Source organism: Primorskyibacter flagellatus (genome assembly GCF_048268605.1).
GTDB lineage: Bacteria > Pseudomonadota > Alphaproteobacteria > Rhodobacterales > Rhodobacteraceae > Primorskyibacter > Primorskyibacter flagellatus.
The window spans coordinates 1-115343 of record NZ_JBLWVF010000002.1 but is presented as its reverse complement, the minus strand read 5'-3'; the positions used below and the strand labels follow the sequence as shown (position 1 = coordinate 115343).

General features: G+C 60.5%; 104 protein-coding genes (1 of these 104 running past the window's edge). 63 read left to right on the top strand and 41 right to left on the bottom strand.

All coding sequences use genetic code 11. The annotated features are described in order from the left end of the window. The 5 genes from ACN0WV_RS03755 to ACN0WV_RS03735 form a co-directional block, all read left to right on the top strand. Positions 1–329: the end of a KpsE/RkpR family capsule polysaccharide export protein gene (locus ACN0WV_RS03755; RefSeq protein ID WP_417604119.1), read on the top strand. 802 nt of this gene lie to the left of the window's left edge; 329 of the gene's 1131 nt are visible here — the last part of the coding sequence; its start codon lies off the left edge, out of view; it ends in the stop codon at positions 327–329. A 7-nt stretch (positions 330–336) separates the two neighbouring features. Then, on the top strand, positions 337–1017 hold the full coding sequence (locus ACN0WV_RS03750) for an ABC transporter ATP-binding protein (RefSeq protein WP_084350597.1): 681 nt from the start codon (positions 337–339) through the stop codon (positions 1015–1017). A gap of 89 nt (positions 1018–1106) precedes the next feature. Next, positions 1107–2258, top strand: a complete 1152-nt coding sequence (locus ACN0WV_RS03745; RefSeq protein ID WP_417603909.1) for a DUF2793 domain-containing protein — start codon at positions 1107–1109, stop codon at positions 2256–2258. Positions 2259–2601: 343 nt separating this feature from the next. Beyond that, positions 2602–3534, top strand: coding sequence for a glycosyltransferase (locus tag ACN0WV_RS03740; protein WP_417603908.1), 933 nt, complete (start codon positions 2602–2604; stop codon positions 3532–3534). A 1-nt stretch (position 3535) separates the two neighbouring features. Beyond that, a complete protein-coding gene (locus ACN0WV_RS03735) occupies positions 3536–4660 on the top strand; it encodes a glycosyltransferase family 4 protein (RefSeq protein WP_417603907.1) in 1125 nt (374 codons plus the stop codon). A 3-nt stretch (positions 4661–4663) separates the two neighbouring features. Here the strand turns inward: ACN0WV_RS03735 and rfbA are convergent, their stop codons facing one another. From rfbA to ACN0WV_RS03710, 5 genes are all read right to left on the bottom strand, one after another. Continuing rightward, entirely contained in the window at positions 4664–5539 is an 876-nt protein-coding gene (gene rfbA / locus ACN0WV_RS03730; protein WP_084350605.1) for a glucose-1-phosphate thymidylyltransferase RfbA, read from the bottom strand. Further along, entirely contained in the window at positions 5536–6390 is an 855-nt protein-coding gene (gene rfbD / locus ACN0WV_RS03725) for a dTDP-4-dehydrorhamnose reductase (protein WP_417603906.1), read from the bottom strand. The genes rfbA and rfbD overlap by 4 nt, the downstream gene beginning before the upstream one ends. Continuing rightward, on the bottom strand, positions 6387–7427 hold the full coding sequence (gene rfbB / locus ACN0WV_RS03720) for a dTDP-glucose 4,6-dehydratase (protein ID WP_417603905.1): 1041 nt from the start codon (positions 7425–7427) through the stop codon (positions 6387–6389). Before rfbB ends, rfbD begins: the two co-directional genes overlap by 4 nt. A gap of 3 nt (positions 7428–7430) precedes the next feature. Further along, the gene (rfbC, locus tag ACN0WV_RS03715; RefSeq protein ID WP_084350611.1) at positions 7431–7994 is read right to left on the bottom strand and encodes a dTDP-4-dehydrorhamnose 3,5-epimerase; all 564 of its coding nucleotides are present in this window, start codon (positions 7992–7994) and stop codon (positions 7431–7433) included. Positions 7995–8153: 159 nt separating this feature from the next. Next, positions 8154–8996, bottom strand: a complete 843-nt coding sequence (locus ACN0WV_RS03710) for an LOG family protein (RefSeq protein ID WP_084351137.1) — start codon at positions 8994–8996, stop codon at positions 8154–8156. Between the two features lie 76 nt (positions 8997–9072). Between ACN0WV_RS03710 and ACN0WV_RS03705 the strand changes: the two genes are divergently transcribed. The 8 genes from ACN0WV_RS03705 to ACN0WV_RS03670 all read left to right on the top strand — a co-directional run bounded on the left by ACN0WV_RS03705 (position 9073) and on the right by ACN0WV_RS03670 (position 17605). Further along, positions 9073–9990, top strand: a complete 918-nt coding sequence (locus ACN0WV_RS03705) for a threonine/serine dehydratase (protein ID WP_417603904.1) — start codon at positions 9073–9075, stop codon at positions 9988–9990. Between the two features lie 83 nt (positions 9991–10073). Next, positions 10074–10901, top strand: coding sequence for a 2,3,4,5-tetrahydropyridine-2,6-dicarboxylate N-succinyltransferase (gene dapD / locus ACN0WV_RS03700; protein ID WP_084350615.1), 828 nt, complete (start codon positions 10074–10076; stop codon positions 10899–10901). 79 nt (positions 10902–10980) lie between these two features. Beyond that, the gene (locus ACN0WV_RS03695; RefSeq protein ID WP_417603903.1) at positions 10981–11229 is read left to right on the top strand and encodes a GlsB/YeaQ/YmgE family stress response membrane protein; all 249 of its coding nucleotides are present in this window, start codon (positions 10981–10983) and stop codon (positions 11227–11229) included. Positions 11230–11318: 89 nt separating this feature from the next. Then, positions 11319–11657, top strand: a complete 339-nt coding sequence (locus tag ACN0WV_RS03690) for a hypothetical protein (RefSeq protein WP_084350619.1) — start codon at positions 11319–11321, stop codon at positions 11655–11657. A gap of 231 nt (positions 11658–11888) precedes the next feature. Beyond that, complete coding sequence (dapE, locus tag ACN0WV_RS03685; protein ID WP_417603902.1) at positions 11889–13034, top strand: succinyl-diaminopimelate desuccinylase; 1146 nt, start codon at positions 11889–11891, stop codon at positions 13032–13034. A gap of 94 nt (positions 13035–13128) precedes the next feature. Continuing rightward, positions 13129–15387, top strand: a complete 2259-nt coding sequence (gene rnr, locus ACN0WV_RS03680) for a ribonuclease R (RefSeq protein ID WP_417603901.1) — start codon at positions 13129–13131, stop codon at positions 15385–15387. Positions 15388–15478: 91 nt separating this feature from the next. Then, positions 15479–16210, top strand: coding sequence for a helix-turn-helix transcriptional regulator (locus tag ACN0WV_RS03675; protein ID WP_417603900.1), 732 nt, complete (start codon positions 15479–15481; stop codon positions 16208–16210). 51 nt (positions 16211–16261) lie between these two features. Next, the gene (locus ACN0WV_RS03670) at positions 16262–17605 is read left to right on the top strand and encodes a lytic murein transglycosylase (RefSeq protein WP_417603899.1); all 1344 of its coding nucleotides are present in this window, start codon (positions 16262–16264) and stop codon (positions 17603–17605) included. Here the strand turns inward: ACN0WV_RS03670 and ACN0WV_RS03665 are convergent. From ACN0WV_RS03665 to gpmI, 5 genes are all read right to left on the bottom strand, one after another. After that, entirely contained in the window at positions 17602–18096 is a 495-nt protein-coding gene (locus ACN0WV_RS03665; protein WP_417603898.1) for a hypothetical protein, read from the bottom strand. The two genes, ACN0WV_RS03670 and ACN0WV_RS03665, sit on opposite strands and share 4 nt — an antisense overlap. Beyond that, the gene (locus ACN0WV_RS03660; protein ID WP_417603896.1) at positions 18093–18575 is read right to left on the bottom strand and encodes an RNA pyrophosphohydrolase; all 483 of its coding nucleotides are present in this window, start codon (positions 18573–18575) and stop codon (positions 18093–18095) included. The genes ACN0WV_RS03665 and ACN0WV_RS03660 overlap by 4 nt, the downstream gene beginning before the upstream one ends. A 97-nt stretch (positions 18576–18672) precedes the next feature. After that, entirely contained in the window at positions 18673–20022 is a 1350-nt protein-coding gene (locus ACN0WV_RS03655) for a S41 family peptidase (protein WP_417603895.1), read from the bottom strand. Positions 20023–20025: 3 nt separating this feature from the next. After that, the gene (locus ACN0WV_RS03650; protein ID WP_417603894.1) at positions 20026–21150 is read right to left on the bottom strand and encodes a murein hydrolase activator EnvC family protein; all 1125 of its coding nucleotides are present in this window, start codon (positions 21148–21150) and stop codon (positions 20026–20028) included. Then, positions 21147–22682 (bottom strand): 2,3-bisphosphoglycerate-independent phosphoglycerate mutase, encoded by a 1536-nt coding sequence (gpmI, locus tag ACN0WV_RS03645; RefSeq protein ID WP_417603893.1) that lies wholly within the window; start codon positions 22680–22682, stop codon positions 21147–21149. The genes ACN0WV_RS03650 and gpmI overlap by 4 nt, the downstream gene beginning before the upstream one ends. A 190-nt stretch (positions 22683–22872) precedes the next feature. On the opposite strand from gpmI, the gene ACN0WV_RS03640 reads away from it, so the two are divergent. Genes ACN0WV_RS03640 through ACN0WV_RS03630 form a run of 3 tightly spaced genes read left to right on the top strand, consistent with a single transcriptional unit; the run spans position 22873 to position 24932 of the window. Then, positions 22873–23553 carry a phosphatidylserine decarboxylase gene (locus ACN0WV_RS03640; RefSeq protein WP_417603892.1) on the top strand — a complete coding sequence of 227 codons (681 nt, stop codon included), beginning with the start codon at positions 22873–22875 and terminating at the stop codon, positions 23551–23553. Between the two features lie 3 nt (positions 23554–23556). Beyond that, positions 23557–24309 (top strand): CDP-diacylglycerol--serine O-phosphatidyltransferase, encoded by a 753-nt coding sequence (gene pssA, locus ACN0WV_RS03635; protein WP_084350639.1) that lies wholly within the window; start codon positions 23557–23559, stop codon positions 24307–24309. 5 nt (positions 24310–24314) lie between these two features. After that, complete coding sequence (locus ACN0WV_RS03630; RefSeq protein WP_417603891.1) at positions 24315–24932, top strand: class I SAM-dependent methyltransferase; 618 nt, start codon at positions 24315–24317, stop codon at positions 24930–24932. 184 nt (positions 24933–25116) lie between these two features. Here ACN0WV_RS03630 and ACN0WV_RS03625 read toward each other — a convergent pair whose 3' ends face one another. The 3 genes from ACN0WV_RS03625 to ACN0WV_RS03615 all read right to left on the bottom strand — a co-directional run bounded on the left by ACN0WV_RS03625 (position 25117) and on the right by ACN0WV_RS03615 (position 27439). Beyond that, complete coding sequence (locus tag ACN0WV_RS03625) at positions 25117–25557, bottom strand: tellurite resistance TerB family protein (protein ID WP_417603890.1); 441 nt, start codon at positions 25555–25557, stop codon at positions 25117–25119. A gap of 227 nt (positions 25558–25784) precedes the next feature. Beyond that, positions 25785–26447 (bottom strand): YiaD family glycine zipper/OmpA-like lipoprotein, encoded by a 663-nt coding sequence (locus tag ACN0WV_RS03620; RefSeq protein WP_417603889.1) that lies wholly within the window; start codon positions 26445–26447, stop codon positions 25785–25787. 140 nt (positions 26448–26587) lie between these two features. Continuing rightward, on the bottom strand, positions 26588–27439 hold the full coding sequence (locus ACN0WV_RS03615) for a methylated-DNA--[protein]-cysteine S-methyltransferase (protein ID WP_417603887.1): 852 nt from the start codon (positions 27437–27439) through the stop codon (positions 26588–26590). Between the two features lie 96 nt (positions 27440–27535). On the opposite strand from ACN0WV_RS03615, the gene nth reads away from it, so the two are divergent. The 3 genes from nth (at position 27536) to ACN0WV_RS03600 (ending at position 30556) form a co-directional block, all read left to right on the top strand. Continuing rightward, positions 27536–28180: an endonuclease III gene (gene nth, locus ACN0WV_RS03610; RefSeq protein ID WP_417603885.1), complete on the top strand. Its 645-nt coding sequence runs from the start codon at positions 27536–27538 to the stop codon at positions 28178–28180. Further along, a complete protein-coding gene (locus tag ACN0WV_RS03605; protein ID WP_084350649.1) occupies positions 28177–29166 on the top strand; it encodes an adenosine kinase in 990 nt (329 codons plus the stop codon). Before nth ends, ACN0WV_RS03605 begins: the two co-directional genes overlap by 4 nt. Before the next feature lie 160 nt (positions 29167–29326). After that, positions 29327–30556 (top strand): S8 family peptidase, encoded by a 1230-nt coding sequence (locus ACN0WV_RS03600; protein WP_417603884.1) that lies wholly within the window; start codon positions 29327–29329, stop codon positions 30554–30556. Between the two features lie 38 nt (positions 30557–30594). On the opposite strand, the gene ACN0WV_RS03595 is transcribed toward ACN0WV_RS03600, so the two are convergent. Further along, positions 30595–31413, bottom strand: a complete 819-nt coding sequence (locus ACN0WV_RS03595; protein ID WP_417603883.1) for a sulfotransferase family protein — start codon at positions 31411–31413, stop codon at positions 30595–30597. A gap of 142 nt (positions 31414–31555) precedes the next feature. Here ACN0WV_RS03595 and ACN0WV_RS03590 point away from each other — a divergent pair, with 142 nt between their 5' ends. The 3 genes from ACN0WV_RS03590 (at position 31556) to ACN0WV_RS03580 (ending at position 34399) form a co-directional block, all read left to right on the top strand. Further along, complete coding sequence (locus ACN0WV_RS03590; protein ID WP_417603882.1) at positions 31556–33133, top strand: DUF5928 domain-containing protein; 1578 nt, start codon at positions 31556–31558, stop codon at positions 33131–33133. A 21-nt stretch (positions 33134–33154) separates the two neighbouring features. After that, positions 33155–33532: an HIT domain-containing protein gene (locus ACN0WV_RS03585; RefSeq protein ID WP_084350657.1), complete on the top strand. Its 378-nt coding sequence runs from the start codon at positions 33155–33157 to the stop codon at positions 33530–33532. An 84-nt stretch (positions 33533–33616) separates the two neighbouring features. Continuing rightward, positions 33617–34399: an ion transporter gene (locus ACN0WV_RS03580; RefSeq protein ID WP_417603881.1), complete on the top strand. Its 783-nt coding sequence runs from the start codon at positions 33617–33619 to the stop codon at positions 34397–34399. On the opposite strand, the gene ACN0WV_RS03575 is transcribed toward ACN0WV_RS03580, so the two are convergent. Beyond that, the gene (locus ACN0WV_RS03575; RefSeq protein WP_084350661.1) at positions 34396–35328 is read right to left on the bottom strand and encodes an ABC transporter ATP-binding protein; all 933 of its coding nucleotides are present in this window, start codon (positions 35326–35328) and stop codon (positions 34396–34398) included. The two genes, ACN0WV_RS03580 and ACN0WV_RS03575, sit on opposite strands and share 4 nt — an antisense overlap. Before the next feature lie 76 nt (positions 35329–35404). Between ACN0WV_RS03575 and ACN0WV_RS03570 the strand changes: the two genes are divergently transcribed. Beyond that, entirely contained in the window at positions 35405–35584 is a 180-nt protein-coding gene (locus tag ACN0WV_RS03570) for a zinc-finger domain-containing protein (RefSeq protein WP_417603880.1), read from the top strand. A gap of 132 nt (positions 35585–35716) precedes the next feature. After that, the gene (gene polA / locus ACN0WV_RS03565; RefSeq protein WP_417603879.1) at positions 35717–38515 is read left to right on the top strand and encodes a DNA polymerase I; all 2799 of its coding nucleotides are present in this window, start codon (positions 35717–35719) and stop codon (positions 38513–38515) included. A 9-nt stretch (positions 38516–38524) separates the two neighbouring features. Here polA and ACN0WV_RS03560 read toward each other — a convergent pair whose 3' ends face one another. Continuing rightward, positions 38525–39118 (bottom strand): DUF1285 domain-containing protein, encoded by a 594-nt coding sequence (locus ACN0WV_RS03560; protein ID WP_417603878.1) that lies wholly within the window; start codon positions 39116–39118, stop codon positions 38525–38527. Positions 39119–39187: 69 nt separating this feature from the next. Here ACN0WV_RS03560 and ACN0WV_RS03555 point away from each other — a divergent pair, with 69 nt between their 5' ends. From ACN0WV_RS03555 to ACN0WV_RS03540, 4 genes are read left to right on the top strand one after another with little or no spacing between them, the layout of a single operon-like run. Further along, positions 39188–40195, top strand: coding sequence for an AAA family ATPase (locus ACN0WV_RS03555; RefSeq protein ID WP_417603877.1), 1008 nt, complete (start codon positions 39188–39190; stop codon positions 40193–40195). Continuing rightward, positions 40192–41064, top strand: coding sequence for a DUF58 domain-containing protein (locus ACN0WV_RS03550; protein ID WP_417603876.1), 873 nt, complete (start codon positions 40192–40194; stop codon positions 41062–41064). Before ACN0WV_RS03555 ends, ACN0WV_RS03550 begins: the two co-directional genes overlap by 4 nt. Further along, positions 41065–43830, top strand: coding sequence for a DUF4159 domain-containing protein (locus ACN0WV_RS03545; RefSeq protein ID WP_417603875.1), 2766 nt, complete (start codon positions 41065–41067; stop codon positions 43828–43830). Then, entirely contained in the window at positions 43827–45869 is a 2043-nt protein-coding gene (locus ACN0WV_RS03540; protein WP_417603874.1) for a hypothetical protein, read from the top strand. Before ACN0WV_RS03545 ends, ACN0WV_RS03540 begins: the two co-directional genes overlap by 4 nt. A 55-nt stretch (positions 45870–45924) precedes the next feature. Here ACN0WV_RS03540 and ACN0WV_RS03535 read toward each other — a convergent pair whose 3' ends face one another. Both ACN0WV_RS03535 and ACN0WV_RS03530 read right to left on the bottom strand, forming a co-directional pair. Beyond that, the gene (locus tag ACN0WV_RS03535) at positions 45925–46290 is read right to left on the bottom strand and encodes a hypothetical protein (protein WP_417603873.1); all 366 of its coding nucleotides are present in this window, start codon (positions 46288–46290) and stop codon (positions 45925–45927) included. Positions 46291–46326: 36 nt separating this feature from the next. Then, positions 46327–47046: a DUF599 domain-containing protein gene (locus ACN0WV_RS03530; RefSeq protein WP_417603872.1), complete on the bottom strand. Its 720-nt coding sequence runs from the start codon at positions 47044–47046 to the stop codon at positions 46327–46329. 87 nt (positions 47047–47133) lie between these two features. Here ACN0WV_RS03530 and ACN0WV_RS03525 point away from each other — a divergent pair, with 87 nt between their 5' ends. The 3 genes from ACN0WV_RS03525 to glcF are packed head-to-tail and all read left to right on the top strand — an operon-like array spanning position 47134 to position 51036. Then, positions 47134–48582: an FAD-linked oxidase C-terminal domain-containing protein gene (locus tag ACN0WV_RS03525; protein ID WP_417603871.1), complete on the top strand. Its 1449-nt coding sequence runs from the start codon at positions 47134–47136 to the stop codon at positions 48580–48582. Positions 48583–48626: 44 nt separating this feature from the next. Next, a complete protein-coding gene (locus tag ACN0WV_RS03520; RefSeq protein ID WP_417603870.1) occupies positions 48627–49736 on the top strand; it encodes an FAD-binding protein in 1110 nt (369 codons plus the stop codon). Positions 49737–49740: 4 nt separating this feature from the next. Further along, a complete protein-coding gene (gene glcF, locus ACN0WV_RS03515; protein ID WP_417603869.1) occupies positions 49741–51036 on the top strand; it encodes a glycolate oxidase subunit GlcF in 1296 nt (431 codons plus the stop codon). A 98-nt stretch (positions 51037–51134) separates the two neighbouring features. Here glcF and ACN0WV_RS03510 read toward each other — a convergent pair whose 3' ends face one another. From ACN0WV_RS03510 to puuE, 3 genes are read right to left on the bottom strand one after another with little or no spacing between them, the layout of a single operon-like run. Next, positions 51135–52574, bottom strand: a complete 1440-nt coding sequence (locus ACN0WV_RS03510) for a uracil-xanthine permease family protein (protein WP_417603868.1) — start codon at positions 52572–52574, stop codon at positions 51135–51137. Between the two features lie 56 nt (positions 52575–52630). Beyond that, positions 52631–53116: an ureidoglycolate lyase gene (locus ACN0WV_RS03505; protein ID WP_417603867.1), complete on the bottom strand. Its 486-nt coding sequence runs from the start codon at positions 53114–53116 to the stop codon at positions 52631–52633. Continuing rightward, positions 53113–54525, bottom strand: a complete 1413-nt coding sequence (puuE, locus tag ACN0WV_RS03500) for an allantoinase PuuE (protein ID WP_417603866.1) — start codon at positions 54523–54525, stop codon at positions 53113–53115. The genes ACN0WV_RS03505 and puuE overlap by 4 nt, the downstream gene beginning before the upstream one ends. A gap of 141 nt (positions 54526–54666) precedes the next feature. Between puuE and uraH the strand changes: the two genes are divergently transcribed. After that, a complete protein-coding gene (gene uraH, locus ACN0WV_RS03495) occupies positions 54667–55020 on the top strand; it encodes a hydroxyisourate hydrolase (RefSeq protein WP_084351147.1) in 354 nt (117 codons plus the stop codon). Here uraH and ACN0WV_RS03490 read toward each other — a convergent pair. After that, positions 55005–55937: a LysR family transcriptional regulator gene (locus ACN0WV_RS03490; RefSeq protein WP_417604118.1), complete on the bottom strand. Its 933-nt coding sequence runs from the start codon at positions 55935–55937 to the stop codon at positions 55005–55007. The genes uraH and ACN0WV_RS03490 overlap by 16 nt on opposite strands. A gap of 99 nt (positions 55938–56036) precedes the next feature. On the opposite strand from ACN0WV_RS03490, the gene ACN0WV_RS03485 reads away from it, so the two are divergent. From ACN0WV_RS03485 to ACN0WV_RS03470, 4 genes are all read left to right on the top strand, one after another. After that, on the top strand, positions 56037–57272 hold the full coding sequence (locus ACN0WV_RS03485) for a urate hydroxylase PuuD (RefSeq protein ID WP_417603865.1): 1236 nt from the start codon (positions 56037–56039) through the stop codon (positions 57270–57272). A gap of 405 nt (positions 57273–57677) precedes the next feature. After that, positions 57678–58832 (top strand): phosphoserine transaminase, encoded by a 1155-nt coding sequence (locus ACN0WV_RS03480; RefSeq protein ID WP_417603864.1) that lies wholly within the window; start codon positions 57678–57680, stop codon positions 58830–58832. A 102-nt stretch (positions 58833–58934) separates the two neighbouring features. After that, positions 58935–60527, top strand: coding sequence for a phosphoglycerate dehydrogenase (serA, locus tag ACN0WV_RS03475; protein WP_417603863.1), 1593 nt, complete (start codon positions 58935–58937; stop codon positions 60525–60527). A gap of 129 nt (positions 60528–60656) precedes the next feature. Continuing rightward, on the top strand, positions 60657–61379 hold the full coding sequence (locus ACN0WV_RS03470; protein WP_417603862.1) for a metallophosphoesterase family protein: 723 nt from the start codon (positions 60657–60659) through the stop codon (positions 61377–61379). On the opposite strand, the gene ACN0WV_RS03465 is transcribed toward ACN0WV_RS03470, so the two are convergent. Continuing rightward, positions 61374–63131 (bottom strand): SulP family inorganic anion transporter, encoded by a 1758-nt coding sequence (locus ACN0WV_RS03465; protein ID WP_417603860.1) that lies wholly within the window; start codon positions 63129–63131, stop codon positions 61374–61376. The genes ACN0WV_RS03470 and ACN0WV_RS03465 overlap by 6 nt on opposite strands. A gap of 227 nt (positions 63132–63358) precedes the next feature. Between ACN0WV_RS03465 and ACN0WV_RS03460 the strand changes: the two genes are divergently transcribed. From ACN0WV_RS03460 to ACN0WV_RS03435, 6 genes are all read left to right on the top strand, one after another. Next, positions 63359–66934, top strand: coding sequence for a hydantoinase B/oxoprolinase family protein (locus tag ACN0WV_RS03460; protein ID WP_417603859.1), 3576 nt, complete (start codon positions 63359–63361; stop codon positions 66932–66934). A 203-nt stretch (positions 66935–67137) separates the two neighbouring features. Beyond that, complete coding sequence (locus ACN0WV_RS03455) at positions 67138–67572, top strand: universal stress protein (protein ID WP_084350704.1); 435 nt, start codon at positions 67138–67140, stop codon at positions 67570–67572. Positions 67573–67613: 41 nt separating this feature from the next. Further along, positions 67614–69161: an alanine/glycine:cation symporter family protein gene (locus ACN0WV_RS03450; protein WP_417603858.1), complete on the top strand. Its 1548-nt coding sequence runs from the start codon at positions 67614–67616 to the stop codon at positions 69159–69161. Between the two features lie 223 nt (positions 69162–69384). After that, positions 69385–69858: an SsrA-binding protein SmpB gene (smpB, locus tag ACN0WV_RS03445; protein WP_116597826.1), complete on the top strand. Its 474-nt coding sequence runs from the start codon at positions 69385–69387 to the stop codon at positions 69856–69858. Positions 69859–70266: 408 nt separating this feature from the next. Beyond that, positions 70267–71124, top strand: coding sequence for a 3-mercaptopyruvate sulfurtransferase (sseA, locus tag ACN0WV_RS03440; RefSeq protein ID WP_417603857.1), 858 nt, complete (start codon positions 70267–70269; stop codon positions 71122–71124). After that, a complete protein-coding gene (locus tag ACN0WV_RS03435; RefSeq protein ID WP_417603856.1) occupies positions 71124–72308 on the top strand; it encodes an amino acid aminotransferase in 1185 nt (394 codons plus the stop codon). Before sseA ends, ACN0WV_RS03435 begins: the two co-directional genes overlap by 1 nt. 131 nt (positions 72309–72439) lie before the next feature. Here the strand turns inward: ACN0WV_RS03435 and ACN0WV_RS03430 are convergent, their stop codons facing one another. From ACN0WV_RS03430 to ACN0WV_RS03415, 4 genes are read right to left on the bottom strand one after another with little or no spacing between them, the layout of a single operon-like run. Further along, positions 72440–73351 carry a metal ABC transporter permease gene (locus ACN0WV_RS03430; RefSeq protein ID WP_417603855.1) on the bottom strand — a complete coding sequence of 304 codons (912 nt, stop codon included), beginning with the start codon at positions 73349–73351 and terminating at the stop codon, positions 72440–72442. Next, on the bottom strand, positions 73348–74553 hold the full coding sequence (locus tag ACN0WV_RS03425; RefSeq protein WP_417603854.1) for a metal ABC transporter permease: 1206 nt from the start codon (positions 74551–74553) through the stop codon (positions 73348–73350). The genes ACN0WV_RS03430 and ACN0WV_RS03425 overlap by 4 nt, the downstream gene beginning before the upstream one ends. 3 nt (positions 74554–74556) lie before the next feature. Next, positions 74557–75357, bottom strand: a complete 801-nt coding sequence (locus ACN0WV_RS03420) for a metal ABC transporter ATP-binding protein (RefSeq protein ID WP_417604117.1) — start codon at positions 75355–75357, stop codon at positions 74557–74559. Positions 75358–75370: 13 nt separating this feature from the next. After that, a complete protein-coding gene (locus ACN0WV_RS03415; protein ID WP_417603853.1) occupies positions 75371–76333 on the bottom strand; it encodes a metal ABC transporter solute-binding protein, Zn/Mn family in 963 nt (320 codons plus the stop codon). A 133-nt stretch (positions 76334–76466) separates the two neighbouring features. Here ACN0WV_RS03415 and ACN0WV_RS03410 point away from each other — a divergent pair, with 133 nt between their 5' ends. The 4 genes from ACN0WV_RS03410 (at position 76467) to ACN0WV_RS03395 (ending at position 80867) form a co-directional block, all read left to right on the top strand. Continuing rightward, complete coding sequence (locus ACN0WV_RS03410; protein ID WP_417603851.1) at positions 76467–77159, top strand: glycosyltransferase family protein; 693 nt, start codon at positions 76467–76469, stop codon at positions 77157–77159. A 73-nt stretch (positions 77160–77232) separates the two neighbouring features. Then, positions 77233–78222, top strand: coding sequence for a deoxyribose-phosphate aldolase (gene deoC / locus ACN0WV_RS03405; protein ID WP_417604116.1), 990 nt, complete (start codon positions 77233–77235; stop codon positions 78220–78222). A 6-nt stretch (positions 78223–78228) separates the two neighbouring features. After that, positions 78229–78528 carry a hypothetical protein gene (locus ACN0WV_RS03400; RefSeq protein WP_417603850.1) on the top strand — a complete coding sequence of 100 codons (300 nt, stop codon included), beginning with the start codon at positions 78229–78231 and terminating at the stop codon, positions 78526–78528. After that, entirely contained in the window at positions 78525–80867 is a 2343-nt protein-coding gene (locus ACN0WV_RS03395; protein WP_417603848.1) for an aldehyde dehydrogenase family protein, read from the top strand. The genes ACN0WV_RS03400 and ACN0WV_RS03395 overlap by 4 nt, the downstream gene beginning before the upstream one ends. 111 nt (positions 80868–80978) lie before the next feature. On the opposite strand, the gene tdh is transcribed toward ACN0WV_RS03395, so the two are convergent. The 3 genes from tdh to ACN0WV_RS03380 all read right to left on the bottom strand — a co-directional run bounded on the left by tdh (position 80979) and on the right by ACN0WV_RS03380 (position 83864). Further along, a complete protein-coding gene (gene tdh / locus ACN0WV_RS03390; RefSeq protein WP_417604115.1) occupies positions 80979–82004 on the bottom strand; it encodes an L-threonine 3-dehydrogenase in 1026 nt (341 codons plus the stop codon). An 11-nt stretch (positions 82005–82015) separates the two neighbouring features. Next, entirely contained in the window at positions 82016–83200 is a 1185-nt protein-coding gene (locus ACN0WV_RS03385; protein WP_417603847.1) for a glycine C-acetyltransferase, read from the bottom strand. A 97-nt stretch (positions 83201–83297) separates the two neighbouring features. Further along, on the bottom strand, positions 83298–83864 hold the full coding sequence (locus ACN0WV_RS03380; RefSeq protein ID WP_084350729.1) for a helix-turn-helix domain-containing protein: 567 nt from the start codon (positions 83862–83864) through the stop codon (positions 83298–83300). Between the two features lie 255 nt (positions 83865–84119). On the opposite strand from ACN0WV_RS03380, the gene ACN0WV_RS03375 reads away from it, so the two are divergent. After that, complete coding sequence (locus ACN0WV_RS03375) at positions 84120–85301, top strand: acetyl-CoA C-acyltransferase family protein (RefSeq protein WP_417603846.1); 1182 nt, start codon at positions 84120–84122, stop codon at positions 85299–85301. A gap of 109 nt (positions 85302–85410) precedes the next feature. Here ACN0WV_RS03375 and ACN0WV_RS03370 read toward each other — a convergent pair whose 3' ends face one another. After that, positions 85411–85971, bottom strand: coding sequence for a putative glycolipid-binding domain-containing protein (locus ACN0WV_RS03370; RefSeq protein WP_084351156.1), 561 nt, complete (start codon positions 85969–85971; stop codon positions 85411–85413). A gap of 208 nt (positions 85972–86179) precedes the next feature. Here ACN0WV_RS03370 and ACN0WV_RS03365 point away from each other — a divergent pair, with 208 nt between their 5' ends. Continuing rightward, positions 86180–88375, top strand: a complete 2196-nt coding sequence (locus tag ACN0WV_RS03365) for a response regulator (RefSeq protein WP_417603845.1) — start codon at positions 86180–86182, stop codon at positions 88373–88375. A gap of 3 nt (positions 88376–88378) precedes the next feature. Here ACN0WV_RS03365 and yaaA read toward each other — a convergent pair whose 3' ends face one another. The 3 genes from yaaA to ACN0WV_RS03350 all read right to left on the bottom strand — a co-directional run bounded on the left by yaaA (position 88379) and on the right by ACN0WV_RS03350 (position 91671). Then, positions 88379–89161 (bottom strand): peroxide stress protein YaaA, encoded by a 783-nt coding sequence (yaaA, locus tag ACN0WV_RS03360; RefSeq protein ID WP_417603844.1) that lies wholly within the window; start codon positions 89159–89161, stop codon positions 88379–88381. Positions 89162–89191: 30 nt separating this feature from the next. Continuing rightward, on the bottom strand, positions 89192–91255 hold the full coding sequence (gene recQ, locus ACN0WV_RS03355; RefSeq protein WP_417603843.1) for a DNA helicase RecQ: 2064 nt from the start codon (positions 91253–91255) through the stop codon (positions 89192–89194). 122 nt (positions 91256–91377) lie between these two features. Beyond that, positions 91378–91671, bottom strand: coding sequence for a YggT family protein (locus tag ACN0WV_RS03350; protein ID WP_417603842.1), 294 nt, complete (start codon positions 91669–91671; stop codon positions 91378–91380). Between the two features lie 132 nt (positions 91672–91803). On the opposite strand from ACN0WV_RS03350, the gene ACN0WV_RS03345 reads away from it, so the two are divergent. The 6 genes from ACN0WV_RS03345 to arfB all read left to right on the top strand — a co-directional run bounded on the left by ACN0WV_RS03345 (position 91804) and on the right by arfB (position 96936). Continuing rightward, a complete protein-coding gene (locus tag ACN0WV_RS03345) occupies positions 91804–92340 on the top strand; it encodes an acyl-CoA thioesterase (protein WP_417603841.1) in 537 nt (178 codons plus the stop codon). 55 nt (positions 92341–92395) lie between these two features. Further along, complete coding sequence (locus tag ACN0WV_RS03340; RefSeq protein ID WP_417604114.1) at positions 92396–93736, top strand: MFS transporter; 1341 nt, start codon at positions 92396–92398, stop codon at positions 93734–93736. Then, entirely contained in the window at positions 93733–94644 is a 912-nt protein-coding gene (mepA, locus tag ACN0WV_RS03335; RefSeq protein ID WP_417603840.1) for a penicillin-insensitive murein endopeptidase, read from the top strand. The genes ACN0WV_RS03340 and mepA overlap by 4 nt, the downstream gene beginning before the upstream one ends. Further along, the gene (locus tag ACN0WV_RS03330; protein WP_417603839.1) at positions 94617–95498 is read left to right on the top strand and encodes an esterase-like activity of phytase family protein; all 882 of its coding nucleotides are present in this window, start codon (positions 94617–94619) and stop codon (positions 95496–95498) included. The genes mepA and ACN0WV_RS03330 overlap by 28 nt, the downstream gene beginning before the upstream one ends. Positions 95499–95589: 91 nt before the next feature. After that, entirely contained in the window at positions 95590–96219 is a 630-nt protein-coding gene (locus ACN0WV_RS03325) for a queuosine precursor transporter (RefSeq protein ID WP_084350749.1), read from the top strand. A 297-nt stretch (positions 96220–96516) separates the two neighbouring features. Further along, complete coding sequence (arfB, locus tag ACN0WV_RS03320; protein WP_417603838.1) at positions 96517–96936, top strand: alternative ribosome rescue aminoacyl-tRNA hydrolase ArfB; 420 nt, start codon at positions 96517–96519, stop codon at positions 96934–96936. Between the two features lie 9 nt (positions 96937–96945). Here the strand turns inward: arfB and pncB are convergent, their stop codons facing one another. The 3 genes from pncB to pncA all read right to left on the bottom strand — a co-directional run bounded on the left by pncB (position 96946) and on the right by pncA (position 101182). Beyond that, positions 96946–98235: a nicotinate phosphoribosyltransferase gene (gene pncB, locus ACN0WV_RS03315; RefSeq protein WP_417603837.1), complete on the bottom strand. Its 1290-nt coding sequence runs from the start codon at positions 98233–98235 to the stop codon at positions 96946–96948. A 67-nt stretch (positions 98236–98302) separates the two neighbouring features. Beyond that, entirely contained in the window at positions 98303–100513 is a 2211-nt protein-coding gene (locus ACN0WV_RS03310) for a PAS domain-containing hybrid sensor histidine kinase/response regulator (RefSeq protein ID WP_417603836.1), read from the bottom strand. Positions 100514–100588: 75 nt separating this feature from the next. Next, complete coding sequence (gene pncA / locus ACN0WV_RS03305) at positions 100589–101182, bottom strand: bifunctional nicotinamidase/pyrazinamidase (protein WP_417603835.1); 594 nt, start codon at positions 101180–101182, stop codon at positions 100589–100591. 115 nt (positions 101183–101297) lie between these two features. Between pncA and trhO the strand changes: the two genes are divergently transcribed. The 4 genes from trhO to ACN0WV_RS03285 all read left to right on the top strand — a co-directional run bounded on the left by trhO (position 101298) and on the right by ACN0WV_RS03285 (position 106188). Beyond that, positions 101298–102212 carry an oxygen-dependent tRNA uridine(34) hydroxylase TrhO gene (gene trhO, locus ACN0WV_RS03300; protein WP_417603834.1) on the top strand — a complete coding sequence of 305 codons (915 nt, stop codon included), beginning with the start codon at positions 101298–101300 and terminating at the stop codon, positions 102210–102212. A gap of 237 nt (positions 102213–102449) precedes the next feature. Next, positions 102450–103901 (top strand): xylulokinase, encoded by a 1452-nt coding sequence (gene xylB, locus ACN0WV_RS03295; protein ID WP_417603833.1) that lies wholly within the window; start codon positions 102450–102452, stop codon positions 103899–103901. After that, positions 103898–105205 carry a xylose isomerase gene (gene xylA / locus ACN0WV_RS03290; protein WP_417603832.1) on the top strand — a complete coding sequence of 436 codons (1308 nt, stop codon included), beginning with the start codon at positions 103898–103900 and terminating at the stop codon, positions 105203–105205. The genes xylB and xylA overlap by 4 nt, the downstream gene beginning before the upstream one ends. Further along, positions 105205–106188, top strand: coding sequence for an aldose epimerase family protein (locus tag ACN0WV_RS03285; protein ID WP_417603831.1), 984 nt, complete (start codon positions 105205–105207; stop codon positions 106186–106188). The genes xylA and ACN0WV_RS03285 overlap by 1 nt, the downstream gene beginning before the upstream one ends. Here ACN0WV_RS03285 and ACN0WV_RS03280 read toward each other — a convergent pair. Both ACN0WV_RS03280 and pcaQ read right to left on the bottom strand, forming a co-directional pair. Continuing rightward, a complete protein-coding gene (locus ACN0WV_RS03280) occupies positions 106185–107393 on the bottom strand; it encodes an ROK family transcriptional regulator (protein WP_417603830.1) in 1209 nt (402 codons plus the stop codon). The genes ACN0WV_RS03285 and ACN0WV_RS03280 overlap by 4 nt on opposite strands. A gap of 163 nt (positions 107394–107556) precedes the next feature. Further along, a complete protein-coding gene (gene pcaQ / locus ACN0WV_RS03275) occupies positions 107557–108477 on the bottom strand; it encodes a pca operon transcription factor PcaQ (protein ID WP_417603829.1) in 921 nt (306 codons plus the stop codon). A gap of 103 nt (positions 108478–108580) precedes the next feature. On the opposite strand from pcaQ, the gene pobA reads away from it, so the two are divergent. The 5 genes from pobA to ACN0WV_RS03250 are packed head-to-tail and all read left to right on the top strand — an operon-like array spanning position 108581 to position 112430. Continuing rightward, positions 108581–109750 (top strand): 4-hydroxybenzoate 3-monooxygenase, encoded by a 1170-nt coding sequence (gene pobA / locus ACN0WV_RS03270; protein WP_417603828.1) that lies wholly within the window; start codon positions 108581–108583, stop codon positions 109748–109750. 12 nt (positions 109751–109762) lie between these two features. Beyond that, positions 109763–110140, top strand: a complete 378-nt coding sequence (gene pcaC, locus ACN0WV_RS03265) for a 4-carboxymuconolactone decarboxylase (RefSeq protein WP_417603827.1) — start codon at positions 109763–109765, stop codon at positions 110138–110140. Positions 110141–110186: 46 nt separating this feature from the next. Beyond that, positions 110187–110915 carry a protocatechuate 3,4-dioxygenase subunit beta gene (pcaH, locus tag ACN0WV_RS03260; protein ID WP_417603825.1) on the top strand — a complete coding sequence of 243 codons (729 nt, stop codon included), beginning with the start codon at positions 110187–110189 and terminating at the stop codon, positions 110913–110915. 3 nt (positions 110916–110918) lie between these two features. After that, positions 110919–111539 carry a protocatechuate 3,4-dioxygenase subunit alpha gene (gene pcaG / locus ACN0WV_RS03255; protein WP_417603824.1) on the top strand — a complete coding sequence of 207 codons (621 nt, stop codon included), beginning with the start codon at positions 110919–110921 and terminating at the stop codon, positions 111537–111539. Positions 111540–111593: 54 nt separating this feature from the next. After that, positions 111594–112430 (top strand): 3-oxoadipate:acetyl-CoA acetyltransferase, encoded by an 837-nt coding sequence (locus ACN0WV_RS03250; RefSeq protein ID WP_417603823.1) that lies wholly within the window; start codon positions 111594–111596, stop codon positions 112428–112430. Between the two features lie 70 nt (positions 112431–112500). Here ACN0WV_RS03250 and ACN0WV_RS03245 read toward each other — a convergent pair whose 3' ends face one another. Both ACN0WV_RS03245 and motA read right to left on the bottom strand, forming a co-directional pair. Then, complete coding sequence (locus ACN0WV_RS03245; protein WP_417603822.1) at positions 112501–114246, bottom strand: hypothetical protein; 1746 nt, start codon at positions 114244–114246, stop codon at positions 112501–112503. Beyond that, entirely contained in the window at positions 114243–115109 is an 867-nt protein-coding gene (gene motA / locus ACN0WV_RS03240) for a flagellar motor stator protein MotA (RefSeq protein WP_084350785.1), read from the bottom strand. The genes ACN0WV_RS03245 and motA overlap by 4 nt, the downstream gene beginning before the upstream one ends. Between the last annotated feature and the right edge of the window lie 234 nt (positions 115110–115343).

Here is a 115343-nt window from a genome sequence, read left to right as displayed (position 1 = left end):
TCGAAAAAGAGCGCACGAAATTCGGTGTCGGCACGGGCAATGCAACCGGCGGGCAGGACTATTCGACATTGGTGGGCGAATACGAGCGCCTCGTTGTGGACCGTGAATTTGCCGAAAAGGCCTATGTGTCGGCACTGTCTGCATTCGACGGGGCGCAGGCCGAAGCGCGTCGCCAAAGCAGGTATCTTGCCGCATATACCCGCCCTACTCTGGCAGAGAGTTCCGGCTACCCACAGCGATGGCTGCTGACGTTGTTGACTGGGGTTTTCGCGTTCCTGACCTGGGCGATCGTCGTTCTCATCTATTACAGCGTGCGCGACAGGCGTTGAGCCGGAGATGATCGAGCTTCGCAACCTTTCCAAATACTACACGGTCAACGGTGTTACCAAACATGTCGCCCGCGACATTAATTTCACCTTTCCAACAGGCGAATGCGTCGGACTTCTGGGCCGCAACGGCGCAGGAAAATCTAGCCTTCTGAAGATGATCGCAGGCACGATGGACCCCGACAAGGGCGAAATCCTGTCGACAGGAACAGTGTCTTGGCCGGTGGGTTTTGCGGGTAGCTTTCATCCCGATCTGTCCGGCTCGCAGAACTGCAAATTCGTGGCGCGGATCTACGGCGTCGACACCGATGAGATGTGCGATTTCGTCAAGGAGTTCTCAGAACTGGGCGCGCATTTCCAACTGCCGGTACGGACATATTCTTCGGGGATGCGGTCGCGTCTGGCTTTTGGTCTTTCGATGGCAATCCAGTTCGACACATACCTGATTGACGAGGTCACCTCGGTTGGCGATGCGGCTTTCCGCAGCAAAAGCGAAGCGATCCTGAAAGCCCGACTGGAAACCAGCGGCGCGGTGATCGTCTCCCATTCGCTGGATTTGTTGCAGCGCATGTGCACCAGCGGCGCCGTCATGGATGACGGGCAATTAACCTATTATCCGAACGTCAAACACGCGATTGAACACCACAAGCACACGATGCGCGGCACGCGTCCGAAATGGATGCGAAAGTAGCCACGCAACGGGGTGCGCGCGGTCAGATCAGAAAACCGTAACCCAGCCATGGCAGCTTTCCCGTCAACATCGTTAACGGGGAGCAATCCATGTCTGAGGTTTCGCCAGTTCTGTCACTACCGTACATCGCGCCGGCTCAGGCGCAGAAACACGTCACCCATAATGAGGCATTGCGGGTGTTGGATGCCCTTGTGCAGCCCACTGTGGCAAGCCGTACGGCAGGCGATCCGCCGGCTTCGCCCTCGCATGGCGATCGCTATGTCGTGGGGCCATCGGCCTCTGGGCTTTGGGCGGCGCATGCCGGCGATTTGGCGCTATTTGAAGAAGGTCTGGGGTGGAGCTTTTTCGCGGCCAAACATGGCTGGGTCGTGCATGTACGCGACGAAAACACTCTGTGCGCTTTTGATGGCAGCGATTGGCAACCGTTGGGCCTGTATGCCAACCAGCCGTTGCAGAATATACCACAGCTTGGCGTCGCGACCGGCGCGGATGAGACCAACCGATTGGCCGTTGCCTCCGACGCTACATTGCTGTCCCATGCGGGTAATGGACACCAGCTAAAGATCAACAAGGCTATGGCTGCGGATACTGCCAGCCTGCTTTTTCAGACCACCTGGGGTGGCCGCGCCGAGATGGGCACAACCGGCAGCGACGACTTCGTAGTCAAGGTCAGCGCCGACGGATCGAGCTGGACCGACGTCATGGTGATGGCAGCCGATGGCTCGGCAACACAGTTTGGCACGCCGGTAATCGTGGATGAGGATGTCGCCGCGGATCGGTTGATCTCCTCCACCCACAAGCACAGCTATCTGACCATGACATTGAACAACAGCCATGCCGACCCGGTGGCATCGTCAATCCAGATGGGGTTCGGCGGCGTGCGGCGCTACGCGTGCCTTGTGCATGCGGGCTTCGAGCAGTTCAACATCACCGCCTATGACGCGGCTGGTGTCTGGAAGGGCAGCCCCGTCGTGCTGGAATTTCCCGGTTCTGCATCAATGAACAACGCGCTATATATCGACAAGAACAGCCACGTTGGCATCGGCAAAGCGCCCGGCGCGGCAAAGCTGGATATTGACGGCATTGCGCGGCTCAAGCCTTTGAGCAAGTCAGCTTTGCCTGCGGCGTCAACCGTCGGCGCGGGCGGAATCGCCTTTGTTTCAAATGCTGCCGGAGGAGCACAGCCGGCCTATAGCGACGGCACGAATTGGCGGAAAATGTCAGACAATCAGGTCGTATAGGCCATCAAGACACTACCGGGAAACGGCATGGAACCCAGCCTGCCGTTTCCGATCTATGGCAGTGAAACATTCGCCGGACGCCTGAGCGCGGTCAAATACCCGTTTCAGACAGATTTTACGCACTCTCCGGCAAAGATCCACGCCGGAGCGTGCAGGAAACTGTTCTTGGCCCGCAAGCCAGCCGATAGTTCCGGGTAAAATCCGATATAACCTCTTGATGAATTCGTTCTGTCCACCCGAAATTGCCGTGAACGCTCTTCTTCCCGCCCCGGTAGCCTCGCTCTACTGCATTGCCGTGAGTTTCGGCTAGAAGGAGACGGTAAAGCGGGTATATGACGGGCCGATGGATGACGACGCGCAAACTCTTTCGGTAACGGTGCTCATGGCGACACATGAGGGCGCGGCGACGCTTTGCGAACAGATTGACAGCATTCTTGGCCAGACGCTTTCACCGCGTTGTCTGATCGTCAGCGATGACGGATCGCAGGACGGCACGCGCGAAATTTTGCAGCGCTACGCAGAAAGACGCGACCTGACTGTGATGGACGGTCCTTGCGCAGGCGCGTCAGCCAATTTCCTGCATTTGCTCGCAATGCCCTCTCAGACAGATCTGGTGGCCCTTTCCGATCAGGATGACGTCTGGCTGCCGCAAAAGCTGGAACGGGCGGCCGCTGCCCTTAGGGCGATCCCGGCCGCGATCCCCGCATTATTTTGTGCTCGCCCATTGATCTGCTCTGCGGACCTTACCACCTGCCGCATCGCACCGCTGCCCAGCCGGGCACCGGGGTTTCGTCACGCCATGGTGCAGAACATCGCCGGCGGCAACTGCATGGTGATGAACCGTGCCGCGACCGACCTGATCCAGGCAGCATTGGCGGAGGTGGGCGAGATCCCCTACCATGACTGGTGGATCTACCAACTGATCACGGGGGCAGGCGGCACCGTCTTGACCGACGACGTACCGTCGTTGAAATATCGACAGCATCGGCACAACGAAGTCGGCTCTGGCCACCGCACGTTGCGTGGCTTCCTTACGCGGCCATTCAGGGTACTGTCCGGGCGCTATGCAAAGGTCAGCGCGGCCCATGCGAATGCCTTGTTGCGATCGTCCCACAGGCTGACGGCCGAAAACCACACCCTGCTTGAGAGCTTTGTAGCCGCCCAGGCAGAACGTCCTTTAACCCGTCTGCAACGACTGCGCGCATTGGGTGTCTACCGGCAAGGCCGCTCCGGCACGTTGGCGTTGTGGTGTGCTGCGCTGATGGGACGTATTTGAAATGACCGAGCAACGGCTAAAGGTGATGCTTCTGGGTGGCGACGGTGGTCGTTCTGGCGTGCCGCGGCATATCCACCAATTGGCCAACGCATTAAGCGACCGGGCCGAGGTGGTCATCGCGTCCGATGCCGATACGGGCGGCTATGGCTTTGCCCGCGAAAACGGCCGAACCCATCTGGAAATTCCCGGCCTTGCATCCTCGCTTCAGCCAGCCCGGATTCGCGCGGCGGCCGCACAGCTCGACCGGGCCGTGGCAGCAGTGCAGCCGGACATCCTGTGGGCGCATGCCCGACTGACCTTGCCACTAGCACGGATCGTCGCGCGCAAGCGACCCGATCTGCGGCTGTCCTGCACCTATCACGGCGTGCCGTTTGGCCCCGGCCACCGCCGCGCCGCCGCCACGTTCTTTCGACGGTTGGAGCGGCATTTCCTCGGCGTCACGCCGCAACATCACCTGATTTTTCTGACCGAAGAGGATCATGCCGCATTCGCGCCGGACATGCTGTCACAGCACAGCAGCCATATCGTGCCGAATTGCTCTGACCTTGGCGGTTTTGCTCCCACCGCAACTGCAGACGGACCACCGCATCTGGTGATGACCACCAGATACGCACGTCAAAAGAACCTTAGCGCTGCGGCGCGGATATTTGCGCAATTGCCGCAGGACTTTCGCCTGACTATCGCGGGGATGCACACGGATGGGCCAGGGCTGCACAAACGGTTCAGGCGCATCCTGTCGGCCCCAGCGATGACACGGGTCAATTTTGTCGGTCCAGTCAACGACGTACGCCCGCTTCTGGCACAGGCTGACGGATATCTGATGACCTCGCTTTACGAGGGCTTGTCGATCGGCATGCTGGAGGCGTTCGAATACGGGTTGCCTATTTTTTCGACCCCTGTGGGCGGCACGGCTTTGCTAAGTCGCCACCACCCGGAAATGCACATCATCGACGCGCTGCACCCCAAACGCACGGCAGGCCAGATCGTCAGGGTCACCGACCGCTTTCGCGCAAACCGGGCCGACCTCGGTGGCAAGATCCATGCCAAATGGCGAGAACGATTTTCATCGCCCGTCTGGAAAACGGCGATCCTGAAAGTCTACGATGAGATATGCGCCGAAGACTAAGCCCTATTCGTGCAGCAAGCCGCGCAGATAGTGACCATAATCGTTCTTCTTCAGCGTATCGGCGTGCTCTTCCAGCATCTTGGCATCTATCCAGCCCGAGGCGTAGGCGATCTCTTCGAGACAACCAGTCTGCATGCCCTGACGTTTTTGCAAGGTACGCACGAAGTTGCCCGCATCCAGAAGCGACCCGTGCGTTCCGGTATCCAGCCAGGCAAAGCCCCGCCCCATGCGCTTGACCGATAGCGAACCTTCGTGGAGGTACATTTCCAGCAGCGATGTGATTTCCACCTCGCCGCGTGCAGAAGGCTTGACCTGATGCGCGCGCTCGGACGCTTTGCCATCCAGAAAATACAGGCCGGTGACCGCATATGACGATGGCGGCACCTCTGGCTTCTCGATGATCTCGGTGACATTGCCCTGGTCATCCATTGCCACCACGCCATAGCGTTCGGGATCGGCGACGTGATAGCCAAAGACGGTGCCGCCTTCTGTCTTGGCATCGGCTTCTTCCAGAAGTTCCGGCAGGCCGTGGCCAAAGAAGATGTTGTCGCCCAGAACCATGCAAGACGGCGCGCCATCCAGAAAATCCTCGGTCAGCGTATAGGCCTGCGCCAACCCGCCCGGATCGGGTTGCACCACATAGGTCAGCTTGATGCCCCACTGGCTGCCATCGCCCAGCACGCGCTTGAACTGATCCTGATCCTGTGGCGTGGTGATCATCGCAATCTCGCGGATACCGGCCAGCATCAATACGCTGAGCGGATAATAGATCATCGGCTTGTCATAGATTGGCATCAGCTGCTTTGAGACGCCGATGGTGATCGGATACAGACGCGTGCCGGATCCCCCTGCGAGGATAATGCCCTTGCGGTCGGTCATCGTGAGATTCCTTTCAGGTCGTTCAATACGTCGGTCAGGCTTTTGCGCCAATCCGGACGGTGAATGTCAAAGGCTGCCAAAAGGCTGGAACAGTCCAACCGCGAATTGGCGGGGCGGACGGCCTTGGTGGGAAAGTCGGAACTGGGAATATCGACAACCTCCGGGGTCCGCCCGGACTGGCGAAAGATCTCGCGGGCGAAATCGGCCCAGCTGACATCCGGCGCGCCACTGAAGTGATAGGTTCCGGACAGGCTAGCGTCCTCCTGCAGGGCGCGCGCGATGGTCAGGCAAGTCGCCGCTATATCGGCAGCCGCCGTTGGTCCGCCGATCTGATCGGCGACGATGGTGAGCCGATCACGCTCTGCACCGAGGCGCAGCATGGTTTTGACGAAATTGCCACCATGTGCGGAAAACACCCAACTGGTGCGTAGGATGACAAATGTGCCACCTGCCGCGCGAACGGCCTCTTCGCCGCGCAGCTTGCTGGCACCGTAAGCGCCCAGAGGTGCCACTTCGTCGTCAACGTTCCAGGGGCGCGTGCCGCCACCGTCGAAGACATAATCGGTCGAGATATGGATGAAGGGAATGCCTTTTTCCGCGCAGGCCCGCGCCATTGCCCCCGGAGCATCGCCGTTTATCACATTGGCCAGATCAGGCTCGTCCTCGGCATTGTCCACCGCCGTATAGGCCGCCGCGTTGATGACCACTGTTGCGTCGCTGGCAAGGATCGCCCTGGCGCACGCCTCAGGGTCCGTCAGATCCGTCGCGTCACGGCCCAGAGCCGTGACCTCTGCCTGCCGCTGCAACTCTGTCGCAACCTGCCCGGATTTGCCGAAAACGAGGATCGTCATGCGTTGGTGCCCAGACGGACCCCCACGCCCTGACGGGCCTGAAGCGCGCGCCACCAGTCCTCGTTCTCAAGATACCAGTCCACCGTCTTGCGCAGGCCTTCTTCCAACGTCACCGAGGGACGCCAGCCCAGTTCCTTGCGAATGCGGGTCGGGTCGATTGCATAGCGCAGATCATGGCCGGGACGGTCTGTCACGAAGGTAATCTGCTGGGCATAACCCGCATCCTTGGGGCGCTTCTCGTCCAGAATGGCGCAGATCATTCGCACAAGATCGATATTCTTGGCCTCGTTCTCGCCACCGATATTATATGTGCGCCCGTTCACCCCGTGCTGCAACACGGTCAAAAGCGCATCGGCGTGATCCTCGACATACAGCCAGTCGCGGATATTCTCGCCCGCGCCGTAAACCGGGATCGGCTCTCCGGCCAGCGCCTTCAGGATCACCACGGGGATCAGCTTTTCCGGAAAATGATAGGGACCGTAATTGTTCGAGCAGTTGGTCAGGACAAAGGGCAGTCCGTAGGTTTCGCCCCAGGCGCGCACCAGATGATCGCTGGACGCTTTCGATGCAGAATAAGGCGAATTCGGCGCATAGGGCGTGTCCTCGGTAAACATGCCCGTATCGCCAAGCGTGCCATAAACCTCGTCGGTCGAGATATGGTGGAACCGGAAATGCATTGGCCTACCCATATCCAGCCAATACTGCCGCGAGGCTTCCAGCAGCGTATAAGTGCCCTCGACATTGGTACGGATAAAATCGCCCGGACCGTCAATCGATCGGTCGACATGGCTTTCGGCGGCAAGATGCATCACAGCGTCGGGCTGGTGCACCTTGAAGATCCATTTCAGCGCCGAGGCGTCGCAGATATCGGCTTTCTCGAACGCATAAAAATCACGGTCCTCAACCGAGGCGACATTTTCCAGACAGGCCGCGTAGGTCAGCGCATCCAGATTGACGACTGCATGGCCATCACGAATGGCCTGCCGCACCACGGCAGAACCGATGAACCCAGCACCGCCGGTAACGAGAATTTTCATGAGTCAGCCCTCATATTCAAACGGGGATGTCCAATCCGCCAGCATCGGCGCCTTGGCATCCTTGTCGGACAAGACAGCGCTTGCGGGGTCGATACCCCAGTCGATGCCAATCTCCGGATCTGCGAAATGCACGGTCCCGTCACAGTCCGGCGCATAAACATCGGTTGTCTTGTAAAGCAGCACGGACCGCGGCGCGCGCGTCACAAACCCGTGCAGGAACCCTTTGGGCACGAACAATTGGCGGCCATTATCCTCTGACAGTTCCACCCCCAGCCATTTCAGGTAGGTCGGCGATCCACGGCGCACATCCACCACAACATCCAACACGCAACCGCGTCCGGTGCGCACCAGTTTGTCCTGCGCATGGGGCGGTGCCTGATAGTGCAGACCGCGCACCGTGCCAACCGCTTCGCTGATCGACTGGTTGTCTTGCACGAAATCGTGATCCAATCCGGCGTCGCGCATGGTGTTGCGATTCCAAACTTCGGAAAAGCTTCCTCGCGCGTCACTGAACCGCTTTGGCGTTAAAATCAGAACGCCATCCAGCGCTGTCTGCTCTATGTCCAAGAACAACTTTCCTTGCTGTCTAAATTTGCTGCGTGATACCAACTCGACTTACCAGAGTCACGGCAGATTTGCCCAAGAGTTTCAAACTCTAACCCAAGGGCGAATTTTTACCTTTTGAACAACTATTTATTGCCACAATGCGCATTCCAAAAGTACAGGTTAACGGCCCGGAATATCTGCGCGCGCGGGCGCGGGTTCCCAAGCCTCAATAAGCTCTACAGCCTCCTGTGCGGTTTCGACATATCGAAACAGATCAAGATCTTCATCCGAGATTGTCCCGGCGTCTGCCAGTGCTTCCCAGTTGATGATGCGCTCCCAGAACGCGCGGCCAAACAGCAAAAACGGGACCCGGCTCATCCGTCCTGTCTGGATCAACGTCAGTGTTTCGAACATTTCGTCCAGCGTGCCGAACCCGCCCGGAAACACGCAGATCGCGCGTGCGCGCATCAGGAAGTGCATTTTCCGGATCGCGAAATAGTGGAAATTGAAACACAGATCCGGCGTGACGTATTCGTTGGGTGCCTGCTCGTGCGGCAGCACGATGTTAAGACCGATCGACTGCCCGCCCGCGTCCTGCGCGCCGCGGTTGCCTGCTTCCATCACACCCGGTCCGCCACCGGTCACGATGACATTTTCCAGCCTTTTGCCGGTCATGCTTTTTTCTGTCATCAGCCGTGCGAATGTCCGAGCCTCATCATAGAAATGAGACAGATCGGCGAGCGTCTTGGTCCGGGCCGTGTCTTTGTTGGCAGGTGCAGGAATGCGGGCACCGCCGAACAGCACGATGGTCGATTCCACGCCACGCTCGTCCAATATCATCTGCGGCTTAAGAAGCTCCAACTGCAAGCGGACGGGGCGCAACTCCTCGCGGCACATGAATTCATGATCGTCAAAGGCCAACCGATAGGAAGGCGCCCGCGTCTGCGGCGTGTCGGGCACCTCGTCAGCGGTGCGTCGGTCAAGGCCCGCATCGCGGAAGGGGCTGTGGCGGTCATCTTGCATGGGCATGTGTCCTTGTTCGCATGTTTCCATGCCTATAGCCTTCGGCAAGGCGATACCAGCAAGCAGGAGACGGCAGGTGAATTGGCAGGATGAGATCGAGTCCGCGGCGCAGCGTATAAGGCCTTTTCTTCGCAAGACACCTACCCTGCGCGCGGAAGGCTTCGGCCTGTCTTACCCGGTTGAGCTGAAGCTGGAGCAGGTACAACACACCGGCAGTTTCAAGGCGCGCGGTGCGTTCAACACGCTGCTGTCGTCAGACGTACCCAAGGCGGGTGTCGTCGCGGCATCCGGCGGCAATCACGGCGCGGCGGTGGGCTTTGCCGCGTCGCGTCTGGGCCACCCGGCCCGGATCTTTGTGCCCGAGATGGCCGGCCCTGCGAAGATCGCCCTGATCCAACGGACCGGTGCGGACCTGACGGTGGTGCCCGGTGCGTATTCGAACGCGCTGGATGCCGCCCGCGATCACGAAGACAGAACCGGTGCGATGCAGATCCACGCCTATGACGCCCCCGCCACGGTGGCCGGTCAAGGCACGGTGATGCGCGAATGGGAGAAACAGGGCCTGGAGGCTGACACCGTGTTGATCGCAGTGGGCGGCGGCGGGTTGATCGCAGGCGCGCTGGCCTGGCTGGGCGACCGCCGCAAGGTCGTGGCTGTCGAGCCTGACACCGCCTGCACCCTACACGCCGCGCTGAAGGCCGACACCCCTGTCGATGTCGAGGTTTCGGGCATCGCCGCCAATGCGCTCGGTGCCAGACGGATCGGCCAGATCTGTTTTGACCTGTCCCGGCACGGCGTGCAGTCCGTACTGGTCAACGACACTGCCATCGCACAGGCGCAGCAGGCGCTTTGGCACGAGACGCGGCAACTGGTCGAACCCGCGGGTGCTACGGCCCTCGCGGCCCTGATGTCCGGCTCTTATCGGCCCAAACCCGGCGAGCGGGTCGCAGTTTTGATCTGCGGTGGGAACCTCGCCCCCGATCCGGTGGCTTGACGTTGCGTCGCCATCTGTGATTGCCGCACCTCCCAGACACGGGTATAGGGCGGCAACGACAATTCGCCCAAACGGAGATACCGATGTCCAACGCACAGCTTGAAACCGCCATCGAAGCCGCCTGGGAGGCGCGCGACACCATCACGCCATCCACCGGCGGCGAGACCCGCGAAGCCATCGAAGACACGCTTAGCGCGCTCGATTCCGGAAAACTGCGTGTGGCAGAGCGTCAGGACAATGGCGATTGGCATGTCAATCAATGGGCCAAGAAGGCGGTATTGCTCGGGTTTCGGATCAAGGACATGGAGTTGCACGACAACGGCCCGCAGGGCTCTGGCTGGTGGGACAAGGTCGACAGCAAGTTCAAGGGCTGGGGCGACAACCAGTGGAAAGCCGCGGGCTTTCGCGCGGTGCCTAACTGTATCGTCCGCAAATCGGCCTATATCGCGCCCGGCGTGGTGCTGATGCCCTCCTTCGTGAACCTTGGCGCCTATGTCGATGAAGGCACGATGGTCGATACATGGGCGACCGTCGGGTCCTGTGCACAGATCGGCAAGGGCGTGCACCTGTCGGGCGGCGTCGGCATCGGCGGCGTTCTGGAACCCATGCAGGCCGGCCCCACCATCATCGAGGATAACTGCTTCATCGGTGCCCGCTCCGAGGTGGTCGAAGGCTGCATTGTCCGCGAAGGCTCTGTCCTTGGCATGGGCGTTTTCATCGGCCAGTCGACCAAGATCGTCGATCGCGAAACCGGTGACGTCATGTATGGCGAGGTTCCACCTTATTCCGTGGTCGTCGCAGGCTCCATGCCATCGAAGAACGGCATCAACCTGTACTGCGCGGTGATCGTCAAACGCGTGGACGCCCGGACCCGCTCCAAGACCGGCATCAACGAGTTGCTGCGCGACTGAATCTGTTTTTTGTCGGAACCTTCCCGCTTGTTGCGACGTTGTTCCTCAGGACAGTTTTGCAATAGCGGGAAGGAATGACATGCAAGGAATAGGTTGGATTGCAGCGATCATCGTGGGCGGCCTCGCCGGATGGATCGCCAGCATGATTATGAAAGCCGATACAGGGATTTTCCTGAACATCATTCTCGGCATCGTCGGCGCGATCGTCGCCAATGCCATCCTTGGTATTCTCGGCATCTTCGCCGCAGGATCGTGGCTCCCGCAGCTGATCGTGGGGATTGTTGGTGCCTGTATCCTTATATGGGGCTACCGCGCCATAAAAAGCTGACGCTTCCCATCACCGGAATTAACGTCTAGGACAGCCCCGCGCATTCCCGCGCGGGGTTTCGCATTTTGCGAGCAAGGAACTTGGCGGACATGACCGAAAAAAAGAAAAAGCCGCAACAGGTCTATACCCTTCTGGTGGAGGTCGGGCGCAAGACCGGCGACGGGCTGCCGAAAGGTGCCAGCGGTGCCGGGCTGATCTGCTTCGCCTCCGGCATTGACGAGGCCGAAGCCGTGCGCGAAACCGTAGCGATCCTCAAGCAGGCCGACATGGCACCGCTCGACGTCACAGGGTACGGCACTGCCGAGGAACGCGCTGCACAAGGCCACGAGATGGACGAGGATGAAACCGCCCTCATGGACCGCGCGCTTAAAGAAAATTCTGTGATCGTGGCCCAGGTCACACCATTCTTCGACAAGGGCAAACCCTGATCCCGAACTGCCGATACGTCAGAAATGACGCGTCACCTCTCCACTTGCTGAATAAAGAGTGCGCGGAAGCGCTCATTTGGATCACGCTGCGCCCGGTAGGAAGCACACCGCCGTGGCGCTTTGCCCCCCGCTTGCCCCGCACAGCGTGATTGGTTTAAAAACCGCAAACCCGTGCAGCCCTTCCAGATCCGCAGCGCGAGCAAGAACAGCCGTCAAGCCGCAGGAGGGCACATGACCCAGATCAATCCAGAAACCCTGACCGCAGCGCTGGTCCGCTGCGCCTCTGTCACCCCCGACGAAGGCGGTGCGCTTATCTTGTTGCAAGACCTTCTCGAAGATGCCGGCTTCATCTGCACACGCGTGGACCGTGGCGGCGTGTCGAATCTCTTCGCGCGGTGGGGCGACAAGGGGCATGCCCGCACATTCGGTTTCAACGGACACACGGATGTCGTGCCGTTGGGGGATCCGGCTGACTGGACCATGCCGCCATTCGGCGCAAAGGTGAAGGACGGGTTTCTCTATGGCCGTGGCGCGACCGACATGAAGTCCGGCGTCGCCGCCTTCGCCGCCGCTGCGGTGGATTTCGTGCGCCAAACACCCCCGGACGGGGCGATCATCCTAACCATCACAGGAGACGAGGAAGGCGACGCCGTGGACGGCACTGTCGCACTGCTGGACTGGATGGACAAGGCAGACGAAGCGATGTCCGTCTGCCTTGTCGGCGAACCCACCTGCCCCGACCATATGGGCCAGATGATGAAAATCGGCCGACGCGGCTCGCTCAATGCCCATGTCACGGTGAAGGGCGTTCAGGGCCATTCCGCCTATCCACACCGCGCGATCAATCCGCTGCATGCGCTTGTCCGGCTGATGGACCGGCTGGCCAGCCACGAGCTTGACACGGGAACGGACCATTTCGACGCCTCGACCCTCGCGGTTGTCACCATCGACACCGGCAACCCGGCCACCAACGTGATCCCGGCAGAGGCGCACGCAACGCTCAACATCCGCTTCAACGACGCGCATTCCGGTGCCAGCCTGTCGGAATGGCTGCGCGCAGAGGCCGCCAAAGCAGACGCGGAATTTGGCACAACGACCGATCTGACCATCAAGATTTCGGGCGAAAGCTTCCTCACCCCGCCCGGCCCACTGTCCGATCTAGTCGCGCGCGCCGTGGAGGCGGAAACCGGCACCGTGCCAGAGGCTTCGACGACCGGCGGCACCTCGGATGCGCGGTTCGTCAAGAACCATTGCCCGGTTGTCGAATTTGGACTGGTCGGACGGACGATGCATCAGGTTGACGAGCGTGTCGAGGTTGCTCAGATCCATCAGCTGAAACGTATCTACACCCGGATGCTGCAAGACTACTTCGCCTGATATTTTCAGAGACGGCGGGCAGACGCGCGGTGCCCCAAAGAACCGCACATTTTTCGCAATGACGCGCGTCATGCGGCGTGATACGCCGTTGAATATGAAAACACTGCCCACAAAGGCGGAGATCCTGGATTGGATCGCCGCCAACCCGACCCTCAGCGCCAAACGCGACATTGCCAAAGCCTTTGGCATCAAAGGTGCCGCGCGTATAGACCTCAAGCGCCTGCTCAAGGAGCTGGAGGCCGAAGGGCATCTTGAAAAGCGCAAGAAAACCTATCGCGACCCGGACCGCCTGCCGCCGGTCAGCGTCTTGCAGGTCAAGGCACCGACCGCCGATGGTGATCTTTTCGCGCGGCCCTTGGAATGGCATGGCGAAGGGGTGGAACCCATCGTCCTGATCGTCACCCGCGCCAGTGATCCGGCCCTGGGCGAGGGTGACCGCATCCTTGGAAAGCTTCAGGTCGTGCATGAAGAGGACCACAATTACGAAGCGCGCGTGATCCGCCGGATCGGCACCAATCCGCAGCGCGTTGTCGGCATCTTCCGCAAGGGTGCCGAGGGCGGGCGCATTGTAGGTATCGACAAAGGCTCTGACAAGGAATGGAGCGTGCCTGACGACGCGGCACACGGCGCGAAAGACGGCGAGTTGGTCGAGGCGGAACAGGCAGGCCCCAAGGGCCGCATGGGCCTGCCACGCGCCCGCATTGTCGAACGGCTGGGCGACCCGTCTGCCCCCAAGGCCGTGTCGCTGATTGCCATTCACCAGCACGGCATCCCGGACAGCTTTCCCGACGAGGTCATCGCAGAGGCCGACGCGATGAAGCCCGCAGGCCTGAAGGGCCGCGAGGATCTGCGCGACCTGCCCCTGATCACCATCGATCCCGTGGATGCGCGCGACCGCGATGACGCATGCTTTGCCCAGCCTGATGATGATCCCAAGAATGACGGCGGCCATATCGTCTGGGTCGCCATTGCCGATGTGGCGCATTATGTCCGCCCCGGTTCTGCGCTTGATCACGAGGCGCGCAAACGCGGCAATTCCAGCTATTTTCCCGACCGCGTTGTGCCGATGCTGCCGGACCGGCTATCGGGGGATCTGTGCTCGCTGCACGAAGGCGTTCCGCGCGCCTGTATGGCCGTGCGGATGCGGATTGACGCGCATGGTCAGAAACTGGATCACCGCTTCGTGCGCGGGATGATGCGCTCGCCTGCCGCGCTAAGCTACCGCGAGGTGCAGGACGGGATGGATGGCACGCCAAGCGACAAGGTTGCGCCGTTGATGGACGACGTGATCCGCCCGCTATTTGACGCCTATTACGCGTTGCGCGATGCCCGCAACGCGCGCCAGCCGCTGGATCTTGACCTGCCGGAACGCAAGATCGTTCTGGACGAGAAAGGCAACGTGACCTCGGTGAACTTTTCGGAACGCTTTGACGCGCACCGCCTGATCGAGGAATTCATGGTGCTGGCCAATGTCGCCGCCGCCGAAACCCTGATCGCCAAACGCACGCCGCTGTTGTTCCGGGTGCATGAGGAACCGCCGCCCGAAAAGCTGGATGCGCTGCGCGAGACGGCACAGGCGGCCGGGCTGACGCTTGCCAAGGGGCAGGTGTTGAAAACTGCGCATCTCAACAAACTGTTGCATGACGCGGCTGGCACGGATGAGGCGGAACTGATCAACATATCCACGCTTCGGTCGATGACGCAGGCCTATTACAACGCGGAAAATTTCGGCCATTTCGGGCTGGCCCTGAAATCCTACGCGCATTTCACCTCGCCCATCCGGCGCTACGCCGACCTGATCGTGCACCGTGCGCTGATCACCGCGCATGGCTGGGGGGATGACGGTTTGTCGCCTCAGGAAATCGAGGGGCTGGAGACCACGGCGCAGCACATCTCGGATACCGAACGCCGGTCGATGATGGCCGAGCGCGACACCACGGATCGGTATCTGGCCTCTTATCTGTCCGAACGGGTCGGTGCCGAAATGGGTGGACGGATCTCGGGGATTGCGCGGTTCGGTGCCTTTGTAAAGCTGGACGAAACCGGGGCGGATGGGTTGATCCCGATGCGCAATATCGGGTCGGAATATTTCCATTTTGACGCCGAAACGGCAACGCTGATGGGCGCGGATTCAGGCATAGAGATTGGCCTTGGCCAGCGCGTGACCGTGCGTCTGACCGAAGCTGTGCCGGTAACGGGGGGCATTGCGCTGGAACTTCTGGCGCTGGACGGTCAGACCATGCCGACCGGGCGGGCCCGATCCGGCAAACGCGGCGCCCCGCCCCGTCGTAAAGCCAGCAAGGCAAAGAAAAAGGCGGCAAGCGTCAAACGCAAAAGCACTCGCCGCCGCTAAACAACCGTGAGACTGGGCATTCTCCGCAATTCTGGGGTGGAACGTCGGCCTCCTGTCAATTTCTGTCAGCATCTGGCAGCATGATCGCGATATGAGCCGAACCGACCGATTATTGCACCTGATGCAGGGGCTGCGCAGCCTCGACCCGCCGGTGACTGCCGCCCGGCTGGCGCGCGAACTGGACGTCACCGAACGCACGATCTACCGCGACATCGCCACGCTGCGCGGGTTGGGCGCTGTGATAGATGGCGCGGCGGGGTTCGGATATACCGTGACCGAGGACGCCAGCCTGCCACCGCTTGCCTTCGACGACGAAGAGCTGGAGGCGCTGGTGCTGGGCTTGCGTGAGGTCGAAGCCGTGGCCGATCCGCATCTGGCCGCAGCCGCGACGGCGGCGTTGTCCAAGCTGCGCGGTCGACTGCCAGACCGTCAGGCGCACAGGTTGCAACATGCCGTGCTGACCGCGCACCGGTTTGCGCCGCCACCGCAAGCGACGGTGGATCTGCGCAGTTTGCGAAAGGCCGCCTGGGACGAGATGGAAATCCGCATCGCCTATCGCGACAAGAACGCGTGTGCGACCACCCGCCAGGTACGCCCGCTGCAAATCGTGTTCTTTCAGGACAGCCATTGCCTGCTGGCCTGGTGCTGTCTGCGGCAGGATTTCCGCGCCTTCCGGCTGGATCGCATCACCGAACTGGAGGTTACCGGTCCCAGCTTTCGTCCTCATCGGACGTCATTGCTGCGCGCGCATCTGGCACTGTTACGCGGCGGCGATCCGGCGATGGGCGAAACCCCGCGAACCGGACGCGGGGCGCTTTCGTAAGAGACGAAAATTGGCTATGATTCCGGTGATTTTGCCCGATTGAGGTATCCAATGTTTCGTTGCTCCGCCCCCGCCCTTCTGTCGCTGATATTGATGACGTCAGGCGCGGGCGCGAACCCGGTCGACAGCTCTGTCCGGCCCGTATCCCGCCCGTCAGATCCTCTGGTGGCGCAAATCGTTCAACTGGTCGCGCCAGCATCCTCGATCCGTCCGATAATGCGACCGAAATCGCGCTCGGTTACCGCGACCGTCACACCGGTGGTGGACACGGCCTCGCAAAGCAAGCTGATGCGCTGGGTCGCGGGGTTTCGCGGCCGGGCTTTGGGGGCAGGCATCAAGCCTTCGGTCTTCGATGCGGCATTCCGCAACGTCCGCTATGACCCGGAGGCAATCCGCCGCGACCGCAACCAAGCGGAGTTTACCAAATCCATCGGCGATTACCTTGCCTCTGCTGCCTCGGACTCGCGCGTGGAAAATGGCAAGGCCGCGCTGCGCGAACATGGCCGCGCGCTGGAAGCGATAGAGGCGCGTTACGGCGTCGAAAAAGAGGTGGTTGCCGCAGTTTGGGGCATGGAAAGCGCCTATGGCACGCGGCGCGGCGAAGACCCGGTGATCAGCTCACTGGCGACACTGGCCTTTGACGGACGTCGCGGAAAATTCTTCGAGCAGCAGTTGATCGCGGCGCTGGAAATCCTGCAATCGAACGACACCACACCCGAAAGCATGACCGGCAGCTGGGCGGGCGCGATGGGGCATACCCAGTTCATCCCGACCTCCTACCTTGCTCTGGCGGTGGACTTCACGGGCGATGGCAAACGCGACATCTGGTCGGATGATCCAACCGACGCATTGGCCTCGACCGCGAACTATCTGGCCAAAAGCGGCTGGAAAAAAGGGCAACCCTGGGGGGTAGAGGTCCGCATTCCGCGCGGCTTTGACTATTCACAAGCGCGCCGCGACCTGACCAAGATGCCCAGCGAATGGGCGCGGCTTGGCGTGACGGACATGAATGGCAACGCCGTTCGAGATTTCGGGCAGGCCTCGGTAATGCTGCCTGCGGGCGCGCAGGGGGCCGCGTTCCTGATCTTTTCCAACTTCAAGGCAATCGAGCGCTATAATGCCGCCGATGCCTATGTGATCGGTGTCGGCCACCTCAGCGACCGCCTGCGCGGCGCCGCCCCGATTCAGGCGGCTTGGCCGACCGGCGACCGGACGTTGAAATATGCAGAGCGCAAGGAAATGCAGCAGCGGCTGACAGCAGCCGGGTTCAACACTGGCGGCGTGGATGGCAGAGTCGGACCGAAGACAAAGGCCGCGATGCAGGCGTACCAGAAATCCGTCGGCATGATCCCGGACGGCTATGCCTCGCTAAGCCTGCTGAACCGTTTGCGCTAGGGGCGCTGCACGTCGTCCAGCGGGCAATCGCCCGTGGTGCAGGCCAGAACACGCGCCTGCATTTCCGGTGTTGGTTCGGGATGGCTGAGGCCGCCGCACGGGTCCACATGCATCACGAGGCCTTGCTCTGTGCTTTCGACAAAACTCAGATAGCGCGTGTCGGGTTGCGGGCTGGCACACCACGGGCCGAAGCAATGTACGCGCAGGATGACATCGCGGTCAAACTCTGCCGTGAATCCGCCACTTGTCAGCGTTTTTCCGGTCAGATGCGCGGCAATGTCCGTCTCTGGCGGGGTCGCGCTTTGGTTGTCATAGTCCACAACCGGCAGGCCCGACGGATCAAAGCTTAGCATTCCCGTCACAACAAAATAGGTCTCGTCCGCAGAGGCCGCCTGTGCGTAGTCACGCGCAACGTCGGGGCGCATGCAGGACAGCGCATTTGCCTGACCTGCCACAAGCATCAACAGGGCTGCGATACTGGTTCGGGTCATAGATGATCCTCGAAATCGGCCAGCACGCGGGCATAGACCTCGCGCTTGAAGGGAACGATGTTTTCGACCAGTTCCGATACAGGCAGCCAGCGCCACTCGGAAAACTCCGGATGGTCGGTGGCGATGTTCACCTGATCGTCCCTGCCGTGAAAGCGCAGCAGGAACCATTTCTGCTTCTGTCCGCGAAACCGGCCCTTCCAGATGCGCGGGACAAGATCATGCGGCAGATCATAGGGCAGCCAGTTTTTGGATTCCGCCTCGACCGTCACCAGATCGGCGGGCACGCCCGTCTCTTCCCATAACTCGCGCAGGGCGGCGTCGCGTGGGGTTTCGTCCTTGTCCACGCCGCCTTGCGGCATCTGCCAGGCGGGAGCGTCGTTATCAATGCGTTGCCCGACAAAGACGTGACCCTCCGCGTTAACCAGCATGAGGCCGACGCAGGGACGATAGGGCAGTTCAGCAATATCTTCGGGGGTCATGTCCCGCCTCTCCGTCTGGCAAGGCCCGGCAAAGATGTGCTTCACCGGGCCTGTCCGGGGGTTCCGGCCGGCGCGGAAAACCCGCGCCGACCCTGGATCAGTCCTTGGGGCCGAGGGCTGACAGGCCTTTGAGGATGTCGATGGCATATGCCAGCTGGTAGTCATCCTCGCGACGCTTGGCCGCCGCTTCTGCCTTGGCGCGGTCTTCCTCGATCTGGCGGATCTCATCCTCTGTCAGGCTGTCATTATCCAAGCTCCCGCGCAGGTCCGCCTCGGAGCGGAGCAACTGGTTCGCGCCCTCTTCTTCTTCGGTCTCTTCATTCGGCGTGCGGCGAGGTTGTTCAACGACGATGTCCGGGGACACGCCCAGTGCCTGAATTGACCGGCCCGACGGCGTGTAATAGCGCGCCGTGGTCAGACGCATCGCGCCGTCGCCGCGCAGCGGCATGACCGTCTGAACAGAGCCTTTGCCAAAGCTCTTGGTGCCAACGACGATGGCGCGGCGGTGATCCTGAAGCGCGCCGGCAACGATCTCGGAGGCCGAGGCAGACCCGCCATTGATCAGCACGACCAGCGGCTTGCCTTGCGAAAGGTCGCCCTCGACATAGCTTTCGGCGTTGTAGCGGTCGCCATCCACCAGATCACGGCCACGAGTCGAAACGATCTCGCCCTGTTCAAGAAACGCGTCCGACACCTTGATCGCCTGGGTCAGCAACCCGCCGGGGTTGTTGCGCAAGTCAAGAACGATGCCGTTCACCTTGTCCATGCCGCCTGCCGCCTCAACCTGTTCAGCCAGCCCTTCTTGCAGATTGGGGAAGGTCTGGTCGTTGAACGTGGTCACGCGCAGCACAACGGTATCGCCTTCAAGACGCGTGCGCACAGCCGTCAGCTTGATCGTGTCGCGGATGATCGAGACATCGAAGGGTTCCGGGCTGCCTTCGCGCACCACGGTGACGATAATCTCGGACCCGACGGGTCCGCGCATCAGGTCCACGGCCTGATCCAGCGTCAGGCCAAGCACCGACTCGCCGTCGACATGGGTGATGAAGTCGCCCGATTCCATACCGGCCTCGTCAGCGGGAGTGCCATCGATCGGCGAGACCACCTTGACGAAGCCCTCTTCCTGCGTGACCTCGATCCCGAGTCCGCCAAATTCGCCACGGGTCTGCACCCGCATGGCGTCAGCGTCATCAGGCGACAGATAGCTGGAATGCGGATCAAGCGAGGTCAGCATGCCGTTGATCGCGGCTTCGATCAGGTCGCCCTCATCGACTTCCTCGACATATTGCGCGCGGATCCTCTCGAAGATGTCGCCAAAAAGATCGAGCTGTTCATAGACATTGCCCGATTTGCTCTGCTCTTGCGCCAGCAGCGGCCCAACGAACTGCGTCGTCGCGACTATGCCTGCCAGAGTGCCGCCCAGTGCAGCCATCACAAACTTCTTCATGCGTCATCCCTTGTCGGTTGAGAACCACGTCAGGGGGTCGACGGGATCGTCTCCCTCTCTGACTTCCATATAGAGCGTTTCTGTCCATTGGGCGCCACCCCCCTCACCTGACTGTGACAGCCCCTCATCTGCCGCCGGCATCTCTCCCCCCATCAGGCCGACGGGACTGCCGGCGGGCAGGACCTGCCCGATGCGGCCGTAAACCTGATCCAGCCCTGCCAGAACGAACAGCAAATCGGCCTGCGGTTCAAGGATTGTGACCAACCCGTAATCCAGAAGCGGTCCGACATAGCGGATCGTTGCCGCCGTCGGCGTGGTGACAAGCGCGCGGGACCGGGTGCCCACGACGATGCCGGGGCGTTCGACGCCCGCCGCATCCTTTTCGCCCGCTCCGCGCAGGATCTTGCCCGGCACAGGCAGTTCCAGATAGCCCTTGCGATCCGAAATCGCCGGCAGGCTGCCCGGCTCTTCGTCCTGTGTAATCTCGCCCAGACCTGCGGCGAAGTCGTTCAGCGTATCGGTTCCGGCAATCAGGATCGCGGTGCGCACCGGATCTTCGGTGAAGCGTCGCGGCAGGTCCGTGCGGCTGTCGATGGCCTGGCTCAGTTCGGTCCGCGCCAGCTGCACGCCTTGCAGCCCTTCGGTCAGGCGTTGCTCTGCCTCTTGTTGCAATTGCCGCAGGTCGGACACTTCTTTCAGATCTTCCTTCAGCGCGGTTGCACGCGTGGCAAGCGCCGGGGTGACATCGGCCAAGAGCATCCCCGCCCGCGCGGTTCCGGTCGGGCCGGACGGATGCAGGGCAAGCACCGGCGTTTCGGAATTGCCGATGGTCATCAGCGCGCCCAGAAGATCGGAAATCTCGGCCTCTCGTTCCGCCAGATCGGCGCGCAGGTCCATTTCGCGCAGCGACACCCGTCGCAATCCCTCGCGCATGGCCGAAAGCCCGTCCTCATAGGCGCGCACCGTGGTGGTCAGTGCCTTCACGCGGTCGCGCGCGCTGTCGGCATCGTCCAACTGCTCTGACGCCTGTTCCAGCGCTTTTGCCGCCGCGCGTGCTGCGACGGCGGGGTCGTCCTGCGCCAGCGCCGGTGCTGCCAGAAAGATCAGGAACAGTGCAACGTATTTCATCGCCGGATCAGGCTTTCCCCGGTCATTTCAGCGGGCTTGTCCAGCCCCATCAATTCCAGCAGCGTCGGGGCGAGATCCGCCAACCGACCGTTGCGAAGTGTCGCGCCTTCGGGGCCGCCAACCAGCAGCACAGGCACGGGATTGGTGGTGTGCGCCGTATGCGGCCCACCGGTGTCCGGGTCCACCATGGTTTCGCAATTGCCATGGTCGGCAGTGACGATCATCGCGCCGCCTGCTTCTTTCAACGCTTCGACGACGCGGCCAAGACCTTCGTCCACGGCGGCACAGGCTTTCATAGCCGCTTGCAGATCGCCCGTATGTCCGACCATGTCGGGATTGGCATAGTTGGTCACGATCAGGTCGTAGCCTTGCTTGATGGCCTCGACAAACTTGTCCGTCACCTCGACCGAGGACATTTCGGGCTGCAAGTCATAGGTCGCCACCTTGGGCGAGGACGGCATGAACCGGTCCTCGTTTTCCTCGGGCTTTTCGCGACCGCCATTCAGGAAGAACGTCACATGCGGATATTTTTCGGTCTCTGCGAGGCGGAACTGGGTCTTGCCGTGATGTGACACCCATTCGCCCAGCGTGTTGACGATCACCCGCTTCGGGTAGGCCGTCTGCATATAGGTCTTATGTGCGTCGGAATATTCCACCATGCCCAACATCCGGGCAAAGGTGGGCTTTGCGCGGCGCTCGAACCCGTCGAAGTCGGGCGCACCGATGGAGGCCAGAATTTCGCGCGCACGGTCGGCGCGGAAGTTGAGGCAAAAGAACCCGTCGCCTTCGGACATGCCGGCATAATCGCCGATCACGGTCGCGGGTATGAATTCGTCGTTCTTGCCCTGCGCGTAGGATTGCACCACGGCCTCGACAGGATCGGCCGCCGTGGCCGTGCCTTTGCCCTCGATCATCGCCGCATAGGCGGTCTCCACCCGGTCCCAGCGGTTGTCGCGATCCATCGCATAATACCGTCCGATGACGGTGGCGATTGTCACAGGCGCGCCCGAGCGTCCTGCCGCCCAACCCACCAGTTCCTGGACAAAGCCTTTTGCCGAATCCGGGGCCACGTCGCGCCCATCGGTGATGGCGTGCAGATAAACCGGCACGCCCGCATCCGCGATCATCGCCATGGCGGCCTTGATATGGCTGATATGGCCATGCACACCGCCATCCGACACGACCCCCATCAGATGCGCCGCGCCGCCGGTATCTTTCAGCTTTGCGATAAAGGCGTTGATCGCTTCATTGCTGAAAAACGACCCATCCTCGATGGCAAGGTCGATCTGGCCCAGATCCATCGCCACAACACGCCCCGCGCCGATATTGGTGTGGCCAACTTCGGAATTGCCCATCTGACCGGTCGGCAGGCCGACATCCGGTCCATGCGTGACAAGCTGTGCATGCGGGCAGGTCTGCGCAAGATGGTCCATTGTCGGGGTGTCGGCCAAGGCAGGCGCATTCGCCTCTTGCCGGTCGGACAGGCCCCAGCCGTCGAGAATACACAGAACAACGGGTTTGGGATGTCTCATCAAGGGCGTCTCCGTGTTTCTTCTATCGGCTGTCTACCCCAACGCTCGAATGAAGCGAAGCGGGTTTTGAGGTAAATCCGCCGGGTCAATGCGCCGTTTTCCACCCACAGGGCGTTACATCCCCTTCAAACTTGCGCGCAAGGCGACTAGGCATAGGCAAGTCATTCTTACCGGATCAGGACACCCGCCCATGAAGATGCTGGATACTTTCATCAAACCGATGCATCCGGAGGGACGCAAATTCGTTGCGATCTTCGCCGCGATCACCCTGGTGCTGTTCTTCGTCTGGGAGGTTCTGGGCTGGATCGGCGTTGGTGCCACGGTGTGGTGCTACTACTTCTTCCGCGACCCCGAACGCGTCACGCCGAAACGCAAAGGCGTTCTGGTCAGCCCGGCAGATGGCGTCATCTCGTTGATCGAACCCGCCATCCCGCCAAAAGAGCTGGGGATGGGCGAGCGCGCCCTGACCCGCGTCAGCGTTTTCATGAACGTGTTCAACTGCCATGTGAACCGAGCCCCCATCGCCGGCACCGTGTCACAGGTGGCGTATCGTCCGGGCAAGTTTCTGAACGCGTCGCTTGACAAGGCCAGCGTTGACAACGAACGCAACAGCCTGCGGATCGACATGGCAGACGGGCGGTCCATCGCCGTGGTGCAGATCGCCGGGCTGGTTGCTCGCCGCATCGTTTGCTGGACAGATCCCGGCACGACCCTAGCCACGGGCGAACGGTTTGGCCTGATCCGCTTTGGCTCGCGGCTGGATGTGTACCTGCCCGATGGTGTGGCACCTCTCGTCAGCATAGGTCAGACGATGGTGGCCGGAGAGACCGTCATCGCTGACCTGTCCGATGCTCCCGCACGGGTTGACTGAGCAATGTCGTCACAGACAGAGCCACCCCGCAAGGATTTCGCGCTGATCCACCTGCTGCCCAACATGTTGACCATCGGGTCGATCTGCGCGGGCCTGACCGCCATCCGGGCCGGCACCCAGGGCGATTTTCTGACAGCAGTCCTGCTGATCTTTGCCGCCTGCGTTCTTGACGGGCTGGATGGGCGTCTGGCCCGCGCGCTGAAAGTCGACAGCAAGATGGGGGCCGAACTGGATTCGCTGGCCGATTTCCTGAATTTCGGCGTCGCCCCGCCATTGCTACTGTATTTCTGGGCATTGCAGGACACGCGCAGCGCGGGCTGGCTTTCCGTCCTGATCTACACCGTCTGCTGCGTCGTCCGCCTTGCCCGGTTCAATGTCAGCACGAAAGCCACGGAACCCACGATCAGCCGGGCCTATTTTGTCGGTGTTCCCTCACCGGCAGGCGCGATGCTGGTAATGCTGCCGATGTACCTGTCCTTTGCATTCACCGACCGGTCGCTGGTGCCGGATGCGCTGATCTGCATCTACATGGTGGGGGTCGGCCTTCTGATGATCAGCCGCATCCCGACATGGTCTTTCAAAAGCACGCGGGTGTCGCGGGAAAACGTAAAATATTTCCTTGTCGCGGTGGCTTTTGTGGGGGCGGCAGTGCTGACTTATGCATGGATCGCCTTGATCGCGCTGTGTCTGGGTTATATCGCAACGGTAGCCTGGGCACTTCTGGTGCATCGTCGGAAACGCATTCGCAAAGGGTAGACTTGATGGATATCAAGGCAGTCGAAAGTTCTTATGCCCGCTGGGCACCGATCTACGACAACACTTTTGGCGCGATCACCAAAGCCGGACGACGACGCGCCGTGACCTATATCAGCGCGCAGGGCGGCAAGGTTCTGGAGGTCGGCGTCGGCACCGGACTGTCACTGGAACATTACAGCGATCAAACACGCGTCACCGGCATCGACTTTTCCAAGGAGATGCTGCGCAAGGCCCGCGCCAAGGTGGCGCTGATGCGGTTGCGCCACGTCGAGTCCTTGCGCCAGATGGATGCGCGCGCCCTCGACTTTCCGGACAACTCTTTTGACATCGTGGCGGCAATGCATGTGCTGTCGGTGGTGCCGGAGCCTGAAAAGGTCATGGCCGAGATCGCCCGCGTCTGTCGGCCCGGTGGCAAGGTCGTCATCACCAATCATTTCGCGCGCAGCAAGGGCGTTCTGGGGGCGGTTGCCAACCTCGCCTCGCCTTTTGCCAACCTGCTGGGCTGGCATTCGGATTTTGAAATCGAGACGGTACTGCAAGAACCCGATTTGCAGATTGAGGAACAACGCGCATTGCCACCCTTGGGCGTGATGACGTTTCTGGTACTGAAAAAAGCGACCTGACCCAGCCTGTTTGAGGCCGCGCCGACCGCTCAGGGCTGTTTTGGCGCGGTTATAAAATGCAGTCAGGCCATTGGATGGAAATTTCCAGACCTGCCCAAGCGTTCCGGATTGCTGCAAACCGACAAGGCGGAACGGCATCTTGCGACGCAAGGCTATGATGACCAAAAGGCTGGATCAAACGATGTCAGCTTTTCGCTTGCAGTTGCAGCGCCTTGGCGCGGTCCGGCGAAATGCCCAGGACTTCTTCGATCTGGTGCAGCAACACATCCTCTTCTTCGTGCCTGATGCCGTCGGCGTAGACCACGGCCCAAAGTGCGGCTAGTGTTGCCTCGCGCTCTTCACTGCTGATTGCGTCGCGCAGGATCGCCGTCATTTCGGCGGTGTCGGGCATACCGCTTTCCAGTTTTTCACAAGCGGCACGCAGTTTCGCGGCCTCAACCGCATTGATGTCGTGGCGTTTGGCAAGGACGCGATCAATCAGACTGATTTCTTCAAACAGGTACGCTTTGTCGGCTTTTGCCGCGCGCACCATCAAGGCACCCATTGCGTGGCGTGCGTCGGCCTCTGGCAGCGGGGTCTGATACCCAGTGGGGTTTTGCAGGAAGGCGAGCAGGCTTTCGAACATATCAATTCCTAAAATTGTGACACCACCAGACCAGTGGCAAGGTATGCGGGACAACAGAAGCAGTCGTCGTTGCTTTCATGCTGCGACGCGCGGACACCCGACATGATCGTCGGAGGTCTGCCAGATGCGTTTCGCGCGCAATTCCGATCTGTCCCGTGTCATAGAAAACGCCCCGCAAGTGACTTGCGGAGCGCTTGGAAGAGTGCAGCCTGAGCGGCAGATTTGGATCAGGCCGCGTTCGGCAGGATCACGATTTCCACCCGGCGGTTCTGCTGGCGGCCCTGAGGTGTCAGGTTCGACGCGATCGGCTGATCCTCGCCGCGGCCGAAGGACTGAATGCGACCGGAAGAGACACCATTGGAAATCAGGATACCCGAGACCGCCTGCGCACGGCGCGACGACAGGCCCTGATTGTAAGAGGCTTCGCCCGTGTTGTCCGTGTGGCCGATGACCTGAATGGTGGTGTTCGGGTAGGATTGCAGGTTGCTGGCCAGCGCGCGCAGATCGCCTTGCAGGTCAGGGCGGACTGCGGTGCTATCGGTGGCGAACAGAATATCCTGCGGCAACGTCACGATCAGACGGTCGCCGGTGTTCACGATATCGACATTGTTGCCCATCGACTGGCGCAGCGCGGCTTCCTGCTTGTCCAGATTGTTGCCGATCAGACCACCGACTGCGGCACCGGCGGCGGCACCTGCCAATGTGTTCTTGACGCGGTCGTCATTGTTGCCGCCGATAACGCGACCTGCAACGGCACCGCCAAGCGCGCCGATCAATGCGCCTTGCTTTGCCTGGCGGTTGGGATCGTTCTGATAATCAGCCGTGGTGCAGGCGGTCAGGGCCATAAGGCCGGCGGTCGCCAGAATGGTGGGGCGGAAAGTTAAGCTCATGTCTTATTGCCTCGTCTGAATTGCGCGCGTGTCTGCACGTCCGTTTTGCGTTGAGCACTATAGGGAATGTTCTATCGCTGCCCAACCATACAACAAGAGGAAATCGGCGATGTTCCGCGCATCGTGAACAAATCGCGCGCTCAGGCGTCCGCGCGGGCACCTTCATAGGCGAGAATTGCGCGCTTTACGGGAAGGCCCCAGTGATAGCCCCCCAACGCGCCGGATTTGCGCAACGCACGATGACAGGGAATAAGCAGGCTGATCGGGTTGCGCCCCACCGCCGTGCCCACCGCCCGGACGGCCTTGGGGTGGCCCACGGCCTGCGCGATTTCGGAATAGGTGGTGACGTGACCCGAGGGGATTCGCAACAGCGCCTCCCACACCTTGAGCTGAAACGGCGCACCTATCAGGTAAAGCGGCGTCGGCTCTGCTGTCGCATCACCTGCACCGAAGGCTGACTGCGCCCACGGGCGCAGACGCTCCGTATCCTCGATGAAGGAAGCCCCCGGCCAACGTGCGGTCAGATCGGCCATTGCCGCCGTCTCGCCGGATTCGGCGGCGAAGGCGATACCACAGATGCCCTTGTCGGTGCCCATGACCAAGGCCGGACCAAAGGGGCTTTCATACCAGCCCCAATAGATCACCAGCCCGGCACCGCCGCGCGCAAATTCACCCGGACTCATCGCCTCCCACCGCAAAAAGAGGTCATGCAAACGTCCGCCGCCTGACAGCCCGGTGGAATGCGCGGCCTCCAGCGTGGTGAACCGCTCGCGCAGCAGGGTCTTCGCGTGGCCCAGCGTCAGATATTGCTGGTAACGCTTGGGCGACACCCCGACCCATCGCGAAAACAGGCGCTGGAAATGCGCGGGGCTCATATCCATCGCGGCGGCGAGATCTTCCAGCGACAACGGGTCTTTGGCGGCGTCGATCAGGTCAATCGCCCGGCGCATGACCTGGAAATGATAGCCCCCTTCCGCAAGATCCTCTGGCATGTCGCGTCCTTTCGTTTTGACCATCTTACCGCGCGGGCGCATCGTCCCGCGACCCGAATATTGCGCAACCTGACAAAGCGGTGCATACGGCCTGCCATGGCAAAGCAGCTAGATTATCATACGATCCGCGAGATCTTTGAACGTTTCCGGACGGCGGAACCCGAACCAAAGGGCGAGTTGGATCATGTCAACGCCTATACGCTGGTCGTGGCGGTGGCCCTGTCTGCACAAGCGACGGATGCCGGCGTCAACAAGGCGACGGCCAAACTGTTCCAGATCGCCGACACGCCGGAAAAGATGCTGGCGCTTGGCGAAGAGGCGGTGACCGAGCATATCAAGACCATCGGCCTGTATCGCAACAAGGCCCGGAATGTCATCAAGCTAAGCCGTATTCTGGTCGAGGATTACGACGGTCAGGTACCCTGTTCGCGTGCGGCGCTGGAATCGCTGCCCGGTGTGGGCCGCAAGACTGCCAATGTGGTGCTGAATATGTGGTGGCACTATCCGGCGCAGGCGGTGGACACGCATATCTTCCGGCTGGGCAACCGTTCGGGCATCTGCCCGGGCAAGGATGTCGTCGCGGTCGAGCGCGCCATAGAAGACAATATTCCCGTGGATTTCCAGCAGCACGCGCATCACTGGATGATCCTGCACGGACGCTATACCTGCGTCGCGCGCAAACCGAAATGCAATGCCTGCCTGATCCGTGATCTGTGCGAATTCGAGGACAAGACCCCATGAAGAAATATCAGGTTGTCGGGATCGGCAATGCCGTCGTCGATGTCATCACCCAATGCGATGACAGCTTTCTGGAACAGATGGGCATCGGCAAGGGCATCATGCAACTGATCGAGACTGAGCGCGCGCAACTGCTGTATGCATCGATGAAGGACCGGGTGCAGGCACCCGGCGGATCGGTGGCCAATACGCTGGCGGGTCTGGGCAGTCTGGGCCTACGCACCGGTTTCATCGGTCGTGTGCATGACGACGCACTGGGGCGGTTCTATGCGCAGGCTATGACCGATGATGGCACGGATTTCGTGAATGCCCCTGTTCCGGGCGGCGAATTGCCAACCTCGCGCAGCATGATTTTTGTCACGCCCGATGGCGAGCGGTCGATGAACACCTATCTGGGCATCTCGGCAGAGCTTGGCCCGGATGACGTGCCCGAAGACGTTGCCTCGGATGCGGAAATCGTCTTCCTCGAAGGGTATCTCTTTGACAAGGACAAGGGCAAAGAGGCGTTCATCCGTCTTGCCCGGACCTGCCGTGCGGCGGGGGGCAAGGCCGGCATCTCGATCTCTGACCCGTTCTGCGTTGAACGCCACCGCGACGACTTCCTAAATCTGATCGAGAACGAGATGGATTTCGTCATTGGCAACGAGGCTGAAATCCGCTCGCTGTTTCAGAACAACGATCTGGATGCCGATCTGGCGCGCGTTTCGGCGATCTGCCCGCTTGTGGTCTGCACACGGTCCGGAGACGGCGTGACGATCATCCGCGACGGCGCGCGCACCGATGTTCCCGTCGACAGGGTCGTCCCCGTGGATGCAACCGGCGCGGGCGATCAGTTTGCCGCCGGGTTCCTTTACGGACTGGCCACGGGCGCTGACATGGCCACCGCCGGGCGCATGGGCTGTGTCGCTGCGGGCGAAGTGATCAGCCATATGGGCGCACGACCAGAGGCAAACCTGTTGCAATTGTTCCGTCGCAGCAACCTGACCTGAGCCTATTCAGCCCCGGTCTGCACCGGGTTTCACGTCAAATCTGCGCGAGGGCTTTGCGCGACTCAACCTTTGAGTGTATACTGGCGGCATTTAAAGACGCTGTCCCGCGCGGGACAGCATGTATTTATCGCTGTTATTTTTTCATCAAAGGACTTGTCTCATGGCCCAGTATATTCTTCTACGCGACGAAAATGCCTCTGCCCTTTCTCATTTGCGCGGTGGCACCTTCAGTGGACCGACCGCCGGTATCTCCGGCACCGAAGGGATGTTTCGCGCGCCTCCTTCGCCCGTGATCGAAACCGTCGATCTGTCAGCGGGCGACATGCGCGATGCCGCGCGCGATCCTTCGATCCTGAGCATGGCCCGGTCCATGCCGACGCGGTTGATCGAACCGGAACCAATGGAAAATGTCAGCGATGCAGATGCAGTGCCTGCCTGGGGGATCACCAGCGTCGGCGCGGACACCTCGCCCTTTGACGGCAGCGGGGTGCGCGTGGCGGTACTGGATACCGGGATTGACGCTGCCCATCCGGCATTTGCAGGCGTCACCCTGACTCAAAAGGACTTTTCAGGCTCTGGCGATCAGGATGCCAACGGCCACGGCACACATTGCGCGGGCACGATCTTTGGCCGCGACGTAGACGGCACCCGGATCGGAGTGGCACCCGGCGTCACCGATGCGTTGATCGGCAAGGTGCTGGACGATAACGGAAGCGGATCGTCCGAGATGCTGTTCAACGCGATGCGCTGGGTGTCGGGACAGGAAAAACCCGCGCGGGTGATTTCCATGTCGCTGGGTTTCGATTTCCCCGGCTTCGCCGAGCGGCTGGTTCAGCAAAACAATCTTCCGGTCCTGCTGGCCACCTCTGTCGCGCTTGAAGGCTACCGGATGAATCTGCGAATGTTCGACGCGCTGATGTCGATGATCCGTCGGCAGGCCGATTTCAACGGCGGCACGGTCGTTGTAGCTGCCGCCGGGAATGAAAGCCGCCGCCAGATCTCGCCCGATTTCGAAGTGTCGGTCAGTGTTCCTGCCGCCGCAGAAGGCGTGGTTTCGGTGGGCGCCTTGGGACAAAGCGGCAGCGGACTGACCGTGGCACCGTTTTCCAACACAAACCCGGTGGTCAGCGCGCCGGGGGTCGGCATCGTTTCGGCCCGATCAGGCGGAGGTTTGCGGTCCCTCAACGGCACATCCATGGCAACGCCGCATGTTGCGGGGATCACCGCGCTTTGGTGGCAGGCATTGGCGCAGTCAGGCGTGCCGCTGACCGCCCGTGCAGTGGACTCGCGACTGCTGGCCACGGCCGTGACGTCCGGCTTTGCGCCGGGGACGGATTTGATGGACCGGGGACAAGGCCTAGTTCAGGCACCGTCGGCAGCGATGAATTAAAATTAGGGCCGCGAAGCGCCTTATGTGGCTTCGCGGCTCTAATCGCCCAGCTTGGCGTGCACTTCGTCCAGATCAATCTCGCCCGTTGGCAGCTTGTTGGCGGGATTGTCAAAGTCGTATTTGAACAGCTGGAAATCGCGCTTGTAGATTTCATAGACCAGATGCATCGACAGGTCGTCGAAATAGTCTTCGACCGGATGCGCGCGCTTGGGGCCATGGCCTTCGGATTCGTTGAACCTTGGGATCGCGGCCAGATCCACGGCGTGGGGCAATTCGACCGCATCCAGCACCGCCTGCATGCCTTCGTCGAATTTTTCGGTCCAGAAAATCCGGTCGTAACGCCCGCCATTGACGATGAACGTGCTGATATGTCCGGACATGGCAGACCAGTGGATGTCAGGCTCCATCGGTTTTCGCCAGCGGATGGAATCGCGGGCAAACAGCAAAAAACGGCGGAAACTCTGAATCTGGTCGAAGTCCTCCTTGCCGTCATCACCACCGACCTCGATCCCGTATTTCTGGGTCAGCATCGGCACGAAGTTGCCGCGATAGCGGCGGCCATTGCGCTGAATCCCGCAAATCTTGTCAAAGAATGACGACAGGATGCGCGTATAAGGATTGCGCACACAGGTGAACGCAAAAGAGGCGTGCGCCCGGATATTGGCCTCGATCAGATCCTGACTGTCCTCGCGCGCCCATTTGTGCAGGCCATGGGTGGCGTCGTGAATGTCACCGTCGAAAAACGCCCCGTGATCCGAGTAATACAGGATCTGACCGATGGTCGAGCAGGCGCATTTCGGGACCACCCGATACACCATGCTTTCGCTCTCGGTCATCCATACCCCTGGAAAACCCATACCAACCATCCCCCCACCGTGCGCCGCCCTTGTGTTCAGACGCTTCTTTGCGACAAAAAAGCAAAGAAATCCGGTTTATTCAACGTCCGTTCACCTCTAGTAACATAAACAATGGCCAAAGATGGGTAAGATGGTTCTCTGAATGGCAAGAATTGCCTTCATATTGTTGTGTCACAAGGATCCTGACGCCATCATCCGGCAGGCACAAAGCCTGACCGCCGTGGGCGACTACATGGCGATCCATTTCGACGCACGCGCCACGCTGGAAGCGTATAGGCAGATCCGAGCGGCGCTGGATGACAATCCGAATGTCACATTCGCCAGGAAACGCGTGAAATGCGGCTGGGGGGAGTGGTCTTTGGTCCGCGCATCACTGAACGCCGTCAGCGCCGCGGTCGAGGCTTTCCCGCGCGCCACCCATTTCTACATGCTGTCGGGCGATTGCATGGCCATCAAGTCAGCGGAATACGCGCATGAATTCCTGGACCGTCACGACGTCGATTACATCGAAAGCTATGACTATTTTCAGTCCGACTGGATCAAGACCGGCTGGAAAGAAGAACGCCTGATCTACCGCCACTGGTTCAACGAGCGCACGCAGAAGCGATGGTTCTACACCATGTTCGAGCTACAGCAACGTCTGGGGCTGAAGCGCAAGATCCCGCATGACATCGACGTTATGATCGGCAGCCAATGGTGGTGCCTGCGCCGCCGGACGGTGGAAATGATCCTCGGCTTCATCTCCGAACGACGTGACGTGACGCGGTTCTTTTCGACCACCTGGATCCCGGACGAAACCTTCTTTCAGACGCTCGTGCGCCATCTGGTGCCGGAAACCGAGATCAACAACCGGTCGCTGACATTTTTGATGTTCTCGGATTATGGCATGCCGGTGACGTTCTACAACGATCACTATGATCTGCTGCTGGGGCAGGATTTTCTTTTTGCTCGAAAGATCAGCGCCGAAGCGACAGAGCTGAAACGCCGGCTTGGCGCGCTTTATGCGTCTGAAGGAACAGAATTCGCGATTTCCAACGAAGGCCAGTCGCTTTTCAGATTTCTGACGGGCCGCGGGCGGATCGGGCGACGTTTTGCCCCCCGCTTTTGGGAAAAGGAAGCAAGCTTTGGGCGCGAATGGGAACTTCTGATCGTCGTGTGCAAGAAATGGCATGTCGCCAAACGTCTGCTGGAGCGCATCCGCCAAACCACGAACATTCCCGTGATCGAATACCTGTTCAACGAAGAGGGTGCCTGGCTGCCGGATCTTGGCAATATTCAGACGTCGCTTGGCAAGCGGCACCGTCACCGGCGGTCGCTCATGCGGATGCTGTTCGATTATTTCGATACGGACCGCCTGATCGTCTGCATTGATCCGGCCAATATCGACCTTCTCGAAGACTTCTGCCGCGATCGGGCCCTGACCCGCTTGCTGGATGTCGAATGCCAGTTCACGGACGACTACCTGATCGGCCACGCGGCCCGCGTCGGGTTGGCCGGCGATCACACGCCAACAGAGACGCTAAACGCCATACTGCCCGCCATCCGCCTGGATATTGAACATGAATCCGATCGCATCCGCGACGCGGGCTTCGCCAATCTTGGCCGCATACGGGAAACAGATGCATCCGAAGAAACCGCCCGCGTGCTGGCCGAATTTCTGTCTCTACCGCAGGACAAGGCGATGGAGATTGCACAGACCGAACACTTGTTTGCCGATTGAACCAACGACCAAGGACACCCCATGCCCTACACCTATGACGACCAGAATATCTTTGCGAAAATCCTGCGCGGCGAGATTCCCAACACAACCGTGCTGGAAACCGAGCATACGCTGGCGTTTCGGGACCTTTATCCGCAGGCACCGGTGCATGTACTGGTGATTCCGAAGGGCGCGTATGTCTGCTACGATCATTTCGCGCGCGATGCCTCGGATGCCGAGATTGTCGATTTCAACCGCACGATCGGACGTATTGTCGAAATGGAAAGCCTGCAAGAAGGCGGATATCGCACGATCTCCAACGCCGGGCAGGCCGGGGTTCAGGAAGTGCCGCACCTGCATGTCCACATTCTCGGCGGACGACCGCTGGGCCGGATGCTGGCACCCGCCGACGGCACCTGAACGGCACCTTGTGCGCGCCGTCCTGTGCCCCCATATGGACCAAACGCATGACGGGCGACACGGAAACGACGGAGCAGCAGACTTATGACCATACGCGTGCGCGTTGGGACATTAATTGATCGCAGATCGGTGCAGAATTTCATCCTTGGGGTGATCCTGTTCAACGCGGTCATTCTGGGGCTTGAGACGTCGGCCCCGCTCATGGCCCGCTTTGGCGATCTGATTCACGCGCTGGATCAGATCTGCCTGTCGATTTTCGTGATCGAGATCGGGATGAAGCTGTTTGCCCGCGGTCCTGCGTTTTTCCGCAACGGCTGGAATGTCTTCGATTTTGTGATTGTCGGCATCTCCTTGATCCCGGCCGCGCAAGGCCTGTCCGTATTGCGGGCGCTGCGGATCCTGCGGCTGTTGCGCGTCCTGTCGGTCACACCGTCGCTGCGCCGCGTGGTAGAAGGGTTGATGAGCGCCCTGCCCGGCATGGGATCTGTCTTTCTGCTGACGGGTCTGATCTTCTATATCGGCGCGGTCATGGCGACCAAGCTGTTCGGGGCGATCTTCCCCGAATGGTTCGGCACGCTGGCAAAATCGGCCTATTCGCTTTTCCAGATCATGACGCTGGAATCCTGGTCAATGGGCATCGTGCGCCCGGTGATGGAGGTTTACCCCTACGCCTGGGCCTTCTTCGTGCCGTTCATTCTGGTGACGACCTTCACCGTGGTGAACCTTGTCGTGGGCCTGATCGTGAACTCGATGCAGGACGCCCATCATGCCGAAAACGACGAGCGGACCGACAGTTACCGCGATGAGGTGCTGACCCGACTGCTCGAGATCGAGACGCTGCTGAAGGACTCGCGCGAGCGCCGTTAACGGCTGCGCGTCAGTTCCAGAAAGACATCCTCCAGATCCGCCTGTTCGGTGCGCACATCCCGAATGCGGATGCCTGCATCCCGCACGGCCTGCAACACGTCATCGGCCGCGATCTGCCCGGACCTGTAGTTCAGCGCCAGCGCCCCATCCTCACGGCGCACCACCTCGACGCCCGGTGCCTGCGGCAGTTGGGCTGCATCACCGTCGGGCTGGATGATCATCGTGCGCGCGTCCAGATGGTTCAGCAGATTGTCGGTGCTGTCACGGGCCACGACCTCGCCCTTGTTGATGATGGCGATCTCGTCACACATCTCTTCGGCTTCTTCGAGGTAATGCGTGGTCAGGATAATCGTCATTCCGCGCTCGCGGTTCAGGCGGCGGACATTGTTCCACAACATCTGGCGCAACTCGATATCGACGCCCGCGGTGGGCTCGTCCAGCACCAGCACTTGCGGATCATGCACCAGCGCCTTGCCCAGCAACAACCTGCGCCGCATCCCGCCAGACAGGGTGCGGGCATAGGCCTCGGCCTTGTCCTCCAGCCCGATCATTTTCAGGATCTCGTCAGAGCGCCGCTGCGATTTCGGCACGCCGTACAGCCCGGCCTGCACCTCCAGCGCACCACGGGGAGTGAAGAACGGATCAAGGTTCAGCTCTTGCGGCATCACACCGATGGCCGCCCGCGACTGGCGCGGATTGCGGTCCTGATCAAAGCCCCAGATCGTCACCTTGCCCGCCGTTTTGACCACCAGACCGGCCATGATGTTGATCAGCGTCGATTTGCCTGCACCGTTCGGCCCCAGCAATCCGAACACCGATCCGGCGGGTATGGTCAGGTCAACGCCTTTCAGCGCCTCTTTGGCCGGCGTGCGCCCCGTGCCGCCATAGGTCTTGCGCAGGCCTTCGATGCGGATCGCGTCTTGTGTCATTGCTCGGTCTTGCTCCTCTACCCGCAATCGCCCATAACGCACCTAGTGCATCGCCAGCGAAAAGGGAACGCAGCACATGACAACGCAAGCCCCGGAAATCAAGATCGTCGACACCTTTCGCGTCGCCTGTGACGGTGGTGGTGCTGCAACCGGGCATCCGCGCGTCTGGCTACAGCTCCCGCATGAAACCGGCTTTGTCGAATGCCCCTATTGCGACGCAAAATACGTCCACAAGGATTTCGAAGACAAGGTCTAGGCTGCTTCGGTTCGGCGCGGCGGTCGTGACCGGGCTGCGCAAGGGCCGTCACGGCACGCTTCCGATGTCGGGCCGTGTCCAGCCAGACTGGCAGAGTTCGATACCCGTAGAAAATGAATGGGAGAGCGCGACATGGCATTCGGCAAGGGCTGTCATCTGCATCTGATCGACGGATCGGCCTTCATCTTTCGAGCGTATCATGCGCTGCCGCCGCTGACACGGAAATCGGACGGATTGCCGATTGGCGCGGTGTCCGGCTTTTGCAACATGTTGCAAAAGTATGTCGAAGGCAACGCGGGCGGCGATGTCACCCATATCGCGGTGATCTTCGACAAGGGCAGTCACACGTTCCGCAACGACATGTACGACCAGTACAAGGCCAACCGCGAGGCGATGCCAGAAGATTTGCGCCCGCAAATCCCGCTGACCCGGCAAGCCACCGAGGCGTTCAACATCGCCTGTAAAGAGCTGGAGGGTTACGAGGCCGACGACATGATCGCAACGCTTGCCTGTCAGGCGCGCGAAGCGGGCGGCCGGGTGACGATCATCAGTTCGGACAAGGATCTGATGCAACTGGTCGGCGACGGCGTCGAAATGCTGGATGCGATGAAGAACAAGCGCATTGACCGGGACGGCGTGTTCGAGAAATTCGGCGTCTGGCCGGACCGCGTGGTGGATGTGCAGGCGCTGGCCGGGGATTCCGTTGACAACGTGCCGGGCGCGCCGGGGATCGGGATCAAGACGGCGGCCTTGCTGATCAACGAATACGGCACGCTTGAGGATTTGCTGGACCGCGCGGAAGAGATCAAGCAACCCAAGCGGCGGCAGACCTTGCTGGACAATCGCGCGCAGATCGAACTGTCCAAGAAGCTGGTGCAACTGGACTGCGAAACGCCGCTGGATTTCACGCTCGACGATCTGGAAGTCAGGGAACCCGACCCCGAGACGCTGCTGAGTTTTCTGACGGAGATGGAATTCCGCACCCTGACCAAGCGCATTGCCGACGCATTGGACGTCGAGCCACCGGTCATCCCCGACACGACCCCCGAGGGCGCGAACCCGCCCGAGAACGCCGCCGAAGCGCCGCCTTTCGAGTCGTCCGCCTATGAATGCGTCCGCGACATGGCCGCGCTGAATCGTTGGATCGAAAAGGCGCGGACACATGGCTGGGTCGCGGTGGACACCGAAACCACCGGTCTGAACGAGATGCGCGTTGATCTGGTGGGCATTTCGCTTTGTGTTGAGGCGGGTGAGGCCTGCTATATTCCGCTGATCCACAAGGAAGCCGGGGGCGATGACCTGTTCGGCTCTGACGCGCTGGCCGAGGGGCAGATGGGCGTCAACGAGGTGCTGGATGCGCTGCGCCCCCTGCTGGAAGACCCGGCGGTGATGAAAATTGGCCAGAACATGAAATACGACGCCAAGATCCTTGCGCGTCACGGCGTGAAGATCGCGCCGATCGACGACACGATGCTGATGTCCTACGCGATGAATGCGGGCCTGCACGGGCATGGCATGGATGCGCTGTCGGAACGTTATCTCAACCACGCACCGATCCCGATCAAGACATTGCTGGGCACCGGCAAAAGCCAGAAGACCTTTGATCTTGTGCCGATTGACGAGGCGACGAAATACGCCGCCGAAGATGCCGACATCACGCTGCGCCTGTGGCAGATCTTCAAGCCGCAATTGCACAAGGCGCGCGTGACGCGGGTGTATGAACGGATGGAACGGCCCCTGGTGCCGGTGCTGGCAGAGATGGAGATGGCGGGTATCAAGGTTGCCCGCGACACGCTCAGCCGCATGTCCAACGCGTTCAGCCAGAAGATGGCCGGGCTGGAGGCCGAAATCCACGAACTTTCGGGCGAGACATTCAATGTCGGCAGCCCCAAGCAACTGGGCGAGATCCTGTTCGACAAGATGGGACTGGAGGGCGGCAAGAAGGGCAAGACCGGCGCCTATGCCACCGGTGCCGATGTGCTGGAGGATCTGGCGACAGTACATGAATTGCCGCGCCGGGTGCTGGACTGGCGGCAGTTGTCGAAGCTGAAATCGACCTATACCGACGCGTTGCAAGAACATATCAATGCCGAAACGGGACGTGTGCATACGTCCTATGTGATCTCGGGTGCGGCGACCGGACGGCTCGCCTCGACCGATCCCAACTTGCAGAACATCCCCGTGCGCAGCGAGGAAGGCCGCCGCATCCGCGAAGCGTTCGTCGCCGAGGATGGCAAGGTGCTGGTCAGCCTCGATTACAGCCAGATCGAACTCCGCATTCTGGCCCATATGGCCGATATCGACGCGCTGAAACAGGCCTTCCGCGACGGGCAGGACATCCATGCCATGACCGCGTCCGAAATGTTCAACGTCCCGATGGCGGAAATGACGCCGGAAGTGCGCCGTCAGGCCAAAGCGATCAACTTTGGCGTGATCTACGGCATTTCCGGCTTTGGTCTGGCACGCAATCTGCGCATTCCGCGGGCCGAGGCGCAGGGCTTTATCGATCGCTACTTTGAACGTTTCCCCGGCATCCGCACGTATATGGATCAGACCATCGCCTTTGCCCGCGAACACGACCGGGTAGAGACGATGTTCGGCCGCGTGATCCACACGCCCGAGATTAACGCGAAAGGTCCGCGCGCGGGCTTTGCGAAACGCGCCGCGATCAACGCACCGATTCAGGGCACCGCCGCTGACATCATCCGCCGCGCGATGATCCGCATGCCGGACGCGATTGCCGGTCTGCCCGCGAAAATGCTGCTACAGGTCCACGACGAATTGTTGTTCGAGGTCGACAAGGACGCCGCCGAACCGCTGATTGATGCGGCCCGCAAGGTGATGGAGGGTGCCGCCGATCCGGTCGTGCATCTGGACGTTCCACTGGTGGTCGATGCCGGACAGGGCGCAAACTGGGCAGAGGCGCATTAAGCTGCGCCGTCAGCGGGGCAGTTCCGCCGACGGTATGACCCGAAAGAACGTGCCGCCGGACCAGAGGCCGAACCAGCTTTTGCCGTCGATGTCGTGATGCGCGCCGATATCGACCAACCGATAAAAGCTCTTGCGGTCGATCAGCGCCTCCAGCCCGGCGCGGATCATCACATAGGGCGACGGCTCGCCGGTCTCGGCATCCCGGACCACGCGAATCGGATGCTTTGCTCCGGCCTGCGCAAAATCGCCGACATTCGTCTCGAACGTCAGGGTTTGCGCCTCTGCCTGCCCCTCGACGGTGAAGTCCACCGCCACGAAAGGCGCATCATCGACGGTAATACCGACCTTTTCGACGGGTGTGACCAAAAAATAGTCATCCCCGTCGCGGCGCAGAATGGTGGAGAACAGCCGCACCAGTTCCTTCCGGCCAATCGGCGTGCCAAGGTAAAACCACGTCCCATCCCGCGCGATCCGCATGTCCAGATCACCGCAAAACGGCGGATTCCACAAATGCACGGGCGGCAGCCCCTTGCCCTTTTTCGCGGCCTTTGCGGCGCTGGCCAATGTCTCTGCTGTCGGTGTCACGATATTTTGTCCGCTCATTGCTTTTGCCATTTCCGTGCTGCGAGATACACTCATATCAAACAAGCTAGTGTTCAAGGGAGTTCTGTCATGGCCGACGCCGAAAATCTGGTTGCCGAAATAGAGGCGCTGGAGGAAAAGCTGGCCCTTGCCAAGCACGCCATCACCCGCCGTTTCATCGGCCAGGAACGCGTGGTGGAACTGGTTCTGGCGGCGCTTCTTTGCGGCGGCCACGGTCTGTTGATCGGTCTGCCGGGGCTGGGCAAGACCCGGCTGGTCGAGACGCTTTCGACGGTGATGGGGCTGAAAGGAAACCGCGTGCAGTTCACGCCGGATCTGATGCCCGCGGATATTCTGGGCTCTGAGGTGCTGGATACCGCCGCCGATGGCAGCCGGGCATTCCGGTTTATCCAAGGCCCGATCTTCTGCCAGCTTCTGATGGCGGATGAAATTAACCGCGCCAGCCCGCGCACCCAGTCGGCGCTGTTGCAGGCGATGCAGGAACGCATGGTAACGGTCGCGGGCGAGAACCGCCTGCTGGATTCACCGTTCCACGTTCTGGCCACCCAAAACCCGATTGAGCAGGAAGGCACCTATCCACTGCCCGAGGCGCAGCTTGACCGCTTCTTGGTGCAGATCGACGTGGAATATCCCGACCGCGACACCGAACGCGACATTCTGCTGGCCACCACGGGCGTCACCGAAGACGACGCGCATGAGGTGTTCACAGCGGCAGAGCTTGTCGCGGCGCAAACGCTGTTGCGCCGGATGCCCGTCGGGGATGCCGTGGTCGAGATGATCCTTGATCTGGTCCGCGCGTTCCGCCCCGAGGACCCCACCGCCGGCGAACGCGTGCGCGACACGGTCGCCTGGGGCCCCGGCCCGCGTGCGGCGCAGGCGCTGATGCTGACCGTCCGAGCCCGCGCGATGTTACAGGGGCGACTTGCCCCCTCGCCCGAGGACGTGCTCAATCTTGCGCAGCCGGTGCTGACGCATCGCATGGCGCTCAGCTTTTCGGCGCGCGCACGCGGCGAGAGCCTGCCGGATCTTATCAACAGCGTGGCCACCGGTCTTCTCGGTGCCGAGGCTGCCGCGTGAGCCAAGTCATCCCCCTGCGCCAAAGCGCCGAGGAAGAAGCCAGCCGCCTGCCACCGCTTCTGGCGCGGGCAGAGCATCTGGCCGGAACCGTGTTGCTGGGCGAACATGGCCGTCGCCGCGCCGGGCTGGGGGATGACTTTTGGCAATACCGGCCGGTGCAGGCAGGCGACAGTCTGCGGATGATCGACTGGCGACGCTCTGCCCGTGGCGACAGCCAATTCGTCCGCGAACGGGAATGGCAAATTGCGCAAAGCGTGATGCTCTGGGTCGATCAGGGGGCGTCCATGCGGTTCCAGTCCGACAAGAACCTGCCCACCAAGGGAGACCGGGCGCGGCTGCTGACCCTGGCCTGTGCAATCATGTTGCTGCGGGGTGGCGAGCGTGTCGGTCTGACCCGTGGTCACCTGCCGCCGCGCAGTGGCGAGGTGCAGATCGCCCGACTGGCAGAAGCGTTCAACCAAGAGGCCGCAGAGGACTATGCCGCGCCCGAAGCCCGCGGGATGCTGCCGCATTCGCGTGCCGTTTTCGCCTCGGATTTCTTGGGCGACATCGACCGGATCACCCATGCGCTGACCAAGGCCGCCGATCGCGGGGTGCGCGGGGTTTTGCTTCAGGTGCTCGACCCTCTGGAAGAGAGCTTTCCCTTCAAGGGCCGGACGATATTCGAAAGCGTCGGGCACACCGTCCGGCACGAAACGCTGAAGGCCGCCGAATTGCGCGACCGCTATCTGGAACGGCTGGCGCGCCGCAAGGCAGAGCTGTCGCAACTGTGTCGCCTGACCGGCTGGCAATTTCACACCCACCACACCGGCGACAGCGCGCAATCCGCGTTGCTGTGGCTGTGGCGCGCCATTGACGGGGGCCGCTAGATGCTGACGCTGGGATCCTTGGGCTTCACCGCGCCCTGGCTGATGCTGGGGATGCTGGCGCTGCCGATCCTCTGGCTGATCCTGCGCGCGGTGCCACCCGCCCCGGTGCGGCGGCTGTTTCCCGGCGTGGTGCTTTTGCTGGGACTGAAGGATGACGAACAGGTCAGCGACCGGACGCCGTGGTGGCTGCTCTTGCTGCGCATGTTGGCGGTGGCGGCGGTGATCGTCGGGCTGGCTGGCCCGGTGCTGAACCCCGACACCGAGGAACAGGCGGGCAGCGGACCGCTGTTGATCGTCATGGATGCAAGCTGGGCCAGCGCCGCCGATTGGACCGCCCGACAAGACGCAGTGGATGCAGCCCTTGCGCAGGCCACGCGGGAAAGCCGCCCGGCCGCGCTGATCCGCCTGACAGCACCCGAGGAGACCGCGTTTCAAAGCGCCGATACGATCCGCGCACGCCTTGGCGGCATCCTTCCTACCGCTTGGGAAGCGACACAAGCCAACATGGCCCGCAGCGCCGAGATCCTGCCCGAAGGGGCGTTTGATACGCTCTGGCTGTCCGACGGGTTGGCCCGTGACAGCCGCACATCACTGCTGACCGCGCTGGAAGATCGTGGCGAGGTTCGGGTGATCGAAAGCCCGCGCAGCTTGATCGCCCTGCATCCGGCGGGATTTGACGCAGGCAATGTGGTGCTGACGGCGCAGCGTCTGGGCGCCGGTGGCGAGCGTACGATCTCGATCGCGGCGCATGGCCTTGATCCTGCGGGCCGCCCGACCGTTCTGGCGCGTGTCCCTGCGACATTCGCTGCTGACGAAACGACCGCGACTGTCGAGCTTTCGCTGCCTTCGGAATTGCGGGCGCGTGTTGACAGGTTCGAAGTCGAAGGCCAGCGCAGCGCCGGGGCCGTGACATTGCCCGATGACAGCCTGCGGCGGCGTGAAGTTGCGCTGATCGCCGGGCGGGAAAACCGCGAAGGGCTGGAGCTGCTGTCGCCCCTGCACTACCTCACCAAGGCGCTGGCCCCCACCGCCGACCTGCTGGACGGGGCGCTGCTGGACGTCTTGCCCGCCAATCCCGATGTGATCGTCTTGGCCGATGTCGCAACGCTGTCAGAGGCCGAGGAAACCGCCGTTCTGGAATGGGTGGACAAGGGTGGCCTGCTGTTGCGCTTTGCCGGGCCACGACTGGCCGCGAGCGATGTCAGCCGCGCGGCCGAAGACCCCCTGATGCCCGTGCGCCTGCGCGCCGGTGGCCGCACTGTCGGTGGCGCGATGAGTTGGGGGGAGCCCAAGGAACTCGCCGATTTTCCACAAGACAGCCCGTTCTTTGGTCTGCCGGTGACGGGCGAGGTCACGGTTTCAGCGCAGGTCATGGCCCAGCCGGATCCGACGCTGGCCGACCGCGTTATCGCGGCGCTCACGGACGGCACTCCTCTGGTCACGCGCAAGCGCATCGGTGCCGGACAGGTCGTGCTGGTGCATGTCACCGCCAATGCCGAATGGTCGAGCCTGCCGCTTTCCGGCCTCTTCGTGCGTATGCTGGAACGGCTCTCGGTCTGGTCAGCGAGCGAGCCGCCGAGTGCCCAGGATCTGGCGGGCACAATCTGGCAACCGGTCTCTGTGCTCGATGGGTTTGGCAAGCTGGAAAAGGCTGACAATCTGCCCGGAGTGGCGGGTGAGGATCTGGCCGGGGCCCCGCTGGGATCGGATCTGCAACCGGGTCTTTATCAAGGCGAGGATCGCAGCCTTGCGCGCAACGTGATCGGCGCGGACACCCGGCTTGCCGCAATGGCATGGCCTGCGCGTATCGCAGTCAGCGGGCTGGTCCGCCCCAAAGAGACTCCGCTGGCAGGATATTTGCTGGCCTTGGCAACATTGCTTCTGGTGGCCGATGTGATCGCCAGCCTTGCGCTGTCTGGGCGACTGCGCGGCGCGGGACCAACCGTTGCGGGGCTGGCCTTGGCCGTCATGCTGTTGCCACAGGACGCGCCCGCGCAATCCACCAGTGAAGAGGCGTTTGCGATCCGCGCCGCGTCTGAAGTGACGCTGGCGCATGTGCTGACAGGTGACGCCGCGCTGGATGATATGGCACAGGCCGGGCTGCTCGGCCTGTCGGAAACGCTGTTTTTCCGCACCTCGGTCGAACCCGCTGATCCGATCGGCGTGAACCTCGAAACCGACGAGCTGGCGTTCTTTCCAATGCTCTACTGGCCGATCACGCCGGATCAACCGACCCCGTCGGACGAGGCTTATGCAAAGCTGAACGCCTATCTGCGCTCGGGCGGGATGATCCTGTTCGATACGCGCGATGCCGATGTGGCGCGATTTGGTGCCAGCAGTCCCAACGGGCGCAAGCTTCAGGCGTTGGCCGCGCCCCTGGACATTCCTCCACTGGAACCGGTGCCTGCCGACCATGTGCTGACGCGCACCTTCTATCTGCTTCAGGACTTTCCCGGCCGATACAATATCCGCGATGTCTGGGTGGAGGCCGCGCCACCGGACGCCGAACTGGTCGAGGGCATGCCGTTCCGAAACCTCAATGACAATGTGACGCCCGTGGTGATCGGCGGCAATGACTGGGCCGCCGCCTGGGCAATGGATGCGCGCGGTGCGCCGCTGTTTCCGGTGGGCCGAGGCTATGCCGGGGAACGGCAGCGAGAGCTGTCCTATCGCTTCGGCGTCAACCTTGTGATGCATGTGCTGACCGGCAACTACAAATCCGATCAGGTGCATGTTCCCGCACTTCTGGACAGGTTGGGCCAATGACCGGCAACATTATCTTTGACCCGCTTCTGCCTTGGCCTGTTCTGGCCGTTCTCGCAGCCGTTGCGGCGCTTGGCGTCGCTCTGGCGGTGTGGCGCGGCTTGTCGGGCTGGGCGTTACGCGCTTTGGCGGCCCTGGCGTTGATCGGGGCCATCGCGCAGCCCAGTTGGCAAGTGGAGGATCGCGCGCCCCTGTCCGATATTGTCCTGATGCTGGTCGACAAAAGCGCCAGTCAGACGCTGGCGGACCGTGCCGGGGTTACGCAAGAGGCCGCCGACACGCTTGCCGCGCGGATCGAAGCCCGCCCCAACACCGAACTGCGCCGGATTGACGTGGGCGACGGCGCGGAAGATGCCGGCACCCAGATCATGACCGCGCTGAATGCCGCCTTGGCGGAAGAACCCCGCGCCCGGATCGCGGGTATCCTGCTGCTTTCGGACGGACGGCTGCACGATCTGGAACGCAGCCCGGACCTGCCCGCGCCGCTGCATCTGCTGCTGACCGGCAAGGAAACCGACTGGGACCGCCGCTTGATCGTGCGCAATGCGCCTGCTTTTGCCATTCTGGGCGAGCCTGTGACCCTGTACTTGAAGATCGAGGATAGCGGCGCAGCACCCGGTGCCGCCGGGCTGACCCCGCTGGACATTTCCATTGATGGCGGCGAAGCGCAGCGCTTTCAGGTCCCGCTGGGCGAGGATATCGAACTGCCGGTCACTCTGCCCCATGGCGGGCGCAACGTCATACGCTTTTCCGTGCCGGAGGCCGAGGGCGAGTTGACCGATCGCAACAATGCCGCGCTTGTGCAGATCAACGGGGTGCGCGACCGTCTGCGCGTGCTGCTGGTCTCGGGCGAGCCGCATGCCGGCGGGCGAACATGGCGCAACCTGCTGAAATCGGACTCGTCGGTGGATCTGGTGCATTTCACCATCCTGCGACCGCCTGAAAAGCAGGATGGCGTGCCGGTTACGGAATTGTCCCTGATCGCCTTTCCGACCCGCGAGCTGTTCCTTGAGAAGATCGAGGATTTCGACCTCATCATATTTGACCGCTACAAGCGGCGCGGCATCCTGCCGTCGCTCTACCTTGATAACGTGCGCAATTATGTGGCGGGTGGCGGGGCCGTTCTGGTCGCCGCCGGACCGGATTTCGCCAGTGCCGACAGCCTGTATCGGTCGCCACTGGGCACCATCCTGCCCGCCGAACCCACGGCGCGCGTGATCGAAGAAGGCTACCGTCCGCAAGTGACCGAACTCGGCCAGCGCCACCCGGTGACAGACGGGCTGGGCGATCCCGAAAGCTGGGGCCGCTGGCTGCGCCAGATCGACATCACCACCACAGACGGCAAGGTTGTCATGTCCGGCGTGGAGGACCGCCCGCTGCTGGTGCTTGACCGGGTTGGCGAGGGGCGCGTCGCGCTGCTGGCCTCGGATCACGCGTGGTTGTGGAACCGGGGGTTTGAAGGCGGCGGGCCGCAACTGGAGCTTCTGCGCCGTCTTGCCCACTGGATGATGAAGGAACCCGAGTTGGAAGAAGAGGCGCTCTGGGCCGACCCGACCGGCCAGACCATGCGTATTGTCCGCCGCACGCTGGAAGAAACCGCAGGGCCAGTTACCATCACCCGCCCGGATGGCGAGACAGAAGTCCTGCCGCTGGAAGAGGTGTCACCGGGGCGGTTCGAAGCCATATATGAAGGCCTGGAAATCGGTCTGTACCGGCTGACAGATGACGAGATCGAAAGCGTCATCGGCCTTGGTCCCGCAGCCCCGCGCGAGTTTGAGCAGACCATCGCGACAGCGGAGCTGTTGCAGCCGGTGATCGACACGATGCGCGGTGGTGCGCCCCGCCTTGAGGCGGGCCTGCCTGTGCTGCGCGAGGTCCGCGAAGGCCGGCCCGCAGCCGGTCGTGGCTGGATCGGGCTGACCCCGCGTGATGCGTTCCGGACACAGGATGTCATGCAAACGCCGCTGCTGCCTGCGTGGCTGGTGTTGCTTCTGGCGTCAGCGTTGATTGTTGGTGCGTGGCTGCGCGAGGGACGGAGCTAGGTCATTGGATCAAGATGCGCCGTCAACAGAGGATACCCGCCGAGTCTTGGGACACTCATCCACCGGGCGACAGCGTCACCGGCGTCGGGTCGCCTGACCACCCTTCGGCTGAGCATCTGGCGCGGACATAGACCTCGCGGACGCCATCAGGCACGATCACCACGCTGAGTGACCGGGTAAATGGCTGTTCATTCTCATGTGGATGCATCAATTCTCTGTAGCCCAGCACGTTGCCGTCGGCATCCACAACCTCCCACCCATCGGCATAATGATCCCAACCGGTATCGGGATGCGAGATCGTAACGGAAAACCGCCACCCCATACCGGATTTCTCGGCCTCCACGGCGTCGATCCGAGGCGCGTCCGCTTGCGCCAGTGACGCAATCGGCAGGAGGACAAAAAGAAGAGCGGCTGTTTTCATACCGAACACGCTAACATTCCGTGCAGGCGGGCGCACTCACGTCTGCGTGTGAGCTTTGTTGCCGGGACTATCCAGCAACACAAGCCGCGAGTCCGACGCGAACTCTCGGCGCCCGATAACGATCAGCGTGGCAACGACCGCGAGCAACAGTGGTACGGCACCCAGCAACCAAGCAGACGCACCGATGCCGAAATAGACGCTGCGCAGTCCGCGATTATAGCCGCGCGCGGCGGTGATGTTGATCTCTGCCGCCTTCGCCGCAAGGGTATAGGCGTTTGGATCCGAGATGTCGTTCGGAACGGCGGCCATCAGGACCGAACAATAGCCAAACAAGCGGTGCGACCAGACAAACTTCAGAAAGGCATTGGCGACAAACAACAGAATAACCACCAGTTTGATTTCCCAGAACACCTCCGGCGCGTTGGTCTGCGTCAGGTTTTCTGCAATGCCGGTCAGCCGTTCCGCATTGCCGATCAGTGCCAGACCGCCCCCGATGGCAATCATGCTGGCCGACGCAAAAAACGCTGTTCCCTGCCGCAGGTTCGAGATGATCTGGGCGTCAAAGACCCGCGGATCCCGAGTTACGAATTGCTTCATCCAGTCACGTCGGTATTCTGCCATGAGAACCGATACAGAGGGCCGCGACGCCGGTGGGTGTTCCGTCAACACACTGATTGACGCCCATGCAAGGAACAGCAGCACGAGAGCCAATAAATCCAGTGGCGAAAACAGCAAGAAAGGTTCGGTCCAGTCCATGCTTGCGACCTTAGGTCCCTGTGCTTTGGGTTGCCAGATGGAAAAATTGGTTATATTTGTTTACCAGTTTTGAAAAGGAGGGACGACATGCAGATGCCAGAACCGAATACGTCGATCCTGGCAAGCAAGGACCGGATCGTGGCGCGATTGCAAGAAGTGCTTCCCAAGGCGGCGGTGATTTCAGAAGAATCAGAAACGCGCGCCTATGAATGCGACGCGCTGACCGCCTATCGTTGTCCACCACTGGTGGCTGTGTTGCCTTCGACCACCCAGGAAGTCTCGGCCGTTCTGCGCATCTGCCACGAAGAGGGCGTTCCTGTGGTGCCGCGCGGTTCTGGCACGTCGCTTGCGGGCGGCGCGCTTCCCACAGCGGATTGCGTGATCCTGGGCGTGGCGCGGATGAATGCGGTGCTGGAAACGGATTACGACAACCGTTTCATCCGTGTGCAATCCGGGCGCACCAACCTGTCGGTCACAGGTGCTGTTGAGGAAAACGGGTTCTTCTACGCGCCCGATCCATCGTCGCAACTCGCCTGCGCGATCGCCGGGAATATCGCGATGAATTCCGGCGGGGCGCATTGCCTGAAATACGGCGTCACAACAAATAACCTGCTGGGCGCGACGGTCGTGTTGATGGATGGCACGGTGGTGGAAATGGGCGGTGCCTACCTGGACGCAGGCGGTCTTGACCTGCTGGGCGTGATCTGCGGCTCTGAAGGCCAGCTGGGGGTGGTGACAGAAGCAACGCTGCGCATTCTGCCCAAACCCGAAGGAGCGCGGCCCGTGCTGATGGGCTTTACCTCGAACGAGGTCGCGGGCGAATGTGTGTCAGACATCATCAAGGCGGGTGTTCTGCCCGTCGCGATTGAATTCATGGACCGTCCCTGCATTGAGGCATGCGAGGCTTTCGCCCATGCCGGCTATCCGATGTGCGAGGCGCTGCTGATTGTCGAGGTCGAAGGTTCGCCCGCCGAGATTGACGAACAGCTTGCCCTGATTCTGGAGATCGCGCGGCGGCACGACCCGGTGGAACTGCGCGAAAGCCAGTCCGAGGATGAAAGCGCGCGGATCTGGCTGGGCCGCAAATCGGCCTTCGGCGCAATGGGGCAAATCAACGATTATATGTGTCTGGACGGCACGATCCCGGTGACTTCGCTGCCGTTGGTTCTGCGCCGCATCGGTGAATTGTCGAAGCAATACGGGCTTGGCGTGGCGAATGTGTTTCACGCGGGCGACGGCAACATGCATCCGCTGATTCTTTTCGACGCCAACAAGCCCGGCGATCTGGAACTGTGCGAGGCGATGGGTGCCGATATTCTGCGGCTGTGTGTCGAGGTCGGCGGCTGCCTTACAGGCGAACATGGCGTCGGCATCGAAAAGCGTGATCTGATGGTCGATCAGTTTGACCCCGTGGACATGGAGGCGCAGATGGCGGTGAAGGACGTGTTCGACCCGGCCTGGCTGCTCAATCCCGCCAAGGTGTTTCCGCTGGCCTCCTCCGAGGCGCGACGCGCTACGCGGATGGCGGCAGAGTGAGGGCGGTGCGGTCTTTTCCCTCCGAAAATCAGGAACATGTGACAATGCGACCCCAGACAGAGACCGAACTTGCCGAAGTTATCAGGACGGCACCCGGCCCGCTGGCAATCCGTGGTGGCGGAACGCGCCCCATTGGCGTTCCGCGTGCGGGCGATGCGCTGTCCGTGGCTGGCCTGACGGGCGTCAGCCTGTACGAACCCGGCGCGCTGACGCTGGTGGTCAAGGCCGGTACGACCTTGGCCGAGGTCGAGGCGGTGCTGGCCGAAGAAAACCAGCGCCTGCCGTTTGAGCCGATGGACCACCGCGCGTTGTTGGCCACGGATGGCGCGCCGACGATCGGCGGTGTGGTCGCGGCCAATGTCTCGGGACCACGCCGCGTGCAGGCGGGGGCGTGCCGCGATTCGATGATCGGGGTGCGCTATGTCGATGGCATGGGCAACATCATCAAGAATGGTGGCCGCGTGATGAAAAACGTTACGGGCTATGACCTTGTGAAGCTGATGGCCGGCAGTTACGGCACGCTGGGCGTGCTGACCGAGGTCGCGTTCAAGGTGCTGCCTGCGCCGGGTGCCACGGCGACGATCCGCGCCGACGGGCTTGACGAGGCCACAGCCGTGCGGGCGATGTCTGCTGCCCTGGGATCACCCTTCGAGGTCAACGGCGCAGCGCATCACAGCGACCGGCACGCAGATCACAGCAAGACACTATTGCGGATCGAGGGGTTCTCGGAGTCAGTCGCTTATCGGGCCAACGCCCTGTCCGATCTGCTGAAGCCATACGGTGACTGGCAGTTGGCTGACGCGGACTGGTCCAGCATCCGCGATGTAGCACCGTTTGTTGGCCAGCCGGGCGATGTCTGGCGGCTTTCCATCAAACCCAGCGACGCCCCGGGATTGGTGGCGCAGGCCGCCCCGTTGGATGCGCTGTTCGACTGGGGCGGCGGGCTGGTCTGGCTGCGCGTGAGCGAAGGCACCGACCTGCGCGCCGATCTTGGGTCGTTTTCGGGCCATGCCACGCTGATCCGCGCCGCGGACGAAATCAAGACCCGGTTGGGCGTGTTCCACCCGGAACCCGCCCCCCTTGCGAAGATCTCCACTGGCCTGCGCGCAAAGTTCGATCCGCGCGGCATATTGAACCCCGGACTGATGGGATAACGCGATGCAGACGATGTTCACTCCCGAGCAATTGCAGGACCCCGATACTGCCCGCTCCAACGAGATCCTGCGGTCCTGCGTCCATTGCGGGTTCTGCACCGCGACCTGCCCGACCTATCAGGTGCTGGGCGACGAATTGGACAGCCCGCGCGGCCGCATCTACCTGATCAAGGACATGCTGGAGAATGAACGTGTGCCGGACGAAAAGACCGTTCGCCATATCGACCGCTGCCTGTCCTGTCTGGCCTGCATGACCACCTGCCCCTCGGGTGTGCATTACATGCATCTTGTGGATCACGCCCGCGCCTATATCGAGCAGCACTACAAGCGGCCCTGGCACGACCGGGCGCTGCGCTGGACCCTGGCAAAAATCCTGCCCTATCCGGGCCGTTTCCGGCTGGCGCTGCTTGCCGCAAAGATGGGGCGGCCCTTTGCCCGGCTGATCCCGGACCCGCGCTTGCAGGCGATGCTGAAAATGGCACCGAAACAGATCCCGCCGGTCAGCCGTAACGACGACCCCCAGAGTTTTGCACCGACCGTTGCGCGCAAAATGCGCGTAGCTCTGATGACCGGCTGCGCACAGAAGGCGCTGAACACGGATATCAATGACGCTACCATCCGCCTACTGCGGCGGCTGGGTTGTGAGGTTGTTGTCGCCAAGGGTGCGGGCTGTTGCGGCGCGCTGACCCATCACATGGGGCGCGAGGAAGAGGCGCATGGCTCTGCCGCCGCGAATATTCGCGCTTGGGTGAATGAGATGGACGGCGCCGGGCTGGACGCGATCGTCATCAACACCTCGGGTTGCGGAACGACCGTAAAGGACTACGGACATATGTTCCGGAATGGCTCCTTGGCCGAAGATGCCGCGCGCATCTCTGGGATTGCCATGGATGTCAGCGAGCTTTTGATGAAGCTGGACATGCCCGAGGGCGACGCAAAGGACCTGACCGTCGCCTATCACGCGGCCTGCTCTTTGCAACACGGCCAAAAGATCAAGACGCACCCGAAGACGCTGCTGAAGAAGGCTGGGTTTCGGGTGGCAGAACCAGCGGATTCGCATCTTTGCTGCGGCTCTGCGGGTACATATAACCTTATGCAGCCAGAGATTTCGGGACAGTTGAAGACCCGCAAGGTCGAGACTTTGGAAAAGTTGGCACCTGACATCATCGCCGCCGGCAATATTGGCTGCATGATGCAGATCGGGTCAGGCACCGGCGTGCCGGTTGTGCATACGGTGGAGCTTTTGGACTGGGCGACCGGCGGACCGAAACCGAGCGCGCTAAAAAGCGAACATTCCTAACTTACCTGTTAGCTCCATGTAAACACGGTTCAAAGTCGGGATGCTTCTTGTTGAGGTACCTCATCGCTCTGCGAGCGATGAGGTAGTTCGTAGAGCAGTTATTTCCCGCCAAGCGATCCTTCACCATGACCGGACCAGCCGCCGGAGACCTCTTCGGTCGATTCGTCAGACAGCTCTTCCGGCAGGATCAGGTTCAGGACGATGGCGATCAGCGCCGCCGGAAGCAGGCCGGATGTCATCAGGATCCGCAAAGTGTCGGGCAGATACTGAACCGCTTTCGGATCAAGTTGCAGACCCAGGCCAACGGACAGGGCAATGGCAAAGATCACCATGTTGCGACGGTTCCAGTTCACGTCCGACAGCATCGAGATGCCGGCAGCCACGACCATGCCGAACATCACGACAACACCGCCGCCGAGAACCTCGATCGGAACCGTACGAATAACCGCCCCAACCTTGGGGATCAGGCCGCAGATGATCAAAAAAATCGCGCCGATGGTCACGACATGGCGGCTCATGACGCCGGTCATGGCGATCAGACCGACATTTTGGCTGAACGACGTGTTGGGAAAACCTCCAAAGACACCGGCCACCGCAGAGCCGACACCGTCAGCATAGGTCGCACCCGTGATTTCCTCTTCGGTCGCTTCCCGACCGGCACCGCCCTTGGTGATGCCCGAAACGTCACCCACGGTTTCAACCGCCGACACGAACGCCATCAGGCAGAACCCGACGATCGCGGCAAAGCTCATTTCGAAGCCGTATTTGAACGGTATTGGAAGTGCTACCGGCGCTGCACGCTCCCAGCTTTGCGCGATCCCTTCAAACGTGACCATCCCCATGCCCATGGCGTAGAAATAGCCAACGATGATGCCGATGACGACCGCCGACACGGCCAACATCCCCTTGGCATAGAACTTGAGCGCCAATGTCACGAAGACCACGACCAGAGCCGCCGACCAGTTCAGCAAAGAGCCATATTCCGGCAGATCGGCCGCCTTGGCAGGCACGCCCCCCGCAGAATATTCGATGCCGACCTTGACCAGAGCCAAACCGATCATGGTGACCACAAGGCCTGTGACCAGCGGTGGCAGGGCAAAGCGGATCTTGCCGATGAACGTCGCAATGAAGGTGTGGAACAGGCCGCCGATGACGACACCACCGAACAGGGCGGGCAGTGCCTCGACACCCTTGCCCGCAACCAGTGGAATCATGATCGGGATAAAGGCAAACGACGTGCCTTGCACGATGGGCAGACGCGCGCCGACCGGTCCCATGCCGATGGTCTGAAACAGCGTGGCGACCCCTGCAAACAACATCGACATCTGGATCAGATAGGTCATGTCGGGAAAGCCCTGCGCGCCGGCGTCAGAGCCAAAGCCGAAACCAGCGGCACCTGCGATGATGATCGCCGGCGTCACGTTCGAAACGAACATGGCCAAAACGTGCTGGATGCCCAGCGGAATGGCGCGGTGAAGCGCCGGCGTGTAATTCGGATCCCGAAGCTGTTCCGGCGTCCCTATGGATGTGTCTGCCATTATGTATTTACTCCCCTGAGAGTTGTTCGGCGCTGGCTTTCTGCCAACCGCCTTTGTCATTCTTCGATGATGAATTCCTCTTTGAACCAGTGCTCTTCAAGATTTGCTCCGTCACCGATACGGTCGATGACCGCGAACAGTCCCGGTTCGGACAAGGGTGTCAGAACGCCATGCCATGTGCCTTTGTGAAAATTGATCGCTTGTCCCGGTGCCGTCAGAAAGGCTTTGGGGTCTTTGGGAACGCCGCCCTCGTCCCGTGCGACAACCACCAGAAAGGGATCGGCGGACATCGGCACGAAGGCCTGACTGCCTAGCGGGTGCCGTTCGACCAGTTGAAGTGGCAAGGGCAAGGTTTCCTTTTTGCCTTTGAAAATGCTGATCCCGGCGCGCCCATCTGAAAAGTCCAGCGATGCCTTGTCGTGAAAGCGACCGCATTTGCCTTGGTTGATCATCTTGTCGGGCGTGCCGGACGCTTCCATCAGATCGCCATAAGGGGCGAATGCCTCAGCAGTGAGCGGCGCGGTTTTGATACGGTGTGTCATTTTCCCAACTTCTCCTGCAAGCGAAGCTCGGCGATGCGTTCGACCTGACGGCAGGCTTCGGCAAACTCGGTGGCGCGGTCGTTATCGATCCGGCGACGGAACGCCTCGATGATCGACGCCTTGGTGTTGTCGCGCACGGCGATGATGAACGGAAAGCCGAATTTTCCCGTATAGGACTCGTTCATCTCGGTCAGCGTGGCGCGTTCTTCGTCGGTCAGAGAATCCAGCCCGACAGAAGCTTGTTCGGCCGTGGATTCTGCCGTCAGACGCTTGGCTTCTGCCAGCTTGCCCGCCAGATCCGGGTGCGCTGTCAACACGCCAAGACGCTTGTCTTCGGGCGCGCTGCGAAACACCCGCGCCAGCAACTGATGCACACCTGCGGCGGTGTCGTGGGTCTGGCCGAACTCAAGCTCATAGGCACCTTCTGCGATCCATGGGCTGTGTTCGAAGATGCCACCGAATTCCGCGACGAATGTCTCGCGGTCCATATCGGAGGGGCGGGTACGGTGCATTGGCGGATTCTCCTTTGCCCAATGTTCGGCAATCTCCAGACGAGTCGCGAACCAGACGCCTTCGTGCGATTTAAAATGTTCGAGAGCACGCCGCAAAGCGGCAGCGCGGCCGGGACGTCCGATCAGACGGCAATGCAGGCCGATCGACAGCATTTTGGGTGCGCCGGCACAGCCTTCTTCGTAAAGGACATCGAAACTGTCCTTGAGATAGGTTTCGAACTGATCCCCGGACGTGAAACCTGCCTGAATGGCGAAACGCATGTCGTTGCAATCCATCGTGTAGGGCACGATCAACTGGTCGCGCCCGTCGAATTGCATCCAGTAAGGCAGATCATCGGCATAGCTGTCCGCAACATAGGCGAATTGACCGACTTCCGCTGCAAGCCGGACGGTGTTGTTGGAACAGCGGCCCGTATACCAGCCGCGAGGTGCCTCACCCGTAACTTCGGTGTGCAGGCGGATGGCCTCGGCAATCGTTTCGCGCTCTTCTTCTTCGGACATATCCTTATGCTCGATCCATTTCAGGCCGTGGCTGGCGATTTCCCAGCCCGAAGCCTTCATGGCTGCCACCTGTTCCGGCGCGCGAGCCAGGGCAGAGGTGACGCCGTAAACGGTGATCGGCAGATCGCTCAGCATGCGGTGGACACGCCAGAACCCGGCACGCGATCCGTATTCGTAGATCGTCTCCATGTTCCAGTGGCGCTGTCCGGGCCAGGGCTGCGCACCGGTTATTTCCGACAGGAATGCCTCTGATGCCGCATCGCCATGCAGAATGTTGTTCTCGCCACCCTCTTCATAGTTCAGAACGATCTGTACCGCGATCTTTGCGCCGTTGGGCCAGTTTGCGGCAGGCGGCGTCGCGCCATAGCCTGTCATGTCGCGTGGATATTGTGTCACTACATGCCCTCCTTGGTGATGTACTTGTAGAACAGAACAATGCACTTGTTTTTCAAAATAAACACGAAGCAGTCTTCAGTACCGCGGGGTTTGTGAAAAATCGCCGGTTTTGCCAGAATGTACAAAACAAAGGAGCGTTTCATGTCCGGTTATCTGACCACCCATGTCCTTGACACAGCCCGAGGCTGCCCGGCTGAAGGGATGAAGATCGACCTGTTTCGTCTTGTCGGGCCAGATCGCGAGTTGCTGAAAACCGTCGTTACCAATGACGATGGCCGGACGGACGCGCAAATCCTGCCAAGCGCAGAGTTCGAGACCGGGGTCTACGAACTGGTGTTTCATGCTGGCGAATACCTCGACCGGACAGGCACACCACCCGAAGAGCCCAGGTTTCTGGACGTGATCCCAATTCGGTTCGGAATGTCCGAAGCACAGCATTATCATGTTCCACTGCTGCTCTCGCCCTTCAGCTATGCGACCTATCGCGGCAGTTGATCAGGGAGTTTCGTATGCTTGATCGCATCGCCGATGCGGTCGGATATGAATTCCATGAACAGGCGGGTCTTTGGGTCCTGATGACGCCGATGTGTGAAAAGACACGCCATCTGAATAGGTTCGGGCGGCGTTTCCTCACCTACCACGATCAAAGCACCTGATTTTAAATAATCTGCCACTTCAAAGACGGGCTTCAGTGTTATGCCATGACCGGCAAGCGCCCAATCGACAAGGATGTCGCCGTCATCACATTCGTACCGTCCGGCCGCCCTGAACCGTTTCGGTCCGGCCTCGGTCATCAGGGGCCATTGGAACTCCGTTGCGCCGGGAAAGCGAAGATTGAGACATTCGTGCTTGCCGTTGACGATCTCGTCGCCGGAACGGGGATGCCCGCGTTTGTGAACATAATCCGGGGATGCACAAAGCACCCGCTGCACATCGGCAATCTTCTTGATCCGCAGATTGCTGTCCTCGGGCTGGCCAAGAAAATAAGCAAGATCCAGTCCTTCGGTCGTCAGATCGACTTTGCGGTCTGTCAATCTCAGGCGTAAACTGACATCCGGATACTCTGCCAGAAATGCTGGCACCTGAGGGGCGATCAGGCGTCGCCCAACCCCAAGGGGTGCCGCGACATATAGCGATCCTTTCGGACGATCCGTGATCTCGATCACTTGCGCCTCGGCTGCTTCCACTGATTCCAGCACTTCGCACGCACCGCGGTAAAACGCCTTGCCTTGTTCTGTCGCGTTCAGATTGCGTGTGGTCCGCTGAAACAGCCGAACGCCAAGATATTCTTCAAGCTGGGAAATCCGCGACGAGGTGACCGCCGGAGAAATTCTCAGGTCCCGCCCAGCCGCAGACATGCTGCCCAGCTCATAGACGCGCACAAAGGTTCGGATGTTATCAAGGTAAGACATTATTCTGCTTTTTTTGATGCAGCTTGGTAATACAGACCGATACCAGACTAATTTGAAGTCGCCTAGTGTGATGGCAAGTTCGAATCTAGGGAGGTCAGCATGTACGACTTGGCAATCATGTGGGACTGGATCGCGTTTTCGGTCCGGTGGCTGCATGTCATTACGGCGATGGCATGGATCGGCGCATCGTTTTATTTCATCGCGCTTGATCTGGGGCTTCGAAAGGTCCCGAACATGCCTGTTGGTGCGCATGGCGAAGAGTGGCAGGTGCATGGTGGTGGCTTCTACCACATCCAGAAATACCTTGTTGCGCCTGAAAACATGCCCGAGCATCTGATCTGGCACAAATGGCAAAGCTACATCACCTGGGTATCGGGTGCGGCATTGCTGATGATCGTCTATTGGGTGGGCGGAGAACTGTTCCTGCTGGACCCGACAAAAGCCGAACTGGCGCTGTGGCAAGGCATTCTGATCTCGGCCGCGTCCCTGACCGTTGGCTGGCTGGCCTATGATTACATGTGCAAATCCAAGCTGGGGGAACATTCCACGCTTCTGATGTTGCTGCTGTTCATCATTCTTGTGGTAATGTCCTGGGGCTATAACCAGATCTTCACTGGCCGGGCCGCCTTGCTTCATCTCGGTGCGTTCACCGCAACGATCATGACAGGCAACGTCTTTTTCCAGATCATGCCGAACCAGCGAATCGTGGTGAATGACCTCAAGGCCGGGCGCACACCCGACGCGAAATATGGCAAGATTGCCAAGCTGCGCTCTACCCACAACAACTATCTGACGCTGCCCGTTGTGTTCCTGATGCTCAGCAACCACTACCCGCTGGCTTTCGGAACGGAATATGCATGGATCATCGCAAGCCTGATTTTCCTGACAGGCGTCACGATCCGGCATTACTTCAACACGATGCATGCCACAGGCAGTGGCCCGCATTGGACATGGGCAGTCACCGTCCTCCTGATGATTCTGATCGCGTGGCTTTCGACAGTCAGCACCGGCGAAACATGGGAGGATGCCGAAGCCCGCGAACTGACCCCGTATGAGCAGAAATATGCGTCTGCCGCAGGTTTCGAAGACGCTTATGATACCGTGGTCGGCAATTGTTCGATGTGTCACGCAAGAGAGCCGGTCTGGGGAACCATGAAATGGGCCCCCAAAGGCGTCTATCTTGAAACGCCCGGAGATGTCGCGCGCCATGCCGGTCAAATCTATCTTCAGGCTGGCCTGAGCCACGCGATGCCGCCGCCGAATGCGATCCAGATGGACGACGACGCCCGCAAGACCATCGTGGCCTGGGTCCGCGAAGTCCGCGCTTCGGAATAACAATGCGTTCCGCCGGTTCCGAAGATGTCGAAAATTCTGGACTGGACGCCTTGCCAGAGATGGGAAGATTGCGCTTTGTTGAGCGGAGGGAGACTTCTCGAACTGGCCGTTGAGGCGTGTGCCAGATCTCTTACCGGCGTTTCTTTGTCCGGCATCCGCACATCGCCGATCTCGACGACGTGAGCCCCCTCTACTCTGGGCTTACTTGGCGGGGAACAAACCCAAATTTCCTTGTATCGGATTTGCGGCGGTAGGAAACGTGCGTTCCTGCATCGTTCTGCAAAAAGCTACATTTACCCGCAAGGCAAGTATCTTTGTCTATTGCTGTCTTTGTGGGGGATATGTATATCCGGCGGTGGGACACCCTTCCCCAACGAAGGGCGCTTATCTGGAAGGATAGCTTAAATGGCTATGACCAAACCGGCCACGCGGCCGGACAATCCGCGTTTCTCTTCTGGCCCCTGTGCCAAAATCCCTACATTCGAATTGTCAAAGCTGTCGGACGCCGCATTGGGCCGGTCGCACCGCGCTGCTGTTGGCAAGGCCAAGCTGAAGGCCGCGATCGACGAAACGCGCGCCATTCTGGGCGTGCCAGCGGATTACCGCATCGGGATCGTGCCTGCATCCGACACGGGTGCGATGGAAATGGCGATGTGGTCCCTGCTGGGCGCACGCAAGGCCGAGATGCTGGCGTGGGAAAGCTTTGGTGCGGGCTGGGTCACCGATGTGGTCAAGCAGCTGAAAATCGACGCCGAGATCAAGACCGCCGATTATGGCCAGATTGTCGATTTCGCGACAGTCGATTTTGACAATGACGTTGTCTTTACATGGAACGGCACCACCTCGGGCGCGCGCGTTCCGAATGGTGACGCGATCCCGGCGAACCGCGAAGGCTTGACGATCTGCGATGCGACATCGGCCGCATTTGCGCAGGATCTGCCATGGGACAAGCTGGATGTGACGACGTTCTCCTGGCAGAAGGTCATGGGCGGCGAAGCGGCGCACGGAATGCTGATCCTCAGCCCGCGCGCAGTGGAGCGTCTGGAAAACTACACCCCTGCATGGCCCCTGCCGAAAATCTTCCGCATGACGAAGGGCGGCAAGCTGATCGAAGGTATCTTTGTGGGCGAGACGATCAACACACCGTCGATGCTGGCGGTCGAGGATTACCTTGTTGCACTGGAATGGGCCAAATCGGTTGGTGGGCTGAAAGGCCTGATGGCGCGTGCTGATGCCAACGCCAAAGTGCTGTGGGACTTCTGCGACCGAAATGACTGGATTGCCAACCTTGCCGACGATCCGGCAACGCGGTCCAACACGTCGGTCTGTCTGAAGTTCACGGACGTGCGCATCAAGGATGGCGCTGCCTTCGCCAAGGCCGTCGCAAAAAAGCTGGCCGACTATAACGCAGCTTATGACATCGGTGCCTATCGCGATGCCCCTGCGGGCCTGCGTATCTGGTGCGGCGCGACTATCGAAGCCGCAGACGTCGAAAAGCTGACCCTCTGGCTGACATGGGCCTTTGAGGAAGTCTTGGCAGAGCAGACCGAAGCGGCCTGACCTTCACATAGCGACACGCGTCCCGGGCCTGACCCGGGACCTTACCCCTTCCCCTTTAAGCAGGAGGCCTCGGATCAAGTCCGAGGCACGCAGAGACACACCATGCCCAAAGTACTCATTTCCGACAAACTCTCCGCCGCCGCCGTCCAGATCTTCAAGGATCGCGGCATCGACGTGGATTTCCAGCCCGACCTCGGCAAGGACAAGGACAAGCTTGCCGAAGTCATCGCCCAGTATGACGGTCTGGCGATCCGTTCGGCCACCAAGGTCACCGAAAAGATCCTTGCGAATGCCACCAACCTCAAGGTCATTGGCCGCGCCGGCATCGGCGTCGACAATGTTGATCGCGAAGCCGCCTCCAAGAAGGGCGTGATCGTGATGAACACGCCTTTCGGCAACATGATCACCACGGCCGAACACGCCATCGCCATGATGTTCGCGGTGGCCCGCCAGATCCCCGAGGCCTCTGCCTCCACCCATGCCGGCAAATGGGAAAAGTCCAAGTTCATGGGGGTCGAGCTGACCGGCAAGACCCTTGGCGTGATCGGCGCGGGCAATATCGGCGGCATCGTTTGCGACCGTGCACGTGGGCTGAAGATGAAGGTTGTCGCCTACGACCCGTTCCTCAGTCACGAAAAGGCCGACAAGATGGGCGTGGCGAAGGTCGAACTGGACGAGCTGCTGCAACGCGCCGACTTTATCACTCTGCATGTGCCGCTGACCGATCAGACCCGCAACATTCTCAGCCGTGAGAACCTTGAAAAGACCAAGAAGGGCGTGCGGATCATCAACTGCGCGCGCGGCGGTCTGGTGGACGAGGAAGCGCTGGCCGATCTGCTGAAATCCGGCCATGTTGCGGGTGCCGCTTTTGACGTTTTTGCGCAGGAACCGGCAACCGAGAACCCGCTCTTCGACCTGCCCAACGTGGTTTGCACCCCGCATCTGGGGGCTGCCACCAGTGAGGCACAGGAAAACGTGGCCCTTCAGGTGGCCGAGCAGATGTCGGACTATCTGCTGACCGGTGCTGTGACCAACGCGCTCAACATGCCGTCGGTCACCGCCGAAGAAGCCAAGGTCATGGGGCCGTGGATCAAGTTGTCAGAACATCTTGGCAGCTTCATCGGGCAGATGACGGACGAGCCGATCAAGGCGATCAACATTCTATATGATGGCATCGTCTCGGAAATGAACCTGGCCGCGCTGAACTGCGCCGTCATCTCGGGTATCATGAAACGTGCCAATCCGGATGTGAACATGGTGTCCGCCCCGGTCATCGCGGCAGAGCGTGGCATTCAGATCTCGACCACCAATCAGGAACAGTCCGGCGTTTTCGAAGGCTATGTGAAAGTCACCGTCGTCACCTCCAAATTCGAGCGCAGCATTGCCGGGACGGTCTTTTCGGACGGCAAGCCTCGGTTCATCCAGATCAAGGGCATCAATATCGACGCCGAGATCGGCAACCACATGCTGTATACCACCAACGAAGACGTGCCGGGCATCATCGGCACATTGGGGCAGACCATGGGCGAGAATAACGTCAACATCGCCAACTTTACCCTCGGTCGTTCCGCCGCAAAAGGCGAAGCAATTGCCCTGCTCTATGTCGATGAAGCGGTGCCCGCAGCGGTTCTGGACAAGTTGAAGAGCACCGGCATGTTCCAGCAGGTCAAGACGCTGGAATTTGACGTCGCCTGACGCGCCCTTAGATACATGATACGAAGCGCCGCCACGCTATCCGTGGCGGCGTTTGCGTTTGCCCTGACGGGCAGGGTTTAGAACTCACTCCAAACGCGCTAGATCACGTTGTAACGAGAGGACGCTTTCATGACCCAGCCGATTTTTGCCATCGGAGACATTCACGGCCAATACGACGCCATGCAGCGCGCGCTGGATCACATCGAGGCGGACCCGGCCTTTCCCGCTCGGGTAGTCTTTCTGGGCGACTATCTTGACCGTGGGCCGCAGGCCAAAAAAGTCATCCAGTGCCTGATCGACGGGATGGATGAAGGACGGGATTGGATTGCATTGTTGGGCAACCATGACCGCTACATGCTGAACTTCCTCGAAGATCCCCGCTACCGGGACCCAAACACCCGCGATCTGCTCGACTGGCTTGACGACCGCATTGGCGGACGGACGACATTGGCATCATATGGTATCGATACGGGCAGCGACCGGTCGCCAGAGGCGATACATGCCGATGCTCTGGCCGCAATCCCGAAGGCCCATATCGAGTTCATCCGCAATCTGCCGCTGATGCATGTGACCGACGACCATGTTTTCGTGCATGCGGGGATCAGGCCCGGCGTGCCGCTGGAGGATCAGGTCGAAGAAGACCTGATCTGGATCCGGAAAGGGTTTCTGGAAGACGAGCGCGATCACGGCCGTCTGGTTGTCCACGGGCACACGGCGCTACAGGTCCCGCAACATTACACCAACCGCGTCAACCTTGATGGCGGCGCGGGCTACGGTCGCCCGCTTTACCCAGCGCTGATCGAGGGTAACAAGGTCAGCCTGCTCTCGGGACGCCAGCGCATCAGCCTATGACGCTGCACGCGACTGCGTGGACGCACCTGCAAGTGCAACCCACGCGTCATATTGCGACAGGAACAGCTCGCCAGTCAGCTCGTCCAGAAAATGGCTGCGTTTAAGCCTGTCCGTCACCGGCCCTTTGACCTCTGACAGGTGCAGGCGGATGCCCATATCGGCCAGCCGGTGCATGACAGCCTCCAGGCTTTCCAGCGCGCTCATGTCGATCTCGTTCACGGCAGAGCACATCAGCACGACATCGGTGATCGGCTCGTCGCAGACCACGCGGTCGGTCACGTAATCCTCCAGAAAGCGCGCATTGGCGAAATACAGGTTTTCATCGATGCGTAGCGTCACCAACGAAGGCCGGGTTTCCACCTCATGCCGGTTGATGTTGCGGAAATGCTGCGTGCTGGGCACCAGCCCCACTTCCGCGACATGCGGGCGCGACGTCTTGTAAAGAAACAACCCGATTGACAGCAACACACCTGCCGAGACACCAACCTCCACCCCGAATCCCAGCGTCAACAGGATGGTCGCGGCAACGGCGGTGAAATCGACTTTGGAATAGCCCCAGGTCTTCTTGAGAATCGAGAAATCCACGAGACTGAGAACCGCCACGATGATCGTCGCGGCAAGCGTGGCCTTGGGAAGGAAGAACAACAGTGGCGTCAGCAACAGCGCGGCCAGCGCGATGCCAATTGCGGTAAAGGCACCCGCCGCCGGCGTCTCTGCGCCCGCGTCGAAATTTACCACCGAACGGGCAAAGCCGCCCGTCACCGGGTAGCCGCCGGAAATTGCCGCAGCGATGTTGGAGGCGCCGAGGCCCACAAGTTCCTGATCCGGAACAATCCGCTGGCGCCGCTTCGCGGCAAGCGTTTGCGCGACGGAAACAGATTCAACAAACCCGATGACCGAGATCAGCAAGGCCGACACGAACAGCGTGCCCCACATATCCATATCCCAGCTGGGCAGCGTCAGGGGTGGCAGGCCCTTTGGCACCTCGCCCACGATTTTCACGCCCCTGTCACCCAGTCCGAACAGCCAGACGGCAATTGTCGTGGCAGCAACCGCCGCCACCGGTCCGGCCTTGGCCACAATATCGGCAAGCCGGGGATTCAGCCCAGCGCTCAACAGCAGCGGCTTCAACCCCTTGCGGACCCAGAACAGGAAAGCGATCGTGGATACCCCGATCATCAGCGTGATGAGGTTGGTCTGGCCAAGTTTGTCGATGATCGAGGACACAAGCTCGATCAGGTTGTGCCCGCCCGCATCGATCCCGAAGATATGCTTTAGCTGCGATGTGGCGATCAGCACGCCCGACGCGGTGATGAAGCCCGCGATCACCGGATGCGACAGGAAATTCGCCAGAAACCCCAGCCGGAACACGCCCATCACCACAAGGATCAACCCCGACAGGAACGCCAGCGTGACCGCCGCCGTCGCGTATTCCGCCGTGCCTTGCAGCGCCATATTCCCCACCGCGGCCGCCGTCATCAGCGACACCACCGCCACCGGCCCCACAGCCAGCACCCGGCTGGTGCCGAAGATCGCGTAGGCCACCAGCGGCAGGATAGACGCGTAAAGCCCCATCTCGGCAGGCAAGCCCGCGAGAAGGGCATAGGCCAGCGATTGCGGGATCAGCATGATCGTGACAATCACCGCCGCCACCAGATCCGAGGTCAGCGTATCGCGCCCATAGGTCTTGGACCAGGTAAGAATTGGCAGGTGCCGCTCCAGCGCAGCGCGGGTGAGTTTTGGTGGTGTCATCAGTCTGTCCAGTTCCTGTGGAAACCCACGCCCAACCGTGCAGGCGATGCGATGGCTAAGCCGTTATGTATTCATATTGGCGAATATGTAAAGGCCCGCGAAGTTCAGATCTCAAAGGCGCGCAGCTGAAACCTGCATCCAGCAAGGTTGCCAGCCTCTCTGCCCATCGCGTTGACATCCTGCGAGGCAACAGGAAAGGCTGGGCGCATGCAGCACGGAGAGCAGACATGAGCGGAGCATGGGAATTCTGGATCGACCGTGGCGGCACGTTTACCGACATCGTGGCGCTTTCGCCAGAAGGTCAGGTGCAGACGCACAAGCTGTTGTCAGAGAACCCCGAACGCTACCGCGACGCCGCCGTGCAGGGCATCCGCGACGTGATGGGCTGTGACGGCACATTTGCCGACAACGCCATCCACGCCGTGAAGATGGGCACAACCGTTGCCACCAACGCCTTGCTGGAGCGCAAGGGCGAGCGGGTCCTGTTGCTGATCACGCAAGGGTTTCGTGACCTCTTGCAGATCGGCTATCAAACCCGGCCCCGTCTGTTTGATCTGGAAATCGTGCGCCCGGACCTTCTTTATGATCGGGTCGAGGAAATGACCGAACGGCTGGATGCCGAGGGCTCCGTCCTCACACCGCTGGACGAAGACGCGGCGCGCACTGCCCTGCAATCCGCTTATGATGACGGGATCCGCGCCGTCGCCATTGCCGGCCTGCACGCTTATCTCAACGACACGCATGAGGCCCGCGCGGCCAAGATCGCGCGCGAGATCGGGTTCACCCAGATTTCGACCAGCGCCGATGTCAGCCAGTTGTCGAAACTGGTCAGCCGGGGCGATACCACCGTGGTCGATGCCTACCTGTCGCCGATCCTGCGCCGCTATGTCGATCAGGTGGCAAGCGCGCTGGATCTGGGCCGCGCCTGTCGCAGCCTGCTGTTCATGCAAAGCTCTGGTGGTTTGACCGATGCGCGGCTGTTTCAGGGCAAGGATGCGATCCTGTCCGGTCCGGCGGGCGGCATCGTCGGCATGGTCAAGACGGCAGAGGCCGCGGGCCATGACCGGCTGATCGGTTTCGACATGGGCGGCACCTCGACCGATGTCAGCCACTATGCGGGCGATTATGAACGCAGTTTCGAAACCGAGGTCGCAGGCGTCCGGATGCGGGCACCGATGATGGACATTCACACCGTTGCGGCCGGCGGCGGCTCGGTTTGCAAATTTGAGGATGGCCGGTTTCAGGTCGGCCCCGAAAGTGCGGGTGCCGATCCCGGCCCGGCCTGCTATCGCCGTGGCGGACCGCTGACCGTGACAGACTGCAACGTCATGCTGGGCAAACTGAGCCCTGATCACTTTCCCGCCGTCTTTGGTCCGGAGGGCGATCAGCCGCTCGATCTTGCTGTGGTGCGCGAGAAATTCGCCACCCTTGCGCAACAGGTCGCCGAAGCGACCGGCGACGCGCCCCGCTCGCCCGAAGATATGGCCGAAGGATTCCTGCGCATCGCCGTCGACAATATGGCCAATGCGATCAAGAAGATCAGCGTGCAGCGCGGGCATGACGTCACCCGCTACACGTTGCAGTGCTTTGGCGGCGCAGGCGGGCAGCATGCCTGTCTTGTGGCCGACGCGTTGGGCATGAAACGCGTGTTCATTCATCCGCATGCCGGGGTGTTGTCCGCCTACGGAATGGGGTTGGCCGAAATCCGCGCCATGCGCGAAACGCAGGTGGACGCCCCCTTGCAGGATATCGAAGCCGCACGGCACGCGCTGGACCGCATTTCCGAAGAAGCCCGCGCCGAGGTTGCCAATCAGGGCGTTTCACAGATCGATGTCCGGCAGCGCGCGCATCTGCGCTATGACGGCTCGCACCAGCCGCTGGAGGTGGCTTTTGGCGCGCCGGACAAGATGCGCGCGGATTTCGAGAACGCCCACCGCCAACGCTTCGGTTTTGCCTCGCCCGAGCGCGACATCCTGTTCGAAATGCTCAGCGCCGAGGCCGTCGGCGATACCGGTCAGGTGCCCTCGGCCGTTTTGCCGGAGGGTGACGGCGCAGCCAAGGCGCAGATCCCCGTTCATTTGGCAGGCGATGTGCAAGATGTCCCGCTTTACCTGCGCGAGGCTCTGAACGCCGAAAACGCAATCAACGGTCCTGCGATCATCACCGAACCGACCGGCACCAATGTGATCGAACCGGGCTGGACCGCGCAACTGGACGGTATGGGCAACCTGATCCTTGATCGCACCTCCGAAGCTGACCGCGCGGGCGCCGCCGGGACGCAAGCCGATCCGGTGATGCTGGAAGTGTTCAACAACCTGTTCATGTCCGTGGCCGATCAGATGGGGGCGACGCTGGCCAACACTTCTTGGTCGGTCAACATCAAGGAGCGGCTGGATTTCTCCTGCGCGATCTTCGACGAGGCAGGCGATCTGGTGGCCAATGCGCCGCATGTGCCGGTGCATCTGGGGTCCATGTCCGACAGCATCAAGACGGTGATGCGCGACAATCCGGATGTGGCCGAGGGCGACGCTTTCATGCTGAATTCGCCCTATAATGGCGGCACCCACCTACCGGATGTAACCGTGGTCACGCCGGTCTTTGTCGATGGCAAACCGGTGTTCTGGTTGGGGTCGCGCGGGCATCACGCCGACATTGGCGGACGGACCCCCGGCTCGGCCCCGCCCGACAGCACCCGGATCGAGGAAGAAGGCGTGCTGATCGACAATGTCCGCCTTGTGGCCGAAGGCACGCTGCAAGAGGACACCGCGCGCGAGGTTCTTTTGTCAGGCCGCTACCCGTGCCGGAACGTCGATCAGAACATGGCCGACCTCAAGGCGCAGGTCGCCGCCAATGAAACCGGCCGACAAGAGTTGCTGAAGGTCGTGCGGACCTACGGGCTGGACGTGGTGCACGCCTATATGGGCCACGTTCAGGATAACGCCGAAGAAAGCGTCCGCCGGGTGATCGACAAGCTGACGGATGGCGCATTCAGCTATCCGATGGATCATGGCGCGGTGATCGAGGTCAAGGTGAGCGTCGACCGTGCCAACCGCACCGCGACCGTAGATTTCACCGGCACCTCGCCGCAGCATTCCGGCAATTACAACGCCCCGCTGGCGATTGCCCATGCGGTGGTGCTGTATGTTTTCCGCACGATGGTAGGGGCAGAGATCCCGCTCAACCAAGGCTGCCTGAAACCGCTGAAGATCATCGTGCCCGAAGGCTCCATGCTGCATCCGGTCTATCCGGCTGCCGTGATTGCGGGCAATACAGAGGTCAGTCAGGCCACCTGCAACGCCCTTTACGGCGCGCTGCACGTCATCGCCTGTTCGCAGGCCACCATGAACAACTTCGTCTGGGGCAACGAAACCTTCCAGAACTACGAAACGATTGCCGGCGGCACCGGTGCCGGGCCGGGCTTCAATGGCTGCGACGCCGTGCAAAGCCATATGACCAACACCCGCATGACCGACCCCGAAACGCTGGAGAAACGCTTTCCCGTGCGGCTGGAGGCGTTCGGCATTCGCGAAGGTTCTGGCGGAAGTGGAAAATGGCGGGGCGGGAACGGAGCGCTACGTCGCATGCGGTTTCTGGAGCCGGTGACGGTGACAACCCTGTGTTCGCACCGCATCGTACCCCCCTTCGGCGTCGATGGTGGCGGTGATGGCGCGGTCGGTCAAAACTGGGCGGAGCTGTCTGATGGCCGGCGCGTGGAGCTGAACGGCAACGATGAAATCGACCTGCCGGCGGGCGGCGTTTTCGTGATGCAGACGCCAGGCGGAGGCGGCTGGGGCGAAAGCTAGAAACGCGTCACAACCCATAGATGCAAACAGTCGCATGTATCGGCTGCGCGCCTTATTGTGCCCAATTAGCCTGTAGACTGGGTGAATTTCGGGCACTTTGTCGATTTATGTCAGAATTAAGGGAAGAGCGTTACATCTGATGCTGCTATGCTTCGCTGATCTGTCGCTGCATCGGGCAGCGGCAAATCACCAGGAGTATCGCAATGTCAGGAAAATTCGTCGTCGCATATGACGGCAGCCCGGCGTCCAGACGGGCGCTTGATTTCGCGGCCGACCGTGCCGCGGCACAGAGCACAACGCTGGTGGTTGTGCATGTGTTGGAATGGTCGCCCTATTCCTTCCTCACGCCGACCGAAATCGAAGAACGTCATGTGCGTCGCCGCCAAGAGCTTGAACGCGCTGAAAAGGCGCTGATGGCCCCGGTGGTCGAGGAGTTGTCCAGCAAGGGCATCACAATCGAGACTGTCATCAAATACGGCCATATTTCAGACACGCTGTGCGAGGTGGTGAAAGACAAGGGCGCGACGCAGATGTTTGTCGGTCGCGACGGTCATGGTGCCTTGTCTGCGCGCGTGTTCGGCTCTGTCGCCGGATCGCTTGTCCAGATCGCCCCGGTACCGTGCACAATCGTACCGTAAAATTGCCGCACAAGAACAGCAATCAAGAACAGGGATATACAATGTCACGTTTTCCACTTTTGCTGGCGATCATCGTCACCACATTGGGCAGCCTCGCCGGTCCGGCGATGGCCCAATCCATCGACGAGAAAGTCAATCAGATATTCGCCAGTTCTACCGGCTGGTTTGTGAATTTCATTTTCAGTCCGTTTCCCGGCACATCCTTTCCCTGGATTGTTGCCTGGCTGGTGGTCGCGGCCACGATCTTTACCATCTACTTCGGGGTAATCCAGTTTCGGGCCATTCCGCATTCCATTGCCTTGGTAAAGGGCGACTATTCAGATCCTGACGACGCCGGCGAGGTCAGCCACTTTCAGGCGCTGGCGACGGCCCTTTCGGGCACTGTCGGTCTGGGCAACATTGCCGGTGTGGCGGTTGCCGTGGGCATCGGTGGCCCCGGTGCCACGTTCTGGATGATCCTGGCGGGCCTCATGGGCATGGCCTCGAAATTCACCGAATGCACGCTGGGTGTGAAATACCGGAATGAGTTTGCAGACGGCCATGTTTCGGGCGGCCCGATGTATTATCTGACCAAGGGCTTTGCAGAGCGCAGCCTGCCCGGCGGTCGCTTCCTTGCGATCATGTTCTCGATCTTCTGTATCCTGGGTGCCCTTGGTGGCGGCAACATGTTCCAGTCCAACCAGGCGCATGCGCAGATCACCAATGTGGTCGGCGACTATCCCGGCTGGATTACCGGCGTCATTTTTGCCGGCATCGTGTTCGCTGTCATCGTCGGCGGTCTGCAATCCATCGCCAAGGTAACAGAGAAAATCGTGCCGTTCATGGGCATACTCTACGTCGTGACCGCGCTGGTCATCCTTCTGGTGAACTATGACAAGATCGGCTGGGCCTTCGGCCAGATCTTTGGGGGAGCCTTCACCGGCCTTGGTGTCGCAGGCGGCATGGTCGGTGCGCTGATACAGGGTTTCAAGCGGGCTGCGTTCTCGAACGAAGCGGGCGTTGGTTCTGCCGCGATCGCCCACTCTGCCGTGCGGACGAAAGAACCGATTACCGAAGGCTTCGTGTCGCTGCTGGAGCCGTTCATCGACACCGTGGTGATCTGCACCATGACCGCGCTGGTGATCATCATCACCGGTCAGTTGATGGTTGACCCGAATACAGGGCTTTATCTTTTGGACGAAGCAGGCAGCGCAATCCAGACAGTCGACGGAAATTCCGGTGTGGCTCTGACCTCGGCGGCGTTCAGCCAGACCTTTGGCTGGTTCAAATATGTGCTGGCTCTCGCGGTCGTCCTGTTTGCCTTCTCGACGATGATCTCGTGGTCCTATTACGGGCTGAAGGCCTGGACCTACCTGTTCGGCGAAGGCAAGAGCAAGGAACTGACCTTCAAGGTGATCTTCTGCATCTTCGTCGTGATCGGTGCCGCCGCAAGCCTTGGACCGGTCATCGACTTCTCCGATGCCGCGATCTTCTCGATGGCAGTGGTCAACATCATCGGTCTTTACTTCCTGATGCCTGTCGTCAAGCGCGAGCTTGAAAGCTATCTCACGCGTCTGAAATCCGGCGAGATCAAGCGCTACAAATCCTGATCTGTTTGGCTAAGCAGGAAAGGGGCGGCCCATGGGCGGCCCCTTTTTGCGTCACCCGCCCCGGACTTGATCCGGGGCCTCTGCCCTGCTCCCGGTGCCGTCCGGATAACCTGTGCCGCGCGGCCATGATCCTGCGCTAAAGTAACACCACGCAGACAGCCCAGAGATGTCCCGAACGAAACCAGCGTGACAGCCGACGCGCGGACGTGTAATCACCCCCATGATGGCAAAGACAATATCAGATCCGAACTACAAGGTGATCGCCGAGAATCGGCGCGCGCGCTACGACTATGCCATCGAGGATGATCTCGAAGTGGGCATCATTCTGATGGGCTCCGAGGTGAAATCCCTGCGCACCGGGCAGTCCAACATCGCTGAAAGCTATGCCACCGTCGACGACGGCGAGCTGTGGCTGGTGAACGCGTACATCGCCCCCTACGATCAGGCGATGTTCGGTCACGAGGATCGCCGCCGCCGCAAGCTTCTTGCCAGCCGCAGGGAACTTGCCCGGTTGTGGAACGAGACCCGGCGCAAGGGCATGACCCTTGTGCCGCTGGTGATGTATTTCAACCATCGGGGCATCGTGAAGCTGAAGATCGGTATCGCCAAGGGCAAGAAAAACCACGACAAGCGCGCCACGGAGGCAAAGCGCGACTGGGGACGTCAGAAACAGCGCCTGCTGCGTCAGAACCACTGAGCGTCCAAACAAAAAGCTTCGGGATTTTGTTCGCAAGCGCACCTGACCGGATCATGGCACGTCCGTGCAATTGGCGCGATTTCCGGCCTTGGCCGGAAGAGCACCCGTTACGCACCTCATTATCGGCTTTTGACCTTGCGAGGCTGGCCGCACCGTGATGGGCGCGCTGCCGAAAGCTCCTCGCCCACGGCAGGTTGATCAACGCTCGCGTCGGGGTCAAAGGCCGCCTTGGCGACACCATCCCGCCGACAGTGTCGGGCTGCGTGGTTATGGCCGTTCTCGATTGTGCCCGCAACAAGATGGGAAATAAGCGACGATCAGCACGCAGACCGCCCTGCGGCACCGTCTGACACTTGCCACTATGCCCCACAGACCGTATGCAAAGACGCAACTGATCTCGGGGGAAAAATGGCACAAGACGATCCCAGGACACTGGTCTCAACGGACTGGCTCGCGGCGCATCTCAAGGATCCTGACCTGCGCATACTTGACGCGTCATGGTACTTGCCTGACGCAGGGCGCAATCCACGCAGCGAGTATGACGCAGCGCATATTCCCGGTGCCCGCTTTTTCGACATCGCCGAAATCGCGGACAACCGCTCGGACCTGCCGCATATGGTGCCGCCGGTTGAAAAGTTCATGTCACGCCTCCGGGCGATGGGCGTCGGCGACGGCCATCAGGTGGTGGTCTATGACGGCATGGGAATTTTCTCTGCCGCGCGGGTCTGGTGGCTGTTTCGCCTGATGGGCCAGTTCAACATCGCCGTTCTGGATGGCGGCCTGCCCAAATGGCTGGCCGAGGATCGCCCGACCGAAGACATGCCCCCGATCGTGCGCGACCGCCACATGACAGTGCGCCGCCAGAACCATATGATCAAGGATGTCACACAGGTGGCCTCGGCCTCCAAGCTGCGCAACCATGAAATCATCGATGCGCGCGCGCCCAGCCGATTTGCCGGAGCAGAGCCCGAACCACGCGAAGGATTGCGCGCGGGCCATATTCCCGGCGCGCGCAACGTCCATTATGCAACATTGCTGAACGACGACGGCACGATGAAGCCACCGCAGCAACTGCGCACGATATTCGAGGATGCGGGCGTCGATCTTGCCCAGCCTGCCATCACCACTTGCGGATCGGGCGTCACAGCCGCGATCCTGTCCCTCGCGCTGGAGCGTATGGGCAAGACCGACCACGCACTTTATGACGGATCCTGGGCCGAATGGGGCATGTTCCCAACGGTTCCCGTCGCCACCGGAGACGCCTGATGTTCGAAAACCTCAAAGCCCAACCCGCCGACAAGATCCTTGCGTTGATGCAGGCCTACAAGGAAGATCCGCGCGAGACCAAGATCGACCTGGGCGTCGGTGTCTACAAGAATGCCGAAGGCGTCACACCCGTGATGCGCGCCGTCAAGACCGCGGAAAAGCGCCTGTGGGAAGAAGAAACCACCAAAAGCTACGTCGCCCTTGCCGGGGATCCGGCCTTTTCCGACGCGCTGATCGCCTTGGTACTGGGCGATGCGGTAGAACGTGAAAACGTCGCCGCTGCGGCAACGCCCGGCGGCACGGGCGCGGTCCGTCACGCGTTCGAGATGGCCCGCATGGCCAACCCCGATGTCCGCGTCTTCGTGTCTGATCCGACATGGCCGAACCACCTGTCGATCCTGAAGTTCATGGGCCTGCCGACGATTTCCTATCGGTATTTCGACAGTGACACCGGCGCGGTGGATTTCGACGGGATGATGGAAGATCTGGCGCAGATCAAGAAGGGCGACCTCGTGTTGCTGCATGGTTGCTGCCACAACCCGTCCGGCGCAAACCTGAACCTGACACAGTGGCAGGCGGTTGTTGACCTGCTGCTCAAGACAGGCGCGACACCGATGATCGACATCGCCTATCAGGGTTTTGGCGACGGCTTGGAAGAAGACGCAGCAGGCACACGCCTCGTCGCGTCTTCCGTACCCGAATGCCTGATCGCGGCCAGCTGCTCGAAAAACTTTGGCGTCTACCGCGAGCGTACCGGCCTTCTGATGGCCGTGTCGCAGGACGCCTCCGCGCGTCAGCTTAACCAAGGCTCTCTGGCTTATCTCAACCGTCAGAACTTTTCCTTCCCACCTGATCATGGCGCGCGACTGGTAACCATGGTCCTGACGGACGAGGCCCTGCGCGCTGACTGGGCATCAGAAGTGGAAGACATCCGCAAAGGCCTGCTTGATCTGCGCGAACAGTTGGCGGGCGAGTTGCAACGCCGTTCAGGCTCGGACCGCTTCGGCTTCATCGCGCAGCATCGTGGCATGTTCTCTCGCCTCGGCTGCACGCCTGATCAGGTCGACACCCTGCGCAGAGATCACGGCATCTATCTGGTCGGTGACAGCCGTCTCAACATTGCGGGGCTGAACAAGACCACCGTTCCGATCCTCGCCAAGGCGATCATCGACTCCGGCATCTGACTACCGTGACACAACCCGTGCTCGAAAACTGTCCAAGGCAGATCGGGCGCGGGCTCACGTCGCAACGAGCACCAGAAACCTGCGTGCCGCAGGCACTCATTTGGATCAAACCCGCGCCATAGAGTGCCGACCTAAGACGCCTTGCGGTGCGGCGCGAACAGGGCCGTTGCCGCAAGGATCATACCCGATACCGTCGCGATCATTCCTGCCGCGCTGACAGAGTTCTGACCCCCCAGCCATAACGGGCCATATCCGGCCAGCACATAGCCCAGCACTGCTGACAGGCAGGCAAACGCCACACTCCACCAGATTTGCGTTTCCAACCGTTCGGTCATCAGGCGCGCCGCGGCGGGCGGGCAGATGAACATCGCAATCACGATGATCGACCCCACTGCATCAAACGCCGCAACCGCTGCGGATGCCGCAGTGACGACCAGCGCCAGCCCCAGCAACGTTGCCGGAACGCCCTGAGCGCGGGCAAATCCTTCGTCGAAGGTGGAGATCTTCAGCGGCCGCCACAGCAGCCGAATAAATGCCACAACCGCCACCAAGGTGATCGTGATCCGGGTCAGTTCCGGCGGCAAGGATGCCAGCGCCACGGGGTCGAGAAGGGATTCCCACCCCGCCGCTTCCAGCCAGATCAGGCTTTCCAGGTTGCCATAAAGCGCATGTTGCACGTCCAGATGCACCGACGAGGTGTCGGATTGCTCCAGCAGCAGCACCCCGCCGGCGAACATTGCCGTAAAGGTCACGCCCATGGCGGCACCTGCATCGACGCGGCCCAGTCGGCGGATCAGCTCTATCAACCCAACGGCGATCAAGGCGGCCCCCGCCGCCCCCAGCATCATCGGCCAGGTTCCGATCCGCCCGGTCACGAGGAAGGCCACGACAATGCCAGGAAGCACCACATGGCTGATCGCATCGCCGATCAGCGCCTGCCTGCGCAGCACAAGGAAATTGCCGGGCAACGCGCAGGCAATGGCCGCGAATGTGCCGATCAGCAGGGGCGGCAGCGAAAGCGCCACGAACTCTGCGCCGATCATGGCGTCACCCCCTTTGGCCCGCCGATGCGGCGGTCGATCTCGGCCAGTTGGTCGGCGGTCAGGACCGACGCGATATCGGTCATACCGTTGTCCTGCATCGCCAATGGTGCCAGGCTGTCGCTGCGCCGCACCGCTTGCCATCGGGCCTCGTCGCGCAGGATTTTTGCGGCGCGGGCGCGGCCCGCATCGGTGATCACGTTATCGGCCCTAAGAAACCCCTCGCGCCGCAAAAGCCTGCGGGTCAGACGTTCATAGACCGGCTGGCCTTGCGCCAATGAAATCAGCCCCTGCCGCAGATGCACGCGTCGCTGAAATCGCCGGTATCGCAGCGCAGCAGCCAGTACCCCCCGCCCCGGTGCAACAAGCAACGACACCACGAACAGCACAAAGCCGATCAGCACAATGATCGGCCCCGTCGGCAAGGCGGGCGCAGTGGCAGAAATCGCAGCGCCGACATAGCCCGCCAGACCGCCGAACAGCCCCGCCAGCGCCACCACATACTCCGCCCGGTTGGTCCAGAAACGCGCGGTGACCGCCGGGATGATCAGCAAGGCCACGATCATGATCAGCCCGACGATCTTCAGCCCTACCACGGTAATCGCCATCACCAGCGCCATGGTCAGAAAGTCGGTCCGGCTGACAGAGGTGCCCGCAGTCTCGGCATATCCGGGATCAAAGGCGACCTGGATCATCGGCCGCCGCAGCAGCAGCGCAAGTGCCAGAACCAATGTCCCGCCAATCGCTAGCGTCAGCGCGTCGCTGAACAGCATTCCCGCCGTGGACCCCAAAAGAAACGTCTCCAATCCCGCTTGTCGCCCGCTGGACAGGGTCTGAATGACCGTCAGGATGACGATCCCTGCGCCGAAAAACACCGACAGCACCGCCCCGATCGCGGCGTCTTCGGCCAGTCTGGTATGCCGTGTCAGCCATGTGACGCACAGCAACCCCGCCAGCGCCGACAGCGCCGAACCCGCCAGCAATCCCGGCAGCCAGCGGCCATCGCCGCCAAGCGCCACCATCACCAGAAAGGCCAGACCGATGCCGGGAAGGGTCGCGTGGCTTATCGCATCCGACACCAGCGAGCGCTTGCGCAGGAACAGAAACGTACCGGTCGCCCCCGCCGCCACGCCAAGGCTGGCCGCCCCCAACGCCACCAGCGTTGCGTTATAGCCCATTTGAAGAAGAAGCGCGTCACGCAACATGGCTTAGACCGTCCCCAGAACCAGTTGGTCAATCTGCCCGGTCGCCAGACGTCCGCCATAGGCCTCTTGCAGGTTGGCGGCGGTAAAGGCCGCCTCGACCGACCCTTCGGCGATCTTGCGGCGATTGATCAGGAAGACATTGTCGAAATACTGCGCCACCGTTGACAGGTCGTGATGCACGGCAACAACCGTGCGCCCCTCTGCCCGCAATTCCTTCAGAACCACGATGATCGCGCGCTCTGTCGCGGCATCGACACCGGCGAAAGGTTCGTCCAGCAGGTAAAGCTCTGCATCCTGCGCCAGCGCGCGGGCGAGAAACACGCGTTGTTGCTGCCCACCGGACAGCTGCCCGATCTGACGATCCGCGAAATCGGCCATGCCAACGCGGTCAAGACAGGCAAGCGCGCGCGCCACATGCCGCGCACGGACAGGCCGCAACAGGCCAAGCTCTCGGCTCAGGCCCATCAAGGCGACATCCATCACCGTGGTCGGAAAATCCCAATCGACGCTGGCGCGTTGCGGTACATAGGCGATGCGGGCGCGCTGTTTCGCCAGCGGCTTGCCAAAGACCGTCGCGGTCCCGGACAGGGGGCGGACGATCCCAAGCGCTGCTTTCAGAAGCGTCGACTTGCCTGCGCCGTTCGGACCGATGATGGCGGTCATCGCACCGGGTTCCGCCGTCAGGTCGATGGAAAAGATCGCCGGGTCCTCGCCGTATGAGACGGTCATCCCACGAATTGCCAGCGGGCTTTGCGCAAGGGTGTCCGCAACCGGGCGGCCTTCATCGGTTGCCAATTGTGGCATTGCGTCTTTCATATCAAATCCCTGCCGACAGCTTGCCGGACATGCCCTGCGCGGGCACATCGGCCCCAAGCGCGCGGGCAATCACGGTGATGTTGTGATCAAGCATCCCGATATAAGTGCCTTCATATGTATCTGCCTGGCCCATCGCGTCCGAGAAAAGCTCTCCGCCGATGCGGACGTCATGGCCCTGTGCGGCAGCGCCTTCGATCAGCGCCCGGATGTTGCGATCAGAGACAGAACTTTCCACAAATACCGCCTTGATGTCACGCGCCACCAGCGTATCCACCAGCATGCGGATACGTTGCAGCCCCGCTTCGCTTTCGGTCGAGATGCCCTGGATGCCCAGAACCTCAAACCCGTAGGCGCGGCCGAAATAGCCGAACGCGTCATGCGCAGTGACCAGAACACGGGCGGGTTCCGGCACCTTGGCAAGCGTTTCGTGCGCATAGGCGACCAGCGCGTCGATCTCGGCGACGAAAACCTCCGCGTTGGCGGTGAATATTTCCGCGTGTTCGGGGCGGGCGTCAATCAACGCATCACGGACCCGCAAAGCCACCGGGCGCCACAGTTCAGGTGCCATCCAGACATGCGGATCGGCCTTGTTCTCATAATCGGCGTGACGCAGCAGCAGATCCGACGGCACCGCCTCGCCCACCGCGACGACATTGCGGGACGTGGCGAGACGCTTGAAGAACTCCTCCATCTGCGCCTCAAGATACAGCCCGTGCCACAGCACCAGATCGGCGCGGGTGATCGCCACGATGTCAGAGCGCGTCTGGCGATAGGAATGCGGGTCAACCCCCGGACCCATCAGCCCGCGCACCTCTGCCAGCGGACCGGCAATGCGGCGCGCCGTATCGGCGATCATGCCGGTGGTTGCGACAATTGTGAGTGTGTCCTGTGCTGCCGCAATGCGCGGAAGCGTAGTGACGGCCGTGGCCCCAGCGAGGCCTAGAAGGAGATTGCGACGTTTCATGTGGCATGCATATGCGAGTCATTCTCATAAAGTCAATGATATTGAGAATTATTCGCAACTAAAGCGCCGATTTACCCCGGCCCGGCCCCGCGCTATGACAAACAGGGCAGGAATTGGCAGGAAAGGCCGGGTAATGGACCGAAGTGGCGGACGCGGGGTGATGTATATTGCATGGGGCAGTGCCCATGTGGATGTGGCCCGGAGATCAGCGGCCAGCGTCAAGAAGTCGAATCCCGGTCTACAGACCTGTATCTGGTGCGCCGAAAGCGATGACACCAGCGGCTTTGACCTCAGCTTCGTGATCCCGGAAGGGCTGAAGCGGCCCAAGGTGGACCTGTTGCCCGACACGCCCTTCGACGAAACGCTTTATCTGGATAATGACACGATCATTCGCGCCGATCTGGGCAGCCTGTTCGATCTGTTGCAGAAATTCGAGCTGTGCGGCGCGCATGTCATGCTGTGGCATCGTCCCCGGCATCGCAAGGTCTGGCGCAAGGAACCGCCAGACGCCTTCCCAGAGATCAATTGCGGCGTGTTGCTGTACCGGTCATCCGACCGTGTGTTCGACTTCTTCCGGGAATGGAGCCGAGCCTTCGCGGTGGCGGGGTTCCGCGTCGATCAGGTGACGTTCCGCGAACTGCTGTGGGAATCCGACCTGCGCTTTTACGTTTTCCCGCCGCAATACAACAAACGCATCTTCGAGCCGTCCGAGGTGATCTGGTCCGATCAGCCAAAGCCGCGCATCGTGCATCTGCCGATCCTGCGACCGCAGAAAACCCGGTTCAAGACGTGGTTTGGCGAACAGATCGCCCGCTACTGGGGCTGACGCGACGGGCAAGCTTGCCAGCGGGTCGTCGGCGTGCCACGCTTGGCCTCTCTGAACCAGCCCGGACATGACGATGGACAGCAAGACGACAACCGCCACGCATCAGCTTCCACAGGCGCTGGAGCCGCGCAATCCGGGGATGGATCTTGATCTGGATTGGGTGGCGCGAGCGCAGGCAAACCGATCCGCCATCGAACGACGCGCGGCATCTCTGCCGGGGCGGCGTTCGGTCAAGAAGGACTACCAGGCCGCCTGGCTGTTGAAAGCGATCAGTTGCATTGATCTTACGACCCTGGCCGGTGACGACACCGAAGGCCGCGTGCGCCGCCTGTGTGCCAAGGCCCGCCAGCCGGTACGCGTCGATCTGCTGGCCGCGTTGGGCGTCGAGGGGCTGACCACCGGTGCGGTCTGCGTTTATCACGACATGGTGGAATGCGCCGTGGACGCGCTGCAAGGATCCGGCATTCCGGTCGCCGCCGTGTCCACAGGCTTTCCCGCAGGGTTGTCGCCCTTTCATCTGCGCGTCGCCGAGATAGAGGAAAGCGTCCGGGCGGGCGCGTCAGAGATCGACATCGTGATCTCTCGACGGCATGTCCTGACCGGTAACTGGCAGGCGCTTTACGATGAGATGCGGGCCTTTCGTGCCGCGTGCGGGGATGCCCATGTCAAGGCGATCCTCGCCACCGGAGAGTTGGGGACGTTGCAGAATGTCGCCCGCGCCTCGCTGATCTGCATGATGGCGGGAGCCGACTTCATCAAGACCTCCACCGGCAAGGAAAGTGTGAACGCCACGCTACCCGTCACGCTGGTCATGGTGCGCGCGATCCGCGAGTTTTTCGACGAAACCGGCTACCGCGTTGGCTACAAACCTGCGGGCGGAATCTCCAAAGCCAAGGACGCGCTGACCTATCTGGCGCTGATGAAGGACGAGTTGGGCCGCCCCTGGGTGCAGCCGGATCTGTTCCGCTTTGGCGCATCGTCCCTTCTGGGCGATATAGAACGGCAGTTGGAACATCACGTCACCGGGGCCTATTCGGCATCCTGGCGCCATGCGCTAAGCTGACCCGCCATGCCGATGTCCAGCAACCACGCGCTATTCGCCGTTTTTACCATGCTGGTCGTGCTGTCGACCATGTGGCGCCGCCGGCGTCTGCGCCGCGCTGTGCGCGACCTGCCGACGCGCATGCAGCGGCTGCTTGGTCCGGAACCGTTGTTCAGCCCGCCCCCGGACGACGACCTGCCCGACGGGTTGCGCAGCTATGCGGCGCTGCACAAGCGCACGCGCCTTATCAACTATGCCTGCTGGGCCATTGCCGCGCTTTACGCCGCGCTGATCGTGTTTCTTCTGCTGAAAGACACTCCGACATGACCGTAAAAGAGATCTTTGAGACCATGGATTATGGACCTGCCCCCGAAAGCGCTGCCGAAGCTCTGGCATGGCTCGCGGAACACAGCGATGGATTTGGTCATTTCATTGACGGCACCTTCACCAAGCCCGGCGCAGGGTTTGATAGCCGCAACCCCGCGAATGGCGAGGTTCTGGCCACGCTCACCCAGGCCACGCCGGCAGATGTGGACAGCGCCGTGGCGGCGGCGCGGGCGGCTCAGGGCAAATGGGCCAAGCTTGGCGGCCCCGGCCGTGCGCGCCACCTTTATGCCTTGGCACGGTTGTTGCAAAAACACGCCCGGCTGTTTGCGGTGCTGGAGACGCTGGATAACGGCAAGCCCATCCGCGAAAGCCGCGACATCGACGTGCCCTTGGCACAGCGGCATTTCTACTATCACGCCGGCATGGCGCAGCTTATGGAAAAGACCCAGCCGGGGCGCGAGGCTTTGGGGGTTTGTGGCCAGATCATCCCGTGGAACTTTCCGCTGCTGATGCTGTCATGGAAGATCGCACCCGCGCTGGCGATGGGCAACACGGTTGTGCTGAAGCCTGCGGAATACACCTCGCTGACCGCGTTGCTTTTTGCCGATATCTGCCGTCAGGCCGGGCTGCCCAAGGGCGTCGTGAACATCGTGACCGGCGATGGCGACGTGGGCCGGATGATTGTCGATGCAGATGTGGACAAGATCGCCTTCACCGGATCGACAGAGGTGGGGCGCGCGATCCGCGAAGCCACTGCCGGGTCGGGCAAATCCCTGACGCTGGAACTGGGCGGAAAATCCCCCTATATCGTGTTCGAGGATGCCGATCTGGACTCCGCCGTCGAGGGGCTGGTCGATGCGATCTGGTTCAATGGCGGTCAGGTCTGCTGTGCGGGTTCGCGCCTGTTGGTGCAGGAAGGCGTATCGGAAGATTTCTACCGCCGTCTGCGCCGCCGCATGGACGGGCTGCGCGTGGGCGACCCCTTGGACAAATGCATCGACATCGGCGCGATTGTGGATCCGGTGCAGCGCGAAAGCATCGCCCGCATGGTTGACAGCAATACCGAGGGCGAGACCTATCGCTCTGCCGCCACTCTGCCCGCGACAGGCTGTTACTATCCGCCGACGCTGATCACCGGGCTTAGCCCGGCCAGCACCTTGATGCAGGACGAAATCTTTGGCCCTGTCTTGGTTGGCACGACCTTCCGCACCCCGTCAGAGGCGGTGGAACTGGCCAACAACACCCGTTACGGCCTTGCCGCAAGCGTGTGGAGCGAGAACATCAACGTGGCGCTGGACATGGCCCCCAAGCTGGTTGCCGGTGTGGTCTGGGTCAACGGGACGAATATGCTGGACGCCGCCGCAGGGTTTGGCGGCATGCGCGAAAGCGGCTTTGGCCGCGAAGGCGGCTGGGAGGGGCTGACCGCCTATACGAGGCCAACAGGCAAGCCCAAACCCTTGTCCAAGATCGAAGCCTTCACAGGCGACAAGGGGCCGGAGGACGGCATTGACCGGACGGCCAAGCTCTATATCGGGGGCAAGCAGGCGCGGCCCGATGGCGGCTATTCGCGCGGCGTCTATTGCAAGTCCGGCACGCTTCTGGGTCAGGTGCCGATTGCCAACCGCAAAGACATCCGCAATGCGGTCGAGGCGGCCCAGGGCGCGAAGGGCTGGCCCGCCGCAACGGCCCATCTGCGCGCGCAAGTGCTGTATTATCTGGGTGAAAACCTGTCAGCACGGGCCGAGGAATTTGCCAACCGGCTGAACCAGATGACCGGCGCGCGCACAGGCGCGAAAGAGGTCGAGGCCGCCGTGGACCGCCTGTTCACCTATGCGGCATGGGCCGACAAGCTGGATGGCGACGTCCGCTCTGTCCCGCTGCGCGGCGTGGCGCTGGCGATGCGCGAACCGGTGGGAGTGATCGGCGTGCTGTGCCCGGATGAGGCCCCGCTGTTGGGGTTGGTGTCTGTCATGGCACCCGCCATCGCGATGGGCAACCGGGTGGTGCTGGCCGCGTCGGAGCCTTTTCCGCTGGCGGCCACGGATTTCTATCAGGTGCTGGAAACCTCTGACGTGCCAGCGGGCGTCGTCAACATCCTGACCGGCAACCATGCAGAGCTGGCACCGACCCTCGCCACGCATGCCGATGTGAACGCGGTCTGGAGCTTTTCGTCCACCGACGTTGCCGCCACGGTTGAACGCGGCGCCGCTGGCAACCTGAAACGCACCTGGGTGAATAACCGCCAATCGCGTGACTGGATGGGCGAAAAAGGCGAAGGCCAGACATTCCTGGACGCCGCGACCGAAATCAAAACGGTCTGGGTGCCTTACGGCGCCTGAGGCACAGGTATCAGGCGCTTTGTGAACGGTTTCCGCCCGTTTTGGCTGGGCGTGAGGGGCACGGAAAGGGGCAAGAGGGGCAGCGCCCCCTTCCCGATGCTTGCCCGGCCGTTAACGCCAGTCCAGCACGACCTTGCCGCTGGATCCGCCGCGCATCTCTGCGAAGCCTGTTTCAAACTCGGCAGCGGGAAAGCAGTGGGTGATGATGCCGGACACGTCCAGACCGTTTTCCAGCATTGCAATCATCTTGTACCATGTCTCGAAAATCTCGCGGCCATAGACGCCCTTGATGGTCAGGGCCTTGAAGACGATGCGGCTCCAGTCCACGGGCGTCTTGCCCGGTGGGATGCCCAGCATCGCGATCCGCCCGCCCATCACGAGGCTATCGACCATCTGATCGAAGGCGCGGGCATTGCCCGACATCTCCAGCCCGACGTCAAAGCCCTGCCGCATTTTCAGACGGGGAATGACGTCCGCCAGATCTTCTTTGGCGACGTTCACCGGCACCACATCCGTGACCTTTTCGGCCAACGCCAAACGGTCGGCGTTCACATCAGTGATGACCACATGGCGCGCGCCGACATGCCGCGCAACGGCCGCCGCCATGATGCCGATGGGGCCTGCGCCGGTAATCAACACATCCTCGCCCACCAGATCAAAGCTGAGCGCCGTATGCACCGCATTGCCCAGCGGATCGAGGATCGCACCGATGTCGTCCGGGATACTGTCCGGCAGCGGCACCACGTTGAACGCGGGCAGGCGCAGGTATTCGGCAAAGGCCCCCTGTTCGTTGACACCGATGCCGCGCGTTTCAGGGTCCAGATGGAATTTTCCTGCGCGGCTCTGGCGGGAATGCTTGCCAATCAGGTGCCCCTCACCAGAGCACCGCTGGCCGATTTTCAGATCCTCGACATCCCGCCCCAGCGCCACGATCTCGCCGGCGAATTCATGGCCCGTGACCAAAGGTACCGGCACGGTTTTCTGCGCCCATTCATCCCAGTTCCAGATATGCACATCGGTGCCGCAGATCCCGGTCTTGTGGACGCGGATCAGCACATCGTCCGGGCCGATCTCTGGGATCGGACGTTCTTCCAGCCATAGCCCCTCGCGGGGTTCCGCCTTGACCAGTGCTTTCATTGTCTCGGCCATCAGATCACCCCCGTGGCTTTGCCCGCGACCTCAAAGGCGGCGAGTGCTTTGTCCAGATCGTCGCGTGTCAGGGCGGCGTTCATCTGCGTGCGAATGCGGGCCTTGCCCTTCGGCACCACCGGAAAGAAAAAGCCCGAGACATAGACGCCCTCGTCGAACAGCCGCGAGGCCATATCCTGTGCCAATTGCGCCTCACCCAGCATCACCGGAATGATCGGATGTTCGCCGGGAAGCAGATCAAACCCCAGACGGGTCAGCCCCGCGCGCCAGTATTTGGCATTCTCGAACAGTTGCGCACGCAGGGCGTCGCCCTCTTCGACCAGCCGGATCGCCTCGATCCCGGCCGCGACAACCGAGGGCGGCAGCGCGTTCGAAAAAAGGTAGGGGCGCGCGCGTTGGCGCAGCAGGTCCACCACCGCCTGCGGTCCGGCGATATAGCCGCCGATCGCACCGCCAAGCGCCTTGCCCAGCGTGCCCGTCAGGATGTCGGCCTTGATGCCGAAATGCGCGGGCGTGCCTGCGCCTTTCGGCCCCATGAACCCGGTCGCGTGGCAGTCATCGACCATCAGCAGAGCGTCATAACGGTCGGCCAGCGCACGGATCTCCGGCAGCTTGGCCAGATAACCATCCATGCTGAACACGCCGTCGGTGGCGATCATCACATGACGCGCGCCAGCGTCGCGGGCCGCTTTCAACTGGGCCTCAAGATCGTCCATGTCGGAATTGGCGAAGCGATAGCGTTTCGCCTTGCACAGCCGAATACCGTCGATGATCGACGCGTGGTTGAGACTGTCTGAGATGATTGCGTCTTCCGGCCCCAGAAGTGGCTCGAACACTGCGGCGTTCGCGTCGAAACATGCTGCGAACAGAATCGCGTCATCCGTGCCAAGGAAGGCCGCCAGCCGCTCCTCCAGTTGCGTATGCAGGTCCTGCGTTCCGCAGATGAACCGCACAGAGGCCATGCCGTAGCCGTGATCGTCCATCGCCTGTTTGGCGACGGCAATCAGATCGGGATGATCCGCAAGCCCGAGGTAGTTGTTGGCACACAGGTTCAAGACTTCGCGCCCGCCAACATCGATACGCGCGCCTTGCGGCGAGGTGATCAACCGTTCGCGCTTCATCAGGCCGTCAGCCTCAATGCCACGAAGTTCGCCTTGCAGATGGGTCAGAAAAGCCTGGGTCATGGGGATGAGTCTCCTTTGTCGAGACAACTCTACCATAGCGGATTAAGTTCCGAAATAGAAGAAATCCGTAATTACGGATATTTTCCCTTATGCCGGATTAGCCGCCCATCACGATCAGGAATGCCTGCACCTCGCCGCCTTCGGCCGCGATCTTATGGGGTATGTCGGCCGCATAACGTGCGGTATCTCCCGGCCCAAGCCGTGCTACCGCGTCCCCTGACCGGACCATGACCGTGCCAGAGACCACTGTCAGTTGCTCGCGGGCACCTCGCGTGTGGGGTTGACTGTCCAGTACACCACCTGACCGAAGCAACAGCTCGTATACCTCATGCCGACCAGCCTCTTCTGGGGGCGACAGGATGCGAATCCGGCACCCTTCCCCCATATTGTCGATGGTCGGCACCTGATCGGCGCGCAGCACCTCGACGGTCTGCATCACTTCGGCGGTCTCAAGCAGCCCCGCGAAATCCACCTGAAGCGCCCGCGTCAGGTTCCACAAGGTTGCAATCGTGGGCGAGGATTCCCCGCGCTCGATCTGGCTGACCATAGAGCGCGAGACACCCGAAAGTTTCGACACCGCCTCCAGCGACAGGTCCTGCGCGCGCCGGGCCTCTTTCAGACGTGCGGGAAGGCGCAACAAAATATCGTCATGTTCATCCGTCATATAGGACGTGATGCCCTGCTTGGCGACGTTCTGTCAATCGCTAGACAGGACCTTCCATGTCGCCCAGCCTGTACAGCGCACGTCCGGTGACGTTCTTGATGCCGGCCAGACCCCGAACAATCGCAACAAGGACAGGGCCGCCGATTGATGCGACCGGGAACAAAAAGTGGTGGCGCAGCCCGTGACGTTGCGTCAGGCTACCACATAACGCTGTCTGCGTCATAACTTCAGCAACAACTGGTAAAGGATCCTATCATGTCAGATGATATCGTTATTCTCAGCGGCGCACGCACCGCCGTCGGCACGTTCGGCGGCGCGCTTGCCGGCACATCCCCCATTGACCTTGGTACAGTTGCCGCGCGCGCTGCTCTGGAACGTGCTGGCGTCGAAGGCGGGCAGATTGGCCATGTCACCTTTGGCCATGTCATCAACACCGAACCGCGGGACATGTATCTTAGCCGAGTCGCCGCCATGCAGGCCGGCGTGCCGGACACCACGCCCGCCATGAACGTGAACCGGCTTTGCGGGTCCGGCGCGCAGGCGATCGTTTCGGTCGTGCAATCACTGATGCTGGGGGACGCGGATTTCGGTCTTGCAGGCGGTGCCGAAAACATGTCGCGCAGTCCCTATATCGTGCCGGATCAGCGCTGGGGTGCCAAGATGGGCGACATCCGCACGCTGGATATGATGCTGGGCGCGTTGAACTGCCCCTTCGGCACCGGACATATGGGCGTGACCGCCGAGAATGTCGCCGCAGAACACGACATCACACGCGACGCGCAGGACGCCTTTGCGCTGGAAAGCCAGAAGCGCACGGCCGCTGCGATCAGCGAGGGACGCTTCAAGGACCAGATTGTGCCTGTAGAGGTGCGGGTAAAGCGCGACATGGTGGCCTTTGACACGGATGAACATCCCAAGGCCTCAACCACGGCGGAAATTCTGGCCGGGCTGCGACCGGCATTCCAGAAGGATGGCACGGTCACGGCGGGCAACGCTTCGGGCATCAATGACGGTGCGGCGGCACTGGTACTGGCGCGCGCCAGTGCGGCGGAAAAGGCCGGGCTGAAGCCCCGCGCGCGTGTGTTGGGCTATGCCCATGCCGGTGTGCGACCGGACGTCATGGGCATCGGTCCTGTTCCAGCCGTCAAGGCGCTTCTGGAACGGACGGGCCTGAAAGCCGACGATTTCGACGTGATCGAATCCAACGAGGCCTTTGCGGCGCAGGCGCTAGCCGTGAACAAGGGTCTGGGGCTTGATCCGGCAAAGGTGAACCCCAATGGCGGGGCCATCGCCCTTGGACACCCAGTCGGGGCCACAGGTGCCATTATCACCGTCAAAGCCCTGTACGAGCTGGAGCGGATCGGCGGAAAGCGCGCCCTGATTACAATGTGCATCGGCGGCGGTCAGGGTATTGCCTTGGCAATCGAACGCATCTGAAGCTTTGCGCCCGCCCTTTCTGGCGGGCGCATCAAACACCCCTCGATGTCGCCGTCGACGCAAATTCAGCGTCTTTACCGGCAATTCGAAGCTGGACGTGGCCAAACCCTCAGGTCATGACTTGCCTCTCCCAAAAGCCGGGATAAAGCGCCACGAACCCGTCATCCGCCACCTTCAGCTCTGTCTGAAATTCCGTCTGTTCGGCTTCGTAACGCACCAGCCCGCCACGCTCGCGGGTATAGGCCTGGTTCAGGGGCCGCAACGCGCCCTCGGGTTCGCACAGCCAAGCCGCACGGGCCTGCATCCGACCCACCTCGCATAACCGGCGCAGCGGCATCAAGTTGGTGGCAGGCGTGAAACCGAGGTCAATGTCCACCGCGCCTTCGACCGCCGGTTGCGGCACATCGTTCAATGCCCAGTTGTCTCCGTTTCGCAGAAGACGCAAGGCCACCGGCTGATCGCGGAATGTGCCGGTGACATCGGCGCTTTGCGTAAACCAATCGCCGTCGCAGCGGATCACATAGTCCAGATGCGACCACCCCTGCCCGTCGCCAAAACGCGCATGTCCGATCAGCATCCATCCCGCACCCGACCGGACAAGGCGACAGCGATCTCGCCCCTCCCGGTCCAGCGCGCGCCATTCCGCTGTGGCAACAGTTTCGGCAGTCATGGACACCTCCAGAACGGTATGCCGGGAATCCGACCCTGACACCCCGCTGAACGCGCGTGTCAGATGCCTGAAATCCTAACCCGGATCGGTTGAATGGTGACACGACATGGCACAGCCAAGCAAGGAGTCTGCGGACCAGGGCGTTTAAGAAGTTTTTCATATCAATGAAGCATCGTCTGGCGCAGGACCAACCGAGCCGGAACAAGGCATGAGCTTTGCAACCAAACTATCAGAGGAACGCCGCGCACGGCTGGCGGCCGAACGCCTGCTGGAACTCAAACAGGCGGAACTGTTTGCCGCCAATCGCAAACTGGGCAAACATGCCCGTGCCTTGTCGAACGAGATCACGGAAACCCGCGCCGAAGTGTTGACCGTGCGGACAGAAAACCAGCGCGTGAAATCTGACCTGAGCGTTGCCAACCAGAAGATCGAAATTGCAGAGCGTCGCCTGTGGCAATCCATCCGGACGATTCAGGATGGGTTCGCCTTTTTCGATGCCGACAACATGATGATCGCCGCCAACCATGCCTATCTGTCTGTGTTCGACGGGCTGGAAGAGGTGCGCCCCGGCATTTTCTATCCCCGCATTCTGCAACTCATCACCGAAGAGGGGATCGTCAACATCGGCGATCAACCGCCCGCCGAGTGGCGCGCCATGATGATCGACCGTTGGGAAACCGATAATCCTGACCCGATCACGCTGAAATTGTGGAACAATCAATATATCAAACTGGTCGATCAGCGTGGGCAATGCGGTGATGTCGTAAGCATCGCGCTGAATATCACCGAAACGGTACGCTATGAAAAGAGACTGAAAGACGCGCAACGCCGCGCCGAGGCCGCGAACCGCGCGAAATCCACCTTCCTCGCGAATATGAGCCACGAGATCAGAACCCCGATGAACGGCGTCATCGGCATGGCGGATCTGCTGTCAGACACCGATCTGAGCGAAGAACAACGTCTTTATGCCGAAACGATCAAGAATTCTGGTGAAGCTTTGCTGGTGATCATCAACGACGTACTCGATTATTCCAAGATCGAGGCTGACAAGCTTATCCTGCACCCGGAACCTTTCAATCTGGAACGAAGCCTGCACGAAGTCGCGATGCTGTTTCAGCCGACAGCGCGCGACAAAGATCTTGAAATGATGATCGACTATGACATGTTTCTACCGGCCTGGTTTGTCGGCGATCCCGGTCGCTTGCGGCAAGTTCTGACGAATCTTATTGGCAACGCACTGAAATTTACCCAAACCGGGCATGTGCTGATCCGAGTCGTGGGCATGTGCTCTGACCAGAAGAATGCCGCGATCCATGTCACGGTTGAAGATACCGGTATCGGCCTGCCCCCCGACAAGGCCGAACATATCTTTGGTGAGTTCAATCAGGTCGAGGATGAGCGCAATCGCCAGTTTGAAGGCACCGGGCTGGGCTTGGCGATCACCAAACGGCTTATTCACTTGATGGGCGGCAATATCTGGGTGGATTCCGAGGTAGGCTGCGGATCCTGCTTCGGGTTTCGTATCACCCTACCAATCGCAGAACCTTTAACCAATCAAAACCCGGTTCTGCCGAAGAACCTGCGCCGGGTCATGGTGGTGGACGACCAGCCGGTCAACAGCATGATCATGCAAAAACAACTGACCGTTCTGGGCATCGAAACCCTGATCTGCACATCTGCGCAAGCTGCGTTGGAAAAACTGCACACGGCACCAGATGTTGTCATCCTCGAACAGCAGCTACCCGACACGACGGGACTCGCCCTTGCACAGGAAATGCGTGATCGCGGGCTTTTCGCGCCGATCCTGTTGCTTTCAAACATCCCCGGCGAAACCGTGGCGGACCCCGCGCGTGAATGCGTGCACACCGTATTGCAAAAGCCGTTATCTCGGCGTTCGCTGTTCGACGAGTTGGAAGCATTGGCCAAAGCAGCGCCACCCAAGGCGCACCCCCGGCCCGCACCCACGCCCATCATGGAAGCCTCGGTCACCTCTCCGGGCAGCGCGCGTCAGATGAAGCTGCTGGTGGCAGAGGATAACAAGACCAATCAGTTGGTGTTCAAGAAAATGGTGTGCACGCTGGATCTGTCGCTTCGCTTTGCGCAAAACGGGATAGAGGCGGTCGCCGCCGTGGCAGAGGACCGTCCCGACCTGATTTTCATGGACATCTCGATGCCGAAAATGGACGGGAAGGAAGCCACCGGTCACATCCGCGCGGCCGAACCAGACGGCCAGCACGTCCCCATCGTCGCGCTGACTGCTCATGCAATGGCCGGCGACCGCGAAGCCATCATCGCCTGCGGGTTGGATGATTACATGACCAAGCCTCTGCGCAAGGCCGAACTGACGGAGATGATCGAAAGGCATCGTCCCGGCGACACAAGACCCGTCAGCCCGTCGCAATAGCCGTCAGGCGGCCTGGGCTGCCTCGCTGCGGACAAAGACCGGGCGCTCCGGAGTGCTGAGATCCGGACGCAAAGCATATCCGCCGGTATCGAACTCTGTCAGGCTGGCGGGATCGGTCAGACGGCGCTGTATGATGAAACGTGCCATCGCCCCTCGTGCGCGTTTGGCGAAGAAGCTGACAATTTTCGGACCGCCCGGCTTCTCCTCCATGAAGACCGGCGTGATCACGCGCAGCTTCAGGGCCTTGGGCGCAACCGCTCCGAAATATTCCTGGCTCGCACAATTCACCAGCACATCCGTGTTCAGTTGCTCTGCCTGCGCATTCAACGCTTTGGACAGGTCGTCGCGCCAATAGTCATACAGATTGCGCCCGCGGCGCGTCTTCAGCCTGCTGCCCATTTCCAGCCGATACGGCTGTATCGCATCGCAAGGACGCAAAACCCCGTAAAGGCCGGACAGAATGCGCAGATGGTCCTGCGCCCAGACAATTTCATCGGCGTCCAAGGACGCCGCTTCAAGCCCCATATAGGTGTCACCGGCAAAGGCCAGCGCTGCAGGGCGCACCGCATCCATCTGGGGTTCCTCGGAAAAGTCACGAAAGCGGTCACGGTTCAGGCGCGCCAGATCGGGACTGAGATCCATCAGTTTTTGCAGGCTGCCAAGCGTTTGATTGCGCATGGTTTTGGCCAGCCTGTTGGCATCGTCCAAAAGGGATGGCGTGGTCATGCTGTGCTCGGGCCGCTCTGCCCAATCCAGCCGCTTTGCCGGCGAAATCACTATCAGCATATCAACCCCCTTCGAAATCCGTCCAACGACTTAGCCCGCTTCGTGGATCGCGTCCAGAAAGGCCGGGCCGAACCGCGCCACCTTTTGCGCGCCCATGCCCTGAATTGCCTCAAGATCGGCTGCCGTGCCGGGGCGTCGCTCGGCGATGTGCCGCAAAGTGGCCGTGGTGCAACTGAGGTATTTCTCGGTCCCGTCCTCGCCGCGCGACAGCCGCGCCTGCGCCTCTTGCAACCGGTCGAACAGCGCCCCTGACGCACGGCCGGCCATCTTGCGCCGCACCGGGTGCATCTCTTCTGCGGCACCGGTGATTACCTCCAGAAACGCAGTCCCGTAGCTTTCCAGCTTTTTCGCGCCGACACCGCCGATACGCGCCATCTGGTCAAGCGTTCCGGGGCGCGTTTCGGCCATTTCCACCAGCGTCCGGTCGTTGAAGATGATATAGGCCGGCACCCGAGCAGCCTCTGCCAGGGCGCGGCGTTTGGCCTTGAGGGCCGATAGAAGCGGTGCGTCCTCTTCGCTGACCATCGCCTTGACGGCGGGCCTGCGACTGGCCGAAGCTGCCCGAATGCTGTCGCGGCGAAGGTCGATCTGCGCCTCACCGCGCAACAGAGGCAAGGCCGCATCCGTCATGCGCAGCGCGCCGTGGCGTTCAGGATCGGGGCGCAGCAGATCGTGTCCCATCATCTGCCGGAACAGCGCCTGCCAGCCGCGCTTGTCGAATTCGCGTCCTACCCCGAAAGTGGGCAACCGATCATGCCCCTTGTCGCGAACCTTGTCGGTCAGGTTCCCGGTGAGAATATCGATCAGGTGGCCCGCACCGAAATATTCGCCGGTCCGCAATGCAGCCGACAGCGCCTTTCGCACGGCCTCTGTTCCATCGAACACTTCGGCAGGCTGGTCGCAAAGATCGCAATTCCCGCAGATTACGTCGGTTTCGCCAAAATAGCCCAGCAGCGTCTTGCGGCGACAGTGCAACGCCTCGGCCAGACCCAGCAGCGCGTTCAGCCGCCCGTGATCGGCGGCGCGGCGTTCCGGCGGGGCCAGCCCTTCGTCAATCTGGCTGCGGCGCAGGCGTATATCCTCGGGGCCGAACAGGGTCATCGTTTCGGCGGGGCCGCCATCACGCCCGGCGCGGCCGATTTCCTGATAATAGGCCTCGATGCTTTTGGGCAGATCGGCATGGGCGACCCAGCGAATGTCGGGCTTGTCTACGCCCATTCCGAAGGCAACAGTCGCCACCACGATCAACCCATCCTCGCGGGCAAACCGGGACTCGACTGTGCGGCGGTCCTCGGCATCCATCCCGCCATGGTAGAAACACGCGTTGTGCCCGGCCTGACGCAGTGCCCCTGACAAGCCTTCGGTCTTTGCGCGCGTGCCACAATAGACAATCCCCGACTGTCCCTTGCGCGCATTGGCAAAGTCGAGGATTTGCCGCCGGGGGCCGTCCTTACCAGCAAAGGCCAGATGAATGTTCGGCCGGTCAAACCCGCGCAGAAAACGCTGTGGCTCCACCCCGGCAAACAAGCGCGTGACAATTTCATCCTGCGTTTCAGCGTCGGCGGTCGCGGTAAAGGCGGCAACCGGCACGTCCAACAGTTCACGCAACTCGCCGATGCGCAGGTAGTCGGGGCGGAAATCATGCCCCCACTGGCTGACGCAATGCGCCTCGTCCACGGCGATCATCGAAACGCCGATGCGGCGCAGCATCGAGATGGTTCCGCCTGCCGCCAACCGTTCGGGCGCGAGGTAAAGCAGCTTCAGCGCGCCGGATTCAAGCTCTTGCCAGACGGTGTCCGTCTCTTCCTGTGTATTGCCAGAGGTCAGCGCACCAGCAGCAACGCCCGACTCGCGCAGCCCGCGCACCTGATCCCGCATCAGCGCAATCAACGGCGAAATCACCACCGTCACGCCATCGCGCATCAGGGCGGGCAGTTGAAAGCACAGGGATTTGCCGCCGCCGGTCGGCATGATCGCCAGAACATTGCGGCCTTGTGTTACGGCACGCACGATCTCTTCCTGGCCCGGACGGAAGGCACCAAAACCGAATACATCGCTAAGCAGCGCGTCGGCGCTGGCGGAGTCGCGGGGCATGAAAACCTGCTTTGTTATCTACATCTGCTCTGATGCAGACAATCACATACCAAGTCTCGTGAAACAAGGCCGCGTCGTCGGCTTCTTGCCGCAATTCTGCTGCCCTCAAAGGGCCCGCAGCGTCAGTAGCTGTAGAACAGCGCCGCGTTGTTCTTGAGTACGATCTGGATCGCGTAAACCGCGACCAGCGCCACCAGCGGTGCCAAGTCCAATCCGCCCATCGCCGGAAGGATCCGGCGAATGCGGCTGTAGACCGGTTCAAGCAGACGGTTGAGGCCGTCCCATATCTGTGCCACCAACGGCTGCCGCAGGTTGAGCACCTGAAAACTGATCAGCCAGCTCATGATGACATGGGCGATGATGATGAACCAGACGATGTTCAGAATCAGCAACAGGATCTCGTATAGCGATTGCATGCGGCTCGTCCCTTAAGGTCTGTATCGCAGGCACAGGTAATGGCGCACGGCCCAAAGGGCAAGAGTGCCGCAAGGTTGCAATTGACGCGCCCGGCGGCCCTGCTCAGGTATTGCGGTAAAAGGAGACTGCCGATGTACCCGTTCATTCGCATGGCCAAAGAGTTGGTGATCAATCGCAAGGCGTCAAAGCTTTCGCCGACCGGCACCCATGTATCGCGCCATATGTGTCTGCCTTGGGACATCGACCTCTGGGCCGAGTTGAACAACGGCCGGACGCTGACGGTCTATGATCTAGGACGCATTCCTCTGGCGCAGCGCACCGGGTTGATCGGGGTGCTTCGACGTCAGCGCTGGGGCTTGACGGTTGCCGGCGTTTCGGTGCGCTATCGCCGTCGCATCCGGATGTTCGACGTGGTCGAGATGCGCAGTCGGCTTGTGGGCTGGGACGAAAAGTTCATCTATCTGGACCAGTCAATGTGGCGCAAGGACGGCGCTTGCGCCAATCAGGGCCTTTACCGGACGGCGGTAACCGGCCCTGACGGAATTGTCCCCCCGGCTCAGGTGGCCGCGGCCTTGGGCGCGAATCCGACATCGCCGCCCCTGCCCGACTGGATCCGGGCCTGGATCACGGCCGAGGATCAGCGTCCCTGGCCGCCGAAGCAGGATTGACACTTCCAGTCACACAGGGGCAGGGTCGCGCAAGTTTCAAAGCCGGAGGACCGTCATTGTGGCAACGATATCTCTGCGCAAGCGGGTCTGGGGCTGGTTCTTCTTTGACTGGGCAAGTCAGCCCTACAACACGTTGCTCATCACCTTCATCTTCGGGCCATATGTCAAGGAATTGCTTGATGACGGCGCGGGCGCGCAGGCCGCTTGGGGTTACGGCATCACGGCTGCTGGTCTGGCAATAGCGGTTCTCGCACCGGTTCTTGGCGCATTGGCCGACATCTCGGGCAACCGGATCAGGTGGATTTGGCTGTTCTCGGCCATGTATGTCATCGGCGCGGGCATGCTTTGGTTCGCCGCTCCGGATGATTTCAACCTGCTTTTCACGCTGATGTTTTTTGCAATCGGGCTGGTCGGAATGGAGATGGCGACGATCTTCACCAACTCCATGCTGCCAGACCTTGGCCCCCGTGAGGACATCGGCAAACTTTCGGGCAATGGCTGGGCCTTTGGCTATGTCGGCGGTTTGCTGGCGCTTGTCATCATGCTGACACTGTTTGCGGAAAGCGCCGAAACCGGGCGCACAATTCTGGGGATCGAGCCGATCCTTGGTTTCGACCCCATGCAACGCGAGGGAACCCGGTTTGTCGGACCATTGACCGCGCTTTGGTATGCGCTTTTCATGGTTCCGTTCTTCCTGTTCGTCCGCGAACCACGCCGCATGGCCAGGCCCGCAGGTGCGTTCGGCAAGGCGATGCGTCAGTTGGGCTCGACCATTCGGAACCTGCCGCACACGCCTTCGCTTTTCGCCTATCTCGGCTCGTCGATGCTCTACCGCGACGCGTTGAACGGAATGTACGCGTTTGGCGGCATCTACGCGGCGGGCGTGTTGGGCTGGGGCGTCGTGGATACCGGAATGTTCGGGATCATCGCCATCATCGCTGGGGCGATCTTTGCCTGGATCGGGGGGCGCGCTGACGCTGTGTTCGGCCCCAAGCCGGTGATCACCACCTGCATCATCGTCCTGACATTCGTCGCGATCGCGATCACGCTTGTCAGCCGCGAGACATTGTTCGGAATTGCCGTTGCCGAAGGCTCTCGGTTGCCTGACATCACATTCCTGACGCTTGGCGCGATCATTGGCGCGGCGGGCGGTGTGATCCAGTCGGCCAGCCGCACGATGATGGTGCGGCAAGCCCGGCCCGGCCATATGGCAGAGGGGTTTGGCCTGTTTGCACTGGCGGGGAAAGCGACCAGCTTCATCGCCCCGGCAAGCGTCGCCGTCGCGACCCAACTGACCGGATCGCAGCAACTTGGCGTGACGCCGCTGATCGCCCTGTTTCTTTTGGGGCTTTTTCTGCTATTCTATGTCAAAAGCGACGGAGATCGAGCAGCATGATCCGCATTGTGACCGGCCTTGCATTGGCCCTGAGCCTCGCCGCCTGCGGTGGTGGCAAAACCGAGAAAACCATAGAGACCGTCGGAAGTTCAGCCGGTGTGCTCAGTTCGAAAAGCGCCAAGCAGCTTTTCGGAAACGAGGCCGGAGGGTCAGGGCAATCGCCCGCGCCCTATGGCAGTTACGCCAAAGGGTGCCTTGCCGGCGGTGTTCAACTGGCTGAATCCGGTCCGACCTGGCAGGCGATGCGCCTGTCCAGAAACCGCAACTGGGGTCATCCGGAACTGGTGGATTTCGCCAAGAACCTCAGCCGGAAGGCCGCGCAGCAGCCGGGTTGGAACGGTCTGTATTTCGGCGATTTCAGCCAGCCGCGCGGCGGGCCGATGCTGTCGGGTCATGCCAGCCATCAGGTCGGTCTGGACGCCGATATATGGCTGCGTCCGGCGGATAACCTGAACCTCAGCGTTTCCGCCCGTGAAAACATCTCGTCAATCTCCATGCGGCGGGCGGCCGGCGCATATACCAACAGCAACTGGACCCGCGCCCATCACGAGATCGTCAAAGCGGCGGCCAAGGATCCACGCGTCGCACGGATCTTCATCTTCCCCGGTGCCAAGGTGCAGATGTGCAATGACGAAACCGGCGACCGTGCCTGGCTGAACAAGATCCGACCATGGTACGGGCATCACTACCATTTCCATGTGCGTCTGCGCTGCCCCCGTGGCGCGTCGGGCTGCGTTGACCAAACGCCCCCGCCCGCAGGCGATGGCTGCGCGGATGCAAAAAACTGGGTGAACAACATCCTCAACCCGCCGCCGCCGGATCCCAACGCCCCCAAGCCCAAGCCGAAACGCGAACTGACCTTGGCTGACCTTCCGCGTCAATGCGCCGCCGTATTGTCGGCACCCTAGCCGTTGCCCTCGGGCTTTCGTCAACGCTGAACGCTTTCGCAGATGTGGATCAAAACGCCCGACTGGTCGGGTCGTTCATCTGGCAAGGCGAGGGCAAACGGTTTGGCGGCTTCTCGGGTCTGGAAGTTTCGGATGACGGGCAGACGCTTTACGCGATCAGCGACCGCGGCAGCTATGTAACGGCCCGGCTTGAGCGAACGGACGGACAGATTACGGGTATTGCGTCCAATCGTGTCGTCGCATTGCGCGACTATGACGGCACGTTGATTGGTGGCGGTGGTGACGCGGAAGGGTTGGCCATAGACGCTGACGGGCGCTGGTATGTCTCGCTCGAAGCGTTCCACCGGGTTGTCGCCTATCCCAGCTTCGACAAGGCGACCTGGGTGCCGATTGCTGAAGAGTTCCCCAGCTTGCAGGACAATGCCGGACTGGAAGCGCTGGCGATAGACGCAGCGGGGCGAGTCTATGCCATCCCGGAACGATCAGGCCAATTGACCCGGGACTTTCCAGTGTACCGATTTGACGGCAGCGCATGGTCCATCCCTTTCACAATTCCGCGCTCGGGTGGTTTCTTGCCCGTAGGGGCGGATTTCGGCCCTGAAGGGCGCCTCTACCTGCTGGAACGCGAATTTTCGGGCTTCGGGTTTCGAAGCCGCGTGCGCCGTTTCACGCTGGACAGCGACAGGATCACCGAAACCGAAACGCTGCTAGAGACGACACCCTGGAAACATGACAATCTTGAAGGGATCGCCGTCTGGCAGGACGCACAGGGCATACGGCTGACGATGATCTCTGACGACAACTTCAAATTCTTTCAGCGCACGGAGCTGGTGGAATACATCGTCATCGACTGACTTGATTTGCGCGCACGCGCTGGGTATCAGACCCCGTCCTCGGGGATTCGGGGGCCAAGTCTCCGCTACCTTGCAAAAACGGACCAGATTCATGACCCGCAGACATCTTCCCGGCATTCTTGCCATGGCCGCCATTGTCGTGGCCTCCAATATTCTGGTGCAATTCCTGTTCGGCCAATGGCTGACATGGGGTGCATTCACCTACCCGCTGGCCTTTCTTGTCACCGATGTGATGAACCGCGTTTACGGCGCAGGCCCCGCCCGAAAGGTCGTGATCGCCGGTTTCGTCGTGGGGGTGATCTGTTCACTGATCGGCACGCAGATCATGGGCGAATACGGGCCGCTGGTTACTGTCCGCATCGCGATCGGGTCCGGAGCGGCCTTCCTGACCGCGCAGCTTCTGGACGTCGCACTCTTTGACCGTCTGCGACAGGGTCGCTGGTGGCGCGCGCCATTGGCCTCGACATTGGTAGGATCGTCGATTGATACCGCGCTTTTCTTCACCATTGCATTTTCCGGCGCGCTGACCGTCCTTGAGCCATCCAATGATGTGTCATGGGCCGCCGAAGCGTTGCCCCTGTTGGGAATGGGTCCGATGGTGCCGCTTTGGATCTCGCTTGCCTGCGCCGACTGGCTTGTGAAACTGTGCCTCGCGCTGATCGCTTTGGTGCCGTTCCGGGCGATCACGGTCTACTTGGAAGGCAAACGCGCCACAGCGTAAACCCATCACGAAAAAAACATTTTGCGTCAGACGCTTTCCGTGCCACCCTGAAGCTGCGTTTTGAAACAGCTGAAAGGAGGTGATCCAGTGTCGAGAGAGATGTTGGAGAGAGGTGTCGGAACAGTTTGGAGGATGACCTGTTAGGGCAGCCCCTGGCAGAACCAAAATCCGAATTGGCGAGAGTCTGAACCGACCCCCGCCTCCCGAGTTCTCGAAGGGCCGTCCGCACTTGGGCGGCCCTTTTTGTATTGTTCCGCCGGTCGGGACATTCTGCTATTTGACTGCTAGAGAAATCCGATGTTGCGCATCAATGAACAGATCACCATCGAAGACTGGGAACTGACAGAGCAGTTCATCCGCGCGTCCGGACCGGGTGGGCAGAATGTTAACAAGGTGTCCAGCGCTGTCGAATTGCGGTTCGAGGCGGAACGCTCGCCCAACCTACCCGATCCCGTGAAGCGGCGGCTGAGGCGGCTGGCCGGGCGTCGCTGGACGAAAGAGGGCGCGCTGATCCTTCAGGTGGACGAAACCCGGTCACAGACACGCAACCGCGAGATTGCCCGCGACCGGCTGGCGGAACTGATCCGCAAGGCGCTGGAAAAACCCAAGCGGCGCATACCCACCAAGGTTTCCCTCAATCAAAAGCGCAAACGCGTCGAGGCCAAGAAAGCCCGAAGTGAGGTAAAGGCCCTGCGCGGTCGGGTCGATGACGGTTAGGCGGCCCCGTCAGACCACGACATCCATCCGGGGCTGATCGCCCACGCCGAACACGCGCTTGTAGCGGGCGATCTCTTCCGCCGGTCCCATCGCCTTGTTTGGATTGTCTGACAGCTTCACGGTCGGGCGGCCTTCGGCACTGATTGCTTTGCACACCAGACTGAAGGGCGCGAGCCGGTCGTCCTTGGTCAAGCCACGGAAATCATTGGTCAGCAACGTCCCCCAACCGAAAGACACGCGCACCCGGCCCGCAAACTGGGCATGCAGTTCCAGGATTTTCTCTTCATTCAGCCCGTCCGAGAAGATCACCAATTTCTGCGTTGGATCTTCGCCGCGCTCTTTCCACCAGCGGATCGCGCTTTCGGCACCGGTGGCCGGATCGCCGGAATCGATGCGAATACCGGTCCAACCGGCCAGCCAATCGGGCGCGTTGCGCAAAAACCCTTCGGTCCCGTAAGTATCTGGCAGAATGATCCGCAAATTGCCGTCATGTTCCTCATGCCAATCCGCAAGCACATCATAGGGCGCATTAGCCAAGGCTGTGTCACTCTCTGCCAAGGCCGCATAGACCATCGGCAATTCATGCGCGTTGGTGCCGATCGCCTCCAGATCCCGGTTTTTGGCGATCAGGCAATTCGACGTCCCGACAAAGCCTGCGCCCAGCCCTTCGGTCATCGCCTGCACACACCAGTCCTGCCACAAGAAGCTGTGCCTGCGCCGTGTGCCGAAATCCGCAATGCGTGCACTTGGAACAGAGCGCAATCGCTCGACCTTTTCCCACAGCTTGGTCATCGCGCGGGCGTAGAGGATCTGAAGCTCGAACCGGCCCATCGTGTTCAGCACCGCCCGACCCCGCAATTCCATCAAGATGGCGAGTGCCGGAATTTCCCACAGCATGACCTCAGGCCAGCTGCCCTCGAACGTCAACTCGTATTGGTCGTCCACACGTTCCAGATGGTAGGGCGGCAGCCGCATACCCTCGAACCATTCCATGAAATCGGGGCGGAACATCTGCCGTTTGCCGTAAAACGTGTTGCCGCGCAGCCAGGTGCTTTCACCGCGTGCCAATGACAAAGAGCGCACATGATCCAGCTGTTCGCGCAACTCTCCTTCATCAATAAGTTTCGCAAGCGGAACCTGCGTGGAGCGGTTGATGAGGCTGAACACAACCTGCGTATCGGGTTTGTTGCGGAAAACTGACTGACACATCAATAGCTTGTAAAAATCCGTATCAATCAAGGATCGGATGATCGGGTCGATCTTCCATTTGTGGTTCCAGACGCGTGTGGCAATGTCCAAGATGCTGTCCTCATTCGGGAATTACAGCTTTGATATGCGATGGCGACCACGGGGTCCAACTGGTTTCTCAGGGTTTCGACGCCCGCGACAGCGCCTGAAACAATTGCGCCTTGCGTAAAGGTTTGGCAAGAAAGTCATCCATGCCAGCCTCAAAACACGCCTCGCGGTCAGACTCGAATGCATTGGCAGTCAGTGCAATGATATGCGGCTGGACGCCCCCGATCATCCGGATCTCCCGCGTTGCGGCAAGCCCGTCCATCTCCGGCATGGACATATCCATCAGAATCACGTCCGGCATTGTTTCTCGGACCAGGTTCACCGCCTGCACGCCATCATTAGCAAAGCGAAGGTCGATAGGTTGATGCAAGAGATATTTTTGAATCAACAACCTGTTGGTCCCGTTGTCCTCGGCAACGAGCAGGCGCATCCCGGGATGTATCGTCGTGATATCCTGCAAGGGTGCGGTCACAGCAGTATCGTCAGCGTGATCGAGCAGAAGCGTCAGGTCAAACTGCGCACCCGGCGGAGGCCGGGGCGAAAGCACAAGATCGCCGCCCATGCGCCGCGCCAGCAATCTTGAGATCGACAGACCCAAGCCCGTCCCGCCAAAGCGTCGCGTCGTGGCCGCGTCAGCCTGTGCAAACTGGCCGAAAATATGGTCCGCATTCGCCGGGTCCACGCCTATGCCGGTATCGGTTACATTCACGGTTAACAATATTCGATTCTCGACGGTTTCCCATGATGTCCGGATCGTTACACCGCCTTTCGAGGTGAACTTCAGCGCATTGCCAAGCAGATTAACCAGAATCTGCCGTACGCGGCCTCTGTCTCCCAGCACGGTCTGGGGCAAGGGAACGTCGTGGCAGATATCCAGGAACAGCCCTTTTTCCCGCGCCTGTACACGCAGCAGGTCCGTTGCCTCACGGATGCAGGTAGCGAGCGAAAACTGTTCAGCGCAAATGCTCATCCGGTCGGCATCCAGCCGCGAAAAATCAAGCACATCGTTGACGATCTTCAGCAGTGAAGCGGCGGACGAACGGATCGTCTCCGCGAAGAGTTTCTGGTCCTTTGACATGCTCGTTTCAGCCAAAAGCTCTGCCATGCCGATGATGCCATTCATTGGCGTGCGGATCTCATGGCTCATGGTTGCAAGAAAATTCGCCTTGGCGCGCGCACCATCTTCGGCTGCAAGTTTGGCTTCCGCCAGTAATCGTTCCTGCTCTTTCGCGGCAGTTATATCGCGTTCGATCGCAACGATCGTTTCCACGCCGCCCTCGGCGTTGAGAACCGGCACGATGTTTGCCTCGACCCAGATCAACCGGCCGTCTTTCGTCGCGTTCAGCACCTCTTCACGGCATGGCAAGCCGGCGGCTCGTGCCTGCGCAATTCGTTGGCAAGTATCGGGATCGGTGTCGGGTGCGTTCAACACATCTGCCGGCGTTTTGCCAACTGCATCCTCAAGCGTATAGCCGGTGATCCGCGTGAAAGCCTCATTCACCCAGAGAACCCTTGAGTCAGCGTCAGACAAGATCACCGAATCGTTGGCATGCCGTGCCACCAGCGACAATTGGCTTGCCTCGCGTTCCTTGAAAGCCAGATCGTGGCCAACGCGCTCTTCGGCCAATTTACCCAATAGCAAGGCGCGACTGTGCGACGCTTCGCGGTCGTGCCCGGCCACGATAAAGCCGATATAGCTGCGCACGGTGTATAGCAGCATGATCGCCGCCAGAATGTCATATCCATGACGCGGCACCCACCCTCCCATCCGTGCAATATCAATCGCGAAATGGCCAAGCAGTGTAAGGGCGTAGACGGTCAGGCGTACTTTGGCGGCACCGGGATGAAACGGGTAGACCATCCCGGCATTGATTGCCGCACCAGTCAGATATGACAATGCGACCAGACTGGCCTGACCGGGAGGGGCCGCAAAGTCCGCCAGGGTGACACAGGACGCGATCGTTACGGCCTGAAACCCTGCGGTCACGCTTGATCGTCGATAGGCAAGCTCGTAGGCCGATTTATCAACAAGCCGATCTGGCAGCTTGCGAAGATACAGGCAGTCCACCGCCTCTCCCATCAGGGCAAGGAAGATTGCCAACAGTCCTATGCGCCAATCGCTAAGCACGACCAGCGTTGCCGCACCGGACAGAGTCAACCAATGACGGGTGACAAAATGGCTGACGCGCCCGCGAGCATAACGCGCGAGCAGCCCTGTCGGACTGTTGCGCGCGTCGAAGGCGGCGAGTTGCCGTTCCGTGTGCAGAACGGGTTGAGACATTGCAGCATCCGCTCCTGTTTCTGACGCTCAGAAACAGCTAACGCCCAGCAAGTTAAGAAAACGGCAAGAACGATGTTACCGTAAGGTCACGCCAGCGGCGGTCATGCCCGCAAGCGCCGCATCCAGAGAGCCATCCAGATCAATGCCGCGACAGGCCGACTTGGCCACGACGACATCAAACCGCCGCCCCGCCGCATCGACCGCCGAGAAGTTCACGCAGAAATCCAGAGCAAGCCCGACAAGTGTCAACTGCTCTATCCCGCGCGTGCGCAGATAGCCCTCAAGCCCGGTTGAAGTCTCATGATCATTTTCGAACAGGGCCGAATAGCTGTCAATCTCGCGGCGAAACCCTTTGCGAATGATCAGGTCGGCCCGGTCGACATTCAAATCGGCATGAAATGCAGCGCCATCTGTGCCCTGTATGCAGTGATCGGGCCACAGCACTTGTGGACCATATGGCATCTGGATCAGGTCCAGCGGCTTTTTCCCCGAATGCTGACTGGCAAAGGATGAATGGTCGGCCGGGTGCCAATCCTGTGTCAACACAATGGCGTCAAAGTCATCCATCATTGCATTGATCGGCGCGACAATTTGGTCGCCGCCATCGACGGCCAAGGCACCGCCGGGACAAAAATCGTTCTGGACATCAATGACTATAAGCGCGTGCATGTCGTTAGCCTCTGCTTGGGATCGCCCCATGGGTAGGACGCGCGCGGCGGGCGGTCAACGGGCTGCGCCATTTGTACCTCTTGATAGCGGCGCGGCGCAGGCGTAAATCGCCGCCATGTTCACTGTCGCCGCCCTTTATCACTTCACCCGTTTTGCGGATCCCGCTGGCATTCTGGGTCCGTTGCTGGACCTGTGCCGTGCAGAGCGTATCACCGGCACCTTGCTGTTGGCGCATGAGGGTATCAACGGCACAATCGCCGGGCCTGCACAGGGTATCGACGCGGTATTGACGCATCTGCGCGCCCTGCCCGGCTGTGCCGATCTGGAATGGAAACTCTCGTCCGCGACCAAGCAGCCATTTGCGCGAATGAAAGTGCGCCTGAAGCGCGAGATCGTGACAATGGGCCAGCCCAATGTCGATCCGAAAGCGCGCGTTGGCCATTATGTGCGCCCGGAGGATTGGAACGAATTGATCCAAAGCCCGGACGTGGCCGTGATCGACACCCGCAACGACTATGAGGTTGCGATCGGCACGTTCGAAGGCGCGGTCGATCCGGAAACGGCCAGTTTTCGGGACTTCCCTGCGTGGTGGGAAAAGAACAAAGAGCGGTTTCACAACAAGCGCATCGCCATGTTCTGCACCGGCGGCATCCGCTGCGAGAAGTCCACCAATTATCTGTTGGGAGAAGGCGTACCAGAGGTGTTTCACCTCAAGGGCGGCATCCTGAAATATCTCGAAGAGGTGCCGGAGGCGGACAGCACCTGGCAGGGCGAGTGCTTTGTGTTCGACGGACGGGTTTCGGTCGGGCACGGCCTGCGTGAAGGCCCGCATGAACTGTGCCATGCCTGTCGTCGCCCGATACTGCCCGAAGATCGCACGCGCCCGGAATACGAACACGGCGTCTCCTGCCACCATTGTGCGGACGAAACCTCAGCCGACGACAAGGCCCGCTTCCGTGAGCGGCAAAAACAGATTGAACTGGCGCGGGCGCGCGGTGAAACCCATCTGGGTGGTGAGAATAGCGTCTGAAGCGCAGGCCGGAAATTCATGGTCTGAAGACAATCGTCGCATTCCCCCTTTCCGTACTATCTTTCGTTGCCGGATGACACAAACGCTTTGGCGGCCGTCATGGACGCGACGGGCCGTCATGGCATAATGTTGGCCAGGAGACTGCCTGATAAAGGCACGTCTTGAGCGAATGAAGTTTTAATTTGACACCTGAATTAAACTGACCGACTATCCCGGTCAGACGCCGGGAGGGGCATGATGTATCTAGGTCTTGATTTGGGCACGTCCGGAATTCGGGCGTTGCTGGTCCACGCGGATGGCAGCGTTGCAGGCTCCGCCGAGGCGACCTACCCGATCTCTCATCCCCAACGTGGCTGGTCCGAACAGAACCCCGCCGACTGGGTGACGGCCTGCAACGGCGTTGTGGCCGACCTGCGCGCGGCACATCCCGATGAATGGGCGGGGCTCAAGGGCATCGCGGTGGCAGGCCAGATGCACGGCGCAACCCTGCTTGGTGCCGATGATACCATGCTAAGACCCTGCATCCTGTGGAACGACACCCGCAGCTTTGCCGAGGCCGCCGAACTGGATGCACAGGCCAACCTCCGGGCGCTGTCCGGCAATATCGTCTTTCCCGGCTTCACCGCGCCGAAATTGCTTTGGGTCGCGCGCAATGAACCGGAGATTTTCGCGCGCATCGCCAAGGTTCTGCTTCCCAAGGATTACCTGACCTTCTGGCTGACCGGAGAGCATGTTTCCGAAATGTCCGATGCGGCCGGCACTGCCTGGCTGGACGTGGGAAAGCGCGCATGGTCGCAGGACCTTCTGGACGCCTCAGACATGCGGATGGACCAGATGCCCCGACTGGTTGAAGGTTCTGAAATGGCCGGTGCTTTGCGCGGTTCGCTTGCGCGGGAATGGGGGATCTCGCACCCCGTTGCGGTGGCGGGCGGCGGCGGCGACAACGCGGTGGCCGCTTGCGGTGTCGGTGCGCTGTCTGAAGGCGACGGGTTTGTCTCGCTGGGGACGTCCGGCGTTTTACTGGCCGCGAAGGACAGCTTTGCCCCGATGCCGGAAACGGCCGTTCATACCTTCTGCCACGCGATCCCGGATACCTGGTATCAGATGGGCGTGATCCTTGCGGCGACCGACAGTCTGAACTGGTTGGCGCGCAATCTGGGACAGGACGCAGCGACACTGTCAAAGGCGCTTGGGGACCGGATCGAAGGCCCCGGCAAGACGCGATTTCTGCCGTACCTGTCGGGCGAGCGCACACCGCATAATGACAGCACCATCCGGGGGGCGTTGTTGAACCTCGACATCTCGCACGGCCCCAAGGAACTGACGCAGGCCGTGATGGAAGGCGTCGCCTTTGCCCTGCGGGACAATCTTGAGGCGCTGAAGACGACCGGCACCAGGCTTGAACGGGTGCTGGCCATCGGCGGCGGCGCGCAGTCCCCCTATTGGGTAGAGCTTTGCGCGACACTGCTGGACCTGCCCATCGACCTGCCCGCGAAAGGCGAATTCGGCGCGGCAATGGGTGCTGCACGGCTGGCGCAATGCGCGGCCACCGGCGTACGCGCCCAGGATGTGATGTCGGCACCCGACGTGGCCCGCACCATTGCCCCCCGAAGCGATCTGAAAGCCGCCTATGAGGAGGCCTATCAAGCCTTTCGCGCCACCTATCCAGCCCTGAAGGATCTGCCATGACCGCCGGCTTTTTCGACGCCATTGCCCCCGTTGCCTACGAGGGGCCAGACAGCACCAATCCGATGGCCTTTCATCACTACAACCCTGACGAATTGGTGATGGGCAAACGGATGGAAGACCACCTGCGCTTTGCCGTCGCCTATTGGCACAGCTTCGCATGGGAAGGTGGCGACCCTTTCGGCGGGCAGACGTTCATCCGTCCTTGGCATCCACAGGATTCAATGGCCAATGCGAAGGCAAAGGCCGACGCCGCGTTCGAGATGTTTCGCATTCTGGGTCAGCCGTATTTCTGCTTTCACGACGCTGATGTCCGACCAGAGGGCAACAGCTTTGCCGAGAATCTGAAGGGTCTGGAAGAGATCACCGACTATTTCGGCCAGAAGATGGAAGAGACGGGCACAAAGCTGCTTTGGGGCACGGCCAATATGTTCAGCCACCGGCGCTGGATGTCGGGGGCCTCGACCAACCCGGACCCGGACGTTTTTGCCTTCGCCGCCGCCACGGTCAAAAGCTGCATGGATGCCACCCAAAAGCTGGGCGGGCAGAATTACGTCCTCTGGGGCGGGCGCGAAGGGTACGAGACGTTGCTCAACACCGATCTGGGCCAAGAGATGGACCATATGGGCCGGTTTCTCAGCATGGTTGTGGATTACAAGCACAAGATCGGCTTCAAGGGCGCAATCTTGCTGGAACCCAAACCGCAGGAACCGTCGAAGCATCAGTATGACTATGACGCGGCGACCTGCATTGGATTCCTGCGCAAATACGGGCTGGAGAATGAGGTGAAGCTGAACCTTGAACAAGGACACGCGATCCTTGCCGGACACAGCTTTGAACACGAGATTGCGGTTGCGACATCCGAGGGGATGCTGGGGTCAATCGACATGAACCGCAACGACTATCAGTCGGGGTGGGATACGGATCAGTTTCCCAACAACGTGCCGGAGGTGGCGCTCGCCTATTACCACATCCTCAACTCCGGGGGCTTCACCACTGGTGGCACAAATTTTGACGCCAAACTGCGGCGTCAGTCGCTGGATGCCGAGGACCTGATAGCCGGGCATATCGGCGGCATGGACATCTGTGCCCGCGGCCTGAAAGCCGCCGCAGCGATGCTAGAGGATGGCGGGCTGGAAGACGCCCTAACCACACGGTATGCCGGGTGGCAGACCGAAGGCGCGAAGGAGATGCTTAACAGCGATCTGGGCACGATCTATGACAGGGTGCTGGCCGAAGACATCAACCCGCAGCCACGCTCTGGTCGGCAAGAGATCCTTGAAAACCTCGTCAACAGGTTCGTCTGATGGCAAAAGGACTGGACATTCCCGCAGCCCAAATTCGCCGCCACGTTCTGGAAAGCGACAATGCTCAGGTGTCTGTATTGTCGATTGGCTGTGCCGTGCAGGATTGGCGGGTCAGCCATGACGGCGGTGAAGTGCCCGTGGTGTTGGGCTATGCCGATCCGGCTGACTACCGGGCCGGTGCCAATTGCATGGGCTTTGTCGCCGGGCGGGTCGTCAACCGCATATCCGGTGCCAACTTCGTCTTGAACGGTGAAGAATGGTCGCTCACCTCCGCCGATCCGGCATACCAGTTGCACGGTGGGCCGGGCGGGCTGAGCCGTTGTAACTGGACGACAGAGGCAGATGGCACGCGCGCCGTTCGGCTGACATTGCACTCGCCGCATCTTGATCAAGGCTATCCCGGTGCGGTGGATTTCGAGATCACGATCTCGCTTGACGGACACCGCCTGACCTATGACATGCAGGCGCGCCCCGACCGGGAAACACCGATCAATCTGGCGCATCACAGCTATTACAACCTGATGGGCGCTGGCCCTGTCAAAGACCATCTTCTGAGGATCAACGGCTCAAACCACACGCCCAACGGGCCGGATCTGGTGGCTTTGGGCCATACAGCGGCTGTCGTGGGCACTGTCTATGATTTCCGCGATGCGCGCCCCGTTGGCATGGCCGACCTGGATGGCAATATTGTTCTGGACGGCGGCAACGGTCCGGCGGCGGAAGTCACGGCGCCCAACGGGCTGCGGCTGAGGATGTGGACGAACCAGCCCTGCATGCAGGTCTATAACAGCGTCACCCTGGCATCACATGGCACGCCGCTGCCCGGTCAGGAACACTTGCGCTACAGTGGGCTTTGCCTCGAAGCACAGGGCTTTCCAAATGCGCCCAATGTGCCGGAGTTTCCATCCATCCTGTGCAGCCCGGACACTCCCTACCATCAGCGCACAGAGATAGAGATCGCGCCGCAAAGGGCAGCAACTTAAGCCGCGTTTTGCGCTGCAATCTCGCGGAGCGACATGTCTGCGACCTTGTCGATGGCATAGGTCGCAGCCCCCCGCGCCCACATCAAATCACCCCATTTATGCGACAGGATCTCTGGCGGCGGCTGATCAATCTGCACGATAGACCGGCGGGCATCTGCCAGCACGTCCTCTGCAAAAAGATGGTCGAACTGCATGCGTTCGCCCGCCAGAATGATTAGCTGCGGGTCAAAGATGTTGATGAGATTTGCCAACCCCATGGCAAATATCCGTCCGGCATGATCGACAATACGACGCGCCGTGGCGTTGCCGTCACGCGCGGCATCCAGAAGTGGGCCGATCGTGTCATTCGCATCCGTTTGAGAAAAAACAAGCCCCGCAGACTCCGCCTCTCGAAGCAATGCGTAATCCGCCACATAAGCCTCCAGGCAGCCCCGTTGTCCACAGCGACATTGCGCGCCGTCCAGTTGCACCTTGGTGTGGCCAAACTCTGCCCCGCAGCCCCGCGTCCCGCGATAGAGTTTCCTGTCCAGAACAATGCCCATGCCCACGCCCGCTTCGATCGTGACAACGATGAAATCGCGGTAGGCCGCACCCGGTCCGAAATACATCTCGGCCACGGCAACCAGATTGGCATCGTTATCGGTAAAAACCGGCAAGCCAAGCTCTGCCGACACAATCGCGCTGATCGGCTGATTGCGTTCGGTAAGAGACGGCGACCAGTACACAAACCCGCGCGACGCATCAACCACACCGGCCATACCCAACCCGACAGCCGAGAGGTCAGCGAACGACAGACCTGATGCATCCAGCGTCCGCTCTAACGCTTGCTTCAGGGTTCGTGCCAACCCGGTTGCGGCCAACCTGCTGGCCGGAAGACGTTCGGTGTATTCCCCCACGATCTTTCCTGCAAAATCCATCAACACAATGGACAGTGCCCGATTGGCGACCTTCACCCCTGCCACCAGATGCGCGGCACCACGCAAGGCCAGATCAACACGTGGACGGCCACGTCGCGCATCGCGCTGATCGTCGGCGCTTGCCACTTCGCAGATCATCCCCTGATGAAGAAGCTCTGCCGTGATCGTCGTCACGGTGGCCTGACTGATGCCGGTGCTCCGCGCCAGATCAATACGGGCAACGCGGCCCGCACGGCGGATCGCATCCAAAATCGTTCGTCTGCTGCGTTCTCTTTGTTCCTTGGCCATCCGGGCGATGCCCCCTGAGGATCGGATAGGAATTCTGTCTCACCGTTGACCTGAATATCTTGAATTCAGGCACCGGATCAGTATCGTGACAGGGTAGAAACTATTCCGCAAGAATTAATTTTGTTCGTCAATTAAATGGCACGCGCTGGTGAAGGTCTTGCATTCACCCGTTCAGACCCAAATCTTTCATCGCGTTGCGTAAAGCGATCTGGAACACCTGATCTTGTGGCGATTGCGCGGTCTCGGGACGTCGCATCAGGCCGACAGGCCCGCGCATCATCGACGTGTCCCAAGGTAATGCCACAAGATGACCGTCGGCGATCTCGTTCGCGACCACCCCGGCCGAGATGATCCAGATGGCATCCGACCGTCGGGTAAAAACGCGCCCGAAGGCACCAGAGACAGTCTCCAGTCGCTTGTCGATCCGCCCGATCCCATGACTGATCAGAAATCGTTCCACCAGCGGACGAATGGCCGATCCCTGTGAGGGATAGATCACCTGATATTCGGGAATCCGTGGCAGTTCTGGTGCCGCAAGAAGCGGATGACCGGCGCGCACGATGAAGCGGACCTCTTCGTTATACAGCTGCGTGAAAGAGATGTTCTGCATCGAGTCTGACGGACCGAGCCGGCCGATGACAATGTCCAGATCACCACGCCGCAAGCGGTCGATCAAATAGCCGTGCGGACCGTCCATGATCTGTAGCGTTGTGCCGGAAGACAGTTCCGTGAAATGAGCCGCCACTGCCGGCATAAGCCCTGCCGCGACAGACGGTAAGGCGCCCACTGCCAGTCGCGCCCGGCCCTGCCCGGCCAAGTCCTCGACCCCCGCCACCGCCTGCTGCAACGACGCAAGGGACATCTCTGCAAAATGCAGAAACACGTCCCCATGCCGGGTCAACGAAACGCCAGCGCGGCTGCGCGTCAGAAGTGGAACGTTCAAGATCTCTTCCAGCTCTTTGAGGGTCTTGGAAATCGCGGGTTGTGTCAGGTTCAACTTTTCTGCCGCGCTCTTCATGCTGCGTTCGCGACAAATTTCAACAAAACACTGAAGATGGCGGATCTTGATGCGACGGTCGAGCATTTGGTTTCCATTTTTGGCAATCAAAGCACACAGAACATCATTTTACATACTTCAATCAATCATTAATATGTCAGCATGCAAGACATGCCTGGGAGGGCGAAACATGCGCACGCAAGTTGCCATCATTGGGGGCGGTCCCTCGGGCCTTCTGCTTTCACAACTGCTGCTGCGCCGGGGCATCGACACGGTCGTGCTGGAACGCAAGTCCTGCGAATACGTCCTGGGCCGCATCCGCGCGGGCGTCCTTGAAACAGGCATGGTCGGCTTGATGCGCGACGCAGGCATTGCCGACCGGATGGACAAGGAAGGGATCATCCACGAAGGCACCTTGCTGTCCTTCGACGACGAAGAGTTCGAGGTCAACTTCACCGAACATACTGGCACGCATGTGATGATCTATGGCCAGACCGAGGTCACACGGGATCTGTACGATGCGCGCGAAGCGGCAGGCGGCAAGATCGTCTACAATGTCGAGAACGTGGTCATCAACGACGCCGACACCGAAAAACCCTTTGTCACCTACGAAGCGGGCGGCAAATCCGAACGCATTGATTGCGATTTCGTGGCGGGCTGCGACGGGTTTCATGGGGTCAGCCGCCGAACCATTCCGCATGACGTGCGGCGCGACTATGAAAAGGTCTATCCTTTTGGATGGCTGGGCATCCTGTCGGAGACGCCCCCGGTCAATGACGAATTAATCTACGCCAATTCGGCGCGTGGCTTTGCGCTGTGTTCGATGCGAAATGCCAATCTCAGCCGGTATTACGTTCAATGCCAATTGGAAGATTCGCCCGACGACTGGACAGATCAGCGGTTCTGGGACGAATTGCGCAGCCGCATCCCCGCGAAATATGCCGACACGCTGGTCACCGGACCGTCGATTGAAAAATCCATCGCTCCCTTGCGGTCCTTCGTGACCGAGCCGATGCGCTGGGGGCGGCTGTTCCTGTGTGGGGACGCTGCACATATCGTGCCGCCCACCGGTGCCAAAGGACTCAACACCGCCGCATCCGATGTGCATTATCTCTATCAAGGGCTGATGCAGTTTTACGAAGAGAGCGACCCGGAAGGGATTGACCGTTATTCCGAACGGGCGCTTGCGCGGGTCTGGAAGGCCGAACGGTTCAGTTGGTGGATGACCACGCTGCTGCACCGGTTCCCCGACCAGACCGCATTTGACCTCAAGATACAGCGCGCCGATCTGGAGTTTCTGCGATCCAACCGCGAAGCACAAAGCGTGATGGCACAGAATTATGTAGGCTTGCCTTACTGAAAGAGGATGAACATGGTTGATCGCTACGAAAAGGGCATGACGGTCCGAAAATCCGTTCTGGGCGAGGCGCATGTTAATCGTGCCGAGGCGGCAAAGACCCCGTTTGACGAAGCCTTCCAGACGCTTATCACCGAAGGTGCCTGGGGCACCGTCTGGGCCAGCGACGGGATCGGAGACCGGGAACGATCTATGCTGACCTTGGCTTTGTTGGCAGCATTGGGCAATTTCGAGGAGATCCCCATGCATATCCGCGCGACGACTCGCACGGGTGCCAGTAAGACCGACGTTTTGGAAGCATTTCAGCATGTGGCAATCTATGCTGGCGTCCCGCGCGCCAACCACGCTCTGAAACTTGCCAAGCAAACCTACGCAGAGATGGAACGGGACTAAGCTTCAGGCCGCACCGAACAGCCTGATTGCAGAAGGAAAACGACAGATGAAGAAACCCGCAGAGTTCTACCAACGCGACCTTGGGCGTCACCCGCCGGCCTATTCCCCCATCTACAAGACCAGCGTGGCCCGCTCACCGCAATATCCGTTGATCAGCCTGCAAAACTCGGCCTCAGAAATCACCGGGCCTGTGTTCGGGCATAACGACATCGACCCGATCGACAATGATCTGATCCTGAACTACGCACAGCCCGACGAGATGCCGATAGGCGAGCGGATCATCCTGCACGGGCGTGTTCTGGATGAAAACGCCCGCCCGATTCCCAATACGCTGGTCGAGATCTGGCAAGCCAATGCGGGCGGGCGCTACCGGCACAAGAAAGACACCTATCTTGCACCTATCGACCCAAATTTCGGCGGCTGCGGCCGGACCATGACGGACGAGGACGGGTATTACTACTTTCGCACCATCAAACCCGGTGCCTATCCGTGGCGCAATTTTGTCAACAGCTGGCGGCCTGCGCATATCCATGTGTCTGTGTTTGGCACCGGGTTTGCCCAGCGCCTGATCAGCCAGATCTACTTTGAGGGCGACCCCCTTATCCAGACCTGTCCTATGGTCAAGTCGATCCCCGACGCCGACGCAGTCGATGCCCTGATCGCCAAATTGGACCTGAACGGCACCATTCCGCTGGACAGCATCGCCTACAAATTCGACATTGTCTTGCGCGGACGACGGTCCACCCTGTTTGAAAACCGACTGGAGGGGAACTGACCCATGCCCCAACAATTGAATTATCTTCGCGAAACGCCGTCACAAACCGCTGGACCCTATGTCCATATCGGCCTTGCGCCTGGATCCGCAGGCTTTGACATCTACAGCGAAGAACTTGGCCACGACATTGCCGGGCCGAACGCCAAGGGCGAACGTATTCGAGTCGAGGGGTTGGTCATTGACGGCACCGGAAGTCCGATCAAGGATGTACTTCTGGAGACATGGCAGGCGAATGCGGATGGCATCTATGCCCATCCCGAACATCTTGGTGCGGTCGAGGATGGCTTTCGCGGCTGGGGGCGTGTCATCACTGATTTCAATACTGGCGAATGGGGGTTTGACACCATAAAGCCCGGTGCTGTCATGGGACGAAACGAGCAAATGATGGCCCCGCATATAAACCTTTGGGTGGTCGCGCGCGGCATCAATGTCGGACTGAACACACGGATCTACTTTTCGGACGAGGAAACGGCGAATGCGGCCGACCCGGTGATGAATATCATCGAATGGGAACGCAGGCGGCAAACGCTGATCGCACAGCGCAGCGAACCGGACGGCAAGGCCGTCTATCGTTTCGACGTGCAGATCCAGGGCCAGAACGAAACCGTCTTCTTCGATATTTGACACATCCGGGTGCGCCCCTTCTTGGCGGCCCATAAACAAATACTGGACCAAAACATGACCAACCCCTGCATCATCTGTGTCGCGATCACCGGATCAGTACCGACCAAGAAAAACAATCCTGCCGTTCCGATCACGATCACAGAGCAGGTGGAAAGCACCCATGCCGCCTTCGAGGCAGGCGCATCTATCGCCCATTGCCATGTACGCAATGATGACCAGACACCGTCCTCTGATCCCGAACGCTTTGCGCGGCTTCTTGAAGGCTTGCGCGAACACTGCCCGGGAATGATCGTGCAGCTATCCACCGGCGGCAGGTCCGGCACGGGCCGCGAGCGCGGCGGCATGCTGTCACTGTCGCCCGACATGGCGTCGCTATCTGTGGGATCTAACAACTTCCCCACACGGGTCTACGAAAACGCACCGGATCTCGTCGCATGGCTGGCCTCTGAAATGATTCAGTATCAGGTTACCCCGGAAATTGAGGCATTTGATCTTAGCCACATTCTGCACGCCATCCGTATGCACGATGAAGGGCTGCTTTTCGGAAAACTCTATGTCCAATTCGTTATGGGGGTGAAAAATGCTATGCCTGCCGACAAAGGGGTGTTTGATTTTTATGTTCAAACAATGAAATCGCGCTGTCCGGATGCAAACTGGTGTGCTGCGGGAATTGGCCCAAACCAGATACGCGTCAACGAATGGGCAATCGCCGCTGGCGGCCACACGCGAACGGGTCTGGAAGACAATATGCGTCTGGACCGGGATACACTTGCGCCATCAAACGCCGCGTTGGTCGAACGGGCCGCCACGCTTTGCGAAAAATACGAACGGCCAGTCGCAACATGGCAACAAGCGCGCGAAATTCTGCACCTTCCAACCAAGAGTGGATAGGTTTAGGGTCTCCTACCACGTCCCAATACCGACGTAGCGGCCAGCCAACCGATCTTACAGAGCCAGAAGCCTAAAGGACATCACGTTCAAGAAAGCCAGTTTGATCTGCCGGCAAACTGGCTTGTGGAACAAGAGCTTCCGCTTTTTCGTCGAAACCTAGCTCCAGCAGGCGCGCTCTAATCTCTGACCTGCGGCTTTCGGACAGACGAGCTATCTCCTGCTCATGCAGAAAAAACGCCATCTCCAGGAAATTACGAGTGCTACCAGTTGTTGTCGCATTACTGACGACTCGAGAGAGAAGTGCCTCTTTATCTGAGACTGACAAGATTTCAGAATTGCGTATTTCCGCGACTGCTGATTTGAATTTACCCTCATCGGTCCGTAATGATACAAGGAGTTTGGCCAATGTTTCATCCGGAAGTGAGCCATCATATTCTTTTAGGAACGTTTCCATAAGCGATGGGTCGATCGCTTCCTCATATCCACCATCTTCCTGAACTTCCTGAGGGATTGATGCCTCGGGTCCATAATCCTGAAATCTAGTTGAGTCGGCTGCTGCTGCTTCGATCTCCAAGCTTACCGTTTCGTAATTATTAGTCTTTAACACTTCGGCCAAAGATTCAGGCTTCGGCTGTGCTTTTGACAAAAACTCATCTAGCTTTTCGGCAATATTATTTCTGGCATTTACGCGCAGTGCTGCCGACAGTCGCGGCCCAATCAATTCCCGAAGATGTGGCGAAAGTGACTTGAATTGCTTGAGAAACCCTTCAGGCGAAACTAGGGCTTCAGGCTGACCCCCAGAAATGACCACGAACGCCAACTCGGCCAACGCTTCACAACCGACGGTGGTTTTCGGCGGAAGCCCACCTGCCCAACTATCAACGTCCAGAAATCTAAGCGTGGGCGTATATTTTTCACGAACCGTCGCATCCGCGAGTTTGAGTATTTGTCGCGCTTCCTGAGGCAACCCGAAGTAGATGTAAGAACGGGCCATTTGTTCTGCTACATCGTGCGACACCTCGCCATCGTCGCCTATGAGCTTCGACTGAAGAGATGCTATTTCAGTGCCAAACCCATTGGACTCCAGCATGGGGCGGAGCTGAGCACCGCAATCAAAACGCTCTTCATTATTGGTTTTGATGATGTGTGGCGCCACGGAAAAAGATGCCCCGTCAGCTTCAGAGCCATGCGGCCCTGTCGAGAGGTGCGGGACAATCTGCGCTGACCTGGTGTTTTCCGAGTATGTCCCGGCGCTCGCCGTAAGATATCCTTGCGACGCTTTCTGCATTATCGCATCAACGATTCCAGAAAATGCGCTATCGCCAACCTCGACAACGTCACGTTCCGACGACGTTTCTACAGGTGTTGCTTCGCTGGCAACCTCGTGTTTCAAAATAGTATCTATCCAGAAATCATTGAGAAATCCACGATTGACGGGTTTTACTTCAGTACTTGACGGACCTTCGGGAGCAACATCCACAACCATAATCCGAGGCCTGTACTCGAAAGCTGTTGCCACGCAATCGCAGTTCAGCAGCAATTCTATGCGTCCCTTAGCCGGCAGCACATTGACCTCGCCGATCCTCTCGCGCGTAATCTTGAGAAAAACCTGATCAAGAACTGCCTCGTATCTTTTTCCGGGAAACACGATTGAAACTTTGCGTTTGTCTTGTTCCAGTTGCCACCCGGATTTGTCAGGCAAATATAGGACAAGCCGGGTAAACGTTCCGTGCTCACCCGATTTGATGGTTATGGTCTCTGCGCTGGAAGGTGCGGCAAGAACACAAAGCCAGAATATCACAAACAGATACTTCATGCAGCGTCCTTCAGGCCGCGCAGGGCTTCTTCCAGTTCATTGTAGCTGGGCCGGATATGATCAGGCGCATTCTGGCGTCCGACCTCGATGCAATTGATTGTCGAGTGATTGTGGAGGTTGGCAATCAGGACTTCGCGGATGAGATGATAGAAGTGGCTGTCTTCTTCGACCACAGCTTTTACTTTCGACGCGAAAGGCGCGACAAGACCATAAGCAAGAAACACGCCAAGAAATGTCCCGACCAAAGCCCCACCGATCAATCGTCCGAGCACCTCCGGCGGCTGGTCAATCGAACCCATGGTCTTGATCACGCCGAGAACCGCAGCGACAATACCCAATGCTGGAAGACCATCAGCCACGGTTTGCAAAGCATGGCTGGAGTGCAACGCGTGGTGTTGCGAAGCTTCCATGCGTTTGTCCAGCACCTCTTCCACCTGATGCGGGTCGTCGTAATTCATCGACGCCGAACGCAACGTATCACAGATAAGGTTCACCGCTTCCTTGTCAGCAAGTATCTTTTCATATTTTCCGAAGATCGTAGAAGATTGCGGGTCTTCCACATGTTCTTCGATGGCGACAGGATTGCTCCTCGCCAAGCGGATCAACTCATAAAGCAGGCACAGAAGATCACGGTAATCCTCGGGCTTCCATTTCCGGCCTTTAAAGACCTTCGAGATGTCCTTGAGTGTATGCTTGACCGCTGCGCCGTCATTGCTGATCAGAAATGCACCAACCGCTGCCCCCCCGATCATCATCATTTCGAACGGGAGAGTTTTCAAAATGATCGCCATCTTACCACCGGCGGCAAGGTAGCCCCCAAAGACCATAGCGAAAATCGTGATGATGCCGATGATACCAAACACGCGATGAACTCCTGCTTCTGGATACCGGAGACGTTAGAACGACGGTTGTTAAGATAGTCCTTCTTCGCGGTGTCTCTTGTGCTCATGGCGGTCGAATTGACCTGCCACTGAACTTTCATCCAGCCGCGACCGGAGCCCGGTTGGTGTTTACGCCATTTGGCGCAGGTTGAGCAATCGCCCGGCGCGCGGAGTTTTCATCTCGCGCAGCGGGGCGGGCGATTGCGGTGGTCAGGG

What these genes read in the sequence shown, in the direction of transcription:
- serA (WP_417603863.1), top strand. Translation starts at nt 58,935, where the DNA reads ATGCCCAAAGTACTCATTTCCGACAAACTCTCCGCCGCCGCCGTCCAG.
- ACN0WV_RS03660 (WP_417603896.1), bottom strand. Translation starts at nt 18,575, where the DNA reads ATGACCCCCGAAGATATTGCTGAACTGCCCTATCGTCCCTGCGTCGGC.
- ACN0WV_RS03485 (WP_417603865.1), top strand. Translation starts at nt 56,037, where the DNA reads ATGTACGACTTGGCAATCATGTGGGACTGGATCGCGTTTTCGGTCCGG.
- ACN0WV_RS03280 (WP_417603830.1), bottom strand. Translation starts at nt 107,393, where the DNA reads ATGGCCAAGGAACAAAGAGAACGCAGCAGACGAACGATTTTGGATGCG.
- pcaH (WP_417603825.1), top strand. Translation starts at nt 110,187, where the DNA reads ATGAAGAAACCCGCAGAGTTCTACCAACGCGACCTTGGGCGTCACCCG.
- polA (WP_417603879.1), top strand. Translation starts at nt 35,717, where the DNA reads ATGGCATTCGGCAAGGGCTGTCATCTGCATCTGATCGACGGATCGGCC.
- ACN0WV_RS03385 (WP_417603847.1), bottom strand. Translation starts at nt 83,200, where the DNA reads ATGACCCAGGCTTTTCTGACCCATCTGCAAGGCGAACTTCGTGGCATT.
- ACN0WV_RS03345 (WP_417603841.1), top strand. Translation starts at nt 91,804, where the DNA reads ATGTACCCGTTCATTCGCATGGCCAAAGAGTTGGTGATCAATCGCAAG.
- ACN0WV_RS03525 (WP_417603871.1), top strand. Translation starts at nt 47,134, where the DNA reads ATGCAGATGCCAGAACCGAATACGTCGATCCTGGCAAGCAAGGACCGG.
- pssA (WP_084350639.1), top strand. Translation starts at nt 23,557, where the DNA reads ATGTCGTCACAGACAGAGCCACCCCGCAAGGATTTCGCGCTGATCCAC.
- ACN0WV_RS03630 (WP_417603891.1), top strand. Translation starts at nt 24,315, where the DNA reads ATGGATATCAAGGCAGTCGAAAGTTCTTATGCCCGCTGGGCACCGATC.
- ACN0WV_RS03400 (WP_417603850.1), top strand. Translation starts at nt 78,229, where the DNA reads ATGCCGATGTCCAGCAACCACGCGCTATTCGCCGTTTTTACCATGCTG.
- ACN0WV_RS03655 (WP_417603895.1), bottom strand. Translation starts at nt 20,022, where the DNA reads ATGAAGAAGTTTGTGATGGCTGCACTGGGCGGCACTCTGGCAGGCATA.
- xylB (WP_417603833.1), top strand. Translation starts at nt 102,450, where the DNA reads ATGTATCTAGGTCTTGATTTGGGCACGTCCGGAATTCGGGCGTTGCTG.
- ACN0WV_RS03540 (WP_417603874.1), top strand. Translation starts at nt 43,827, where the DNA reads ATGACCGGCAACATTATCTTTGACCCGCTTCTGCCTTGGCCTGTTCTG.
- ACN0WV_RS03615 (WP_417603887.1), bottom strand. Translation starts at nt 27,439, where the DNA reads ATGCCAGAGGATCTTGCGGAAGGGGGCTATCATTTCCAGGTCATGCGC.
- ACN0WV_RS03740 (WP_417603908.1), top strand. Translation starts at nt 2,602, where the DNA reads ATGGATGACGACGCGCAAACTCTTTCGGTAACGGTGCTCATGGCGACA.
- ACN0WV_RS03545 (WP_417603875.1), top strand. Translation starts at nt 41,065, where the DNA reads ATGCTGACGCTGGGATCCTTGGGCTTCACCGCGCCCTGGCTGATGCTG.
- ACN0WV_RS03455 (WP_084350704.1), top strand. Translation starts at nt 67,138, where the DNA reads ATGTCAGGAAAATTCGTCGTCGCATATGACGGCAGCCCGGCGTCCAGA.
- ACN0WV_RS03425 (WP_417603854.1), bottom strand. Translation starts at nt 74,553, where the DNA reads ATGTTGCGTGACGCGCTTCTTCTTCAAATGGGCTATAACGCAACGCTG.
- ACN0WV_RS03450 (WP_417603858.1), top strand. Translation starts at nt 67,614, where the DNA reads ATGTCACGTTTTCCACTTTTGCTGGCGATCATCGTCACCACATTGGGC.
- ACN0WV_RS03710 (WP_084351137.1), bottom strand. Translation starts at nt 8,996, where the DNA reads ATGCAAGATGACCGCCACAGCCCCTTCCGCGATGCGGGCCTTGACCGA.
- ACN0WV_RS03380 (WP_084350729.1), bottom strand. Translation starts at nt 83,864, where the DNA reads ATGACGGATGAACATGACGATATTTTGTTGCGCCTTCCCGCACGTCTG.
- ACN0WV_RS03365 (WP_417603845.1), top strand. Translation starts at nt 86,180, where the DNA reads ATGAGCTTTGCAACCAAACTATCAGAGGAACGCCGCGCACGGCTGGCG.
- ACN0WV_RS03575 (WP_084350661.1), bottom strand. Translation starts at nt 35,328, where the DNA reads ATGACACAAGACGCGATCCGCATCGAAGGCCTGCGCAAGACCTATGGC.
- ACN0WV_RS03465 (WP_417603860.1), bottom strand. Translation starts at nt 63,131, where the DNA reads ATGACACCACCAAAACTCACCCGCGCTGCGCTGGAGCGGCACCTGCCA.
- ACN0WV_RS03375 (WP_417603846.1), top strand. Translation starts at nt 84,120, where the DNA reads ATGTCAGATGATATCGTTATTCTCAGCGGCGCACGCACCGCCGTCGGC.
- tdh (WP_417604115.1), bottom strand. Translation starts at nt 82,004, where the DNA reads ATGAAAGCACTGGTCAAGGCGGAACCCCGCGAGGGGCTATGGCTGGAA.
- glcF (WP_417603869.1), top strand. Translation starts at nt 49,741, where the DNA reads ATGCAGACGATGTTCACTCCCGAGCAATTGCAGGACCCCGATACTGCC.
- ACN0WV_RS03245 (WP_417603822.1), bottom strand. Translation starts at nt 114,246, where the DNA reads ATGAAGTATCTGTTTGTGATATTCTGGCTTTGTGTTCTTGCCGCACCT.
- pcaG (WP_417603824.1), top strand. Translation starts at nt 110,919, where the DNA reads ATGCCCCAACAATTGAATTATCTTCGCGAAACGCCGTCACAAACCGCT.
- ACN0WV_RS03735 (WP_417603907.1), top strand. Translation starts at nt 3,536, where the DNA reads ATGACCGAGCAACGGCTAAAGGTGATGCTTCTGGGTGGCGACGGTGGT.
- nth (WP_417603885.1), top strand. Translation starts at nt 27,536, where the DNA reads ATGGCAAAGCAGCTAGATTATCATACGATCCGCGAGATCTTTGAACGT.
- ACN0WV_RS03665 (WP_417603898.1), bottom strand. Translation starts at nt 18,096, where the DNA reads ATGACCCGAACCAGTATCGCAGCCCTGTTGATGCTTGTGGCAGGTCAG.
- rfbB (WP_417603905.1), bottom strand. Translation starts at nt 7,427, where the DNA reads ATGAAAATTCTCGTTACCGGCGGTGCTGGGTTCATCGGTTCTGCCGTG.
- ACN0WV_RS03430 (WP_417603855.1), bottom strand. Translation starts at nt 73,351, where the DNA reads ATGATCGGCGCAGAGTTCGTGGCGCTTTCGCTGCCGCCCCTGCTGATC.
- xylA (WP_417603832.1), top strand. Translation starts at nt 103,898, where the DNA reads ATGACCGCCGGCTTTTTCGACGCCATTGCCCCCGTTGCCTACGAGGGG.
- ACN0WV_RS03605 (WP_084350649.1), top strand. Translation starts at nt 28,177, where the DNA reads ATGAAGAAATATCAGGTTGTCGGGATCGGCAATGCCGTCGTCGATGTC.
- ACN0WV_RS03600 (WP_417603884.1), top strand. Translation starts at nt 29,327, where the DNA reads ATGGCCCAGTATATTCTTCTACGCGACGAAAATGCCTCTGCCCTTTCT.
- pncA (WP_417603835.1), bottom strand. Translation starts at nt 101,182, where the DNA reads ATGCACGCGCTTATAGTCATTGATGTCCAGAACGATTTTTGTCCCGGC.
- dapE (WP_417603902.1), top strand. Translation starts at nt 11,889, where the DNA reads ATGACCCAGATCAATCCAGAAACCCTGACCGCAGCGCTGGTCCGCTGC.
- gpmI (WP_417603893.1), bottom strand. Translation starts at nt 22,682, where the DNA reads ATGAGACATCCCAAACCCGTTGTTCTGTGTATTCTCGACGGCTGGGGC.
- ACN0WV_RS03745 (WP_417603909.1), top strand. Translation starts at nt 1,107, where the DNA reads ATGTCTGAGGTTTCGCCAGTTCTGTCACTACCGTACATCGCGCCGGCT.
- dapD (WP_084350615.1), top strand. Translation starts at nt 10,074, where the DNA reads ATGTCCAACGCACAGCTTGAAACCGCCATCGAAGCCGCCTGGGAGGCG.
- ACN0WV_RS03650 (WP_417603894.1), bottom strand. Translation starts at nt 21,150, where the DNA reads ATGAAATACGTTGCACTGTTCCTGATCTTTCTGGCAGCACCGGCGCTG.
- rfbD (WP_417603906.1), bottom strand. Translation starts at nt 6,390, where the DNA reads ATGACGATCCTCGTTTTCGGCAAATCCGGGCAGGTTGCGACAGAGTTG.
- trhO (WP_417603834.1), top strand. Translation starts at nt 101,298, where the DNA reads ATGTTCACTGTCGCCGCCCTTTATCACTTCACCCGTTTTGCGGATCCC.
- ACN0WV_RS03490 (WP_417604118.1), bottom strand. Translation starts at nt 55,937, where the DNA reads ATGTCTTACCTTGATAACATCCGAACCTTTGTGCGCGTCTATGAGCTG.
- ACN0WV_RS03530 (WP_417603872.1), bottom strand. Translation starts at nt 47,046, where the DNA reads ATGGACTGGACCGAACCTTTCTTGCTGTTTTCGCCACTGGATTTATTG.
- ACN0WV_RS03470 (WP_417603862.1), top strand. Translation starts at nt 60,657, where the DNA reads ATGACCCAGCCGATTTTTGCCATCGGAGACATTCACGGCCAATACGAC.
- ACN0WV_RS03415 (WP_417603853.1), bottom strand. Translation starts at nt 76,333, where the DNA reads ATGAAACGTCGCAATCTCCTTCTAGGCCTCGCTGGGGCCACGGCCGTC.
- ACN0WV_RS03690 (WP_084350619.1), top strand. Translation starts at nt 11,319, where the DNA reads ATGACCGAAAAAAAGAAAAAGCCGCAACAGGTCTATACCCTTCTGGTG.
- ACN0WV_RS03560 (WP_417603878.1), bottom strand. Translation starts at nt 39,118, where the DNA reads ATGAGCGGACAAAATATCGTGACACCGACAGCAGAGACATTGGCCAGC.
- ACN0WV_RS03675 (WP_417603900.1), top strand. Translation starts at nt 15,479, where the DNA reads ATGAGCCGAACCGACCGATTATTGCACCTGATGCAGGGGCTGCGCAGC.
- ACN0WV_RS03595 (WP_417603883.1), bottom strand. Translation starts at nt 31,413, where the DNA reads ATGGGTTTTCCAGGGGTATGGATGACCGAGAGCGAAAGCATGGTGTAT.
- ACN0WV_RS03460 (WP_417603859.1), top strand. Translation starts at nt 63,359, where the DNA reads ATGAGCGGAGCATGGGAATTCTGGATCGACCGTGGCGGCACGTTTACC.
- ACN0WV_RS03535 (WP_417603873.1), bottom strand. Translation starts at nt 46,290, where the DNA reads ATGAAAACAGCCGCTCTTCTTTTTGTCCTCCTGCCGATTGCGTCACTG.
- ACN0WV_RS03505 (WP_417603867.1), bottom strand. Translation starts at nt 53,116, where the DNA reads ATGACACACCGTATCAAAACCGCGCCGCTCACTGCTGAGGCATTCGCC.
- pcaC (WP_417603827.1), top strand. Translation starts at nt 109,763, where the DNA reads ATGGTTGATCGCTACGAAAAGGGCATGACGGTCCGAAAATCCGTTCTG.
- ACN0WV_RS03250 (WP_417603823.1), top strand. Translation starts at nt 111,594, where the DNA reads ATGACCAACCCCTGCATCATCTGTGTCGCGATCACCGGATCAGTACCG.
- ACN0WV_RS03695 (WP_417603903.1), top strand. Translation starts at nt 10,981, where the DNA reads ATGCAAGGAATAGGTTGGATTGCAGCGATCATCGTGGGCGGCCTCGCC.
- ACN0WV_RS03555 (WP_417603877.1), top strand. Translation starts at nt 39,188, where the DNA reads ATGGCCGACGCCGAAAATCTGGTTGCCGAAATAGAGGCGCTGGAGGAA.
- ACN0WV_RS03585 (WP_084350657.1), top strand. Translation starts at nt 33,155, where the DNA reads ATGCCCTACACCTATGACGACCAGAATATCTTTGCGAAAATCCTGCGC.
- pobA (WP_417603828.1), top strand. Translation starts at nt 108,581, where the DNA reads ATGCGCACGCAAGTTGCCATCATTGGGGGCGGTCCCTCGGGCCTTCTG.
- ACN0WV_RS03510 (WP_417603868.1), bottom strand. Translation starts at nt 52,574, where the DNA reads ATGGCAGACACATCCATAGGGACGCCGGAACAGCTTCGGGATCCGAAT.
- ACN0WV_RS03395 (WP_417603848.1), top strand. Translation starts at nt 78,525, where the DNA reads ATGACCGTAAAAGAGATCTTTGAGACCATGGATTATGGACCTGCCCCC.
- ACN0WV_RS03310 (WP_417603836.1), bottom strand. Translation starts at nt 100,513, where the DNA reads ATGTCTCAACCCGTTCTGCACACGGAACGGCAACTCGCCGCCTTCGAC.
- ACN0WV_RS03520 (WP_417603870.1), top strand. Translation starts at nt 48,627, where the DNA reads ATGCGACCCCAGACAGAGACCGAACTTGCCGAAGTTATCAGGACGGCA.
- ACN0WV_RS03435 (WP_417603856.1), top strand. Translation starts at nt 71,124, where the DNA reads ATGTTCGAAAACCTCAAAGCCCAACCCGCCGACAAGATCCTTGCGTTG.
- ACN0WV_RS03620 (WP_417603889.1), bottom strand. Translation starts at nt 26,447, where the DNA reads ATGAGCTTAACTTTCCGCCCCACCATTCTGGCGACCGCCGGCCTTATG.
- ACN0WV_RS03370 (WP_084351156.1), bottom strand. Translation starts at nt 85,971, where the DNA reads ATGACTGCCGAAACTGTTGCCACAGCGGAATGGCGCGCGCTGGACCGG.
- smpB (WP_116597826.1), top strand. Translation starts at nt 69,385, where the DNA reads ATGGCAAAGACAATATCAGATCCGAACTACAAGGTGATCGCCGAGAAT.
- ACN0WV_RS03420 (WP_417604117.1), bottom strand. Translation starts at nt 75,357, where the DNA reads ATGCCACAATTGGCAACCGATGAAGGCCGCCCGGTTGCGGACACCCTT.
- deoC (WP_417604116.1), top strand. Translation starts at nt 77,233, where the DNA reads ATGGACAGCAAGACGACAACCGCCACGCATCAGCTTCCACAGGCGCTG.
- rfbA (WP_084350605.1), bottom strand. Translation starts at nt 5,539, where the DNA reads ATGACCGACCGCAAGGGCATTATCCTCGCAGGGGGATCCGGCACGCGT.
- ACN0WV_RS03285 (WP_417603831.1), top strand. Translation starts at nt 105,205, where the DNA reads ATGGCAAAAGGACTGGACATTCCCGCAGCCCAAATTCGCCGCCACGTT.
- mepA (WP_417603840.1), top strand. Translation starts at nt 93,733, where the DNA reads ATGATCCGCATTGTGACCGGCCTTGCATTGGCCCTGAGCCTCGCCGCC.
- ACN0WV_RS03590 (WP_417603882.1), top strand. Translation starts at nt 31,556, where the DNA reads ATGGCAAGAATTGCCTTCATATTGTTGTGTCACAAGGATCCTGACGCC.
- yaaA (WP_417603844.1), bottom strand. Translation starts at nt 89,161, where the DNA reads ATGCTGATAGTGATTTCGCCGGCAAAGCGGCTGGATTGGGCAGAGCGG.
- recQ (WP_417603843.1), bottom strand. Translation starts at nt 91,255, where the DNA reads ATGCCCCGCGACTCCGCCAGCGCCGACGCGCTGCTTAGCGATGTATTC.
- ACN0WV_RS03670 (WP_417603899.1), top strand. Translation starts at nt 16,262, where the DNA reads ATGTTTCGTTGCTCCGCCCCCGCCCTTCTGTCGCTGATATTGATGACG.
- uraH (WP_084351147.1), top strand. Translation starts at nt 54,667, where the DNA reads ATGTCCGGTTATCTGACCACCCATGTCCTTGACACAGCCCGAGGCTGC.
- ACN0WV_RS03410 (WP_417603851.1), top strand. Translation starts at nt 76,467, where the DNA reads ATGGACCGAAGTGGCGGACGCGGGGTGATGTATATTGCATGGGGCAGT.
- ACN0WV_RS03580 (WP_417603881.1), top strand. Translation starts at nt 33,617, where the DNA reads ATGACCATACGCGTGCGCGTTGGGACATTAATTGATCGCAGATCGGTG.
- ACN0WV_RS03625 (WP_417603890.1), bottom strand. Translation starts at nt 25,557, where the DNA reads ATGTTCGAAAGCCTGCTCGCCTTCCTGCAAAACCCCACTGGGTATCAG.
- sseA (WP_417603857.1), top strand. Translation starts at nt 70,267, where the DNA reads ATGGCACAAGACGATCCCAGGACACTGGTCTCAACGGACTGGCTCGCG.
- ACN0WV_RS03330 (WP_417603839.1), top strand. Translation starts at nt 94,617, where the DNA reads ATGCGCCGCCGTATTGTCGGCACCCTAGCCGTTGCCCTCGGGCTTTCG.
- pcaQ (WP_417603829.1), bottom strand. Translation starts at nt 108,477, where the DNA reads ATGCTCGACCGTCGCATCAAGATCCGCCATCTTCAGTGTTTTGTTGAA.
- ACN0WV_RS03750 (WP_084350597.1), top strand. Translation starts at nt 337, where the DNA reads ATGATCGAGCTTCGCAACCTTTCCAAATACTACACGGTCAACGGTGTT.
- arfB (WP_417603838.1), top strand. Translation starts at nt 96,517, where the DNA reads ATGTTGCGCATCAATGAACAGATCACCATCGAAGACTGGGAACTGACA.
- ACN0WV_RS03640 (WP_417603892.1), top strand. Translation starts at nt 22,873, where the DNA reads ATGAAGATGCTGGATACTTTCATCAAACCGATGCATCCGGAGGGACGC.
- ACN0WV_RS03350 (WP_417603842.1), bottom strand. Translation starts at nt 91,671, where the DNA reads ATGCAATCGCTATACGAGATCCTGTTGCTGATTCTGAACATCGTCTGG.
- rnr (WP_417603901.1), top strand. Translation starts at nt 13,129, where the DNA reads ATGAAAACACTGCCCACAAAGGCGGAGATCCTGGATTGGATCGCCGCC.
- ACN0WV_RS03570 (WP_417603880.1), top strand. Translation starts at nt 35,405, where the DNA reads ATGACAACGCAAGCCCCGGAAATCAAGATCGTCGACACCTTTCGCGTC.
- ACN0WV_RS03480 (WP_417603864.1), top strand. Translation starts at nt 57,678, where the DNA reads ATGGCTATGACCAAACCGGCCACGCGGCCGGACAATCCGCGTTTCTCT.
- ACN0WV_RS03325 (WP_084350749.1), top strand. Translation starts at nt 95,590, where the DNA reads ATGACCCGCAGACATCTTCCCGGCATTCTTGCCATGGCCGCCATTGTC.